The 94,512-nt window shown below is 66.4% G+C and carries 85 protein-coding genes and 1 tRNA gene; 49 read left to right on the top strand and 37 right to left on the bottom strand.

What is annotated here, in order from left to right:
• Positions 1-245: 245 nt before the first annotated feature.
• The 3 genes from H9Q09_RS19475 to dgcN all read right to left on the bottom strand — a co-directional run bounded on the left by H9Q09_RS19475 (position 246) and on the right by dgcN (position 3,962).
• On the bottom strand, positions 246-659 hold the full coding sequence (locus H9Q09_RS19475; protein WP_187392417.1) for a DUF1850 domain-containing protein: 414 nt from the start codon (positions 657-659) through the stop codon (positions 246-248).
• Positions 656-2,857, bottom strand: coding sequence for a TRAP transporter permease (locus tag H9Q09_RS19480; protein ID WP_187392418.1), 2,202 nt, complete (start codon positions 2,855-2,857; stop codon positions 656-658). The genes H9Q09_RS19475 and H9Q09_RS19480 overlap by 4 nt, the downstream gene beginning before the upstream one ends.
• Positions 2,858-2,948: 91 nt before the next feature.
• Positions 2,949-3,962: an N-acetyltransferase DgcN gene (gene dgcN, locus H9Q09_RS19485; RefSeq protein ID WP_187392419.1), complete on the bottom strand. Its 1,014-nt coding sequence runs from the start codon at positions 3,960-3,962 to the stop codon at positions 2,949-2,951.
• 333 nt (positions 3,963-4,295) lie between these two features.
• On the opposite strand from dgcN, the gene H9Q09_RS19490 reads away from it, so the two are divergent.
• Positions 4,296-4,709, top strand: coding sequence for a helix-turn-helix domain-containing protein (locus H9Q09_RS19490; RefSeq protein ID WP_187392420.1), 414 nt, complete (start codon positions 4,296-4,298; stop codon positions 4,707-4,709).
• 108 nt (positions 4,710-4,817) lie between these two features.
• A complete protein-coding gene (locus H9Q09_RS19495; protein WP_009211338.1) occupies positions 4,818-5,435 on the top strand; it encodes a ribonuclease H-like domain-containing protein in 618 nt (205 codons plus the stop codon).
• A gap of 496 nt (positions 5,436-5,931) precedes the next feature.
• On the opposite strand, the gene H9Q09_RS19500 is transcribed toward H9Q09_RS19495, so the two are convergent.
• Both H9Q09_RS19500 and H9Q09_RS19505 read right to left on the bottom strand, forming a co-directional pair.
• Positions 5,932-8,733, bottom strand: a complete 2,802-nt coding sequence (locus tag H9Q09_RS19500) for a TRAP transporter permease (RefSeq protein ID WP_187392421.1) — start codon at positions 8,731-8,733, stop codon at positions 5,932-5,934.
• 166 nt (positions 8,734-8,899) lie between these two features.
• A complete protein-coding gene (locus tag H9Q09_RS19505) occupies positions 8,900-9,862 on the bottom strand; it encodes a TAXI family TRAP transporter solute-binding subunit (RefSeq protein WP_187392422.1) in 963 nt (320 codons plus the stop codon).
• A gap of 207 nt (positions 9,863-10,069) precedes the next feature.
• Between H9Q09_RS19505 and H9Q09_RS19510 the strand changes: the two genes are divergently transcribed.
• The 7 genes from H9Q09_RS19510 (at position 10,070) to H9Q09_RS19540 (ending at position 18,513) form a co-directional block, all read left to right on the top strand.
• Positions 10,070-11,437 (top strand): hydrolase, encoded by a 1,368-nt coding sequence (locus tag H9Q09_RS19510; RefSeq protein ID WP_187392423.1) that lies wholly within the window; start codon positions 10,070-10,072, stop codon positions 11,435-11,437.
• 121 nt (positions 11,438-11,558) lie between these two features.
• Positions 11,559-13,058, top strand: a complete 1,500-nt coding sequence (locus tag H9Q09_RS19515) for an HWE histidine kinase domain-containing protein (protein WP_187392424.1) — start codon at positions 11,559-11,561, stop codon at positions 13,056-13,058.
• 19 nt (positions 13,059-13,077) lie between these two features.
• Positions 13,078-14,370, top strand: a complete 1,293-nt coding sequence (locus tag H9Q09_RS19520; protein ID WP_187392425.1) for a DUF2254 family protein — start codon at positions 13,078-13,080, stop codon at positions 14,368-14,370.
• A gap of 158 nt (positions 14,371-14,528) precedes the next feature.
• The gene (locus H9Q09_RS19525; protein WP_246716245.1) at positions 14,529-15,260 is read left to right on the top strand and encodes a pentapeptide repeat-containing protein; all 732 of its coding nucleotides are present in this window, start codon (positions 14,529-14,531) and stop codon (positions 15,258-15,260) included.
• A gap of 326 nt (positions 15,261-15,586) precedes the next feature.
• A complete protein-coding gene (locus H9Q09_RS19530; RefSeq protein ID WP_348646336.1) occupies positions 15,587-16,936 on the top strand; it encodes a tyrosine-type recombinase/integrase in 1,350 nt (449 codons plus the stop codon).
• A 310-nt stretch (positions 16,937-17,246) separates the two neighbouring features.
• On the top strand, positions 17,247-17,627 hold the full coding sequence (locus tag H9Q09_RS19535; protein WP_187392427.1) for a hypothetical protein: 381 nt from the start codon (positions 17,247-17,249) through the stop codon (positions 17,625-17,627).
• 652 nt (positions 17,628-18,279) lie between these two features.
• Positions 18,280-18,513, top strand: coding sequence for a hypothetical protein (locus tag H9Q09_RS19540; protein WP_187392428.1), 234 nt, complete (start codon positions 18,280-18,282; stop codon positions 18,511-18,513).
• Between the two features lie 75 nt (positions 18,514-18,588).
• On the opposite strand, the gene H9Q09_RS19545 is transcribed toward H9Q09_RS19540, so the two are convergent.
• Positions 18,589-19,724, bottom strand: a protein-coding gene (locus tag H9Q09_RS19545) for an IS3 family transposase (protein ID WP_187392429.1) whose coding sequence is annotated in 2 segments (ribosomal slippage) — positions 18,589-19,457 and positions 19,457-19,724 — 1,137 coding nt in all. Because the reading frame shifts where the segments join, the coding sequence is not laid out codon by codon here.
• 261 nt (positions 19,725-19,985) lie between these two features.
• Here H9Q09_RS19545 and H9Q09_RS19550 point away from each other — a divergent pair.
• Positions 19,986-20,621 (top strand): recombinase family protein, encoded by a 636-nt coding sequence (locus H9Q09_RS19550; RefSeq protein ID WP_187392430.1) that lies wholly within the window; start codon positions 19,986-19,988, stop codon positions 20,619-20,621.
• Between the two features lie 365 nt (positions 20,622-20,986).
• On the opposite strand, the gene H9Q09_RS19555 is transcribed toward H9Q09_RS19550, so the two are convergent.
• The 7 genes from H9Q09_RS19555 to H9Q09_RS19585 all read right to left on the bottom strand — a co-directional run bounded on the left by H9Q09_RS19555 (position 20,987) and on the right by H9Q09_RS19585 (position 27,253).
• Positions 20,987-21,925: a winged helix-turn-helix domain-containing protein gene (locus H9Q09_RS19555; protein ID WP_187392431.1), complete on the bottom strand. Its 939-nt coding sequence runs from the start codon at positions 21,923-21,925 to the stop codon at positions 20,987-20,989.
• A 129-nt stretch (positions 21,926-22,054) separates the two neighbouring features.
• Positions 22,055-22,699, bottom strand: coding sequence for a YqcI/YcgG family protein (locus tag H9Q09_RS19560; protein ID WP_187392432.1), 645 nt, complete (start codon positions 22,697-22,699; stop codon positions 22,055-22,057).
• Between the two features lie 9 nt (positions 22,700-22,708).
• Complete coding sequence (locus H9Q09_RS19565; RefSeq protein WP_187392433.1) at positions 22,709-23,329, bottom strand: HD domain-containing protein; 621 nt, start codon at positions 23,327-23,329, stop codon at positions 22,709-22,711.
• An 11-nt stretch (positions 23,330-23,340) separates the two neighbouring features.
• Entirely contained in the window at positions 23,341-25,239 is a 1,899-nt protein-coding gene (locus H9Q09_RS19570; RefSeq protein WP_187392434.1) for a hypothetical protein, read from the bottom strand.
• A complete protein-coding gene (locus H9Q09_RS19575; protein ID WP_187392435.1) occupies positions 25,236-26,009 on the bottom strand; it encodes a methyltransferase domain-containing protein in 774 nt (257 codons plus the stop codon). The genes H9Q09_RS19570 and H9Q09_RS19575 overlap by 4 nt, the downstream gene beginning before the upstream one ends.
• A gap of 516 nt (positions 26,010-26,525) precedes the next feature.
• Positions 26,526-26,601 (bottom strand) — tRNA-Ala (locus H9Q09_RS19580).
• 202 nt (positions 26,602-26,803) lie between these two features.
• The gene (locus H9Q09_RS19585; protein WP_024352251.1) at positions 26,804-27,253 is read right to left on the bottom strand and encodes a TIGR02300 family protein; all 450 of its coding nucleotides are present in this window, start codon (positions 27,251-27,253) and stop codon (positions 26,804-26,806) included.
• A 434-nt stretch (positions 27,254-27,687) separates the two neighbouring features.
• Between H9Q09_RS19585 and aroA the strand changes: the two genes are divergently transcribed.
• From aroA to H9Q09_RS19610, 5 genes are all read left to right on the top strand, one after another.
• On the top strand, positions 27,688-29,052 hold the full coding sequence (gene aroA / locus H9Q09_RS19590; RefSeq protein WP_187392436.1) for a 3-phosphoshikimate 1-carboxyvinyltransferase: 1,365 nt from the start codon (positions 27,688-27,690) through the stop codon (positions 29,050-29,052).
• Between the two features lies 1 nt (position 29,053).
• Entirely contained in the window at positions 29,054-29,458 is a 405-nt protein-coding gene (locus tag H9Q09_RS19595) for a hypothetical protein (protein WP_187392437.1), read from the top strand.
• A gap of 4 nt (positions 29,459-29,462) precedes the next feature.
• Positions 29,463-30,098 (top strand): (d)CMP kinase, encoded by a 636-nt coding sequence (cmk, locus tag H9Q09_RS19600; RefSeq protein ID WP_230786979.1) that lies wholly within the window; start codon positions 29,463-29,465, stop codon positions 30,096-30,098.
• A 293-nt stretch (positions 30,099-30,391) separates the two neighbouring features.
• Positions 30,392-32,092, top strand: a complete 1,701-nt coding sequence (rpsA, locus tag H9Q09_RS19605; protein WP_024352247.1) for a 30S ribosomal protein S1 — start codon at positions 30,392-30,394, stop codon at positions 32,090-32,092.
• Positions 32,093-32,229: 137 nt separating this feature from the next.
• Positions 32,230-32,844: a GNAT family N-acetyltransferase gene (locus tag H9Q09_RS19610; RefSeq protein WP_187392439.1), complete on the top strand. Its 615-nt coding sequence runs from the start codon at positions 32,230-32,232 to the stop codon at positions 32,842-32,844.
• A gap of 85 nt (positions 32,845-32,929) precedes the next feature.
• Here the strand turns inward: H9Q09_RS19610 and hslV are convergent, their stop codons facing one another.
• Positions 32,930-33,490, bottom strand: coding sequence for an ATP-dependent protease subunit HslV (gene hslV, locus H9Q09_RS19615; RefSeq protein WP_024352245.1), 561 nt, complete (start codon positions 33,488-33,490; stop codon positions 32,930-32,932).
• A gap of 181 nt (positions 33,491-33,671) precedes the next feature.
• Between hslV and hisB the strand changes: the two genes are divergently transcribed.
• The 9 genes from hisB to H9Q09_RS19660 all read left to right on the top strand — a co-directional run bounded on the left by hisB (position 33,672) and on the right by H9Q09_RS19660 (position 40,257).
• Positions 33,672-34,280, top strand: a complete 609-nt coding sequence (gene hisB, locus H9Q09_RS19620; protein WP_024352244.1) for an imidazoleglycerol-phosphate dehydratase HisB — start codon at positions 33,672-33,674, stop codon at positions 34,278-34,280.
• A gap of 22 nt (positions 34,281-34,302) precedes the next feature.
• Entirely contained in the window at positions 34,303-34,797 is a 495-nt protein-coding gene (locus H9Q09_RS19625) for a DUF2628 domain-containing protein (protein ID WP_187392440.1), read from the top strand.
• 4 nt (positions 34,798-34,801) lie between these two features.
• A complete protein-coding gene (gene hisH, locus H9Q09_RS19630) occupies positions 34,802-35,455 on the top strand; it encodes an imidazole glycerol phosphate synthase subunit HisH (protein WP_187392441.1) in 654 nt (217 codons plus the stop codon).
• 37 nt (positions 35,456-35,492) lie between these two features.
• Positions 35,493-36,233: a 1-(5-phosphoribosyl)-5-[(5-phosphoribosylamino)methylideneamino]imidazole-4-carboxamide isomerase gene (gene hisA / locus H9Q09_RS19635; protein ID WP_009211361.1), complete on the top strand. Its 741-nt coding sequence runs from the start codon at positions 35,493-35,495 to the stop codon at positions 36,231-36,233.
• A gap of 178 nt (positions 36,234-36,411) precedes the next feature.
• Entirely contained in the window at positions 36,412-37,197 is a 786-nt protein-coding gene (gene hisF, locus H9Q09_RS19640; protein WP_024352239.1) for an imidazole glycerol phosphate synthase subunit HisF, read from the top strand.
• A gap of 51 nt (positions 37,198-37,248) precedes the next feature.
• Positions 37,249-37,581: a phosphoribosyl-ATP diphosphatase gene (locus H9Q09_RS19645; protein ID WP_024352238.1), complete on the top strand. Its 333-nt coding sequence runs from the start codon at positions 37,249-37,251 to the stop codon at positions 37,579-37,581.
• Positions 37,581-38,537: a type I pantothenate kinase gene (coaA, locus tag H9Q09_RS19650; protein ID WP_040326058.1), complete on the top strand. Its 957-nt coding sequence runs from the start codon at positions 37,581-37,583 to the stop codon at positions 38,535-38,537. The genes H9Q09_RS19645 and coaA overlap by 1 nt, the downstream gene beginning before the upstream one ends.
• A 178-nt stretch (positions 38,538-38,715) precedes the next feature.
• Positions 38,716-39,237, top strand: a complete 522-nt coding sequence (locus H9Q09_RS19655; RefSeq protein WP_246716246.1) for a co-chaperone GroES — start codon at positions 38,716-38,718, stop codon at positions 39,235-39,237.
• A gap of 18 nt (positions 39,238-39,255) precedes the next feature.
• Positions 39,256-40,257 (top strand): hypothetical protein, encoded by a 1,002-nt coding sequence (locus H9Q09_RS19660; protein ID WP_187392442.1) that lies wholly within the window; start codon positions 39,256-39,258, stop codon positions 40,255-40,257.
• Here H9Q09_RS19660 and H9Q09_RS19665 read toward each other — a convergent pair whose 3' ends face one another.
• The gene (locus H9Q09_RS19665; protein ID WP_187392443.1) at positions 40,258-40,878 is read right to left on the bottom strand and encodes an alpha-ketoglutarate-dependent dioxygenase AlkB; all 621 of its coding nucleotides are present in this window, start codon (positions 40,876-40,878) and stop codon (positions 40,258-40,260) included. It lies immediately after the preceding gene.
• 89 nt (positions 40,879-40,967) lie between these two features.
• On the bottom strand, positions 40,968-41,678 hold the full coding sequence (locus H9Q09_RS19670; RefSeq protein WP_024352233.1) for a LuxR family transcriptional regulator: 711 nt from the start codon (positions 41,676-41,678) through the stop codon (positions 40,968-40,970).
• Between the two features lie 391 nt (positions 41,679-42,069).
• Here H9Q09_RS19670 and hslU point away from each other — a divergent pair, with 391 nt between their 5' ends.
• Positions 42,070-43,374 (top strand): ATP-dependent protease ATPase subunit HslU, encoded by a 1,305-nt coding sequence (gene hslU, locus H9Q09_RS19675; RefSeq protein ID WP_187392445.1) that lies wholly within the window; start codon positions 42,070-42,072, stop codon positions 43,372-43,374.
• A 10-nt stretch (positions 43,375-43,384) separates the two neighbouring features.
• Here the strand turns inward: hslU and H9Q09_RS19680 are convergent, their stop codons facing one another.
• The 5 genes from H9Q09_RS19680 to H9Q09_RS19700 all read right to left on the bottom strand — a co-directional run bounded on the left by H9Q09_RS19680 (position 43,385) and on the right by H9Q09_RS19700 (position 47,117).
• On the bottom strand, positions 43,385-44,176 hold the full coding sequence (locus H9Q09_RS19680; RefSeq protein ID WP_187392446.1) for a class II glutamine amidotransferase: 792 nt from the start codon (positions 44,174-44,176) through the stop codon (positions 43,385-43,387).
• Positions 44,177-44,320: 144 nt separating this feature from the next.
• Positions 44,321-44,719, bottom strand: coding sequence for a helix-turn-helix domain-containing protein (locus H9Q09_RS19685; RefSeq protein ID WP_024352229.1), 399 nt, complete (start codon positions 44,717-44,719; stop codon positions 44,321-44,323).
• Positions 44,716-45,279 carry a Smr/MutS family protein gene (locus H9Q09_RS19690; protein ID WP_187392447.1) on the bottom strand — a complete coding sequence of 188 codons (564 nt, stop codon included), beginning with the start codon at positions 45,277-45,279 and terminating at the stop codon, positions 44,716-44,718. Before H9Q09_RS19690 ends, H9Q09_RS19685 begins: the two co-directional genes overlap by 4 nt.
• Positions 45,276-46,385: an MltA domain-containing protein gene (locus tag H9Q09_RS19695; RefSeq protein WP_187392448.1), complete on the bottom strand. Its 1,110-nt coding sequence runs from the start codon at positions 46,383-46,385 to the stop codon at positions 45,276-45,278. Before H9Q09_RS19695 ends, H9Q09_RS19690 begins: the two co-directional genes overlap by 4 nt.
• A 15-nt stretch (positions 46,386-46,400) precedes the next feature.
• Positions 46,401-47,117 (bottom strand): Tim44/TimA family putative adaptor protein, encoded by a 717-nt coding sequence (locus H9Q09_RS19700; RefSeq protein WP_187392449.1) that lies wholly within the window; start codon positions 47,115-47,117, stop codon positions 46,401-46,403.
• Between the two features lie 186 nt (positions 47,118-47,303).
• Between H9Q09_RS19700 and H9Q09_RS19705 the strand changes: the two genes are divergently transcribed.
• On the top strand, positions 47,304-47,843 hold the full coding sequence (locus tag H9Q09_RS19705) for an FxsA family protein (RefSeq protein WP_187392450.1): 540 nt from the start codon (positions 47,304-47,306) through the stop codon (positions 47,841-47,843).
• Between the two features lie 191 nt (positions 47,844-48,034).
• Positions 48,035-48,553, top strand: a complete 519-nt coding sequence (secB, locus tag H9Q09_RS19710) for a protein-export chaperone SecB (RefSeq protein ID WP_024352224.1) — start codon at positions 48,035-48,037, stop codon at positions 48,551-48,553.
• 91 nt (positions 48,554-48,644) lie between these two features.
• Here the strand turns inward: secB and dnaQ are convergent, their stop codons facing one another.
• On the bottom strand, positions 48,645-49,364 hold the full coding sequence (gene dnaQ, locus H9Q09_RS19715; protein WP_187392451.1) for a DNA polymerase III subunit epsilon: 720 nt from the start codon (positions 49,362-49,364) through the stop codon (positions 48,645-48,647).
• Positions 49,365-49,620: 256 nt separating this feature from the next.
• Between dnaQ and H9Q09_RS22815 the strand changes: the two genes are divergently transcribed.
• Complete coding sequence (locus H9Q09_RS22815) at positions 49,621-50,769, top strand: GGDEF domain-containing protein (protein ID WP_187392452.1); 1,149 nt, start codon at positions 49,621-49,623, stop codon at positions 50,767-50,769.
• A 23-nt stretch (positions 50,770-50,792) separates the two neighbouring features.
• Here H9Q09_RS22815 and coaE read toward each other — a convergent pair whose 3' ends face one another.
• The 3 genes from coaE to H9Q09_RS19735 all read right to left on the bottom strand — a co-directional run bounded on the left by coaE (position 50,793) and on the right by H9Q09_RS19735 (position 52,996).
• A complete protein-coding gene (gene coaE, locus H9Q09_RS19725) occupies positions 50,793-51,377 on the bottom strand; it encodes a dephospho-CoA kinase (RefSeq protein ID WP_187392480.1) in 585 nt (194 codons plus the stop codon).
• 64 nt (positions 51,378-51,441) lie between these two features.
• The gene (locus H9Q09_RS19730; RefSeq protein ID WP_187392481.1) at positions 51,442-52,320 is read right to left on the bottom strand and encodes a shikimate dehydrogenase; all 879 of its coding nucleotides are present in this window, start codon (positions 52,318-52,320) and stop codon (positions 51,442-51,444) included.
• Positions 52,321-52,396: 76 nt separating this feature from the next.
• Complete coding sequence (locus H9Q09_RS19735) at positions 52,397-52,996, bottom strand: Maf-like protein (RefSeq protein WP_187392453.1); 600 nt, start codon at positions 52,994-52,996, stop codon at positions 52,397-52,399.
• A 536-nt stretch (positions 52,997-53,532) separates the two neighbouring features.
• On the opposite strand from H9Q09_RS19735, the gene hemE reads away from it, so the two are divergent.
• From hemE to H9Q09_RS19785, 10 genes are all read left to right on the top strand, one after another.
• Complete coding sequence (gene hemE, locus H9Q09_RS19740) at positions 53,533-54,552, top strand: uroporphyrinogen decarboxylase (protein ID WP_024352219.1); 1,020 nt, start codon at positions 53,533-53,535, stop codon at positions 54,550-54,552.
• 144 nt (positions 54,553-54,696) lie between these two features.
• Positions 54,697-55,200 carry a protoporphyrinogen oxidase HemJ gene (gene hemJ, locus H9Q09_RS19745; protein ID WP_187392454.1) on the top strand — a complete coding sequence of 168 codons (504 nt, stop codon included), beginning with the start codon at positions 54,697-54,699 and terminating at the stop codon, positions 55,198-55,200.
• A 108-nt stretch (positions 55,201-55,308) separates the two neighbouring features.
• Positions 55,309-55,851 (top strand): gluconokinase, encoded by a 543-nt coding sequence (locus H9Q09_RS19750; RefSeq protein WP_187392455.1) that lies wholly within the window; start codon positions 55,309-55,311, stop codon positions 55,849-55,851.
• 297 nt (positions 55,852-56,148) lie between these two features.
• Positions 56,149-57,408: a transcription termination factor Rho gene (gene rho, locus H9Q09_RS19755; RefSeq protein ID WP_024352216.1), complete on the top strand. Its 1,260-nt coding sequence runs from the start codon at positions 56,149-56,151 to the stop codon at positions 57,406-57,408.
• A gap of 153 nt (positions 57,409-57,561) precedes the next feature.
• Positions 57,562-58,038, top strand: a complete 477-nt coding sequence (locus H9Q09_RS19760) for a YbaK/EbsC family protein (protein WP_187392456.1) — start codon at positions 57,562-57,564, stop codon at positions 58,036-58,038.
• A gap of 69 nt (positions 58,039-58,107) precedes the next feature.
• Positions 58,108-59,520 (top strand): tRNA uridine-5-carboxymethylaminomethyl(34) synthesis GTPase MnmE, encoded by a 1,413-nt coding sequence (gene mnmE / locus H9Q09_RS19765; RefSeq protein ID WP_187392457.1) that lies wholly within the window; start codon positions 58,108-58,110, stop codon positions 59,518-59,520.
• Between the two features lie 109 nt (positions 59,521-59,629).
• Positions 59,630-61,498 carry a tRNA uridine-5-carboxymethylaminomethyl(34) synthesis enzyme MnmG gene (gene mnmG, locus H9Q09_RS19770; RefSeq protein ID WP_187392482.1) on the top strand — a complete coding sequence of 623 codons (1,869 nt, stop codon included), beginning with the start codon at positions 59,630-59,632 and terminating at the stop codon, positions 61,496-61,498.
• On the top strand, positions 61,488-62,210 hold the full coding sequence (gene rsmG, locus H9Q09_RS19775; protein ID WP_187392458.1) for a 16S rRNA (guanine(527)-N(7))-methyltransferase RsmG: 723 nt from the start codon (positions 61,488-61,490) through the stop codon (positions 62,208-62,210). The genes mnmG and rsmG overlap by 11 nt, the downstream gene beginning before the upstream one ends.
• Positions 62,211-62,293: 83 nt before the next feature.
• Entirely contained in the window at positions 62,294-63,103 is an 810-nt protein-coding gene (locus tag H9Q09_RS19780) for a ParA family protein (protein WP_024352211.1), read from the top strand.
• 95 nt (positions 63,104-63,198) lie between these two features.
• The gene (locus H9Q09_RS19785) at positions 63,199-64,185 is read left to right on the top strand and encodes a ParB/RepB/Spo0J family partition protein (RefSeq protein ID WP_187392459.1); all 987 of its coding nucleotides are present in this window, start codon (positions 63,199-63,201) and stop codon (positions 64,183-64,185) included.
• 105 nt (positions 64,186-64,290) lie between these two features.
• Here the strand turns inward: H9Q09_RS19785 and holA are convergent, their stop codons facing one another.
• The 3 genes from holA to leuS all read right to left on the bottom strand — a co-directional run bounded on the left by holA (position 64,291) and on the right by leuS (position 68,559).
• Positions 64,291-65,331 (bottom strand): DNA polymerase III subunit delta, encoded by a 1,041-nt coding sequence (holA, locus tag H9Q09_RS19790; protein ID WP_187392460.1) that lies wholly within the window; start codon positions 65,329-65,331, stop codon positions 64,291-64,293.
• A gap of 74 nt (positions 65,332-65,405) precedes the next feature.
• On the bottom strand, positions 65,406-65,954 hold the full coding sequence (locus tag H9Q09_RS19795) for a hypothetical protein (protein WP_187392461.1): 549 nt from the start codon (positions 65,952-65,954) through the stop codon (positions 65,406-65,408).
• Entirely contained in the window at positions 65,941-68,559 is a 2,619-nt protein-coding gene (gene leuS, locus H9Q09_RS19800) for a leucine--tRNA ligase (RefSeq protein ID WP_187392462.1), read from the bottom strand. Before leuS ends, H9Q09_RS19795 begins: the two co-directional genes overlap by 14 nt.
• 172 nt (positions 68,560-68,731) lie before the next feature.
• Here leuS and H9Q09_RS19805 point away from each other — a divergent pair, with 172 nt between their 5' ends.
• From H9Q09_RS19805 to acs, 3 genes are all read left to right on the top strand, one after another.
• Entirely contained in the window at positions 68,732-69,406 is a 675-nt protein-coding gene (locus H9Q09_RS19805; protein WP_187392463.1) for a YggS family pyridoxal phosphate-dependent enzyme, read from the top strand.
• 138 nt (positions 69,407-69,544) lie between these two features.
• On the top strand, positions 69,545-69,940 hold the full coding sequence (locus tag H9Q09_RS19815) for a DUF1761 domain-containing protein (RefSeq protein ID WP_187392464.1): 396 nt from the start codon (positions 69,545-69,547) through the stop codon (positions 69,938-69,940).
• A 127-nt stretch (positions 69,941-70,067) separates the two neighbouring features.
• Positions 70,068-72,017, top strand: coding sequence for an acetate--CoA ligase (gene acs / locus H9Q09_RS19820; protein ID WP_187392465.1), 1,950 nt, complete (start codon positions 70,068-70,070; stop codon positions 72,015-72,017).
• Positions 72,018-72,068: 51 nt separating this feature from the next.
• Here acs and H9Q09_RS19825 read toward each other — a convergent pair whose 3' ends face one another.
• Entirely contained in the window at positions 72,069-72,272 is a 204-nt protein-coding gene (locus H9Q09_RS19825) for a hypothetical protein (protein WP_187392466.1), read from the bottom strand.
• Between H9Q09_RS19825 and H9Q09_RS19830 the strand changes: the two genes are divergently transcribed.
• Positions 72,271-73,824, top strand: coding sequence for a heme peroxidase family protein (locus tag H9Q09_RS19830; RefSeq protein ID WP_187392467.1), 1,554 nt, complete (start codon positions 72,271-72,273; stop codon positions 73,822-73,824). The genes H9Q09_RS19825 and H9Q09_RS19830 overlap by 2 nt on opposite strands.
• A gap of 428 nt (positions 73,825-74,252) precedes the next feature.
• Here the strand turns inward: H9Q09_RS19830 and H9Q09_RS19835 are convergent, their stop codons facing one another.
• From H9Q09_RS19835 to H9Q09_RS19850, 4 genes are all read right to left on the bottom strand, one after another.
• Positions 74,253-75,173, bottom strand: a complete 921-nt coding sequence (locus H9Q09_RS19835) for a PRC-barrel domain-containing protein (RefSeq protein ID WP_246716248.1) — start codon at positions 75,171-75,173, stop codon at positions 74,253-74,255.
• A gap of 453 nt (positions 75,174-75,626) precedes the next feature.
• Complete coding sequence (locus H9Q09_RS19840) at positions 75,627-76,907, bottom strand: cyclopropane-fatty-acyl-phospholipid synthase family protein (protein WP_187392468.1); 1,281 nt, start codon at positions 76,905-76,907, stop codon at positions 75,627-75,629.
• 135 nt (positions 76,908-77,042) lie between these two features.
• On the bottom strand, positions 77,043-77,561 hold the full coding sequence (locus H9Q09_RS19845) for a thermonuclease family protein (RefSeq protein WP_348646337.1): 519 nt from the start codon (positions 77,559-77,561) through the stop codon (positions 77,043-77,045).
• Positions 77,562-77,785: 224 nt separating this feature from the next.
• Entirely contained in the window at positions 77,786-78,019 is a 234-nt protein-coding gene (locus tag H9Q09_RS19850; RefSeq protein WP_187392470.1) for a DUF1674 domain-containing protein, read from the bottom strand.
• Between the two features lie 222 nt (positions 78,020-78,241).
• Here H9Q09_RS19850 and htpX point away from each other — a divergent pair, with 222 nt between their 5' ends.
• The 5 genes from htpX to purH all read left to right on the top strand — a co-directional run bounded on the left by htpX (position 78,242) and on the right by purH (position 84,587).
• Complete coding sequence (gene htpX / locus H9Q09_RS19855) at positions 78,242-79,210, top strand: zinc metalloprotease HtpX (protein WP_187392471.1); 969 nt, start codon at positions 78,242-78,244, stop codon at positions 79,208-79,210.
• The gene (locus H9Q09_RS19860) at positions 79,207-80,706 is read left to right on the top strand and encodes an RsmB/NOP family class I SAM-dependent RNA methyltransferase (RefSeq protein ID WP_348646338.1); all 1,500 of its coding nucleotides are present in this window, start codon (positions 79,207-79,209) and stop codon (positions 80,704-80,706) included. The genes htpX and H9Q09_RS19860 overlap by 4 nt, the downstream gene beginning before the upstream one ends.
• 202 nt (positions 80,707-80,908) lie before the next feature.
• Complete coding sequence (locus H9Q09_RS19865) at positions 80,909-82,582, top strand: heparinase II/III family protein (RefSeq protein ID WP_187392472.1); 1,674 nt, start codon at positions 80,909-80,911, stop codon at positions 82,580-82,582.
• Between the two features lie 115 nt (positions 82,583-82,697).
• Positions 82,698-82,883, top strand: coding sequence for a hypothetical protein (locus H9Q09_RS19870; RefSeq protein WP_187392473.1), 186 nt, complete (start codon positions 82,698-82,700; stop codon positions 82,881-82,883).
• 87 nt (positions 82,884-82,970) lie between these two features.
• Entirely contained in the window at positions 82,971-84,587 is a 1,617-nt protein-coding gene (purH, locus tag H9Q09_RS19875; RefSeq protein WP_187392474.1) for a bifunctional phosphoribosylaminoimidazolecarboxamide formyltransferase/IMP cyclohydrolase, read from the top strand.
• A gap of 16 nt (positions 84,588-84,603) precedes the next feature.
• Here purH and H9Q09_RS19880 read toward each other — a convergent pair whose 3' ends face one another.
• Both H9Q09_RS19880 and H9Q09_RS19885 read right to left on the bottom strand, forming a co-directional pair.
• Entirely contained in the window at positions 84,604-86,058 is a 1,455-nt protein-coding gene (locus H9Q09_RS19880) for an MFS transporter (RefSeq protein ID WP_210315443.1), read from the bottom strand.
• A complete protein-coding gene (locus tag H9Q09_RS19885; protein ID WP_187392475.1) occupies positions 86,055-86,936 on the bottom strand; it encodes an MOSC N-terminal beta barrel domain-containing protein in 882 nt (293 codons plus the stop codon). The genes H9Q09_RS19880 and H9Q09_RS19885 overlap by 4 nt, the downstream gene beginning before the upstream one ends.
• Before the next feature lie 110 nt (positions 86,937-87,046).
• On the opposite strand from H9Q09_RS19885, the gene H9Q09_RS22710 reads away from it, so the two are divergent.
• Positions 87,047-87,175, top strand: a complete 129-nt coding sequence (locus H9Q09_RS22710) for a hypothetical protein (RefSeq protein WP_277022717.1) — start codon at positions 87,047-87,049, stop codon at positions 87,173-87,175.
• A 93-nt stretch (positions 87,176-87,268) separates the two neighbouring features.
• Here H9Q09_RS22710 and H9Q09_RS19890 read toward each other — a convergent pair whose 3' ends face one another.
• The gene (locus tag H9Q09_RS19890; RefSeq protein WP_187392476.1) at positions 87,269-92,173 is read right to left on the bottom strand and encodes an NAD-glutamate dehydrogenase; all 4,905 of its coding nucleotides are present in this window, start codon (positions 92,171-92,173) and stop codon (positions 87,269-87,271) included.
• A gap of 113 nt (positions 92,174-92,286) precedes the next feature.
• Between H9Q09_RS19890 and H9Q09_RS19895 the strand changes: the two genes are divergently transcribed.
• Positions 92,287-92,865: a peroxidase-related enzyme gene (locus H9Q09_RS19895; protein WP_187392477.1), complete on the top strand. Its 579-nt coding sequence runs from the start codon at positions 92,287-92,289 to the stop codon at positions 92,863-92,865.
• Positions 92,866-93,318: 453 nt separating this feature from the next.
• Here H9Q09_RS19895 and H9Q09_RS19900 read toward each other — a convergent pair whose 3' ends face one another.
• Positions 93,319-94,236, bottom strand: coding sequence for a DMT family transporter (locus H9Q09_RS19900; RefSeq protein ID WP_187392486.1), 918 nt, complete (start codon positions 94,234-94,236; stop codon positions 93,319-93,321).
• Positions 94,237-94,512 lie beyond the last annotated feature (276 nt).

The raw sequence follows: 94,512 nt of genomic DNA on the forward strand, positions 1-94,512 counted from the left end.
GGGCGGCGAACCTTGCTCGGGCACGGTCTCCAACGACCAAGGATGACACGGTGCGCTGCCCGCCGATCAGCCTCTCCAATTGCAAGAGGCCGTCAACAGACAAGGATGACGCGCGTCGGGGGTCGGCGCGCCTTGGGTGGGGAGTGGTTGAGGTGGCGGGAGCGACGGTTGATGGCCCGTCGGCAGCCGCTTTCGCAAACGCGGCGTTGCTGCGCCAGCTCCAAAGGCGCAACACAGCAGCTGCGTCAGCGGTGGCTGGACGCTTCATCACCAGCCGCCGGACATACCGAAATCCGCACCGGGGCGGCGGCGGTTTTGCCGAGGGTGAGGCAGCCGTCGGTGTCCGGGGTGTCCGCGACATCGCCGAGAGGGCAAAGCGTCCAGCCGGAGCCGGTGGCGCCGGAGGCGGCGAGGACGAGTTCGGGGACCGGCGCCAGATGCGGCGTGTAGACATAGGCGCCGTCGCGCAGGACGGCGTCCGGCGGCGGCTCCATGCCGGCGCCGGAGCCCTCGACGCGGCCTTCGACGACCGTCAGCCCCTGCGGCCCCGCCACCCAGCGCTCTTCCCAGCGGGTCTTCTCGACCGAATGGGTCCAGGACAGCGAGAAGGCGGTGGCGGCCAGGGTCAGCGCCTTGGCGCCGGCGGCGATGCAGATCATTCGGCCGGCGACACCGTCTCGTCGCGGGGCGCGCCACCGGCTTTGGCGGGTCCGCTGCCGCCGCCGGTGCGGTTGACCGCCTCGGGCCGGCCGTGCCGGCGGATCTGCAGCGCATGCCAGCCGAGGATCAGCGCCGCCAGGGCAAAGCCGATCTCGTCGGTGATGGGCATTGCTGCGATCAGCGTGAAGGCGGCGACGGTCGCCACCGCCCGCTCCCACCATTTCAGCGGCGCGACCAGATAGCCGATCGCCGCGGCGCCCCACAGGCCGATGGCCAGGCACGCCTTGAAGACGATGTAGGCGACGGCGGGCCAGTAGCCGATGGATTCGGCCAGCGGACCGCCATCCTGCAGCATCAAAGCAGGTGTGTAGACCGCCATGAAGGGGATGACGAAGCCGGCCAGCGCGACCTTCACCGCCTCGAAGGAGATCTTCAGTCCCGGCGCCTTGGCGATGGGCGCGGCCGCAAAGCAGGCCAGCGCCACCGGCGGCGTCAGGTCGGCGAGGATGCCGAAATAGAAGACGAACATGTGGGAGACGATCAGCGGCACGCCGAGGGCGAGCAGCGCCGGGCCGGCGATCGACGAGGTGATGATGTAGTTGGGGATGGTCGGGATGCCCATGCCCAGGATCAGGCAGGTGATCATGGTCAGCACCAGCGACAGGAACAGCGAGGTGTCGCCGACCGCCACGATGAACTGGCCGAAGGTGTTGGCGACGCCGGTCAGCGTCATCGTGCCGACGATGATGCCGACGATGGCGCAGGCGATACCCACCGGCAGAGCCGTCTTGGCGCCCTCGGCCAGCGCGTCGCGCGTCAGGAGCAGCGTCTCGCGACCGCCTCGGAACAGGGCGCAGAGAGCGATTAGCACGGCCAGCGCGATGACCACCGGCAGGATGCCGTATTCGAAGAAGGCCGCGGCGGAGACGCCGAGGCCGATCCAGAAGACGTAGCGCAGCGCCTGCACCGAGATCCGGCCGGCCAGCGGCGCACCGAGAATGAGCAGCGCCGTCAGCGCCAAGCCGATCGTGCCGGCATAGAGCGGCGTGTAGCCGGTAAACAGCAGGTAGACGAGGACGCCGAGCGGCAGGAGCAGGTACCAGCCCTTCTTCAGCGCGTTCAGCGCCGAGGGCAGCTCGCCCTTCTCCAGGCCGATCAGCCCGCGCTTGCCGGCCTCCAGATGCACCATCCAGAACACCGAGCCGAAATACAGCACCGCCGGGATGACCGCGGCCTGGACGACGGCGGCATAGGGCACGTTCAGCGTCTCGGCCATGATGAAGGCGACGGCGCCCATCACCGGCGGCATGATCTGGCCGCCCATGGAGGCGGTGGATTCGACGCCGCCGGCGAAGGCGGCGCGATAGCCGAAGCGCTTCATCAGGGGAATGGTGAACTGGCCGGTGGTCACCACATTGGCGACGCCCGAGCCGGAGATCGTGCCCATCAGGCCAGAGGAGATGACCGCGACCTTGGCGGCGCCGCCCTTGGCCCCGCCGACGAGCCCGAGCGAGATGTCGGTGAACAGCTTGATCATGCCGGCCCGCTCCAGGAACGAGCCGAACAGGATGAACAGGAAGATGTAGGAGGACGAGACGTAGGTCGGGATGCCGTAGATGCCCTCGGTGCCGAAGGCCATGTGATCGACGATCTGGCTGAACGGGTAGTAGCGGATGACGAAGGGCGACGGCAGGAAGCGGCCGAACAGGCAATAGGCGAGAAACAGGCCGGCGATGATCGGCAGGGCCGGCCCCATGATCCGCCAGGTGGCGACGAAAAGCACGGCCAGCGCGGCGACGCCGACGATCGTGTCGGCCAGCGACGGCATGCCGGCGCGGAAGATCAGCGCCTCGTATTCCCACCATTGATAGACGGCGACGCCCATGCCAGCGAGGCCGAGCAACCAGAACAGCGCCCTCAGCCCGGCATTCTCGCCCTTGATGGCGGCGACCAGCGGCAGGCCGAGCAGGCACAGGAAGCCGACATGGACGGCCCGCACGATCTGGCTCGGCAGGTCCCACAGATGCGCCGCCGTGGCGAGTTGGAAGATCGAGAAGGTGAAGGCGATCCAGAACAGGATTCGCCCTTCCGTGCCGAGCGGGAAGCCCGAGGACAAGGGATCGTGGTGGCTCACGGGCTCGCCGTCCGGCGCCAGCTCGTGATGCTTCTCCAGTTCTCCCGGCGTACCCTGACTCATCTACGGCTCCTCCCAGAGGCCTGTCACGGCCGGACCTTACATCATCGCCTCCGAAAGGCGACCGCCCTTTCCGGCACGATGGCCTCCCCCGTCAAGGCCTGCCGTAGATCCGGGCGATCTCGTCCACCACCGGCGCCGAGCCGAAGCGCACCGGATCGGTGGCCGGCAGGCCATGTTCCTCGGCCAGTTCGGCCAGCAACGCCCGCGCCGCGTCCTCATCAAGTTTGGCGGTGTTGATGCAGAGGCCGACGCAGCGAATGTCCGGATTGGTCAGCCGGCCCATGGCGATGGTCGCCTCGATGACCGCCGCGATGGTCGGCAGCGGCGTCGCCACGCCGCGCATCGTGGTGCGGGTCGGCTCGTGGCAGACGACGAAGGCATCGGGCTGCGAACCATGCAGCAGGCCGAGGGTCACGCCGGCAAAGGACGGGTGGAACAGCGAGCCCTGCCCCTCGACCACGTCCCAGTGGTCATCCGCGGCATCGGGCGTCAGCCATTCGGCCGCGCCGGCGATGAAATCGGCAACGACGGCATCGAGCGGCACGCCGCGCCCGGCGATCAGGACGCCGGTCTGGCCGGTGGCGCGGAACTCGGCGTCGAAGCCGGCCGCCTGCATGTCGCGCTCCAGGCAGAGGGCGGCGTATTTCTTGCCGACCGAACAATCGGTGCCGACGGCCAGGAGGCGCTTGCCGCTGCGCTTGTGGCCCTTGCCGGTGGCGTAGCTGCGATCGGGCTGGCGCAGATCGGTGAGCTTGCGGCCGTTCGCTTCGGCGGCCGCCGCGATGCGCGCGATCGAGCCGAGCCGCACATGCAGGCCGCTGGCAACGTCCAGACCGGCTTCGAGCGCCGCCACGATGGTGTCGATCCAGTGCTCGGGCAGAACCCCGCCGGCATTGACGACGCCGACGACCATGGTCTTCGCCCCGGCCGCGACCGCCTCCGGCACCGTCATCTCGTCGAGGCCGAGATCGGCGCCGCAGCCCGGCAGCCGCAACTGGGCCAGGCACCAGTCCCGACGCCAGTCAACGACGCCCTGTGCGGTCTTGGCGGCCAGCGCGTCCGGCACGTCGCCGAGGAACATGAGATAGGGAGGGGTGACGTTCATGGCGCGACTTTCGGGAAGGGGATCTTCTGGCCGCAGACTGACCGAGTTGGCACGGCTTGTGAAGCGGTGCGACGGCAGCGAATGCGGCAGTGCACATCTGGCTGAGGGCGGCGATCGCGAACCGGTTGTCCCGCGTCGCTCCGGCGCCCGGCGATCGTCTTGAGGACCCACGGCTGCCGACCGGGTTCGCACCTGCCAGCCGCGCCGAATACGGGCGCGGAACGAGGCTGCGCTATCACCCGATGCTCGGATGCGACAGACGAAGCGTCACTTTCGTTTTGCAAGTTGTTTTTCCGTCAAGTAACTTGCGAGGGGACGGAAGAGGAGCTGCGGATGGGGCAGGATGACCGTGACACAACGCGAGGGCATTTTCGCTCGCGCTGCTCGATCGCCCGCACGCTGGACATCTTCGGGGACAAGTGGACGCTGCTGATCGTCCGCGACCTGCTCTGGCACGGCAAGCACACCTTCGGTGCCCTGCACGAAAGCGCCGAGCGCATTCCGACCAACATCCTCAGCGACCGTCTGCGCCGGCTGGAGACCTGGGGCCTGGTCGAGCGACGCCCCTATGCGGACCGTCCGCCGCGGCACGAATATCACCTGACGGCGCGCGGCCGCTCGCTGGAGGATGCGCTTCTCGGCGTCATGGCCTGGGGGCATGGCCATCTGGACGGCGGCTTCTTCGATCCGCGCACCGGCTGGAGCACGCCGCCGCGCAGCCGGGTTTCCAACGACGGCAACGCCTGACGGCGGTACGCCGAGGACGCCGCCCCGCTCCGATCGCCGAAGACCTTTGGCCTCGCCGGCGAAATCCGGTAGAGCGAAGCAGACATTTTCCCTGAGCGAAGGCGATCCATGACCATCCGCGTCCACAAAGGCGATCTTCCCGACATCTCCCGCTACACCGGCCCGGTGGCGATCGACACCGAGACCCTCGGCCTCGACACCCGCCGCGACCGCCTCTGCGTCGTCCAGCTGTCGCCAGGCGACGGCACCGCCGACGTCGTCCAGATCGCCAAGGGCCAGAGCGAGGCGCCGAACATCACGGCGCTTCTCAAGGACCCGGCCAAGACCAAGATCTTCCACTATGCCCGCTTCGACGTGGCGGCGCTCTACCATGCCTTCGGCGTGATGACCGACGGCATCTTCTGCACCAAGATCGCCTCGCGCCTGACCCGCACCTACACCGACCGGCACGGTCTGAAGGATCTGGCCCGCGAGATGGTCGGCGTCGACATCTCCAAGCAGCAGCAATCGTCGGACTGGGCCGCCGAGACCCTGTCGCAGGCGCAGGTCGAATACGCCGCCTCCGACGTCCTCTATCTGCACGATATCATGGGCGGTCTCTACAAGCGGCTGGAGCGCGAGGACCGCATGGAGCTGGCCAAGGCCTGCTTCACCTTCCTGCCGACCCGGGCCAAGCTCGACCTCGCCGGCTGGGACGACGAGGACATCTTCTCCCACTCGGCCTGAGGGTCTCAAGTTGGTGTTGGAGGGCTGCCGCATGGGCGGCCCTCAGCCCTTGTCAGGCAGGCGATTGAGGGCGTTGCTTGCACGAAACTGAAGCCGCGTGAAAGAATGTCTCTGGCGCGGCATCGCGTGTCGCAAAACAGACTGGATCGGCCCCTTCGTCCAACGCATATGCGCGGCATCAGCAACGCGCTCGACGAAAGGCGCACACCATGACCCGCAGCCCTCTCATGCAGTCCCTCGCCGTCTCCGGCATGCTTACCGTCGCGCTGCTTGCGACTGTCGCGTTGCTGAAGCTCGTCGGCTAATTTCCGCCCCCGGCGTCGCGCTGAGAACAGCCGGCCGGATGGGCGACAGGCGACCGACATGTCAGTCGGCGCAGACATGAAAGAAGCGCGGCGAACCCGGTTCGCCGCGCTTCTTTCGTTTGAGGGGCCGGCTTCGATAGCAGCTTAGCCGAACAGGGTCGGCCGGCTTCCCGGGATGTCGCGAATGCGCCTCAGGCCGCGACGGCGGTCTGGCCCTGATGCGTCTCGTCCGCCGGACGTCGGCGGCGCTGGGCCCAGACGATCAGGCCGAGCACCGCGAGCGCGGGAATGAACATCCAGTATTTCGACGGCTGATCGGTGGGCGTGCGCACCAGGGTGATCTCCTGGTCCCAGTCGAGCCCGGCCTTCTCGGCGGCCGATCCGAAAGCAACATTGTCGATGATCGTCTTGCCGTCGCGATCGATCAGTTCCAGCCCGGCATTCTGCAGCCGTTCCTCACCGGTCGCGCCGGCCGGAAGCGGCAGTTCGACCGAACGTTGGGACGGCTCGCCGAAGGCATCGAGATAGTCGATGCGCAGGCGCAGCGGCTCGTTCTGCGGCGTCTCGGCCGCCGCCTCGACGACCTCACTGCCCGGCCGCTCGGAATAGGGCGCGACCACCATGTCCATCCAGAAGCCCGGCCGGAACAGGGTGAAGGCGATCAACAGCAGCGCGACGGATTCATAAGCGCGGTTGCGGGTCAGGAACCAGCCCTGCGTCGCCGCCGCGAACAGGAGCATGGCGATCGTCGCGACGATGGCGATGAAGATGCCGTGCGGGATGTCGACATTGATCAGCAGGAGGTCGGTGTTGAAGATGAACAGGAAGGGCAGCGCGGCGGTGCGCAGCGAGTAGAAGAAGGCGATGGCGCCGGTCTTGATCGGATCGCCGCCCGAAACGGCTGCCGCCGCGAAGGAGGCAAGGCCGACCGGCGGCGTCACGTCGGCCATGATGCCGAAATAGAAGACGAAGAGATGCACCGCGATGAGCGGCACGATCAGGCCGTTGGCCTCGCCCAGCGTGACGATGACCGGGGCGAGCAGCGCCGAGACGACGATGTAGTTGGCGGTCGTCGGCAGGCCCATGCCGAGGATCAGCGACAGGACGGCGGTCAGGAGCAGGATCGCCATCAGATTGCCGCCGGACAGGACCTCCACCACTTCCGCCAGCGCCGAGCCGACGCCGGTCTGGGACACAGCGCCGACGATGACGCCGGCCGTGGCGGTGGCGATGCCGATGCCGATCATGTTGCGGGCGCCGGTGATCAGGCCGTCAATCAGGTCGAGGAAGCCGCGGGTGGTCTGGAACCCGTAGTCGCCGGTGCCGCGGAAGAAGGCGGTGATCGGGTGCTGGGTGATCAGGATGAAGATCATGAAGGCCGCCGCCCAGAAGGCCGACAGGCCCGGCGACAGGCGATCCACCATCAGCGCCCAGACGAGGACGACGACCGGCAGGATGAAGTGCAGGCCGGATTTCACCGTCGGGCCGGGACGCGGCAGTTCGGTGATCGGCTTGTCCGGATCGTCCATCTTGGGCGCCGGATATTTCGCGCCGTACCACAAAAGGCCGACATAGACCGCGACGAGCAGGGCGAAGACCACCCAGCCGGCATTGTCGCCGAAGGCCGGGCGGATCCAGCCCATGCCGTAATAGACGCCGAAGGACAGGGCGCACAGGACGAGGATGCCGAAGACGACGCCGACGATCCATTGCAGCCAGGGCTTGGGCTCGTAGGCGCGCGGCAGGCCCTGCATGCCGGCCTTCATCGCTTCCAGATGCACGATGTAGACCAGCGCGATGTAGGAGATGACCGCCGGCAGGAACGCGTGCTTGACCACGTCGAAATACGGGATGCCGACATATTCGACCATCAGGAAGGCCGCCGCGCCCATCACCGGCGGCATGATCTGGCCGTTGACGGAGGACGCGGTCTCGACGGCGCCGGCCTTTTCGGCCGAGAAGCCGACCCGCTTCATCAGCGGAATGGTGAAGGTGCCGGTGGTCACCACATTGGCGATGGACGAGCCGGAGATCAGGCCGGTCATGGCCGAGGAGACGACGGCGGCCTTGGCCGGTCCGCCGCGCATGTGGCCCATCAGCGAGAAGGCGACGTTGATGAAGTAGCTGCCGGCCCCGGCCTTGTCGAGCAGCGAGCCGAACAGCACGAAGAGGAAGACGAAGGAGGTCGAGACGCCGAGCGCGATGCCGAAGACGCCCTCGGTGGTGATCCACTGGTGGTTGACCACCTCCGACAGCGAGTTGCCCTTGTGGGCGATGATCGACGGCATGTAGGGGCCGAGGAAGGTGTAGACGAGGAAGACGGTCGCCACGACCATCAGCGCCGGTCCAAGCGCCCGGCGCGTGCCTTCCAGCAGCACCATCAGGCCGACCGTGCCGACCATGAAGTCGGTCATGTTGGGCGCGCCGACGCGGCCCGAAATCGAGGTATAGGCGAAGAACAGATAGGAGGCGGTCGCCGCGCCGGCGATCGCCAGCACCCATTCATGGGGCAGGACGCGTCGCGACGGCGACGGCAGCAGCGCGAAGACGACCATCGTCACCGTGATGACGGGAATGTACCAGCCGGGCAGGACGCCGGTCGCGCCCTCAAGGAAGAGATAGCCGAGCAGCAGCGGCACGCCGGCGCCCAGCACGAGCTGGGGGATCGAGCGCGAGGCCGGGAAGGCGAGAAACGCCAGGAACAGCGCGAAGGCGAGATGGATCGAGCGCGTCTCGGTGTCGTTGAAGACGCCGAAGCCGACCATGAAGGGGATCGGCGAGGCGATCCAGAGCTGGAACAGCGACCAGGCCAGCGCGACGCCGGAGATCAGATAGGCGACGGGCCTGGCGGGGCTGCGTCCGCCGGTGTCGGAGGAGGCGACGAGCTCGTCGAGCTTCTCCTGCCGGGAGGTGGCGGATTCGACGTCGACGGAATCGATGGTGCGATCGCGCTCGTCGTCGAGGCTGTCGGAATGACGTGGGTCTCGGGCCATCGCAGCTGGTCACTCCGCCTGTCTGATACGCGACTACAGGAACGTTTCGGCACGCACGGCAGCGGGTCGCAAGACCGGCCTCTCGTCGTCGCCGACGCCCCGCATGGGCGGAGCGAAAGGGTGCCGGCCGGCGGACATCTGCCGCCGGCCGGCCGGATGGCGGGCCTTACAGGAGGCCGGCTTCCTTGTAGTAGCGCTCGGCGCCCGGATGCAGCGGCGCGGAATTGCCGGCCGAGATCATCTCTTCCTTGGTCAGGTTCTCGAAGGCCGGATGCAGCTTCTTGAACCGGTCGAAGTTCTCGAACACGGCCTTGACCACCTGGTAGACGGTCTCCTCGTCGACCTGGTCGGACGACACCATGGTAGCGCGCACGCCGAAGGTCTCGGTGTCCTCGGTATTGCCCTCATAGAGGCCGCCCGGGATGGTCGCCTTGGAGTAATACGGGTTCTCGTCGACCAGCTTGTCGATCTCCTCACCGGTCACTGGGACCAGCTTGGAGGCGCAGGAGGTGGTGGCCTCCTGGATCGAGCCGTTCGGATGGCCGACCGTGTAGATGATGGCGTCGACCTTGTTGTCGCACAGGGCCTGCGACTGCTCGGCGGCCTTCAGCTCGGAAGCCAGCGAGAAATCGTCCATCGACCAGCCCTTGCGGTCCATGATGATTTCCATCGTGGCGCGCGAGCCGGAGCCCGGGTTGCCGATGTTGACGCGCTTGCCCTTCAGGTCGTCGAAGCTCTCGATGCCGGAATCGGCACGGGCAACCACCGTGATCGGCTCGGGATGGATGGAGAAAACCGCACGCTCGCCGGCGAAGGGATCGTCCTTCCAGGGGTCCTGGCCCTCGAGCGCGTTGTACTGCATGTCCGACTGGGCGACGCCCATGGTCTGGTCGCCGGCCTTGATGGCGTTGATGTTGGCGACCGATGCGCCGGTCGACGGCGCCGTGCAGCGCAGACCGTTCTTCTCGCTCTCACGATTGACCAGACGGCAGATCGACTGTCCGACGACGTAGTACACGCCGGTCTGACCACCGGTGCCGATGGTGATGAATTTTTCCTGCGCGGTGGCCGCGCCGGTCGACATGGCAAGGGCTGCAAGCCCGGCTGCGACCCATCCGGTTTTCTTCATTGGGAGCTTCCTCTTTTTTGTTCCGTCAGACCCTCAATCCTAGCGGAGAGTTCGGTCGGGCCAAGTGCCGGCAGTAAGACAACTTTCCCCCTCAAGTGCAAGATGGCGGGCCGCAGCCGGCCCCGAACGCCGTCCGGGCGGTGCGGGTGGTTGCCAAGGTCCGGCGGCGCCCTTTCTTCGACCACGCAGATGGTGGAAGAGGACCCCATGACACGCTGGACACGCACAGGACGCGGCATGGGCATGGCCGCGCTGACGACGGCCCTTTGCGGGATCGTCGCCGGCGGACCGACCGTCGCCGCGGCGGCGGCTGACGAGGCCGTGCCGCCCATCGTCTTCGTGCATGGCGACAGCGATTCAGCCGCCTTCTGGATGCCGGTCCTGTGGCGCTTCCAAAGCAACGGCGTGCCGGCCGGGCGGCTGTTCGCCGTCGATATCGACCACCCGGCGGCGCGGCTCGACGACAAGGTGGCACAGGAGAACCGCTCCTCGACCGAGGACGCCGCCCGCGCCGTTGCGGCAACGGTCGACCGGGCGCTCGCCGAGACCGGCGCCGACAAGGTCGCCATCGTCGGTCACTCCCGTGGCTGCCAGAGCGCCCGCAATTACGTGAAGAATTTCGGCGGGGCGGCCAGGACGGCGACGATGGTGCTGGCCGGCTGCGTCCATCACGGCGTCTATGTGAACCCGGACGAGCGGACCGGATCGGAATATAACGGCGCCGGCGCGTTCCTGACCGCCCTCAACACGCCGCCCGCCATTCCCGACGGCATCCCGACGACGATCCTGCGGTCGGACCGCTTCGATCTCTACGCCCAGCCGAACGGCCGGTTTCTCGGCCTGCCCGAACAGGAGACCGGGATCTCCTACGACGCGCCCGAACTGGCCGGAGCGCCGACGGTGGTGCTCGACGGCGCCGACCATCGCGAGACGGCCTCCTCGCCCGAAGCCTTCATCGCCATGTACACGGCGATCACCGGCAAGCCGCCGGCCCGGCTGGAGATCACGCCGGAAGAGCGGCCTCAGATCGCCGGTGAGATCTCCGGCTTTGCCAACGGCGCCCCCACCAACCGTCCCCTTGCCGGCGCCACGCTCGACATCTTCGCGGTGGACGTCCGGACCGGCGAGCGCCTTGGCGACGCGGTGTTCAGCCAGACGGTCGGCGAGGACGGGCGCTACGGACCGTTCCGCGCCGCGCCGGACGCGGCCTACGAATTCGTGATCGCCGCAGAAAACTATCCGCTGACGCGGATCTACCGCGCGCCCTTCCCCCGCTCCACGACGCTCGCCCATCTGCGGCTGTATCCGGCGCCGGACCTGTCGGCGCCCGGCGAGATCGTTGGCATGATGCGGCCGCGCGGCTATTTCGGCATCGACGACAACGCCACGCTGGATGCCCTGCCGATCGCCGGCCGCCCGGAAAACGAGCCGGTTCCCTCGGTCTGGCGGGCCGCCGTCGCGATCCCCGGCGACACGCCGCAGACGGTGACCGGCGGTTTCGACGGCGAGGTCATCGCGGCCCGAACCTCGCCCGACGACCCCAACGATGTGGTCTGGATCGAGCTGACCAACTGACGCTGCCGGGCTTGAGCGGTTTCCGGCGGCATTTGCCGCAGCCATTGTTCGGCGGGAAAACCCCCTTACTCTTGCGATGACAGGGGGTAGACGTCTAGTTCCCTTCCATGACCTTCGAAGAATGCGCCAGCGGCCCGTATCAGCATTGACCATCCTCACCCCCACCTACACCGAAGCCGAACGGATCGAGGCCCTCAAGGCGTACGAGATCCTCGACACCCCCCGCGAGGAGGAGTTCGACGATCTCGCCCGGATCGCGTCGGAGGTCTGCGGCACGCCCATCGCGGTGGTCAATTTCGTCTCCGATACCCGCCAGTTCTTTAAGGCCGAGGTCGGGCTCGGGGTGCGCGAGACGCCAGTGGACATCTCCTTCTGCAAGCATGCGCTGCTCGCCGAAGACATGATGATCGTTCCCGACGCGACGCAGGATTCCCGCTTCGACAACAATCCGCTGGTCTATGGCGACCCGCCGCTGCGCTTTTACGCGGGCGTTCTCGTGCGCTCGGCCGAAGGCCTGCCGCTGGGCACCATGTGCGTCCTCGACCACACGCCGCGCGAGCTCGACGCCCACCAGATCCGGACGCTGCGCCTTCTCGCCCGGCAGGTCTCCGTCCAGCTCGAGCTGCATCGCTCCCTGCGGCGCACCAAGGCCGCCCTCGGCAACGTGCGCCGGCTGGAATCGCAATACCGGCAGATCGTCGACAGCGCCGTGGACTTCGCGATCATCACCACCGATCTCGACGGCAAGATCACCTCCTGGAGCCCGGGCGCCGAGCAGATCTTCGGCTGGAGCGAGACCGAGACGCTGGGCCGGCCCGCCGCGCTGGTGTTCACGGCCGTGGATCGCGAGGCCGACCTCGCCGTGCGCGAAATGGCGACCGCGCGCGAGACCGGCCGGGGCATCGGCGAAGGCTGGTACCAGCGCAAGGACGGCAGCCGGTTCTGGGCGTCGGGCGAGATCATGCCGCTGATGGGCGAGGACGAGGTCCAGATCGGCTATCTGAAGATCCTGCGCGATCGCACGGTCGAGTATCAGGCCGAGGAACAGCGCAAGGAACTGACCCACGAATTGTCGCATAGGATGAAGAACGTCCTGGCGACCGTGCAGTCGATCGTCACCCAGAGCCTGCGCACCGCCGAATCCCTCGATGCGGGGCGCGACGCGATCTCCAGCCGGGTGCAGGCGCTGGCGCGGGCGCAGGACATCCTCACCCAGACGAGCTGGTCCGGCGCCGGAATCCGGCAGGTCGTGGACGAGGCGCTGGCCGCCCATCGCGCGGGCCAAGGCCGGATCGTCATTTCGGGCCCGGACGTCGTCCTCAGCCCGCAGCAGGTGCTCGGCCTGTCGCTGGCCCTGCACGAGCTGGCGACCAACGCCGCCAAATACGGCTCGCTGTCGATGCCGTCCGGCAAGGTGGAGATCAGCTGGGACGTAGGGCCCGACAAGGATTTCCGCTTCGACTGGATCGAGCGCGATGGCCCCCATGTGAACGAGCCGAGCCGGCGGGGCTTCGGTTCTCGGCTGATCGAGCGGATCGTCGGGTCGTATTTCGACGGTGGCGGCCAGCTCGACTTTCCGCCGTCCGGCGTCGTCTTCCGGCTGACGGGATCGCTCGGTTGAGCCGGCAACCGCGCCGCTGATGGCCGGCCCGAACTCGCCCCTGCGCTGGTTCGCGAGCCTTCTGTGGCACAGTTTCTGGGGTCTGCCGGTCCTGATGATCGCAGCGGCGATCGGTATCGCCTTCACCCTTCTGCTGCTCGATGCCGGCGGCGCATCGGCCTGGATCGGCAGCTTCGGCTACCCCTTCGCGCTGTCGGGCGGCACGGCGCGCGAGCTGGCGAACACCTTCGCCGCGGTCCACGCCACCTTCGTCTCCCTGTATTTCTCCATCACGCTGCTGGTGCTGACGCTTGCCGCCGGCAATCTCGGGGTACGGCTGATCGACCGCTGGATCGGCCATGGCCGGGTCCGCTTCACCATCGGCCTCCTGCTCGGGTCCCTCGCCTGGGCGCTGATCGCCCTGGCCGCCGTCAATGCCGGCGACGGCGAGGACGGCTATGCGCGCCTGACCCTGTTCACGCTGCTCGTTGTCACGCTCTTCGTCATTTCCTGGCTGGCCTTCGCCCTGCACGATCTCGGCCGCATCATCCATGTCGACACCGACATCACGGCGCTCCGCATGGACGCGGTGGCCGACGCGACGCCGCTCCGCAGACTGGCGGCCACGGCCCCGACGATCGGCTGGACCGCCGGCCGCGGGCTCGCCGCACCCCGCGACGGCTATGTGGAGACGATCGACCGGCTGGCGCTGGCCGACCGGATGGGCGAGGCGGGCGGGCATCTGAAGCTCGTCGTGAGCGTCGGCGACTATGTCATGCGGGGCGAGCCGCTGGCCCTTCTTGCAAGCGACCCGCTGGACGACGGGCAGGCGACGGCCCTGACGCGCGCCTTCGGCATCGGCCGCTTCCGCAGCGGCGCGCAGGGTGCGCCGTTCCACGTGAATCTTCTGGTCGAGATCGCCGGCCGGGCCCTGTCGCCGGCGGTGAACGACTTCTACACGGCCTTTGCCTGTATCGACGGGCTCGGCCCGATCCTGGTCGCGCAGGGCAATCTCCCCCAGCATCCGCAATGGGTGGCTGACGCGGTCGGCAATGCCCGCGTTCTCGCGGTCGAGGATCCCTTCATCCGGCTGTTCCGCACGCCGCTGGACGCGTTGCGAAACGCGGCGGCGCCCAATCCGCAGGTGGCGATCCGGCTGATCGCCATGCTGCGCCGGGCGATCGGCATGATCGGCGATGCCGGGATCCGGCAGTTCCTCGAGGATCAGGCCCGTGTGCTTGCCGATCAGGCCAGCACAAAAGCGCAAGCCGATCGCGACCGCGCCGCCATCGCCGCGGCATGGGACGGGACGGCCGTCCCGTACGATGGGTGACGGCGCCGGGCCGCTGCAACCGGCAGTGAGGCTCGCCGTTTCATCACCATGAGGCACATAGCCCGATTGTCTCGCAACGCCGCGACGGCGATAGTCGCAAGCAAGCGCCCGGCGGCGCGGGAGGAACGCAGGTGACATCCATCAGGCGACAGCGCGCCATGAGCGACGCGGCAGCGATCGGTTCGGGCAATTCGCGGACGGTGGCCGCCACGCTGTTCGGTGGCGTCCTGGGGCTGGCCCTTGGTCTCGCCGCGCCGTCCGCGCTGGCCGCCGACTGCAAGTCATCGGCCGAGCCGGGGATCGACTGGAGCCATTGCGACCGCAGCAATCTCATGCTGTCGGGCGTCGACCTCGCAGGCGCCGACCTGACCGACACCGATTTCACTCTCACGGATCTGCGCAACGTGAATCTCGCGGAAGCCAATCTGGAGAAGGCGACGCTGGTGCGCGCATCGCTGGCCGGGGCACAGGCCGACGGGGCCAGCTTCCGCAAGGTCGAGGGCTACCGCGCCAACCTGTCCTATCTGGCGGCCAGGGACGCGGCCTTCGAGGGCGGCGAATTCCAGCGGGCGAGCTTCGATGCCGCCAAGCTGCCCGGCAGCCGCTTCGACAAGGCCGAGCTCGGCCGCGCGTCGTTTCGCGGCGCCGATCTCACCGGGGCCCGCTTCAGCTACGCCAATCTCGCCCGCGCCCAGTTCACCGGCGCGACCCTGACCGGACAGCCCGATTTCACCGGCGCCTATCTGTATCTGACACGGCTGGAGGGGCTGGATCTTGCGACGGCGACGGGCCTGGAACAGGCGCAGCTCGATCTCGCCTGCGGCGACGACGCGACGCGCCTGCCCGACGGCCTGCAGCGCCCGGCCGACTGGCCATGTCCGCTGGAGTGAGAGCTGAGAGTACGGTCGGCAGGACCCGACAAAGGGCCGCGAGACAACCGCGCGATCGGCACTCGTCGTGGCAGGAGCCAGGACAGGCCATCGGTCATCAGGGCACAGGGACGGACCGCCCGGTGGCTCGCTGTCTGTTCAGAATGGTGAGGGAAGAATTTGGTGGAGCCAAGCGGGGGCTCTGAGAGAAGTTTCTATCCCCTTGTAAACGCTGAAAGGCTAGACAAACCAAGCGTTTCAGGGTACGCGGGCGAGGTACGCAGTGGGGTACGCAGGGGGTTAGTTTGTCGAGAGCGTCTAGCGGCGATACCCGCTATCTGGAAAGGATGGGAAACGGCGGGTGGCGGGTGACCATCGCCGTCCCACGGAGCCTTCACAAGAAGTTGGGGACTCGGCTCAAGCGGTCCCTCCAGACCGATAGTCTCGCAGTCGCTAATCAGATGAAGTGGCAAGCGGTCGCTGACCTGAAGGCGATAATCGACCACGCTACAGGGGCGACAGATCACCACAAGCTGCGGCGCGAGGCGCTGGAAATGGCAGCCTATCTGCAGCGCGCGCAAACGGATGAGGAACGTGAGCGCCTCGACTTTGGCATATCCTTGCGCGCGGACGAACTCGCAGGCGATCCGGTTGCAACTGAGGTGGACCCGGAAAGCGGCGGTCCGCTGTACGAGCTTGATCCAGACCGCGCCAAGTTAGCGGGTGATTACGTTCGCATGGTGCGGGGTGAGATGACGCCGCTCGATCACTATCACTCTGCCTACCTCGCACAACTCCAAGTCAAACCTCGGACGCGCGCGGACGATGAGCGTGCGCTCGCTTACCTCGTGACGTGGTGCGAGCGCGAGCGTGTCCCGCCCGATATTCAGTCGATCAGCCGTAAGGTCGCTGTGAGGTTCATGGATGGGCTCCACACGGTCGCTGGCTCAAAGAGCCCCGTCACCCTTCAGAAGTATCTCAATCGCCTTGGATGCTATTGGAAGTGGCTGCTGCACCGGGAGCACGTCGCCTCCAACGTTTGGCAGGGGCTGAAGTACGCGAAGCCGGTCGTGGCCCATGACGAGCTTGAGCGCCCGTTCTCCAAAGACGAGATGCTGCGACTTCTGAAAGGGCCGGCACCTGAGGCAATGCATGACCTCATGAGGATTGCGGCGCTGACGGGCGCGCGCATCGACCCCATCGTCGACCTGAAGGTGAAAGACTGCCGTGACGGCGTCTTCATGTTCAAGCCCCAGAAGAAAGAGAAGTCCCCTCGCGCGGTGCCGATCCACTCGGCCCTCACGGAGATAGTCGAGCGGCGCGTGAACGGACGCGCTGACGACGATGATTTCTTCCCCGAGTGGCCATCGCCTCAGAACGGGTCGCTGCGGGAGCGGTCGTTCAAGGCATCCAATGCCTTCACCAGCTATCGTAGATTGGTCAATGTGGATGCAACCGTTCCGGGGAAGCGCCGAGCGCTGACGAATTTCCACTCGTTCCGCCGTTGGTTCATCACAGAGGCAGAGCGAGCCGATCAGCCTGAGCACATCATAGCCGCCGTTGTCGGGCACAAGAGACAGGGTATGACCCTTGGACGGTATTCGGCAGGGCCTCTCATGGAACAGGCACGTCGCTGCGTCGAGGCCGTGCGGCTACCCGAGCGAGATTCTGACCATCCGGACAGGGAGACCAGCTGATTACCCGACCCTCTAACGGTGCCGATTACCCGACCCTTACGGGGAGAGCGACCAGAGGTATTAGGGGGAGGAGAGGTTTTGATCAGGGAGTTCCTGATGAGGTCTCCCCTCTCCCTGTTTCTCTAATGGCGATGATGATGGTGGAGAGACGATCATCCCCACCTAGACCAAGAGAGAAAGGGGAACCTATAGTAGACCTATAGGTGTGCCCACTAGGACCGGTCTCGCACACGAGGAGCAAATCGGCGGCCCCTCGTCAGGCACGAATAACCAACTAAGACGGTCCCTTCGCGTCGACAGGATATCTCCGATGAAACTCCGAGCTGGTCTTCTTGCAGTCGTCGTGACAGCATCACCTGCATCGGCCATCGCAGTCGATGAAAGCGGCGCAGCACTAGTGCACATTTATGGCTCGCACACCTGCGCGCGCTATCTTCAGACCTACGGGGACGAGCAAGCCGCGCGGTCACGAGTGAATACTCCCAGAGAGGGGGTCTACTATGACATGGGCTTCGCCAACACATTCTCTTACGTCATGGGGGTCATGAACGGCATCAACATGGCGAAGGAAGGTAGGGTTGACTGGTTTCACCGGAGTACGGCCGCTACCATGTTGGTCATCAAGACACATTGCGAGGCGGAGCCGACAAGTTCCGTTCCCGACGTACTGTATAATTTGACGGTGGAGTAGCGGGGTCCAGGACACTTTTATCCGTGGCTCAGTTGGGCGTCGCCGCCCTTCAGTGCCACACAGCAGCCCGTACAAGAGTGTTTGTGTGTTCCCGTTGCCCCAATCCAACGGAGGGCCTGAACGCTCATTCTGCCCCCTCCTGAAGGCCCCCAACGCCATGAAGGTTATCCTAGCCATCAGCCTGCTCGCTAACTTCTGGTTGGCCACCACGGTGATCCGCTTGGAGAACTTCCACTACGCCGTCCAGACGGGAATGTGTGCGGAGCATTCAGGCGACCCCATCGCCCGCCAGAAGTGCCTTAACGAAACTGAGACGCGGACCCACCGGGGTTGGCATCTTGGGTACGCCTTGGGGGTGTTCTAGAGGGCCGTTTTGGGGGCCGAAAAATCTGAGTTGGCATCAATGGAACCAGCTTGTCGAAGCCCCCCCCTGCCTCCCTCCATGGTCAGTCGCTTTGCCGATGCGCAAAAGCTCCCCACGGCTCATCTGATCGTGGGTTCCGCTGCGTTCGTGAGACACGTACCTCCTCTCACTTTGCCCGCCACTCAGCGGATATTGCGCTTTCCTACGTCCTATAGCTGGCAAAAGAATCCCGAACTGGAACTCGATCTGACTTAGAGTGATCATAAGCCCACATCGAAGGGAGAAGTCATGCCAGATACGCCCACACAGCTAACCGCTGAAGAAGCTGTTCTGCTCGACCAGATTTTCCGGGATGGACCGCAGCAGGTGCAAGATCGGCCGGCTGCGTTTGGTCTGATCGATAAGGGGTTTGCTCAATGGGCCGATATGTTCGGCACGCTTGAGATAACCGAAACTGGCCGATTGTCTGCAGGTAGTTATGAGCTTACCCGGTCGGCACGAAGACCCCAGTCTCCCAATTAGACCTGCCGGCACGGAGAGGTGGCTCGGTTTGTCTGAACAGACTCATCGGCCTGGTAAGTGGATTGCCTGCCGGGTTTAGGCCGCTGCGAGAAGCGGCCGGTTGAAGTAGGCGTGGTCCGGTGTTTTCCGACCCAAGCTCGAATGCGGGCGTCGTCCGTTGTAAAATTCCAGGTATCTTCCGATCGATGCCCGGGCATGGCTGACGGTCTCATAGGCCCGGAGGTAGACCTCCTCGTATTTCACGGACTTCCAGAGCCGCTCAACGAAGACGTTGTCGCGCCAGGCGCCTCTGCCGTCCATGCTGATCTTGATGCCCTCGGCCATCAGGACCTTCGTGAAGTCGATGCTGGTGAACTGCGAACCCTGATCCGTATTGAAGATCTCGGGCTTGCCGAACCAGCCTATAGCCTCCTCTACAGCCTCGATGCAGAAGTCAGCTTGCATCGTGATGGACAGCCGCCAGCTCAGCACCCGCCGGCTGAACCAGTCGACGACGGCGGCAAGATAGACAAAGCCGCGGGCCATCGGGATGTAGGTGATGTCCATCGCCCAGACCTGATTGGGCCTCGTCACCGGCAGCTTGCGCAGGAGATAAGGATAGATCTTGTGGCCTGGCGCAGGTTTCGAGGTGTTCGGCCTGCGGTAGATCGCCTCGATCGCCAGTCGCTTCATCAGCGTCGCGACATGAAGGCGGCCGACGACGATGCCTTCCCCGGCGAGGAGGTCGCGCAGCATACGGCTCCCGGCGAAAGGATATTCCAGATGCAGCTCGTCGATCCGCCGCATCAACGCGAGGTCGGCCGGGGGAACCGGGCGCGGCAGGTAGTAGACGCTCCCTCGGCTGATCCTGAGCTCACGTGCCTGCCGGGCGATCGGCAGATCGTGCGACCGGTCGATCATCGTCTTGCGCTCGGCAACAGTCCGACCTTGTCGAGCGCGCCTTCCAAAAAATCGTTCGCCAGCGTCAGCTCCCCGATCTTGGCATGCAGCGTCTTCACGTCGACCGTCGGTGCCGCGGCAATCGCAGCCGCTTCCGGCCCAAAGACACCGGCGGCACCTTCCAGGAGCTGGGAACGCCACTGCGTAATCTGATTGGGATGCACATCAAACTGCTGTGCCAACTCGGCAAGTGTCTTCTCGCCGCGCACCGCAGCGAGCGCCACCTTCGCCTTGAAGGCCGGGTTGTGGTTCCGTCTGGGTCTCTTTGTCATCGGCTCTCCTGATCACGGCCATCCTGGCCGCCTTCAGGCAGACAATCCACTCAGCCCGCTGTGCAGATTGCCCAAGCCACCTCTCGGTCCGTTCTCCTAGTAAACGCGTGTGGCCGCGCGTCACGGCAATGCCAAGCCGTCACACGTTTTTTGGGTATGCCTCAGGCGAACCTGCCTTGCGGTGGTTCTGGAAATACCGCTTGACCACTCAAAGCGAACTGATATTTATCGGACCAGCCAAATCGAACTGTTGGTGATCCGATGCTCGTTCGCGCCTACCTCCGCGCCTCTACCCAAGACCAAGACGCCAGCCGCGCCCAAGCTGACCTCGACGCCTTCGCGACTGACCGTGGTCTCACCGTTGCGGGCTACTATCGAGAGAACGAGAGCGGCGCAAAACTCACACGACCCGAACTGTTCCGCCTGCTCGCCGACAGCCGTCCGGGGGACATCCTGCTTGTTGAGCAAGTCGACCGGCTATCTCGCTTGACCTCCGGGGACTGGCAGAAGCTGCGCGCTGAGATTGCTGCCCGTCAGGTTCGTGTGGTCGCTCTGGACCTCCCGACCTCTTGGATGCTTGCGGATGCCGATGCGGAGAGCTTCACGGCACGTATGGCGGAAGCCATCAATGGCATGCTTCTCGACATGCTCGCGGCTGTAGCTCGCAAGGACTACGATGATCGTCGCAGGCGGCAGCAGCAGGGCATTGCGAAGGCGAAGACCGAGGGGAAGTATCGGGGGAGGCCGGAAGATACCGAACGCAATGCGGCCATCGTCCGTCTGCTGGAGAGCGGGCAGTCGTGGTCAAGCATCGTCGCGGCGACAGGCTGTTCGCGGTCGACCCTTTCGAAGCTAGCGAAGCGGGTTGCTGAGAGCAATGAAATGACGGCGTCGTGAACGCGGTGGTGTAGCGTGCTCGCGGTACCTGCTTGTATTCGGGAAATGTGCGGGACGGGGCGTATCGATTTTCTACGACTACACTCGAGCGCGAGCAATTCAAAAGTCCAATATCAGTCCGTGGGATGCGCTTGGGCCGTTGCATAGTCATCGCAGCCCAGCGGCCCTGGCGTGAGAATACGGGATTGGATGCACGACGGGAGGGTTGATGCGCGGCTTGCTCACAATCCCCAATAAGCTTGCAGTTCGCAAATCCCGTTGGACAGGGCACGTTCGATCAACGGGATAGCCAGCTTCTCGATGGGCTGGCAAACGAATACGGCTCCGTCTGGTGGCTAGACGCTCTTACGAACCGCTTGTTTTGCTCACGTGTCGTGCTTGATGAGATCACGCACATGCCCCTCAGTGAGCAAGAACTGCGACGTGGTATCATAATCCTCGAGGGAATTGGGCATCGCGTTTGGGTCAATCCAACGCAAATCGTTCACTGACAAAGCTGCCTTCGTTGGTACGAACTCAGCGGGACAACGATAGCTCAACACCATGTGGAGGGTCGTAGGCGCATCCTCTGTGCGTACAGTCTTCACACCGAACCATGGCGTAACCTCCTTTCCATATCGTGCCCGCTCCGCCAGACGCCTAGGCAGACCAATCCCCGAATAGAGTTCGTCCACCGCACTCGCTACAATGCCGAACATACTCTCATAGAGCAGATCGATTTGTTTCGCCGTCACAGCACCACCGAGGCCGATCGTGCGCCTACCGTAGAGAGGATCAGTTCGAGGGAAATACCGCCCGCACCTGAACGAAAGAACACGCTTGCCATCATGGACAACCAAGAAACTATGGACCGCAGCTGTATTTTCTTTTCGGCGAATTTCATCAATTGACCGATATGAATATCGACCGGATAGGAGGAAATCCATAACTCTGGAGAAGGAGATGCTGGAGCCATCCTTGCGCGAAATCTGATCTATATCTATATCAAGCGAAAGAACGTCCGAGGCTGTTAGCTCCTTGCGGCGAGGTCGCGCATAGTACTCGCCGACCTCGGCTTCTTTTGTCCGTTGGAATATTCGTAAATAGTATCGCCCCGGTGCAGTTCGGAAGAATATACTTTCGTGGCCGAACTTGGCGATGTTCTCGCTTAGCCGTGCTTGCAGCGTGCGATCCTGTCGTGCGCCGTAAAGATGACTTGGCAGCAGCTTCCGACGCGTCGCTTCACGGATGATTTCGGCGGCCGACAGCGGCTTTCCAGATCCCAACAGCACACGCTCAGCAATGTCGAGATACGAGCCTGTCACGTCGTCCTTCTCCAGGTCGCGCCGTCATATGCCGAGCTTCAGATGACACTGATCTCGGCGGCCGAACAGACCATAACATATTTTCACGACAAACAGCCGTACCATCGACATGGGTACGACGCACGTTTCCTACGAGCAAGGGGTTGCGTGGCTCGGCGGCGCGGACCTCCACCATTCCACCGGAGGCTCGCATGGTTTGAGTGGAAAGACGAATGCCAAGGCCTTTCTGCGGCCATCGATTGTCTGGCCGTCATAAGGCATATCCGCTGCGGCGAACCGTCTTCGTATATCTTCCTTCAGAGCGACGCGTGACCGATTAATGTTACAGAAATCGAATGTGAACTCCGGTTGGAAAAAGACATACATATGATATCGATCATCGACGCGCTTCGAATGCGGCCACTGGTAGCAAGCGGCGAAGAGATTGAGGAAGATCGCCTCCTCACCGAAAGTGAAATTCCACTCCTTCGCACCGATGTCGCCATCAAGGGAATGTTGGCATGAGGAATCGTGCCTGCCGAGTTCAAAGATTAGCCGGCGAAAGCAGGATACAACCTGCTCGAAAGAGGTTGGATCGCCAACCTTGATTTGCGCCACGAAGCCCTGAAGCTGCTCGCGCCTGCACCTCGGCAGGTGATGCCGTAGCCCATCAGCAATCAATGCGACGTTCTCGTCGAAGCCGATCTCATCGGACCATTGCGGTCCATAATCGATTTTCGATGTTACCGCAAAAGGACAGAGGGTCGAAACCCTCAGCGCTTCAAAGTTGTCCATTAGCTCGCGTCATTCTTTTGACCAGTCACCGGAATTCAGGCGATTCCGCGCCTTGAGATGCCACTCATGACTGCAGCGATTGCGTAAAGCCTCGTGGATCTCTCGCGCAGTGTTCGTGTGCAAGCTAGCAGCGACCGCCCCGCGCGTGGGCTCAAGTGCCGAAGCAATTCTCGCACCCGAGTCCGCCCTTTCACGCAGTTCGAAATCGCAGTCGAGATTGTCCGCATCCTTAACAATTTTCGCTTCGAGCGTGTCCCCAATAGTCATTTCGTTGTGCAGATCGCGCAGATGCCCTGCCAGCGAAGTGTCCTCTGCCATCTCTCGGATGGCATCATTTACCTCTTCGGTACGATACATTTTCTGGACGTAGTTTGCGTCTCCAACTCGGCTCTCGTGGAGATCATGAACCAGCGCCATCTGAACAACTCTATCCACGCGAGCGCCTTCCCTCATGGCAATTAGCATAGCAATGATCGTCATTCGGAAAGAGTGTTCTGCGACGTTTGCAAATGGCAGGCCGCCGAACTGCCTCCAAGAGCGATCAACGTGCCTGAGCGTTCCGATCTCGAACAGGAAGTCGATGTCATTTAGGATGGCGTGGTTACGATCAGTGGCCGGAGCACCGCTCATAGGCGTCTTCCTCATAGTTTCGAGACTAGGCAGAGCGATACCGCGGCCGCAGCTAACGCAGCATATGCATGCCAAATATCGTTCTTTCCGAGACCGTAGTCGCAGATGCCTCTAACGACCATCGCTGACCGTCCGAAGGTCCACGCAGCCTCAAGTGCGCCGGCGCCCTCCATCTCCATTGCCCGAAGGTTGTACTTTTCCGCCATTGCGTCTCTGAACTCTGCGTCTTTCACCAGAGAATCTGACGAGCCAATCTTCCCACGGAAGAGCTTCGGTTGATTTAGTTGTCGTCCAGCATCGACTGGATGAGCGACTTGTGAGCCGTCGATATCGAGTACCACGTCAGTATCCGCATTTGGCCGAGCAAAAAGCTGATAATCCCCTTGCCTTGGTCCGTTTACAACGGCGGTTTCAATAAGCTGGAGCCACGGGGATTCACCCAAAAGACTATCTGTCTCTAATTCATTCAACGCTCGAAGCATTCCGGCGGGCGGAGGTGGAAGATTGCTACGACTTTGCTCCTCTCCATGCGGAAGCTTTGTTTTATGGTCGATGTGTATGACGCCTTCGCGGTCGCCAACTACCACGTCCCCGAGCCGAACATGCTTCCCTAGGTCCGAGGGCTTCGGTACGCCAAGCGCAATGCCGCAAAACAAGAGGTGTTCGACGGTCCCGAACGACCTCAGCAGATTCGATGCGGCGGCGGCGGCCGAAAGATTGCCCATCCTGTGCAATAAGCCTATGAGCACTTTCTTCTCGTCACCACCTGCGGCGGAGAACGTCCCAGCCCAGTACGAGCCGGGGTCCCCATCTACACGCACGGTATCACCGTTCCCTATCAAGTGGCGGAGCGCGGCAAATTCGATCGGCAGCGCTGTAAGAATTGCCGCATCGAAAGTGCGGGACTCATCATTTTTTGATCCCGAATCCAGGGTGGGGGACTCCATTACCAAATCCATCTGAGAGTTTTTCGAATCACGCGAATCGTCCATCAGTCGAGCCTGCAACAAGCTTCGCAGATGTGCCGCCAATTGCGCTGTGTCACCACCAGAGGCGGGGGCCAGAAGCTCTGCAGCAAAGCGTTCCCACTCGGCGCTACAGGCGATTTCGAACAGAACAGAGGAGGGGGCTGCCAGCAATAATTCCGCGACGCGATGAGACGCAAGACCTGCGAGAACGTCAGGGTAATTCAGTTTGCGGCAGTTCGCGAAACTTGATTCGAGTGAAGATGACGAAAGATACGGTACTTCGGTTAGTACATGCGCGCCCAACGAAACTCCATATCCGTCTATGTAAGCTCTCTCAATAGGGAGAGCGACGACGTCTTCAAGCGCCCCGATATGTCCTGCTGCCTGGAGCAGACTTGCCGCATGGGCGGGAACGAACGCTCGGCTTCCAAGATTCTGCGGAACATCTTCCCAAATTCTCTCAAAACCCGATGGAAGCGGCGTTCCTGTCTTTTTCCTCACTTGCTCGAGGAACTCGCTGTCATCGAGCATTTCGTGCCAGACACGCGTGATTTCTGACGTCGATGAACCCTTCTTTTCGACGTAGGTCGGCAGGGAGAAACGATGACGCTTTTGATAGGCTTGCATCAACTCTCTGGGCGAACCAACGCCATATGCGGCCGCCTTACGCTCAAGATGCTCGGTGACATTGGTATCACCTGCCGCCATCTTGAGAACGTTGTGTTCACGGAACTCTGGGAGTTCCTGCAAAACGCGGCGACAATCTGGGCTCTCGAAGAGGGAGGACGCTGGGAAGTAAACTTCTCGCGAAAAGAGGACGGCAATTTTCAACGCGTTGGAGAGTGACCGGGCGATATCGGCCGGCGAAGTGAAATTCAGTTTTGCACGTCGCACATGGTAGTAGTCGGCGAAATGTACGTAGAGAGACGTTACGGGTTTCATTCTTGGCGCACGAACTCCATTGCAACGATCCGTTTGTCATCGGCTCGTTCGAGGAATCGCATGTCGCTCATGACCGTGCCTGCAGCGAGCATATGTGAAATGCAGTGCTCGAGACGATGAGCTACGAATGGTTCCGGCTGGTCAGTAAACCGATCAGGCTTGAAGATCGACGTCTCGCCGCGCCTGTAAGCATGGATCGCGTCCATACTTCGTTCGCGTACGCACATTTGGACAACGTCCTCGAGAAGGTCCGGCAGGTAGATGACAAATGTGCCGCCGGTTCTTACCAGCCCTATAAGGCTCCTCGCTATGTCCGCGTTCATGCCGAAGTCGAGGCTGGCAAAGCAACTAAAAGCGAGGTCAAATTTACCGGCCCATTCCTCATTAGAACTTAGGATGTCGTATTGAACCGGCTCGATCAGATCGTCGCTTTCAGTCAGGTCAGTTGCAAGTTGAACCATCCGTGGGTCGTTCTCCAGCAAGATCCATCGTACATCTTCGCGAGAATGCTGGACTGCAGCTAAACGAGATATGTAGCCTGTGCCGCTGCCAACATCTGCGATCAGGTTCGGCTGGCTACGAGCGAGTCGATCGAGCATATCTGGAACAATTATCCGGTTTCTAACGGGATCCGATCGGCATCCCTCCTCCCAGAGTACCGGGTCGCGCCCGAACGGCACCGTCTCAATCTGATCTTCCAATGACCACCTGACCCACTCTAAAGATTTCAACAACACGATTGCGAAATACGAACGAGAATTGTTACGCATTTGGTCCCACGGCGAACCGCGACTCTATCGCATATCTAACTCAAAGTGGTTGCAAAAATAGCTGGAGTGTATCCGGTACATGAACATGCTGGGCCGCGTCGTGTCGGTGATTGCGAGGTTATCATCGACCTTACGTTCTCAAGACAGCACTCGCCGGCAAGACTGTCCGAACGGATATGGCGTTGCGACGATGATATTATAACCGCTTCAACCATAGGTCTGGCCGGCGATCTAGAACAGCATTCTCGAGGCGCTGACTACAACAGGTGCCCTGGGCCCATCGGCCTTCATCGACTCCGGTTAGAGCACATCCCCCGATCCACGATCGGATATGAAATGTCGATATGCACAGCGTCTGATTCGAGGTGCGACCCAGTGGAAGCGGGGGAGATGGCATCCGATGTGCTTACACGTGCACATGAGGTACCTTCCTCGGGTACGCAACGAGGTACGCAAAGGGACGGAGGGGTGTCTAAGACCTTGCTACGTCTGAATTTTTTTCGCTTGAACAGGAAATGGTGGAGCCAAGCGGGATCGAACCGCTGACCTCTACAATGCCATTGTAGCGCTCTCCCAGCTGAGCTATGGCCCCACGTCGCCGGTTGACCGGCGAATGTCGGAGCCCGTCTGGTGGTCGGGCTCGCGTTGTGTGGGCGGGGTTTAATCAAGCCCGCCGCGAGGGTCAAGTGGTTTTCCCTCGTCTGGATGCGATGCCGGCAAATTTTCCGGAACCGCCTGTTTTCGCACGGTCCCGCCGGCCGGTCGGCCGACGGCTATGCGCCTTGAAGACCGGATCAGTCCTCGTCGTCGTCGCGGCCGCCGCCGATGATGTCGGAGACGTCGTCGTCGTCATCCTCGTCGTCCGGCAGGTAGGCGGCGTCGTCATCGTCGTCGTCGGTGGCGTCTTCGTCGTCGGTCTCGTCGACATCCGGCTTGGCCTTGGCGGTGCCGGCGCCCTCTTCTTCCTCGACGTCGTTGAGCGACACGGTGTTGTCGGTCTGCTCGATCTCGACCGTATCGTCCTCATCCTCCTCTTCCTCGTCGGCCGCCTGCTTGGCGGCCGCCGCCTTGGCCTTCGCCTTGGCGGCGGCGGCGGAGGAGCGCGAAACCTCGACGGTCTCGAAGAAGGACAGCGGATAGGTCTTGCCGGTGAAGGGCGAGACGATCGGATCGCGGTTCAGGTCGTAGAACTTCTTCCCGGTCTCGGGATCGGTCCGCTTGGTACCAAGTTCGGGTTTCGCCATTATCGCCTCGTGATGATCGGGATGGTCGCCTGACGCGTCCAACTGGTTGATCGGGGTCCGGGTTGCATGCGGCGGTCGATGTCCGCCGATCCGCGGCCCAGGCCGGAACAGGCAGACCGGGCCGCCGAGCGCTGCGACGAAGCCGCCGGCCCCGCCGCGGCAAGCCCGTGACGCGGCCGGTATCTGGCGCTTTCGCGACGCTGTGCCGGTCCGTTGAAAATCGGTTGGTCCCATACGGCCTAGACCGGCCCTTGTCAAAGCCCGATTCGGGCGACAGAAAGGGCCGCCGTCCCGGCCGCCGATTTCCACCCCGGCAGGCGGGACGACAGGGTGGCCGCCGCGCGGCCCCGATGCCGCCGGCAGGGCCCTTCGCCCGCCGCGCCACGACGCCAGGCCACCCGTGCGGGGCCAGAGAGAACCGGGAAGAACGTCACATGCATGGAAGCGCAGCCAACCCCCGGCCGATCGCCGCTCGCCATTCGGCCGCGCTGACCGGCACGGTCACGGTTCCCGGCGACAAGTCGATCTCGCATCGCGCCTTCCTGTTCGGCGGAATCGCAGCCGGAACGACCCGCGTCACCGGGCTCCTGGAAGGCGAGGACGTGATCGCCACCGGCAATGCCATGCGCGCGATGGGCGCGCAGATCCGCAAGGAGGGCGAGACCTGGGTGGTCGAGGGCGTCGGCAATGGCTGTCTCCTGGAGCCCGAGGGCATCATCGATTTCGGCAATGCCGGCACCGGCGTGCGCCTGACCATGGGGCTGGTCGGCTCGTATGATTTCGGCGCCACCTTCGTCGGCGACGCCTCGCTCTCCAAGCGCCCGATGGGCCGGGTCCTCGACCCGCTGCGGCTGATGGGCACCCAGGTCGTGGCGCGTTCGGGCGACCGGCTGCCGCTGTCGCTGCACGGGCCGCGCGTCGCCGCGCCGATCGAATACCGGGTGCCGATGGCGTCGGCGCAGGTGAAATCTGCGGTGCTGCTCGCCGGCCTGAACGCCCCCGGCATCACCACCGTCATCGAGCCGGTGATGACCCGCGACCACACCGAGAAGATGCTGCAGGGTTTCGGCGCCGCGCTGGAAGTCGAGACCGACGCCGAGGGTGTGCGCCATATCCGGCTCGAGGGCCAGGGCGACCTCAAGGGCGTCGCCGACTTCACCGTGCCGGGCGATCCGTCCTCGGCGGGCTTCCCGGTCGTCGCCGCGCTGATCGTGCCGGGCTCCGACGTGACGGTGGAGAACGTCCTGATGAACCCGACCCGCAGCGGCCTCGTCGAGACGCTGATCGAGATGGGCGGGTCGATCGAGATCCTGAACCGGCGCGTGGCCGGCGGCGAGGATGTCGCCGATTTGCGCGTGCGCCATTCGGAACTGACGGCGGTCGAGGTGCCGGCCGAGCGCGCGCCGTCGATGATCGACGAATATCCGGTGCTGGCCATGGCCGCCGCCTTCGCCAGGGGCACCACGGTGATGCGCGGCCTCGACGAACTGCGGGTGAAGGAGAGCGACCGCCTTGCCGCCGTCGCCGCCGGGCTCGCAGCCAACGGCATCGTCCACGAGGAGGGCGCCGACTGGCTGACCGTGACCGGCAATCCGGACGGCCGCGGTCCGGACGGCGCCTATGGCGGCGGCACGGTGGCCACCCATCTCGACCACCGCATCGCCATGAGCTTCCTGGTGCTGGGCATGGCTTGCGAGCGTGCCGTCACCGTCGATGACGGCCGGATGATCGCGACCAGCTTCCCGGCGTTCCAGGCGATGATGGCCGGCCTCGGCGCCGATCTGTCCGACGGAGCATGATTTGACGGCGTTTCTGGCGCTCCTGTTCTTCTCGCCGCTGGCCTTCATCTACGGGCGTTACCGCGCCCGCCAGCTGCGGGCCGCGCCGGGAACCCTGAAGGGCCGCCTCGCTGCACTGCTTCCCATGCCGCTCTTCGTCGCCGGCTGCGTCGTCCTGGCCGTTCTCCACGCCAATGCGCCGCTCGGCACCGGCGACGCCGTGCTGGCCACCGGCAACGGCGTCATCGATTTCGTCATTGGCGCGGCCCGCAAGATCGGCGAACTGGCGCTGATCCTGTTCATGGTCGCGATCCCCTATCTCCTCGGCGCGGTGATCGCCGCCGTGCTGCTGGTTCTCGACGCCCGCGGTGTCGCCATCCTTGCCACCCCGACGCCCGAACCGGATGCGTCGGCCAATACGGATTGACCCCATGACCACCGCGCTCACCATCGCGATCGACGGGCCCGCGGCGGCCGGCAAGGGCACGCTGGCCAAGCGCGTCGCGGCGCATTACGGCCTGCCCTATCTCGACACCGGCCTGCTCTACCGGGCCGTCGGCAAGCTCGCCGACGATCGCGGCGTCGATCTCGACGATGCGGAGGCCACCGGCGCGATCGCCACCGAGCTCGACACCAGCCATCTCGACGACGGATCGCTGCGCGGCCGCGAGGCCGGCGAGCTCGCCTCGCGCGTCGCCGTGCATGGCGCGGTCCGCACGGCGCTCACCGAATTCCAGCGCAGCTTCGCCGCCCGCGCCGAGGGTGCGGTGCTGGATGGCCGCGATATCGGCACGGTGATCTGCCCGCAGGCGCGGGTGAAGATCTTCGTTACGGCTTCCGCCGAGGTGCGGGCGCGCCGGCGCACCGACGAACTCGCCGCCAAGGGCCGCGACGTCGATTACGAGCGGATTCTCGCCGAAGTGCGCGAGCGCGACGCCCGCGATGCCGGCCGTGCCATCGCGCCGCTGCGGCCGGCGCCCGATGCACACTTGCTGGACACCAGCGAATTGGGTATAGAAGCGGCGTTCCAGGCGGCCTGCGCGGTCATCGATCGCGCCCTGGCCTGACGGAACGGAGTTTGCGGGGCGGGTTCAGAACTGGACCACGTCCTTTTCTGCTATCGGCCTGCGCGTATCTGCCGGCCCTGCCCAGAGCTTCGATATCACCTGTCCGGCCGCGGTCCCGCGCGCCGCACGAATGCCGACCCGCCTAGAGGCGGTCGTCCTTCGGGCCCCTCCCCGCCGTCAACGCCGGGATGGGCCGGACCGCGATCCCGGACGTTTGCAACGTCTGACCCGGGGCCTCGCCCCACGGCGCGCTGCTCTCTCGACCAGACCGAGAGAGTCCCCAAGGAGTAGGAATGTCCAACGTATCCCCGCGCGAAGATTTCGCCTCACTGCTCGAAGCCTCGTTCCATGAGCAGGACGTCGCCGAAGGCATGGTCGTCAAGGGCACCGTCGTCGCGATCGAGAAAGACATGGCCGTCATCGACGCCGGCCTGAAGGTCGAGGGCCGCGTCGCCCTCAAGGAATTCGGCGCCAAGGGCGCAGACGGTGGTCTCCAGGTCGGCGACGTCGTCGAGATCTATGTCGAGCGCATCGAGAACGCCCTCGGCGAAGCCGTCCTGTCGCGCGACAAGGCGCGCCGCGAGGAGAGCTGGGTTCGCCTCGAGGAGAAGTTCAACAACAACGAGAAGGTCGAAGGCCAGATCTTCAACCAGGTCAAGGGCGGCTTCACGGTCGACCTCGACGGGGCCGTGGCCTTCCTGCCGCGCTCGCAGGTCGACATCCGTCCGATCCGCGACGTCGGCCCGCTGATGAACACGCCGCAGCCGTTCCAGATCCTGAAGATGGACAAGCGTCGCGGCAACATCGTCGTGTCGCGCCGGACCGTGCTCGAAGAGAGCCGTGCGGAGCAGCGTTCGGAGATCGTCCAGAACCTTGAAGAGGGTCAGGTCGTCGACGGTATCGTCAAGAACATCACCGACTACGGCGCCTTCGTCGACCTCGGTGGCATCGACGGTCTGCTGCATGTGACCGACATGGCATGGCGCCGCGTCAACCATCCGACCGAGATCCTGCAGATCGGTCAGACGGTGAAGGTCCAGATCATCCGCATCAACCAGGAGACGCATCGCATCTCGCTGGGCATGAAGCAGCTCGAGGCCGATCCCTGGGATGGCATCGGCGTCAAGTACCCGATGGGCGTCAAGGTCACCGGCCGCGTCACGAACATCACCGACTACGGTGCGTTCGTCGAGCTGGAGCCGGGCATCGAAGGCCTCATCCACGTCTCCGAGATGTCCTGGACGAAGAAGAACGTCCATCCGGGCAAGATCCTCTCCACCTCCCAGGAGGTCGAGGTCGTCGTTCTCGAGGTCGACCCGAACAAGCGCCGCATCTCGCTGGGTCTCAAGCAGACGCTCGCCAATCCGTGGGAGAGCTTCCGCGACCAGTTCCCGATCGGCACGATCGTCGAGGGCGAGGTCAAGAACAAGACCGAGTTCGGCCTGTTCATCGGTCTGGACGGCGACGTGGACGGCATGGTCCACCTGTCGGATCTCGACTGGAACCGTCCGGGCGAGCAGGTCATCGAGGAGTTCAACAAGGGCGACCTCGTCAAGGCCCAGGTGCTCGACGTCGACATCGACAAGGAGCGCATCTCGCTCGGCATGAAGCAGGTCGGCGGCGATCCGTTCGTCGAGGCGGCTGAAGCCGGTGACGTGCGCCGCGGCGCCGTGGTCACCTGCGAGGTCACGGAAGTGAAGGATGGCGGCCTGGAAGTGAAGATCGTCGATACCGATCTGACCTCCTTCATCCGTCGCTCCGACATTGCCCGCGATCGCGACGAGCAGCGCCCCGAGCGTTACTCGGTCGGCCAGAAGATCGACGCCCGCGTCACGCAGTTCGACAAGAAGGCGCGCCGCGTCGGCGTGTCGATCAAGGCACTGCAGATCGCCGAAGAGAAGGAAGCCGTCGCACAGTTCGGTTCGTCCGACTCCGGCGCATCGCTCGGCGACATCCTCGGCGCGGCCCTGAAGGGTCGTGGCGACGAAGAATAGGCCCTAGGCCCTAGGGCCTTCGCATTCCGCGCCGCCTCGGGTGGCGCGGAATGTTTCACGTGAATCATGAAGGCCCGCGGCGAAAGCTCTCCGCGGGCCTTTTCTCGTCAGCTTCTCCAGACACAGAGCGCAGCGCTATGCAGCTTCCCGACGGCTTCACCGCCATCCCACCCGGCAAGATCGCCGCTATCGCCACGGTGCTGGAGATGAGCGCGCCGCCCGCCGGGCTCGAGCCGCTGCCGGGCGAGTCGAACTGGCAGTTCCAGCGCGTCACCGAGCCCGATCCGGCCTGGTACGAGGCGCTGTATCGCCGGATCGGCGGCAATCATCTGTGGTATTCGCGGCTGGCGCTGCCCGCCGAGGAGTTGGCCGCGACGATCCGGCATCCGGATGTGGCGATCCACACGCTGGACGTGGACGGCGTGCCGCAGGGGCTGGTGGAGCTGGATTTCCGCGAGGACGGGGCCTGCGAACTGGTGTTCTTCGGCGTGACAGAGGCGCTGATCGGCACCCGCGCGGCGCGCTTCATGATGGGCCGCGCTATCGCGGCCGCCTTCGCCCGCCCGATCGGCAAGCTCTGGCTGCACACCAACACGATGGATCATCCCAAGGCGATGGCCTTCTACCGGCGCTCGGGCTTCACGCCGGTGCGCCAGATGGTGGAGGTCGCCGACGATCCGCGGCTCATCGGCCTGTTCGACCGGCAGGCCGCGCCGCATTTCCCGATGATCGGTGAGCGCGCGGCGGGCTGATCCGCGATTGCTACGCCGGCGCTGGTCGCCGGCGTGTCATGGCTGGCGGGTATGAAACAGGGGCGCCTCGCGGCGCCCCGAAATGTCACGCGGTCTCGTCGAGGCTTTCGACGACGACATTGTCGTTGGTGTAGATGCAGATCTCGCCGGCGATCTTCATGGCGCGGCGGGCGATCTCCTCGGCGTCGTAATCCGTATCCGCAAGCGCCCGTGCCGCGGCCAGGGCGTAGTTGCCGCCGGAGCCGATGGCGATGACGCCGTGTTCGGGCTCCAGCACGTCGCCATTGCCGGTGAGCGTCAGCGTCACCTGGCGGTCGGCGACGATCATCATCGCCTCCAGACGGCGCAGATAGCGGTCGGTGCGCCAGTCCTTGGCGAGCTCGACGCAGGCGCGCATGAGCTGGTCGGGATATTGCTCGAGCTTGGCCTCGAGCCGCTCCAAGAGGGTGAAGGCGTCGGCGGTCGCGCCTGCAAAGCCGGCGATGACATCGCCCTTCTTGCCGATCCGGCGCACCTTGCGGGCATTGCCCTTCATCACCGTATTGCCGAGCGACACCTGCCCGTCGCCGGCGATGACCACCTTGCCGCCCTTGCGTACGGTGACGATGGTGGTGCCGTAGATCGTGGCGGGGTCGTGGTTTTCCATGCTCATCGCACTGTCCTTTTCCATCCAGCGGGCCGCTGCGCCGTTCGAGGCCGCAGGAACCGCCGATCCGGGCCCCATGTGGGCCTTCGGGCCGGCCTTGCCAAGGAAGCGGCCTGCGAGGTGACATCTGCCATGGGGCGGTGGTAAGAGCGCCGGGACATTCCCCGCGAAGGTGACAGCGATGGGCCAGACTGCCGGGCGGCGTGATGCCGTCGTCGAGAGACAGACCAACGAGACCGCGATCCGCGTGCGCGTCGATCTCGACGGCAGCGGCCGTTCGACCATCGACACCGGCGTCGGCTTCTTCGACCACATGCTCGAACAGCTGTCGCGGCATTCGCTGATCGACATGGACATCTCGGCCAAGGGCGACCACCACATCGACGACCACCACACGGTCGAGGATACCGGCATCGCGCTTGGCCAGGCGATCCGCCAGGCCCTGGGCGAGCGCCGCGGCATCCGTCGCTACGCGTCGCTCGATCTTGCCATGGACGAGTGCCTGACCCGCGCCGCGATCGACGTGTCGGGCCGGCCGTTCCTCGTCTTCAAGGCCGAGTTCTCGCGCCACAAGATCGGCAGCTTCGACACCGAGCTGGTGCAGGAGTTCTTCCAGGCGCTGGCGCAGAATGCCGGCGTGACGCTGCATCTGACCAATCTCTACGGCAGCAATGCCCATCATGTCGCCGAGACCTGCTTCAAGGCGGTGGCACGGGTGCTGGGCGACGCCGTGGCGATCGATCCGCGCCAGGCCGACCTCGTGCCCTCCACCAAGGGCACGCTGGCGTGACCGGGCGGGCGGCGGGACGGCCATGGGCCTGAAGCGCTTCATCGCCTTCGAGCCCGGCGAGACCGCCGCCGGGGCGCGCTCCGACGGCGTGGTCTTCGTGCGCGACGGCTTCTCCTTCTGGGCGTTCCTGTTCACCGTCCTGTGGCTGTGGCGCTACCGGCTCTGGCTGGAAGGTCTCGCGACGCTGCTCGTGCTCGTCGCCATCAGCCTGTGGGGCGAGGCCAGCGGCCATTCCTTCGCGGCCTCGCTTCTCCAGCTTCTCGTCGGCCTTCTCGTCGCCCTGGAAGGCCCGAGCCTGCGGGCCTGGCGCTATCGCCGCAAGGGATGGCGCGAGAGCGCCGCCTTCCTGGCCAGCGACCGGGCCGAAGCCGAGCTGACCTATTTTTCCACGGCCGGACGGCCCGCCGATCCCGCGAGCGCCACTGCGCCGCCGTGGCCGGCGCCGGGGCCGATGGCGCGCCGACGCGGAACCTCGACCCACAGCGCCGGGTTCTTCGGTGCCATGGAGCAACGATAGACACATGCAGACCGTCGCCATCGTCGATTACGGTTCGGGCAATCTGCGCTCGGCCACCAAGGCCTTCGAGCGCGCCGCCCGCGAGAGCAATGCCAATGCCGAGATCGTCCTCACCGACGATCCGCAGGTGGTGCTGGCCGCCGACCGCATCGTCCTGCCGGGCGTCGGCGCCTATGCCGATTGCCGCGCCGGCCTCGATGCCGTCCCCGGCATGACCGAGGCGCTGCGCGAAGCCGTCGAGACCAGGGCCCGGCCCTTCCTCGGCATCTGCGTCGGCATGCAGCTGATGTCGTCCTATGGCCGCGAGAAGGCGGTCACCGAGGGCCTCGGCTGGATCCCCGGCGACGTCGTGCGGATCGAGCCGTCGGACCCGACGCTGAAGGTGCCGCAGATCGGCTGGAACACCATTCACGTGAATCACGACCACGCGCTGCTGGCCGGTATCCCCACCGAGGAAGGCGGGCTGCACGCCTATTTCGTGCATTCCTACCATCTGGTGGCGCGTAACCCGGACGACGTCGTCGCCACCGCCGATTACGGCGGGCCGGTCACGGCGATCGTCGCCAATGGCAACAAGGCCGGCACCCAGTTCCATCCGGAAAAGAGCCAGACGCTGGGGCTCGGCCTGATCGCCAACTTCCTGTCGTGGAACCCCTGATCCGGCCGCACGCGGCCGCCTGAAAGCCCTGGACGCCATGCCCATTCTCTTCCCCGCCATCGACCTCAAGGACGGCGCCTGCGTGCGCCTGAAGCTCGGCCTGATGGACCAGGCGACAGTCTACAATGCCGACCCGGCGGCCCAGGCGCGGGAGTTCCGCGACGCCGGCTTCGACCATCTGCATGTGGTGGACCTCAACGGCGCCTTTGCCGGCCGTGCGGTCAACGACGCCGCCGTCGATGCCATTCTCGCGGCGGTCGGCTCGCAGATGAAGGTGCAGCTCGGCGGTGGCATCCGCTCGATGGAGGACATCGAGCGCTGGCTGGACAAGGGTCTGGCCCGGGTCATTCTCGGCACGGTCGCCGTGCGCGATCCCGACCTCGTCCGCGCGGCAGCCCGACGGTTCCCCGGCCAGATCGCCGTCGGCATCGATGCCAAGGGCGGCAAGGTCGCCGTCGAGGGTTGGGCCGAGACCTCCGAGCTGACCGTGGTCGATCTCGCCCGCCAGTTCGAGGATGCCGGCGTGGCGGCGGTCATCTACACCGATGTCGATCGCGACGGCATCCTGACGGGCATCAACTGGGACGCCACCATCGATCTGGCCGAACAGGTCTCGATTCCCGTGATCGCGTCCGGCGGCCTCGCTTCGCTGGCCGATGTCGTGCGGCTGACCATGCCCGACGCCAAGCGCCTCGAAGGCGCGATCTCCGGCCGGGCGCTCTATGACGGCCGCATCGACCCGAAGGAAGCGCTGGACGTCCTGTCCGGCAGGGGCTGAGCCAGATGGCGAGGTGAGTTTTGTCCTTACCCTCGACGGGCTTGGAATCACGCTGGCTCTTGCCCACCTCTATCGCGGCATCGCATAAGGCGGAAAATTCGCCGTTTCCGCCCATCCGGACATTGCCCGTGCCCTCCCGCCCGATCCCCTGCCCCGCCGACGAGAAGGCCACCCGTCCATGAGCCTGAAGGCACGCATCATTCCCTGCCTCGACGTCAAGGACGGCCGGGTGGTCAAGGGCGTCAATTTCGAGGGTCTGGTCGACGCCGGCGATCCGGTGGAGGCGGCGCGGGCCTATGACAGCGCCGGGGCCGACGAGCTCTGCTTCCTCGACATCACCGCCTCGTCGGACGACCGCGACACGATCTTCGACGTCGTCGCGCGCACCGCCGAGCAGTGCTTCATGCCGGTGACCGTCGGCGGCGGCGTGCGCACGGTCGCCGACGTTCGCAAGCTGCTCCTGGCCGGTGCCGACAAGGTGTCGATCAACACCGCGGCGGTGAAGCGGCCGGAATTCGTCGCGGAAGCCGCCGACAAGTTCGGCGACCAGTGCATCGTCGTCGCCATCGACGCGCGCCGCGTGGCCGAGGAGGGCGCCGCGCCGCGCTGGGAGATCTTCACCCATGGCGGCCGCACCGCCACCGGCATCGACGCCGTCGACTTCGCCCGCCAGGTCGTGGGGCTGGGCGCAGGCGAGATCCTGCTCACCTCCATGGACAAGGACGGCACCAAGTCCGGGTTCGACATCGAGCTGACCCGGGCGGTCGCCGATGCCGTCCACGTGCCGGTGATCGCGTCGGGCGGCGTCGGCACGCTGGATCATCTCGTTGCCGGCGTGCGCGACGGCCATGCGACGGCGGTTCTGGCCGCCTCGATTTTTCACTTCGGCACTTATACGATCGCGGAAGCCAAGGCCCATATGGCCGCCGCCGGCATCCCGATGCGGCTCGACCCGCCGGACTGACCGAAGCCTCGGCGGATCCGCGCAGCGAGCGCCGGCCTACGAAAGGGCATCATGACCGATTTCACGCTTGCCGACCTGGAGACCATCGTCGCCGCCCGCGCGACCTCCGACGACGCCGGCTCCTACACCGCGTCGCTCGCGGCCAAGGGCATTGGCCATGTCGCCAAGAAGCTCGGCGAGGAAGCGACGGAGACGGTGATCGCTGCCGTCTCCCAGGATGATGCGCGGGTGACCAGCGAGGCCGCCGACCTTCTCTACCACCTGCTCGTGACGCTGCATCTGCGCCACGTGCCGGTATCGGCGGTGATGGCCGAGCTCGGCAGGCGCACGGCCCAGACCGGCCTGCAGGAAAAGGCGGGGCGGCCCGACAGTTCGGCCGGATGATGGACCAGCTCGCCCCGTCGCGTTTCTCGCCCTACCGCATCTTTCCGGCGGCCGAATGGGCGAAGTTTCGCGCCGACGCGCCGCTGACGCTGACCGCCGATGAAGTTCGCCGGCTCCGCTCGATCGGCGACCCCGTCGATCTCGACGAAGTCGCGCGGATCTACCTTGCCGTCTCGCGCCTGCTCTATGCCCATGTCGAGGCCTCGCAGCTGCTGTTCGGGCAGCGCCAGAGCTTTCTCGCCGAGGATTCGGGGCAGAAGACGCCGTTCATCATCGGCATCGCCGGCTCGGTCGCGGTCGGCAAGTCGACCACGGCGCGCGTCCTGAAGGAGCTGCTCGCCCGCTGGCCGTCCTCGCCCAAGGTGGACCTGATCACCACCGACGGGTTTCTCTACCCGAACGCGGTGCTGCAGGCCGAGGGGCTGATGCAGCGCAAGGGGTTTCCCGAGAGCTACGACATCGGCGCGATCCTGCGCTTCCTGTCGGAGATCAAGGCCGGCGTGCCGCGGGTCGAGGCGCCGGTCTATTCGCATTTCTACTACGACGTGGTGCCGGGCCAGAAGGTCACCATCGACCGGCCGGACATCCTGATCTTCGAGGGCCTGAACGTCCTGCAGGTGCGCGACATGCCGGCCGACGGCACGGCGGTGCCCTTCGTGTCGGACTTCTTCGACCATTCGATCTACATCGATGCCGACGAGGCCGACATCAAGCGCTGGTACATCGAGCGCTTCATGCGGCTGCGCGAAACGGCGTTCCGCGAGACCGGCTCGTTCTTCCACCGCTACTCGCAGATCTCGCCCGAGGAGGCGCTGACCATCGCCCAGGGCCTGTGGTCGAACATCAACGAGATCAATCTCCACGCCAATATCCTGCCGACGCGGCCGCGCGCCGACCTGATCCTGCGCAAGGGGCCGGATCACCTCATCGAGCAGGTCGCGCTGCGCAAGCTCTGAGCCGGGTGCAGGCTCGCGGCATTCGATTGGCCTGACTGCCGGCCGCGTAGCGCATCGGACGGGCGCGAAGGCCGGAACCTTGCGCATATCTTCCGTAACGTTATCCTGCATCTTTCCGCGTGCCGCCGGGCCGGCCTGTTCGCCGGTCCTCAGCAGGACGCCGATCGAGGTGGGACCGATGAAGTTCCGGCCGATAAAGTTCCGACGGCTGCAGGATCGCATCCTCGTGCGCCCCGTGGCGCCATCCGAGCAATCGTCCGGCGGCGTCCTGCCGGATAGTGCAGCGAACAAGCCGACCGAAGGCGAGATCGTCGCCGTGGGCCCCGGACGGCGGCGCAAGGGGCGGATCGCTTCGACGAACATGGCGGTGGGGGACCATGTGCTCTTCGCGCCAACGGCCGGCAGGCAGCGCAAGGTATCGGGCCAGGATCTCCTGGTCGTCCGCATGTCGGAGCTTCTCGGCGTGATGAACCGTTCCGCCCTTCCCGGCGAGCCGACCACGGGTCCGGCGCCGCCGACGCGTAAAGCCGAGCCGGATCTGGGACCGAAGGATCGCGCGCGCGGCGTTGCGGCCAAGGTGCGGCGACGGGTCCGCCCGCCCGGGCACGATCAGATGGAGCGGATGGGGCTGCCCGGTGAGCCGACGATCGGGCCGGGCCGGCCGCGGCCCGGTTCCGACGACCCCGACGATACCTTCTAATCCGCCGGGAGCCGCCGCATGGTCGCCAATCTCGCCAAGCTGGCCGATCGATCGTTCATCGTCGGCTTCCTGTTTCCGGCGCTGGTCTTCTACAGTTGCGCGCTGCTGCTGATCGTCGAACCGCTCAATCCGGCGCTCTACACGACGCTCACCGAGTCCGTGACGCTGGGCGACGTTCTCTACAATGCCCTGCTCGTCTGGACGCTGGCGATCTTCCTGATGCTCGGCAACGATCCTCTCTACAAGCTGCTCGAGGGTTATTGGCCACCGCTGTCGCGGATCGGCCCGCTGAAGGCGCGCGAACGACGAAAACTCGACGCCATCGACAGCGAGTTTGCGTCCCTGCGTGCACGGTGGATCGATGAGGGTAAGGCATCTCCCGCAAGTGATATCGCGCGCTACACCGAGCTGTTGCGGAAGCGGGTGGACCGGTACCCGGAGAAACCCGAATCCATCCTGCCGACGCGCTTCGGCAACGCCATCCGGGCCTTCGAGACCTATTCCAGCGCCGTCTACCGGGTCGATTCGATCCCGCTCTGGATTCACCTCTCGACGGTTTTCTCGGATGATTTTCGCGAGGCTGTCGAGGATGTCCGCACGGCCGTGAACTGCGCGATGAATTTTGTCTTTCTAGCGGGCCTCCTGGCCATCGGCCTGATCGTCGTCTTCGCCATGAGCTTCGACTATGCGCTGCGGATTTCGCAGGTCCGCCCGTTTCTGGGCTCCGGCGATTACGGGCTGCTTCTGGCGGCGGTCGTCAGCCTCTTCATCGCCTGGGGAAGCTATGAACTTGCCATCGATCGGGCCGTGGGATGGGGCCGCGTGGTGCGGGCCGGCTTCGACTGCTATCTGCCGGCGCTGGCAAAGCAGCTCGGATACAAGCTGCCGGACGACCCGGCGGTCCAGGGGGAGTTCTGGGAAGCCGTCAGCCGCCGGGCGATCTACAACCAGACATTTCCGCCGGAGCTGCTGGCCAAGCTGAAGCCGCCCGAAGCGGGCAAGACCGAGCCGGCGAAATGATCAGGTGCCCGCAGGGGCGGTCACGCGGCGCAGGGTCAGGTTGATCCGGCCGCCCTTCTTCAGGAGCGTCGAGGTCGCCGGGTAGATCCGGTCGACGCCGTGATAGGCCAGACGTCCCTCGCCGCCGAGCACGACCACGTCGCCCGAATGCAGCCGGATCGAGGTCGTGCGGCCGCCGCGGGTGGTCTCGCCGACACGGAACAGGCAGTCGTCGCCGAGCGAGACGGAGACGACGGGCGCCGACAGATCGGTCTCGTCCTTGTCCTGATGCAGGCCCATCTTGGCGGTGTCCTCGTAGAAATTGACGAGGCAGGCTTGCGGCGGATGATCGAAGGCGGCGAGGTCCTGCCAGATCTCCAGGAGCTTCGGGGGGATCTCCGGCCAGGGCGTGCCGGTCACCGGATGCGTGGGCTGGTAGCGATAGCCGGACCGGTCGGTCACCCAGCCCAGCTCGCCGCAATTGGTCATGCGCACCGACAGGGGCTTTCCGGTCCGCGGCATTTCCGGCCGGTACAGCGGCGCGGCGGCCACCACCTCGCGCACCGAATCGACCAGCGCGACCTGTTCGCCGCGGGAGAGATGGCCCGGAATGTGCCGGACGCCTTTGGGCAGGACGTTCATGGGCGGTCATCTAGAGCAGCGTCGAGGATTCCTAGCGCCTACGCGCGAACGGACCCTGGACGAGCGCAGCTAACGCGCTGCAGGCCGCTTCAGGACAGGTAACCGAGCTGAGCGGCGAGGGCGACAGCGTGGGTGCGGTTGGAGGCGTCGAGCTTGCGCTGGGCGGCCGTCAGATATTGCGAGATGGTGTATTCGGACAGGCTCAGGATGATGCCGATCTCGGATGACGTCTTGCCGAGCATGGCGAGCTTCAGGCAGTCGCGCTCGCGCACCGACAGGGGATTGTTGCGCCGGTTCTCCTCGAAGCGCGCCGCCGCCAGCATGCCGAACAGGGCAAAGGCGAAGAGATGCAGCTCGCGGATCGCCTCCGCCGGGAGGGCGCAGCTGCGTCCGGCGAAGGACAGGGCGCCGTTGAAGGCGGTGAGCCCGTGCACCGGGAAGAAGGCGCCGGCGAGATATTCCGCCTCCAGCAGCATGCGGGCGGCCGGCGACGGATCGGGCTCGTCGGCGCCATAGAGCGTGTCGATGTCCCAGACGAAGGGCATGGGATCGGTCTTCAGGGCGCCGACGACCAGCTTGGAGCGGTGCAGACCGAGCTGTTCATAGGCCTGGCCGAAGCTCTCCGACCAGTTGGACAGGAGGAGCCGCGTCGCCGTCCCGCCGTCGTCGGTCGAGGGGACCGACAGGACCGCGGCATGGGAGAAGCCGAAATCCGTCGCCACGTCGCCGAGAAGCTGGGTCAGCGCGATCTCGTCCCAGGGCGGGGCGAGCCGGTTGAGACGGTCGAGCGCGCCGCTCATGGGGGCGCCCGGCACGGCTGCGCCGACATCTGCCTGGCCGCTTGCGCCGGGCAGTCTGTCGCTCAGGGCCGGGGCGCCCGCGGGGGCGCTCGTCGAACCGTTCGAAGATGGCATGATGGCACAGCCTCTCGCGATCTCTGAGGTCCGCCTCGCGCGCCTCGCCGCGAATCGGACAAGGCTCATACTGGCCCCTCCGGGCCGAGGATTGAAGTCTTGACATGACGATCGGATGGTTTGCGTTTCCGGCTGCTGCGAGCGACCCGTCGCCAAGGGTGGCAGGATGGCGCCGCCACCCCCATCTAGCGGCGAGTTGCCATGGTGGCCGGCCCGGCCGACCCCCATCGATGCCAGCGTGTGTCGGCGCGGCCCGCCGGCCTGGAAAGAGATATCCATGACAGATTTTTCCCCCCGCGAGATCGTCTCCGAGCTCGACCGCCACATCATCGGCCAGAAGGACGCCAAGCGCGCCGTCGCCGTCGCGCTGCGCAATCGCTGGCGGCGCCAGCAGCTGGAGGGGAGCCTGCGCGAAGAGGTGATGCCCAAGAACATCCTGATGATCGGACCCACCGGCGTCGGCAAGACCGAGATCTCGCGCCGCCTGGCGCGGCTCGCCGGCGCGCCCTTCATCAAGGTCGAGGCCACCAAGTTCACCGAGGTCGGCTATGTCGGCCGCGACGTCGAGCAGATCATCCGCGATCTCGTCGAGATCGGCATCGGGCTGGTGCGCGAGAAGAAGCGCGAAGAGGTGAAGGCCAAGGCGCATCAGGGCGCCGAGGACCGGGTTCTCGACGCCCTGGTCGGCAAGACCGCCTCACCGGCGACGCGCGATTCCTTCCGCAAGAAGCTGCGCGCCGGCGAGCTCGACGACAAGGAGATCGACGTCGAGATCTCCGACACGTCCAACCCGATGGGCGGCATGGACATTCCCGGCATGCCGGGCGCCAATATCGGCGTCCTCAACCTGTCGGAGATGTTCGGCAAGATGGGCCAGCGCACCAAGCAGCGCCGGACGTCGGTGCGCGAGAGCTACGATCTGCTGATCGGCGAGGAATCCGACAAGCTGCTGGATCAGGAACAGCTGGTGCGCGAGGCGATCTCGTCGGTCGAGAACAACGGCATCGTCTTCCTCGACGAGATCGACAAGGTCGCCAACAAGGAAGGCCAGAGCGGCGCCGGCGTCTCGCGCGAGGGCGTGCAGCGCGACCTGCTGCCGCTGGTCGAGGGCACCACGGTGGCGACCAAGCACGGCTCGGTGAAGACCGACCACATCCTGTTCATCGCCTCGGGCGCCTTCCACGTATCGAAGCCGTCGGACCTCCTGCCGGAGCTGCAGGGCCGGCTGCCGATCCGCGTCGAGCTGCGGGCGCTGACCCGGGAGGATTTCCGCCGCATCCTGACCGAGACCGAGGCCTCGCTGATCAAGCAGTATATCGCCCTGATGAAGACCGAGAATGTCGATCTGATCATCACCGACGATGCGATCGACGCGCTGGCCGACACGGCGGTGACGCTGAACGGCTCGATCGAGAATATCGGCGCGCGGCGGCTTCAGACGGTGATGGAGCGCGTCCTCGACGACATCTCCTTCGAGGCCCCGGACAAGTCCGGCGAGAGCTACACGGTCGATGCCGCCTATGTGCACAAGGCGCTGGACGGCATTGCCGGCGACACCGACCTGTCGCGCTTCATCCTCTAAGGCGCTGCCCTCAGGCGGCGGCACGGTCCGGCAGGCGGGGACAGAACGCCTGGCTGCGCATCGTGCCGTCGCGGCGGATGGTCAGGACCGTATCTGCAGCAACCATTGTCCAACGCTCAGCCTCGTCGCAGGGCTCGGAGGCGATGACGACGCCGTCGCCTTCCGTGCGCCAGTAGAGCGAGGGCGGCGGGCCGTCGCTGGCCCACCGATACGCCCAGAGGGTTTCGCCATCGGTGTGGATTGCGGCGAAGCGGATGGGTGCCGCCTCGCCGGTGCGCGCGGCTGTCGCCTCGATCTCGACGAGCGTCGCGGCGATGGCGCCGACCGGATCGGTGGCGAGACCCCGCCCGAGGGCCGACAGAAAGATCGCCTCGGAATCGCTGGTGCCCCGCCGCCGCGGATAGAGCGCATCCGGGATCAGGGCGTCGATCTGGCGGCGCAGACGGGCATAGCCGCCCACCTGGCCATTGTGCAGGAACAGGTGCTGGCCGTCCGCGAAGGGATGGCAATTGGCCGTCGAGACCTCGCCATAGGTCGCCGAGCGCACATGGGCGACGAAGAGCGGTGCGCGGATCTGTCGGCACAGGGACACGAGATTGGCGTCCGACCAGGCTGGCAGGATGGCGCGATAGACGCCGGGCTCGGGCCGCTCGCCATACCAGCCGATGCCGCAGCCATCGCCGTTGACGACGGTCTTGGCCTCACGGGCGGCCAGCGACTGCGAGATCAGCGAGGCACGCGGCTCGATCAGCAGGCGATCGAGAAAGACCGGCGGACCGGCATAGGCGAGAAGGCGGCACATCGGACGGCGACACCACTGGACACGGGCGCCGCAGCAGCGCCCTTGCCCGCAGTCTCCGGCCGGCATGGTAAACAAAGCCTTAAATCCGAGACCCGAGCTTGAGGCCTGCCCTGTTTCACGTTAGTCTCCCGTCCGTGCCGACGCTCAGCGGCGGCGGCGACGGGCCCGCAGCGCTTCTTCGGCCCGGGTGGCGGCCTCCTCCAGCTCGGCGCGCAGGCGCTTCAGATCCGCTTCGGGCAGGATGGCGATCGTTTCGGCCAGACGGTTGGCGAGCGCCGTCGCATCGGGTCCGAGGCCGGCGGTCTCGACCGTCACCTTGGGATGCGAGAGTTCGGCGAGACGCTCCAGCTCCTCGGCGTCGTCCCAGATGACGTTGAGATAGCCGATGATCCGCTGCAGGAGATCCCAGGTCGGCCGGCCGCGACGACCATGCTCCAGCGCCGAAAGATAGGCGCTGGAAACCCCGAGCGCCGCCGCCATCTGGCTCTGGGTGACGCCGCGCTCCTTGCGGAATGCCCGGACCTTCTCGCCGAACGGGGTCATCCGAACCGCCTGACGCGCACATAGAGCGCCCCGTCGCCGCCGTGATGGCGCTCGGCGCTGTCGAAGCCGGAGACGAGCGGGCGGAACTCCGGGCTGCCGAACCACATGGGCACGACCCGGCGCAGGACGCCGCGGGAGCCGAAATGCCCGCCCGATCCGCCCCGTCCGGTGATCACCAGCACATGGCGCAGGCCCATGGCCTGGGACTGGCGCAGGAAGCCGACCAGCGCGTCATGGGCGACGCCCTGGGTCATCTCGTGCAGGTCGATCCGCGCCTCGATGGGCAGTCGCCCCTTGGAGATCTTGCGACGGGTCGGACGTTCGATCGGGTGCTGCGTCAGCCGCGGCTGCGGCGCCGGCTGCTGGATCGGCACCGGCAGGGCGGGCGCTGCCGCCTTCGACCCCTTGCGACCGACCGGTGGCGTCGCAGACGCGGGCTGTGGCGCGTCCTCGGGCGGCATCTGCGGATGAGACTTGCCCTTCAGCGGCACCGCCGAGCGGGCGACGCTCGCCCACAGGCGCGCGTCCTCGACGCTGAGCGTGCGATGACGGCGCTTCATCGGGCGAGGCGTGCCGCCAGCGCCGGCGGCACGAGAATGGTGAAGTCGGCAGCATGGCGGATTCGCCCAGCGATCCGGCCGGCCGCGTCGCCCGAGCCGACGAAGATGTCGGCGCGGGCCGGGCCAAGAATGGCCGAGCCGGTGTCCTGCGCCACCATCAGGCGGCGGAACGGTGCGCCCTCGACGACAAGATCCGGCGCCGCGATGAAATAGGGCACGCCGAAGGTCGCCAGTTCGCGGTCGACGGCGATGGAGGCCAGCGGCGTCAGCGCCACCTTGGCGGCACCGACGGGACCCAGCTCGGGGTCCTCCACCGGCGTCTCACGGAAGAAGATGAAGGAGCGGTTGCGGTCGAAGAGGCTGCGCACGCGGTCCGGATGCGCGGCCAGCCACGCCCGGATGCCGTCCATGTCGGCTTCGGCGAGGGTCAGCTCGCCCTCATCCACCAGGATGCGACCGATCGCGGTGAAGCGGTGCCCGGTCTTGGCGGCATAGCCGACTCGGACCTGCCGGCCATCCTCATAGGCGAGGCGCGCCGAGCCCTGGATGTGGATGAAGAACGCGTCGACCGGATCGGCCAGCCAGGCGATCTCAAGGCCCATGCCGTCCAGCGCGCCCGCCTCGATGGCGGCGCGGTCGGCATATTCCTCCAGAAGACCGCAGGGCTTTCGGCGGGCGAAGCGGAAATAGGGATCGAGACCGGGGGGCCGCGAGACGTCGTCGATCTTCAACAGATCCGGCGGCGGCGCATACAGGGGAAAGCGGTAGCGCTCGGTGCGCACCGGCGAGCCGGCGACGACGGGCTCGTAATAGCCGGTGACGAAGCCGGACAGCGCCGTGTCGGCGTCGTCGGGACGGATACGAAGCGGCTCGAAATGGCGTTCGAAGAAGGTGCGGGCCTCCGACTGGCCCGGCGCACCGACCGGCTTCAGCGCGGCGCGGGCGGCCTCGGCAAAGGCCTCGGCGTCGATCCCGAGCGAACCGGTGGGAAAGCTGCCCTGTTCGAGCCGGGCGGCACTGGCGCGAAAGGCCGACAGCGCTAATGCATGATCAGCGCCGTCCCAGCCTTCCAGATCGGACCATTGCCGGCGAACGAATGCCGTCATCGTCGCCGCTCCGGCTCACGCGTCTTCGGACTCTGTCCCGGCCAGCTTCCAGTTCGGATCGCGCGAGCGCGTGTCGCGGGCGAAGGTCCACACGTCCTTGACCTCGACCACCGTTTCCGGATCGCCATCGACCACGGTGTCGTCGGGCTTGACGACGGCCGAGATGATCTGCGCGACGATGCGCACGGTGACCATCGCCTCACGGTCCTTCTGCTCGGCGGAGACGATGGTGGCATCGTCGATACCGACGAAGGAGAACTGCATGCGCTCTTCGCGCTGCTCGCGCTCGCTGATCGCCTGCTCGAAGCCCTGGTAGACATCCGGCGACAGGAGGTTCTTCAGGAGCTTGCGGTCGCCATCGGCAAAGCCGGTCACGATCATTTCATAGGCGACCTTGGCGCCGTCCAGGAATTCCTTCGGGTCGAAGGAAGGATCGGCGTCGCGGATCCGGCGCAGCTCGGCATTGACCGGCGTGCCCGGCTTGGCGACCTTGTCGATCGCCTCGTAGGGCGTGGCCGCCGGGGCCGCCTCGCCTTCGATCTCGGTGCCGCCGCGGCGGTTGGGCAGCGTCACGACATTGTCGTTGCGCGCCGCGTCGTCGCGCGGTGCATCCCGGCGCGAATAGGGGTCGAAGGGCGGGCGCTCGCTGCCCGTACGCTTGCCCAGAACGCTTCGCAGCTGAAACAGGACGATCGCCGCAACAATGATAAAGAAGATCGTCCCAAAACTCATTGCGCGTCGTCACCCCTAATGGCCGGTCAAGTCATTCGCCGTCATATAGAGACGAGGGGCGGCGCATTCAAATTTGTTTCCGCAGTTCCTATGTCCCGAGGCGGCGGCCAAACCGCACATGTCCGGCTAGGGGCCCGCAAAGGCGGGTTTCGGCCATCGAACGGCCGCGCAAGGAGAAGACGGACCATGCCCTTCGCCCTGATACCCTTTCTGCTGCTCGCCATCCCGATCCTGGAGATCGCGGTGTTCATCCTGGTGGGCAACGCCATCGGCCTGTGGCCGACGCTGGGTCTCGTCATCCTGACTGCCGTGATCGGCTCGATCCTGCTGAAACAGCAGGGCATCTCGACGTTGGCCCGCATCCAGGCGGAAATCGGCGCAGGTCGGGTGCCGGGACGCGATCTCGTCAGCGGCGTGATGATCGCCATGGCCGGCGTCCTGCTGCTGACCCCGGGCCTCGTCACCGACGCGCTCGGCTTCCTCCTGTTCGTGCCGGGCGTCCGCTCGCGTATCTTCGACTTCCTGAAGTCCCGCGTCGTCGTCGTCGGCCAGAACAGCTTTCAGTCCGGCATGGGCGGGCAGCCGCGCCGCGAACCGCCTTACTCGGCGGGTCCCGACGTCGTCGATCTGTCAGGCGAGGAATTTCGCCGCGGGCCCGATCCGGCGTCGCCCTGGCACGAGCCGGAGGATGGCGACGGCGAGACCAACGGCCGCCGCCTGCATTGAGCGGGTGGCGCCGATGCCGGGCCGCTTGTGCCCGGCCGCGGATCGTCTTGTTCTGATGCCCCCCGCGTGATAGCGCTCGCCCCCGTGTTTTTCCTGCCGGACGGACCGTCGGCCCCTCCGGCTCTTCACCCGGCACGAGCGCGCGAACAGGCGCCGGCCCTGCCGGGTCATCAGCGATACGGGAGCAGACCATGTCCGAGACCAACGATCTGAATGCGACGAATGGCGGCAATGGCGCCGGCGGCGACGAGAACGCCAACCCGCCCCGCATCAACATCCTGACGCAGTATATTCGCGACCTCTCCTTCGAGAGCCCGAATGCACCGGGCGTCCTGCGCGGCCAGACCAAGGCGCCGAACATCAATATCGGCGTCAATGTCGGTGCCAACCCGATCCAGGGTTCGGACGGCGATTACGACGTGCGCCTGACGCTGAACGCCAAGGCCGGCGAAGGCGAAGAGATGATGTTCGCCGTCGAGCTGGAATATGGCGGCGTCTTCAAGCTGCAGAACTTCCCGCAGGAGCATCTCCTGCCGGTGCTGTTCATCGAGTGCCCGCGCCTGCTGTTCCCCTTCGCGCGCCAGGTGATGGCCGACATCACCCGCAATGGCGGCTTCCCGCCGCTGATGATCGACCCGATCGACTTCGCCCAGCTGTTCCAGCAGCGCATGGCCGAAGAGCGCGCCCGCCAGCAGGTTCAGCCGAGCTAAGCTGCGGTTTCAGAACGCAAGACAGCGCCGGCAGCCCATCGGGTTTGCCGGCGTTTTTCATGGCAGAGCACTCTTGGGAACGCGGCCGGGGTCAGCTCGCGGACGCCTCGGCCTCCGGCCGCTCCAGATAGTTCCACCAGATCGCCTCGTCGCCAAGGGTGGAGACGAAGGCACGGTGCCGGGCGATCTCGTCCTGCGACAGGCGCGGCGGCAACGGCACCGGCCGCGGCGCGATCCGCCAGACATTGCCGTCGGCATCCTCGTGGGCATCTTCCTCGACCGCCAGACCCAGTGCTGCCTGTCGGCCGCCGATCAGTTCGATATAGACTTCCGCCAGAAGCTCGGAATCGAGCAGGGCGCCATGCTTGTCGCGGCGCGACGTGTCGACCGAAAAGCGCGAGCAGAGCGCGTCGAGCGTTGCCGGCGCCATGGGGAACTTGCGCCGCGCCATGGGCAGGGTGTCGATCACGACGCTCGGATCGATCGGCGGCTGGTCGATGCGCTTCAGTTCGGCATTGAGGAAGCGCACGTCGAAGGCGGCGTTGTGGGCGATCAGCTTGGCGCCGGAGAAGAACTCCAGGAACTCGTCCGCGATCTCGGAGAACAGCGGCTTGTCGGCCAGGAAGTCGTCGGAAATGCCGTGCACGTCGAAGGCGGCCGGATCGACCTTGCGGCCGGCCGGACGGATGAAGGCGTGGTAGTTCTTGCCGGTCGGAATGTGGTTCCACAATTCCACCCCGCCGATCTCGATGACCCGCTCGACATCCGGATCGAGGCCGGTGGTTTCGGTATCGAAGACGATTTCGCGCATGAAGGCTCCCGCTGACCGCCCCTTTTCCGTGACCGAAAGAGCCGAGACAAGAGCTCACCGGCATCCGTTCGAAGTATCCCCGAGCTTCGCTCCATGTTCACGTTTCGTTCTTACTGCGCGAAGTCTATGCTAAACGGGCTGGGGCGATCCTCGGCACCGGCCTGCGCGCTAACCGGCCCCCCTCGCAAGACCCGCGCAAGTCGCAGCGTCTTACCGTCAGTTGCGAAATGCAATCAGGGGAGAACGGGCATTGGATGTGGCAGTCAGTCTGCATGCGGTCATTTTCGGGGTCGTCGCCTCGCTCGCGCTCCTCTGCGGTCTGATCTATCTGGGCCTGCGCGGTCAGTCGGCGCTGGTGTGGCTTGCCGCTGGCCTCGCCTGCGGTGCCGTTGAAACCGTCGTCCTGGGGATCGATGGCGGCTCGATTGCCGCCATGGCGGCGGTGACAATGCTGATCCCGGCCGCCTATTCCTGTGTTACCCAATCGGTCCGGCGGGCGCTCGGACTTCGCCTGTCGCCCCGGCTCCTGTGGATGGCGATCGCCGGCCTGACGGCGATGTCGCTGCTGCTCCTCGCCAGAAATGCCGCCCCGATCCTTCAGACCCTGCCCTTCCAGTTCGCGGCACTGCTGGCGCTGGGCGACGCGATCCTCTGCCTCTGGCGCCTCAAGGGCCGCGGCGTCGTCGAGACCGGCCTTCTGGTCGCCCTTGCGGGGATGGCTGCCCTCTTGATCGTGCGGATGCCGCTGTTCCCGCTGCTCTTCGAGGGAACGACGCCGGTCGCGAATATCGCCCAGAGCGATCTGGAGCGGGCACTGATGCTGGTCTCCGGGCTGCTGGCCCCTGCCGCGGTGCTGCTCATCACCGCCCGCATCGTCAGCAATGTGATCCGGCGCTATCGCATCCGCAGCGAGCGAGACGACCTCACCGATCTCCTGAACCGGGCCGCCTTCGAGCGCGTGGCCACCCAGGCCGCCCCTGCTGGCGCCGCGATCATCGTCTGCGACATCGATCACTTCAAGACGGTCAACGACCGCTACGGCCATCCGGTCGGCGATCGCGTCATCCAGGGATTTGCCGAGATCCTCTCGCGGACCGAGGGAACGGCCGGCCGGCTGGGCGGCGAGGAATTCGCGCTGCTGCTGCCCGGCGCGACCCTCGACGCCGCGGCTGGCAGGGCCGAGGCGATCCGGCTGGCCTTCCACGCCTGGCGGGACCCCGCCCTCGAGGCTGGGCACGCTCTCAGCGCAAGTTTCGGGGTGGCAATGCTGCAGGGCGGCGAACCGGCGCAGGATGCCATCGCGCGGGCGGATGATGCGCTCTACCGGGCCAAGCGCGAGGGGCGCAACCGTGTGGCTGTCCATGAAGCGGCCGCAAAGCCGGCCCGTCTCGTCGCGGCTGCCTGACAGAGCGGCGACCGCCAACGGCGTCAGCCGGCGGCGTGGCGCATGATGATGGCCGTCACGGCGAGGCGCGCGGCCTCCATGCCGTTGCCGGTGTCGATGACATAGTCGGCGCGTTCGCGCTTGTCGGCGTCAGGCATCTGGCGGGCCATCAGCGCCGCGAACTTCGCCTCGCTCATGTCCGGGCGGGCGAGCACGCGCTCACGCTGGATCTCCGGGCTGGCGGTCACGACCAACGTCTTGTCGCACCGCTTGTCGGCGCCGGTTTCGAACAGCAGCGGAATGTCGAGGACCGCCAGCGCCGCGCCGGACTGGCGGGCGCCGTCGAGGAAGGCACGTTCCTCTTCGCCGACCAGCGGATGGACAATCGCCTCCAGACGGCGCATCGCCTCCGGATCGTTGACGACTTTTGCCGACAGCGCCTTGCGATCGACCACCCCGTCGACGACGGTGCCGGGAAAGGCGGCCTCGATCAAAGGTGCGGCGCGTCCGGCATAGAGGCGGTGGACGGCGGCATCGGCGTCGTGAACAGGCACGCCCTGTTCCGCGAACATCGCCGCGGTCGTGGATTTGCCCATGCCGATGGAGCCGGTGAGGCCGAGCACGATCATCGGCAGCACCAGAAGTGCGCTAAACCGCATGTCGCTCGATGTGTATGAATCGCAGAATTTCTGCTCATACGCCGTTTTCGATGTCGGTGACGATCTGGGCGCGCAGGGTCTCGGAGACCTCGGGCCGCTGGCCGAACCAGCGTTCGAAACCCGGCACCGCCTGATGCAGCAGCATGCCGAGACCGTCGCAATGGCGCAACCCCCGCTCCGCCGCGGCGGCGAGAATCGGAGTCATCAGAGGCACATAGACGATATCGGTCACGAGGGCACCGTCGCGGAGCGCCGAGAGATCCGGCAGTCGCGGCTCGAACCAGTCGGGCGTCTCGTCGTCCGGATCGGCCGCCGGGATCGGCACCGTATTGACCAGAAGGTCGGCGGCGGCGAGCTGCATCGTGCGTTCGGACTCGGCATGGGCGGAGACGCGCGGGCCGAAGCGTGCGGCGAGGTCCTCGGCCCGCTCGATGGTGCGGTTGACGACCCGCACCTGTTTCACGCCGCGCTTCAGAAGCGCGAAGATCACGGCGCGGGAGGCGCCGCCCGCCCCCAGCACGGTGGCGACCTCCGCGTCGGCCCAGCCCGGGAGCCTTTCGTCGAGATTGGCCGCGAAGCCGTAAGCGTCGGTGTTGCCGCCGACCATGCGACCGGACTTTTCGAACCAGATCGTGTTGACCGCGCCGATCGCCTCGGCCGCGGCGTCGCGGCGCGACACCGCTTCCAGCGCCGCCAGCTTGTGGGGAATGGTGACGTTACCGCCGACATAGCCCTGGCGGCGCAGCGTCTTGAGGAATTCGCCGATCTCCTCGGGCGGCACCCCCACCCGCTCGTAGGAACCGGGCAAGCCGAATTCCTTCAGCCAGCTGCGATGGATGGCCGGCGAGCGGGAATGCCAGACCGGCCAGCCGGTGACGAAGGCACGCGGGCCCTCGGTCCTGGCGGGCGTCACGTTCGGATCGAAGATCGAGCCTTCGCCGCGCGGGCGCTCGGCGCCGCTGACATAGGGTTTCGGCGTCCAGTCCGCATCAGCCATCGATTTCGCCGCGCTCCCGCAATTCCTTCAACAAGGGCAACAGCGGCAAGCCGATGATGGTGAAATAGTCACCCTCGATCCGCTCCATCAGCTGGATGCCTTCCTTCTCGATCTGGTAGCCGCCGACGCTGGTGGTCGCCTTGCGGCCGGCTTGGGCGAGATAACGTCCGACGAAACCGGGATCGAGCGCGCGCAGAGTGATCGTCGCCGTGGCGACGTGCCTCCAGGTGACCTTGCCGGCCTCCACCAGCACCACGGCGCTGTTGAGCTGATGGGTACGGCCGGACAGTTTCAGAAGCGTGCGCCGCGCCTCTTCCATATTGGCCGGCTTGTGCAGCACCTCGTCGCCCAGCGACAGCGTCTGGTCCGCCCCGATGACGATCTCGTTCGGATGGCGCTCCGACACGTCCGTTGCCTTGGCCTCGGCGAGGATCGCCGCGACATCCTCCGGCCCGACACCGGATTCCAGGAGCGGCGCCTCGATGGCGCGCTCGTCGAGATCGCTGGATTCGGCGGTGAAATCGATGCCGGCGTTCTTCAGAAGCTCGCGGCGGTGGACGCTGCTCGAGGCGAGCACGATGCCCTTGGACATGTGAATCCCATTGTACCGGTTTCGTCACGTACGGCCCGACTGATAGCCGCTGACCGGCAGAATTGCCATGGAGGGCGCCGGACTCGATTCTCCCCAGCGGCACAAGGGCGAAGCCGATTCCCTCCCGGGATTCTTCGCAGCCTGTGGGTTGTGCGGGAGTAGTCGATGGGTTGGAGGCGTCGTCCGTCAGGCCGGTGGCAAACCCCCGTCTTGTCCACAATCGGCGACAGGATCCGCTTGGGCATGGCCATTGCGGAAGACTGGGGACAAAAGCGATTCGTCCCGCGTCATCCCAAACTCATCCCCAGGCGGAAGGTCCATCGCCGCGGGGCGCAAGCTGCTGATAGACCGATCGGATCCGGCGATCGTCCCCGGGATTGTCCCCTGACGACACGATGCGGCATTCCGGCCTGTGGACGATCCTGCTAAGGGCTCCATCTAGGCGGGACCCTGTGAATTCCTGCAATCCACCGAGTCATAGAATCAAAAGACTCATCTGAAAGAAATCTTTCTTTTTTAATGGGAGCCCTGACCTGATGAAGACGCGCAAGCTTGTCCGTGTCCTGGAAGGCGAACGCATCTTCCCCCCTCCGGTGTGGTTGATGCGGCAGGCCGGTCGCTATCTCCCGGAATATCGGGCCACCCGTCAGACGGCCGGGGGCTTCCTCGAGCTCTGCTACAATCCCGACTTTGCGACGGAAGTGACGCTTCAGCCGATCCGACGCTTCGGATTCGACGCGGCGATCCTGTTCTCCGACATTCTCGTCATCCCCGATGCGCTCGATCGCGGCCTGCATTTCGTGCAGGGCGAGGGACCGAAGCTGACGCCGATCCGCCCCGACGAGATCGCTCGCCTCGATCCGAGCCGCGCCGACACGCATCTGGCACCGGTGATCGCGACGGTGGCGCGGCTGCGCAAGGAACTGCCCGAAGAGACGTCGCTGATCGGCTTCTGTGGCGCGCCCTGGACGGTGGCGACCTACATGATCGCCGGCCACGGCACCCCCGACCAGGCGCCGGCACGGCTGTTCGGCTATCGCCATCCCGACGAGATGGAGCAGCTTCTGTATCTCCTCGCCGAGATGGGTGCCGACTACCTGATCCGGCAGCTCCAGGCCGGTGCCGACTGCGTCCAGATCTTCGATTCCTGGGCGGGCGTGCTGGATGAGGCCTCCTTCGAGGCCTATGCGGTCAAGCCCGTTGCGCGGATGGTCGAGAAGGTCCGCGCCGCAGTGCCGGACGCCAAGATCATCGGCTTTGCCAAGGGCGCGGGTTCGCTGCTGAACGGCTATCGCCAGAAGACCGGCGTCAATGCGGTCGGTCTCGACTGGACGGTGCCGATGGACCAGGCGCGCGCGCTGCAGACCGAAGGCGCGATCCAGGGCAATCTCGATCCGCTGCGGCTGATTGCCGGCGGCAAGGCGCTGGACGAGGGTGTCGACCGGATACTGGAAGGGCTCGGCGACGGGCCGCTGATCTTCAATCTCGGCCATGGCATCACCCCGGATGCGCCGATCGCCCATGTCGAGGCGCTGTTGAAGCGCATCCGCGGCTAGGTTCCTCGCCGGGCAGCATGCGCCACGCGCCGGACTTGGAAGCCTGCGGGCTTCGGGTTATGTCGCGGGGCGCTCTGCCGCCGGTCTCTCGTCCCGGGCGTCATTCAGTGAAGGCGCGTTGCATCAGCCTCGAAGGATCGTTGCATGAAGAAGGCCATTATCGCCCTCGCCGTCATGGCCGCCGTGATCACCGCCGTGTTCTGGCTGGTGCCGGTGGAAGCCCTGTTGTGGATGAAGACGCTGCACATCCTGGCGGTGATCGCCTGGATGGCGGGCATGCTCTATCTGCCGCGGCTGTTCGTCTATCACGCGGACGCGGCGACCGGCACGCCCCAGTCCGAGACCTTCAAGATCATGGAGCGGCGGCTGCTCAAGGCGATCATCAACCCGGCGATGATCGTCACCTGGGTCGCCGGCCTCTGGCTGGCGGTGAAGGGCGGCTGGTTTTCCGGCGGCAATGGCTGGCTGCACGCCAAGATCGCCCTGGTGGTGCTGATGTCCGGCGCTCACGGCTATTTCTCGGCTTCGGTGCGCCGCTTCGCCAATGACGCCAACACCAAGCCGTCGCGGCATTGGCGGATCATGAACGAGGTGCCGACCGTCCTGTTGATCGTGATCGTCATCCTCGTCGTGGTGAAACCGTTCTGATCCCTGTCTTATGCTGTCACGCTGGACGCATTCTTCTCAACACCCGTGCGAAACGGGTCGTCGCAATCGTATCGCGTGCCGCGACGCCGACCGTGCCCCGAGGGATCGATGACTGAAACGCAGATGGACCGGGCAACGTGCCTCGTGGTGATGGGACCCGCTGGCGTCGGCAAGACGACCACTGCGGCGGGCCTCGCCGAAATGCTGGCCTGGCCCTATGCGGAGGCGGACGAGTTTCATCCCGCCTCCAATATCGCCAAGATGGAATCCGGCACGCCGCTCGACGACGCCGACCGGGCACCCTGGCTGGCGTCCATTCGCGACTGGATCAGCGCTGAGGCCCATGCCGGGCGGTCCACCGTCGTCACCTGTTCGGCCCTGAAGCGCAGCTATCGCGATCTTCTGCGCGAAGCCGATGCGCGTGTGCGCTTCGTCTGCCTGACCGCCACCCCCGATCTGGTCGGCCGGCGCATGGCGACTCGGCAGGGGCATTTCATGCCGGTGTCCCTGTTGAAATCGCAGTTCGACACGCTCGAGCCGCTGCAGGTCGACGAGGACGGCATCGTGGTGTCCGTCGATCTGCCGGCGGACGAGGTGGTGGCAACGGCGTTGCGGGCGCTGCGGCTGAAGCCGGCTCCAGGGGCAGGCTGATCCGCCGGCGCTGCCGCTGCCGCTGATCCGTTGCTGCGTCCGACACGGACCGCCTGCGGCAGGACCCTCGCCCGAACGCCCTCGCCGCGCCCAGCCACGTCGCCGAACGCCTTGCGCTGCCGGGATTGTCGGTCTATGTGTAGCGCCTACATCCCGCCTTTGGGCGATGCGCGACGTTTCCGCCGCGTCGATCCCCCGCCGCAGACCAGTTCGCGTTTCCGGCCCAGCGTTTTCCCATCTCCGCCTTGATTGTCTGGAAGAACTTTCCGGACGAACCCCGTAAAGAGCCTTTCCCGAATGAAACTTCAGGACCTGAAGAACAAGAGCGCGCCGGAACTGATCGCGTTCGCCGAAGAGAACGACGTCGAGAACGCTTCCGTGCTGCGCAAGCAGGAATTGCTGTTTGCAATTCTCAAGCAGCTTGCGGCGCAGGAAGTCGAGATCATCGGCGAAGGCGTCGTCGAGATCCTGCAGGACGGTTTCGCGTTCCTGCGCTCGCCCGAGGCGAACTATCTTCCCGGCCCCGACGACATCTATGTCTCGCCGTCGCAAATACGCAAGTTTCAGTTGAAGACCGGCGATACTGTCGAAGGACCGATCCGTAGTCCCAAGGAAGGCGAGCGTTACTTCGCTCTTCTGAAGGTCAACACGATCAACTTCGACAATCCGGAGAAGATTCGCTACAAGAGCCACTTCGACAACCTGACGCCGCTCTATCCCGACGAGCGGTTCAAGATGGAGCTCGACGAGCCCACCGGCAAAAAGGACATGTCGGCCCGGGTGATCGATCTGGTCGCGCCGCTCGGCAAGGGCCAGCGCGGCCTGATCGTCGCGCCGCCGCGCACCGGCAAGACGGTGCTGCTCCAGAACATCGCCCATTCAATCACGGCCAACCATCCCGAGTGCTACCTCATCGTTCTCCTGATCGACGAGCGGCCCGAGGAAGTCACCGACATGCAGCGCTCGGTGCGCGGCGAGGTGGTCTCCTCGACCTTCGATGAGCCCGCGCAACGCCACGTGGCCGTCGCCGAAATGGTCATCGAGAAGGCCAAGCGCCTGGTCGAGCACGGCCGCGACGTGGTCATTCTCCTCGATTCCATCACCCGTCTCGGCCGCGCCTACAACACGGTCGTTCCGTCCTCCGGCAAGGTGCTGACCGGCGGCGTCGACGCCAACGCCCTGCAGCGGCCGAAGCGCTTCTTCGGCGCGGCGCGCAATATCGAGGAAGGCGGCTCGCTGACCATCATCGCGACGGCGCTGATCGATACCGGCAGCCGCATGGACGAGGTCATCTTCGAGGAGTTCAAGGGCACCGGCAATTCGGAAATCGTGCTCGACCGCAAGGTCGCCGACAAGCGGATCTACCCGGCCATGGACATCCTCAAGTCCGGTACCCGCAAGGAGGATCTCCTGGTCCCGAAGGCGGATCTGCAGAAGATCTTCGTGCTGCGTCGTATCCTATCGCCGATGGGCACGACCGACGCGATCGAGTTCCTCAATGACAAGCTCAAGCAGACCAAGACCAATGCCGATTTCTTCGATCAGATGAACACTTGATCGAACGCCAAGGGCATGATTCACGTGAAACGGCGACCCCCAGCGGTCGCCGTTTTCGTATGGAGCGCGCGCCGGCACAGGAGCCACGAGAAGCCACTTGATTCCGCTCCGCGCCGGCCCGAAAACGGCAGGACGCATCGGGGGAGGATGAGAATGGGCGAGAAACCGGCAGCCGTGGCACGGGTCGAGGCAGCGGCAATCGACAAGGGACTGAAGATTTCCGTGGTCGAAACGCGCAGCTCTGCGCGCTCGGCCGAGGAGGCAGCCCAGGCGGTTGGCGCCAGTGTCGGCCAAATCGTCAAGTCGCTGGTCTTCCGCGGCAAGGACACCGGCAAGGCCTATCTGCTGCTGGTATCCGGCGCCAATCGCGTCGACGAGGCGCTGGCGGTCCAGACCATCGGCGAGGCCCTCGAGCGCCCCGACGCGGATTTCGTCCGCTCCGCAACGGGCTTTGCCATTGGCGGCGTTTCGCCGCTCGGTGCTACGGCGGACCTCTCCATCTATATGGACGAGGACCTCTTTCAGCATGCCACCGTCTGGGCCGCGGCCGGTACGCCGAAGCATGTCTTCGAAGTCGTGCCGCTGCAATTGCGCAGCGCGACCGGCGCGGTGATCTGTCGGGTTGCCTGAGGCCCATACCCAGCCCCGGCGTCGTGTTGAACCCGCTGTTATCCTGAATCGAGCCCATCGAGGCCCCGCTTGACCCATAGCGACACCATCGCGGCCCTCTCCTCCGGCACACTGCCCGCAGGCGTCGCCGTCGTGCGCGTCAGCGGTCCGGCTGCACGAGAGGTCATGGAGCGCCTGGCGGGATCTGTGCCACCGGAGCGGCGCGCCAGCCTGCGCCGCTTCCGCGATGCCGCCGACCGGACGATCGACCGGGGCATCGCGCTGTTTTTTCCGGGGCCGGGAAGCGTCACTGGCGAGGATCTGGCGGAATTCCACCTCCATGGGGGCCGCGCCGTCGTGGCGGCCTTCCTGGAGGCGGCGACAAGCATTGCCGGCGTGCGCCTCGCCGTGGCAGGCGAGTTCACCCGGCGCGGCTTCGAGAACGGCCGGATCGACCTGACCGAAGCCGAAGGCCTTGCCGACCTTCTGGCGGCCAGCACCGAGGCCCAGCACCGCATGGCCGTTGCCCAGGCCGGCGGCGCCCTGCGGGCCCTCTACGAGGGCTGGATGCGCGATCTTACCAATGCCCGGGCGATGATCGAGGCGTCCTTCGACTTTGCCGACGAAGGCGATGTGGACGACGACGTCGCCAGCGGAATCGAACGCCAAGTCGCCGAGGTTGCCGACGCCATGCGGACGCATCTCGCCAAGGCCGATCGCGGCGAGATCCTGCGCGAAGGCTTCAAAGTGGCGATCGTCGGCGCGCCCAATGCCGGCAAGTCGAGCCTTCTGAATGCGCTGGCCGACCGGGAGGTCGCCATTGTCACGGAAATCCCCGGCACCACGCGGGACGTCATCGAGGCGACCCTCGACCTTGGCGGCATCCCCGTGCGCTTCTCGGACACCGCCGGCATTCGCGAGACGGCCGACAGGATCGAGGCGATGGGCATCGAGCGGGCGCGCGCGGTGATGGATGAGGCCGATCTCGTCCTGGCGCTGGTGGACCCGCATGCCGGCCCGACAACGCTGGAATGGCTGAGCGGGCTGCTGACTCACGTGAAACACCCGCTGCTGCTCGCCGGTCAGGAACCAGCACCGGAAGAGATGCCCGGAAATCAGCCCGCATCGTCCCGACCGATCCTCACCATCCGCACCAAGATCGATCAGGACGACGGCGCGCCACCGCACGACCCCGGCTGCGATCTCGCGATCTCCACTCGCACCGGTGAAGGGCTCGCTGACCTGGTCGACCGGATCGCGAATATCGCCGCGATAGCCGTGGGCGACCCCGACGATGTCGTCCCGGCCCGCACCCGTCACCGCGAACTGATCGGCGATGCGTTGCGGCTTTTGACCGAGTTCCAGGCCGCGCCCGACATGCCGGCGGAAGTCCGCGCTGAGACACTGCGCCGGACCAGCCACCGGCTTGGCGGGCTCACCGGGCAGGTCGGGGTCGAGGATCTGCTGGAGGTCATCTTTTCCGAGTTCTGCATCGGCAAGTGATTCACGTGGAACACCGGGTTAGTGTCACAAGTCGCACTGAACCCGGTTTCGTTACGTCGAAACGTCGCCCGGATTGACAGATCTGCACGACGCGGTCTTTACCATCGCCATGGAACACTCTTTCGATGTCGTCGTCATTGGCGGCGGTCATGCAGGCTGCGAAGCGGCCAGCGCGGCCGCGCGCGCCGGTGCCCCCACTGCTCTCGTCACCCACCGCTTCGACACGATCGGGGCGATGAGCTGCAATCCCGCCATTGGCGGGATCGGCAAAGGTCACCTCGTCCGCGAGATCGATGCGCTCGGCGGATTGATGGGCCAGGTCGCCGATGCTGCCGGCATCCAGTTTCGCCTGCTCAACCGCCGCAAGGGACCGGCCGTGCGCGGCCCGCGCACTCAGGCCGATCGCCGCCTCTATCGCGAGGCGATGCAGACCGCCATTCGCGCCCAGTCGGGCCTCGAGGTGATCGAGGGCGATGTCGCCGATCTGACCCTCGACGGCGCGAACCGCGTCACCGGGATCGTTCTCGGCGACGGCCGGACGATGAGCTGTCGCGCCGTGGTCCTGACGACCGGGACCTTTCTTTCCGGGCTGATCCATATCGGCGACCAGAAGATTCCCGCCGGTCGGATGGGCGAAGACCCCTCGACCGGCCTGTCGGGAACGCTTAGCCGTCTGGGCCTGACGCTCGGCCGTTTGAAGACCGGCACGCCGGCGCGGCTCGATGGCCGCACCATCGACTGGGCCGGTCTCGACCGCCAGGCGCCGGACGATGTGCCGGTGCCCTTCTCCTATCTGACGACGACTATCGCCAATCGGCAGATCGATTGCGGGATCACGCGGACGACGCCGGAAACCCACGCGATCATCCGGGACAATCTCGGGCGTTCGGCGCTGTATTCCGGGCAGATCGCCGGCAACGGTCCGCGCTACTGCCCGTCGATCGAGGACAAGATCGTCAAGTTCGGAGATCGCGACGGTCACCAGATCTTCCTGGAGCCGGAGGGTCTGGACGACGACACCATCTATCCGAATGGCCTGTCGACCTCGTTGCCGGAGGACGTGCAGACACTCTTCCTGCGGTCGATCCCAGGTCTTAAGCGGGTCGAACTGCGCAAGCCCGGCTATGCCATCGAATACGACCATGTCGATCCTCGCGAACTCGACCGCCGGCTGGCCGTGCGCCGCGCCGAAGGATTGTTCCTGGCCGGCCAGATCAATGGCACGACCGGCTATGAGGAAGCCGCCGCACAGGGCCTGATCGCCGGCCTGAATGCGGCCCTGCTGGCCGCCGGTAGCGAGGCCGTCACCATCGGCCGGGCCGATGCCTATATCGGCGTGATGATCGACGATCTCACCCGCACCGGCGTTTCGGAGCCCTATCGCATGTTCACGTCGCGGGCCGAGTTCCGGCTGTCGCTGCGTGCCGACAATGCCGACCGGCGGCTGACCCCGCTTGGGCTGTCGCTGGGCATCATCGATGCCGAACGCCGAACGGTGTTCGAGGCGAGCGAAGCCACGCTGGAAGCGGCGCGCACCCGGTTGGAAGCAGCGACCCTGACGCCGTCGGAAGCCCAGCGACATGGTCTTCCGGTCAATCTCGACGGGCGTCGCCGGTCGGCCTGGCAGCTCCTGTCCCAGACCGATGTCGATCTGGATCGGCTCGCCATGGTCTGGCCTGAGCTTACCGAATTTTCGGGTCCGATCCGGGAGCGGATCGAGATCGAGGCGGCCTACGACGTCTATCTCGACCGTCAGCGCAAGGATCAGGAGCGGCTGCGCCGGGACGAGAAGCGGGCCCTCCCCGCCGATCTGAACTATATGGCGATGGTCGGCCTTTCCAACGAACTGCGTCAGAAGCTGACGGACCGGCGCCCGGCGTCGATCGCCGAGGCCGAGGCCATCGACGGGATGACCCCCGCCGCACTGGCGATCATTCTGGTCGCGTTGCGCCGGGTGGAGATCTCCCATGCGGCGTGATCGCGATTCGGAGAAGCCGGCGAGGCCCTATGTTCGGCCAGCGAACAAGCCGAGGTCGACCCCGAAGCCGCGTCCGGCAGATGTGGCGGCGGCGCAGGAGCGCGGACGGGCGGAGTTTCTGTCCACACATAATGTTTCACGTGAAACGCTCGAGCGGCTTGACCGCTACGTTGCATTGCTGACCGAATGGCAGACCCGCATGAACCTCGTCGCGCCAGCGACGATCGGTGATGTCTGGTCCCGCCACATCGCCGATTCGCTGGCGCTCGAGCAGCTTCTGCCCGAAACGACGGTCTGCGTCGATCTGGGGTCAGGCGCGGGCCTGCCCGGACTGGTAATCGCCGCCGCGCGTCCCGGCCTCAGCGTCGATCTCGTCGAGGCCAACAGCAAGAAGATCGCATTCCTGCGGGCGGTCCAGCGCGATCTGGGGCTCGCCGGAACGGCCCATGCGGCGCGGATCGAGGATTGCGGCGCCGTGCTCGCCAAGGCAGATATCGTGACGGCCCGGGCGCTGGCGTCGCTGACGGAGCTCTTTGCCCTGGTCACGCCGCATATCCGCGCCGATACGCGCTGCTTCTTCCAGAAGGGGCGCAACCATGAACAGGAAATTAATGCGGCGACTGCCCATTGGCGATTCAGCATGATAAAGCATGAATCGAGCCTCGATGACGGATCTGTCGTCCTCGAGATCGACGAGATCGCGCCGCGCTGAGCGGCGGCAGCCCAGGCGGAGACGGGACCGGTCCTCTCCGGTCGGCAGCCGACACCGCTCGATGGCGGAGCGGGAGCGGATCGATGGATGCGATGAGCGGACAGCCGATGCGGATCATCACGATTGCAAATCAGAAGGGCGGGGTCGGCAAGACGACGACCGCCATCAACCTTGCGACGGCACTGGCCGCGATCGGCAAGCGTGCGCTGCTGATCGACCTCGATCCCCAGGGCAATGCCTCGACCGGGCTGGGCGTCGACCGCGACAATCGCGAAGTGTCGTCCTACGACGTCCTGACCGAGGCGTCGTCGATCACCGAGGCCGCCATGCCGACGGCGGTGCCCAATCTCAGCCTGATCCCGTCGACGCTGGACCTTCTCGGCCTCGAGATGGAGATCGCCGGTGCGACCGGTCGCGCCTACCGGCTGCGCGACGCGCTGCATTTTCACCAGGTCGAGACGCCGCAATTCGACTTCGTGCTGATCGACTGCCCGCCGTCGCTGAACCTCCTGACCATCAACGCCATGGCCGCGGCCGATTCCATCCTGGTGCCGCTGCAGTGCGAGTTCTTCGCCCTCGAAGGCCTCAGCCAGCTCCTGCAGACGGTCGAGCAGGTCCGGGATTCGCTGAACCCCACGCTCGACCTGCATGGCATCGTGCTGACCATGTATGACGGTCGCAACAATCTGGCCGCGCAGGTGGTGCGGGACGTGCGGTCTTATATGGGCGACCATGTCTACGAGACGATCATCCCGCGCAATGTGCGGGTTTCCGAAGCGCCGTCCTTCGGCAAGCCGGCGATCCTCTACGACATGAAATGTCCGGGCAGCCAGGCCTATATCCGGCTGGCCTCGGAGATCATCCAGCGCGAACGCGGGCTGCAGGCAGCATGAACAACTTCCGATATGGCGATCACGGAAGGACGGGCGGAGACCCCGATGCAACGGACGGGGATGGCGCGGGCGCGCCGAGGAACGGGGAGACCAAGATGAACGAAGACAAGTCGCGCCAGCGTCTCGGGCGTGGACTAGCCTCGCTGATCGGGGCCGGTGCATCGGCCCCTGCCCGTCCAGGCCAGGGCTTCGGTGCTCAGGCCGAGCAGCCGGCGCCGCCGGCCATCCCGGCCGAGCGCCATATTCCGATCGACGCGATTTCGCCGAATCCGAACAATCCGCGGCGCACCTTTCACGAGGCCGATCTCGACGATCTGACCGCGTCGGTGCGCAATCATGGCGTCGTGCAGCCGCTGCTGGTGCGGCCGCGGCCCGGCGTGCCGGACGGTTTCGAGATCGTCGCCGGCGAGCGCCGCTGGCGGGCGGCGCGTGCCGCGGGGCTCACCGAAGTTCCGGTTGTCATGCGCGAGATCGGCGACCGCCAGTCGCTGGAAATCGCCATCATCGAGAACGTCCAGCGCGCTGACCTCAACGCTGTCGAGGAAGCGCTGGGCTACGAGATGCTGATCAACGAGCATGGCTATACCCAGGCCGATCTCGCTGATGTGCTGGGCAAGAGCCGGAGCCATGTGGCGAATACGCTGCGGCTTCTGAAGCTGCCCGAGGAAGTCCGCACCATGGTGGCCAGCGGGACGCTGTCGCCCGGTGCGGCGCGTACGGTGGTCACGGCCGAGGATCCGGTGTCCGTGGCCAAGCAGATCGTCTCGCGCGGCCTCAGCGTGCGCGAGGCTGAGGAGCTGGCGCGCCAGCCCGCGGCGGGCGAGACCGCCAAACCCAAGAGGTCGTCCGGCGGCAAGAGCCAGCCGAAGGCCACACCGGCACCCGAGAAGGATTCCGACGCGCTCGCGCTGGAGCGGCTCCTGGCCGAGCTTCTGGGCATGCCGGTTGAGATCGACGTCAAGGGCGAAGGCGGGTCGATCCGGATCGAATATGCCGATCTGGAGCAGCTCGACGAGATCTGCGGCCTGCTTCAGACGCGGGTTCAGCGTGGGTCCGAGACGGCCCGTACGCGCGATTTGTAGCGAAGCCTGGACGCCACGTTTCACGTGAAACATCCCGCGGATGGCTGTTCAATACGCGGGTAAGACGCTGTCGCGGCTGGCTATTTCGCCGCGATGATCCGTGAGTCAGTGGCGCGTGCGCAGACGCGCAGCCTCGACGGCGACGTCGAGCAGGGTTTGCCGGGTGATGGTCAGGGCCAGCCCGCCTTCCTTGCGGCTGGCCAGGATATCGGCATCGATTCGCTGCAGGATCATGGTGATCGCATCGAGCGGCCAGGCCGAGAGGGCGACCTCCATGGCGTGCTTGCGCCGGAAATGTGGACGACGCCGTTCGAGCACCCGGCCGACAGGCTCGCCGCCCTTCTCGACCATCTCCCGCATGGTCTGCAATTGCTGGAAATAGCGCAAGAGCTGCTGGTGGAGCTGGAAGGTGGCGGTGCCGGCCGAGACCAGCCGGTCGATCAGATGCGGCAATCGCCGCACCTCGCCGCTGGCCGCGGCATCGATGGTCTCTTCCAGCGTATCCGCCGAGACGTCGCCGACGATGGCGCGCACGTCTTCTTCCGTTACTGACGACGTTCCCAGCGCGTAGAGGCAGAGCTTGCGGATCTCGCCGCGTGAGGCAATGCGGTTGGCGCCGAGGCGCGCACGCAATTCGTCCCGCGCCTCGCGGCCGATGGTCAGACCGCTCTCGCGCATCTCCTCGTCGATCATCTTGTCGATCGCCCGCCCCTCGTCCTGATAGCAGGGCAAGGCGATGGCGAACTTGCCGCGCTCGGCATTGGTCCGCAGGGCCGAGCTTTTCTTGAGGTCGCCGGCTTCGAGAATGACGATGGCGCCGTCGAGCTTCTTTGCGGAGAGCTCCGCCACGGCTTCGGCCAGGGACTTGCCGTTGCCCGCGCCGCGCACGCGGATGAGGCGGGTGCCGCCGAACATCGAGACGGTTTGCGCCTCGTCGTAGAGGCGGCCGATGTCCTTCTCCAGCTCGTCTGCGGCCAGCGTCACGGCGGCGAAGGGATCGCTGCGGTCCACGCCGGAGAGCTCGGCAACCTTCTCGGAACGCTCGGAGACGAGGCCGGGATCGGGGCCGTAGAGGAGGATGACCGGATAGGAGAAGTCGGGCCGCGACAGGAAGGCCTCGACCTCGCCGGGTTTCTTCTGCGCCATGGAATGGTCCCTGTTGCGCCGGCGAGGGGCCGCCTGGACCGCCTGCCCTGCCGGCGTTTCGCTTGGGGACGTGTCTACACGCCGGCCTTGGTCAGCGCACGGGCGATTTCCAGCTCGATCTGTCCGGCGACGGCCTTGCCGGCCCGGTCGCGCGCGTCGATCACTGCCCGCTGGCTCTGGTAGAGCTGGCCGGTCCGGTCGAAGGGCACCGTCTCGGTACGCTTGCCGGTGGCCAGCACGGTGCCGTCGGAGTTCCGCGTCAGGGTGTAGCTGGCGCTCATGTAGTAGAGCGACGCCGCGGCCTGCCCGCCCGGCTCGACCGCGATGCCGATCTCGCTGCCGCTGCCACTGAGGGCGACGGTATAGAGCGGCTCACTCACCCGTGTGCCCTGGTTCAGCCGGAACAACAGGGCGTTGCGGACGATCTGGATGGTGCGATTGCCGGCTTCGGAGACGGCGATCCGGCCGCGCAGGGAGACGAGCTGCCCGTCCGGCGCCATGACATCGGTGGTCAGGCCGCCGGCATAGAGCGGCCGCCCGGTGCAGCCCGACAGGGCAAGGCCGCCGGCGAGGAGACAGAGCGCCGCGAGAGCGCGAGGCCGGCCCGCATCAAAGAACGACATTGACGATTCTCCCGGGGACGACCACGACGCGCTTCGGCGAATTGCCGGCCAACGCTGCCTGCACGACGTCGAGCGCCAGCGCCGCCTGTTCGATATCAGGTTTGCCGGCCGAAGCCGGTACGGTCAAGTCGCCGCGCTTCTTGCCGTTGATCTGGACCGGCATGGTGATGCTGTCGTCCTTCAGGAGCGCCGGGTCGACGTCCGGCCAGGGGGCGGCCGCGGCGAGGCCGTCCATGCCCAGGGTCGTCCAGCATTCCTCGGCCAGATGCGGCATCATCGGCGCGATCAGGCGCACCAGAATGGTCAGCGCTTCGCGGGCCGCGGCCTTCAGCGCCGGGTCGCTGTCGGCCGAGACACCGGAGACGGAGGCCGCCAGCGTGTTGACCAGTTCGTAGATGCGGGCGACGGCCTTGTTGAAGCCGAGGCGCTCGATGTCGTCGGCGACGCCGGCCGCGGCGCGGTGGGCGGCGCGGCGGATGGTCAGCACCGCCTCGTCCTCGCTCTGCGGGCTTGCATCGGCACCGGCAATGCGTGGTGCGGTCTCGGAGACGAGGCGCCACAGGCGCTGGACGAAGCGGTGGGCGCCCTCGACGCCGGCCTCGGTCCAGATCACGTCGCGGTCCGGCGGCGAATCCGACAGCATGAACCAGCGGGCCGTGTCGGCGCCGTAGGAGGCGATGATGTCGTCCGGATCGACGACGTTCTTCTTCGACTTCGACATCTTCTCGATGCCTCCGATCTCGATCGGGCTGCCAGTCGACAGGCGCGTCGCGGTGCGGGTCCCCTCGCCTTCGGCGATCGCCACGTCCACCGGGGCGACCCATTCGCGGCCGTCGCGATAGGTCTCGTGGACCACCATGCCCTGCGTGAACAGGCCCTTGAAGGGCTCGTCGAGCGCGACATGGCCGCATTCGCGCATCGCCCGTACGAAGAAACGCGAATAGAGCAGGTGCAGGATCGCGTGCTCGATGCCGCCGATATACTGGTCGACCGGCAGCCAGGCATTGGCGGCCTGCGGATCGGTCGGCTCATGCGCCTGCGGCGCCGTGAAACGGGCGAAATACCACGAGGAGTCGACGAAGGTGTCCATCGTGTCGGTCTCGCGCTTTGCCTTGCCGCCGCATTGGGGGCAGGTGGCGTCGCGCCAGGTCGGATGGCGGTCCAGCGGATTGCCGGGCTTTTCGAAATCGATGTCGTCCGGCAGCTTCACCGGCAGGTTCTCGCGGGCTTCCGGCACGACGCCGCAGGCCTCGCAATGCAGGACCGGGATCGGGCAGCCCCAATAGCGCTGGCGCGAAATGCCCCAGTCGCGCAGGCGGAAATTGACCTGGCGCTCGGCCTGGGGCCGGCCGTTCAGCGTGGTGGCCTCCAGCCGCTCGGCGACGGCATCGAAGGCGGCATCCGGCGACAGGCCGTCGAGGAAGTCCGAGCGGCAGATCGTGCCGTCACCGACATAGGCTTCGCTGCCGACGTCGAAGGTCTCGGCATCGGCGCCCTGCGGCAAGACGACGGCGCGCACCGGCAAATCGTATTTGCGGGCGAAGTCGAGATCGCGCTGATCATGGGCCGGGCAGCCGAAGACCGCGCCGGTGCCGTAATCCATCAGCACGAAATTGGCGACATAGACCGGCAGCTTCCATTCCGGGTCGAAGGGGTGGGTGACGGAGATCCCCGTCGGCATGCCCTTCTTCTCGGCCGTCTCCAGCGCTGCGGCGGAGGTGCCCTGGCGCCGGCATTCGGCGATGAAGGCCTGCAGCTCGGGATTGGCCTCGGCGGCCCTGGCGGCCAGCGGATGGTCGGCGGCGACGGCGACGAAGGAGGCGCCGAACAGCGTGTCGGGCCGCGTCGTGAACACGGTGACGTCGTCGAAACCCTCGGGTTTCGTCGCCGTGTCCAGCGCCCAGCGCACCAAAAGGCCCTCGGACTTGCCGATCCAGTTCTTCTGCATCAGCCGGACCTTCTCCGGCCAGCCCGGCAGATGGTCGAGGGCCGACAGCAGGTCGTCGGCGAAATCGGTGATGCGGAAGAACCACTGGGTCAGTTCGCGCTGCTCGACATCGGCGCCCGAACGCCAGCCCTTGCCGTCGATCACCTGCTCGTTGGCGAGGACGGTCATGTCGACCGGATCCCAGTTGACCTTGGACTTCTTGCGATAGGCCAGGCCCTTGGCCAGGAAGTCGAGGAACAGCATCTGCTGGCGATGGTAGTATTCGACGTCGCAGGTCGCGAATTCACGCGACCAGTCCAGCGACAGGCCCATCGACTTCAACTGGCCGCGCATGGTCGCGATGTTCTGGTAGGTCCATTCGCGCGGATGCACCTTGTTCTGCATCGCGGCGTTCTCGGCCGGCATGCCGAAGGCGTCCCAGCCCATCGGATGCAGCACGTTGAACCCCTTGGCCCGGCGGTAGCGCGCGACCACGTCGCCCATGGCATAATTGCGCACATGGCCCATATGGATGCGGCCCGAGGGATAGGGAAACATCTCGAGGACGTAGTACTTTTCGCCCGGCGCGTCGGTCTGGGTCTCGAACAGCTTCGCCTCGTTCCAGGCGGTCTGCCAGCGAGGTTCGGATGCGCGGGGATTGTAGCGTTCTGTGGTCATGCGGCCGATCGGGATGCTGGTCCCGCCGGATCTCGACCGGCAGGCGAATGGGGGATGCGGCTTGACTTACTCTGTTGTCCCGCCTGCGTTCAACATGACGGGACGGAAATTCCGCCGATTGCGGCGATAGTGATGCAGGTGCGGCGCTGACGGCCCACCGGAAGGAGACGGCATGAACGAAGCGCTGCTGGAGCGGCTGGAAACGGTGCGGCAGGCGATTGCGCAGGCCTCGCGGGAGGCAGGGCGCGCAGAGGACGCGGTGGCCCTCGTGGCGGTGTCCAAGACCCATGACGCCGAGACGATCCTGCCGGTGCTGGAAGCCGGCCAGCGGATCTTCGGCGAGAACAAGGTGCAGGAGGCCAAGGCCAAATGGCCGGCGCTGCGCGAACGCTTCCCGGACATCGAATTGCGGCTGATCGGGCCGCTGCAGTCGAACAAGGCCGGCGAGGCGGTGGCGCTGTTCGACGTGATCGAGAGCGTCGACCGCGAAAAGATCGCCAGGGAACTCGCCAAGGAGATGGCCAAGCAGGGCCGCCATCCCCGCCTCTATGTGCAGGTCAACACCGGCGAGGAAGACCAGAAGGCCGGGATCGCGCCGAGGGAGGCGGTCGCCTTCGTCGAACGCTGCCGCAGCGAGCATGGCCTGACGATCGAGGGGCTGATGTGCATTCCGCCGGCCGAGGAGAAGCCGGGGCCGCATTTCGCGCTGCTGGAAAAGATCGCGGCCGAGGCCGGGGTGGAGAAGCTGTCGATGGGCATGTCGGGCGACTACGAGATCGCTATCGGCTTCGGCGCCACCTCGGTGCGCGTCGGCTCGGCGATCTTCGGCGCCCGCGACTATGGCTGAGGTTCGGGGCGCCCTGCCCTCGCCGGCTGGGGTCCGCCAGGCGAACCGGCGAGCGGCGTTGTCGTAGCAGCCGCATGAAACCGCCGGCGGCTTCGCTCGTTACGGGCAGGATTGCCAAGGCCAGCGAAGGATCACGCCATGGGATTTTCCAACTTCAGCCCGCTCGGCGTGCTGATCGCCGCCCTCCTCGCATTTGCCTTCGGTTTCGGTTGGCACCGCGCTCTCGAGAAATCCTGGATGACGGCGAGCGGCTATGAGGGCCGGCCGGCGCTGAAGCCTGACCCGCTGGCGATCGTCTTCATCGCCGAACTGGTGATGGCCGGCGTCCTGGCGGGACTTATCGGCCATATCGGTCCTGTGAACGTCGGCAATGCGCTGATCACCGGTATTCTCGCCTGGGCCGGTTTCATTCTCACCGCGATGGTCGTGGATCACTCCTACGAAGCCCGGCCGCGCCGGCTAACCTATCTGAATGCCGGGCACTGGCTCGGTGTCCTGGTCATCATGAGCGTGACCATCGGCCTGTTCGGCTAGGGCGGTGCGCCGTGTGCCCTTGCCCCGCGAAAGTATGACAGCGGCGAACTGGACCCTTCCGGCGCTTTCACCCTAGATTGCCTCCAAATGCCGGACCTGTTCCGGCGATACTGCGGGAGGCGAAAGCATGAGCACGATCCACGTCAAGGACGAGTGGAAGGCGCGGGCGAAGCTGACGGACGATCAGTACCAGGACTGGTACCGCCGCAGCGTCGAGGAGCCGGACGGCTTCTGGGGCGAGCACGGCAAGCGCCTCGACTGGATCAAGCCCTATGAGCGGGTGAAGAACACCTCCTTCGCGCCCGGCAATATCGACATCCGCTGGTTCGAGGACGGCACGCTCAACGTCGCCGCCAATTGCATCGACCGGCATCTGGAAACCCGCGGCGACCAGACGGCCATCCTCTGGGAGGGGGACGACCCGGCCGATTCCAAGGCGATCACCTACCGGCAGCTCCACGAGGAGGTGTCGCGCATGGCCAATGTCCTGAAGGATCGCGGCGTCAAGAAGGGCGACCGGGTGACCATCTACATGCCGATGGTGCCCGAGGCAGCCTATGCCATGCTGGCCTGTGCCCGGATCGGCGCGATCCATTCGGTGGTGTTCGGCGGGTTCTCGCCGGACGCGCTGGGCGGCCGGATCGAGGGCGCGCAGTCTGACGTGCTGATCACCGCCGACGAGGGTCTGCGCGGTGGCCGCAAGGTGCCGCTGAAGAAGAATGCCGACCGGGCCTGCGAGATCGCCGAAAAGGCCGGCCAAACGGTGAAGACCATGCTGGTGATCCAGCGCACCGGCGGCGAGGTGGCTTGGCAGGACGGGCGCGACGTGTGGTGGCACGAGGCGCGCGAGGCGGTCTCCGCCGATTGCCCGCCAGCCGAGATGCAGGCCGAGGACCCGCTGTTCATCCTCTACACGTCGGGCTCGACCGGCAAGCCGAAGGGCGTGCTGCACACCTCGGGCGGCTATCTCGTCTACGCCTCGATGACCCACGAATACGTCTTCGACTACCATGACGGCGACGTCTATTGGTGCACGGCGGATGTCGGCTGGGTGACCGGCCACAGCTACATCGTCTACGGGCCGCTCGCCAACGGCGCGACGACGCTGATGTTCGAGGGCGTGCCCAACTACCCGGACGCCTCGCGCTTCTGGCAGGTGATCGACAAGCACAAGGTCAACATCTTCTACACCGCGCCGACGGCGATCCGCTCGCTGATGGGGGCCGGCGACGAGATGGTCACCAAGACCTCGCGCGCCAGCCTGAAGGTGCTGGGCACGGTCGGCGAGCCGATCAACCCGGAGGTCTGGAGCTGGTATTACCGGGTCGTGGGAGACGAGCGCTCGCCGGTGGTCGATACTTGGTGGCAGACCGAGACCGGCGGCATCCTGATCACGCCGCTGCCCGGCGCCACGGACCTGAAGCCGGGCTCGGCGACGCGGCCGTTCTTCGGCGTGCAGCCTCAGCTCGTCGACAATGTCGGCACGGTGCTGGACGGCGCCAATGACGGCAATCTGTGCATCACCGATTCCTGGCCCGGCCAGATGCGCACGGTCTATGGCGACCACGAGCGCTTCGAGCAGACCTATTTCTCGACCTATCCGAACAAGTACTTCACCGGCGACGGGGCGCGGCGCGACGCCGACGGCTATTGGTGGATCACCGGCCGCGTCGACGACGTGATCAATGTCTCCGGCCACCGCATGGGTACGGCCGAGGTGGAATCGGCGCTGGTCTCCCATGCCAAGGTCTCGGAAGCGGCGGTCGTCGGCTATCCGCACGACATCAAGGGGCAGGGCATCTACTGCTATGTAACGCTGATGGAGGGCGAGGAGCCGTCCGAGGCGCTGCAGAAGGAGCTCGTCGCTCATGTGCGCAACGAGATCGGCCCGATCGCCTCGCCGGACAAGATCCAGTTCGCGCCGGGCCTGCCGAAGACCCGCTCCGGCAAGATCATGCGCCGCATCCTGCGCAAGATCGCCGAGGACGATTTCGGCGCCCTGGGCGACACCTCGACGCTGGCCGATCCGGGCGTCGTCGACGACCTCGTCGAGCACCGCCAGAACCGCAAGGGCTGACTGCCAGGCCGGCCGGCAGCGATGCCGGCCGGCGCGCTGCGCCGTTTTGACTTAGCGTAAGGTCGTGATATGTTTCGTCAGGACAGAAGAACTGACTGCATCGATCGCGTATTCAATGAATTCATTCGTCGCGGGCGAACACTTATTCAGTGATTGTTTTGTCTGGCAGCCACAGATATCGGCATCATCGGCGTTCTGCGCAATCGATCCGTTGACCTTCTGATCCGAGGCCATTTGCTCGGAGACGACGGACATGACCCATATCATCAAGATGTTGCATGGTCGCGGAACGCGCGAGATGAGCGCCCGTTCGCTCCAGGCGCTGGACGGGCATGCCGATCCCGGCAAGTTCGGCCGGATGTTTCCCAAGCTCGAGCCGCTGATCATCGACGACGATCCGCTGTTCGAGCTCGCAACGACCATGAAGGACGCCGCGCCGACCGATACGGCCGGCGACAATCCCGACATTCCCGGCGGCTTCACCTATCTCGGCCAATTCGTCGATCACGACATCACCCTCGATCTGACGCCGCTGGACCAGCAGACTGCGGATCCGCTGGCCACCCAGAATTTCCGCACGCCGGCGCTCGATCTCGATTCCCTCTATGGGCCGGGACCGGCGCTTGCGCCCTTCATGTATCAGCGCGACCTGCGCGGCCGGCAGACCCCGAAGCTGCTGATCGGCAAGGCAACCGAGTCCTTCGATCCCGATGGCGGTAACATCGGGGAGCTGCCGAACGACCTGCCTCGAAACACGGTCGGCCGGGCGCTGATCGGCGACGAACGCAACGACGAGAACCTGCTGGTCGCCCAGACCCATCTGGCTTTCCTGAAATTCCACAATGCGATCGTCGACTGGCTCGGGCAGACAAGGCCGGGTCTCGATGGCGGCGAGACCTTCGAGGAGGCGCGGCGTCTGGCGCAATGGCACTACCAGTGGATCGTTCTCTACGATCTGGTGGAGCGCCTCACCGAAAAGGGACTGATCGACAAGATCCGCGAGCGGGGGCGGCGCTTCTACCGCTTCAAGACCCGGCCCTACATCCCGGCCGAGTTCGGAGCCGCCGCCTATCGTCTCGGGCACTCGATGGTGCGCGAGACCTACGACCACAATCGCGTCTTCCGCGACGGTGGCGTGGCGCCGGGAAGCCTCGGATTGCTGTTCACCTTCACCGGCAAATCCGGCGCGATCATCGGCGATCTCGCCGCCCAGGCCGATCCGGCCGATTTCCCCAATGCGCCGGGCGGTGCACAGGCCCATCTGCCGTCCAACTGGGTCATCGACTGGCGGCGGTTCTACGACTTCGGGACGGCGCCGGAGCCGAACTTCAAGGTCAACCAGACCCGCAGGCTCGATCCGTTCATCGTTCCGGCCCTGCATTCCCTGCCCGGGGAGCAAGGCCGGCATGCGCAACTGGCGTTCCGCAATCTCAAACGCGGGGTGCAGGTGCTTCTGCCGAGTGGGCAGGACATCGCCCGCGCGATGGGGGCCGACCTGCTGTCTCCGTCCGACATCGCGAACAGCGGGGACGATGGGGCCGCCGCCGCCGCGCACGGCATGCACAAGGCATCGCCGCTCTGGTACTACATCCTGAAGGAGGCGAGCGTCATGCATGACGGGCGTCGCCTCGGCCCCGTCGGCAGCACGATCATCGCCGAGACCTTCCTCGGCCTTGTCCATGGCGACCACGAATCCTTCATGTGGTTGCGGTCGAACTGGAAGCCGGAACTGCCGTCCGCCAATCCGGGCGAGTTCACGATGGTGGATCTTCTGAACTTCGTGGGAGACGTGAACCCGGTCGGCTGACCTCAGGCTTGCGCGAACCATGCTGCGGGGAGGCGGGGGCGAAAAACCCTCTTGCGCCCAAGGCGTTGGGTTCCCATACTTCTCATGTGTTCAACGAAGTGGAAGGAGGTGATCCAATGTCGAGTGATAATCTGAAGCCGGTTGGGTCTATGATTCTCGGTGGTTCGACGGAGCAGCCTCCTCGCTTCGCCTGAGAATTGCGGATGCCGTCATGCGGTCTTCGACGACCGCCGGCTGACGTTCATCACGGGGCCGCTTCCGAAAGGGAGCGGCCTTTTGATTGTCTGATGTCCGGTTGCGGCGAGGGGCATCGCCATTCGGTTTCGAGACCCGACGTCGCAACGCAAAAGGCCCGCACCAATCGGTACGGGCCTTCTGTCTATCTGCGGCTGTGCCGGACGGCCCGGCACAGCTTTATCCCTGGCGGATTACTGGGCCGCCGGAGCGTCGCCGGCCGGCGCCATCGTGCCATCGGCAGCAGCGCCGCCATCGGCTTCCGCCATGCCGTCATCGGCCTCTTCCGGCTCGTTGTAGGCCGGAGCCTGCTCGAGCTGCTCACGCGAGACATTGAGGACGATACGGTCCGGCAGATTGTCCTCGCCGACGACCGGGGTCACCGGTTCGGCCGACGCGTCGGTGCTGGCGGTCGACATGTTGGCGTCGCCCGTGCCCATGCCCGTGCCGCCGGCAGCCGGATCGGCCGCCATGCCGGTGCCACCCGTGGCCGGCGCCGCGGCGCTCGCCTGGGCGTTGGCCTCTTCCTCGGTCGGCAGACCCTCGGTCTTGCCCGGGCCGAATTCCAGCGCGCTCATCGACACGGCGACATCCTTTTCGCCGATGCCCAGGAAGCCGCCGACGCCGACCAGAACGGCCATCACGTCGCCTTCCTCGGAGACCAGCACGTCGGTGATCGAGCCGATGCTCTCGCCGGCCGTATCATAGACGTCCTTGCCGTCGAGATCGGTCACGCGCCAGGCGCCGGACGGCGGGACGGTCACGAAGGGGCCATCGGCACCGGCGCTGGCAGCAGCCATGTCGCCGGCGTCAGCCGGCTCTTCGGCTGCCATGTCGGCAGGCTCCTCGGTCGTCCCGGCCGGGCTCTCAGCCGTGTCGGTCGGCGCGTCGGTGGCCGACGGTGCGGTGTCGGTCTGGGCCGAGGCGTCGCCGGTCGGAGCAGCCGGGTCCATCGTGCTGCTCGGTGCCGCGGCGTCGGAGCTGTCCGACGGCATGGCGCTGTCGGTGGCGGCCGGCGGGGTGTCCGTCGGAGCCGCGGGCTGGGCGTCCTGCGCGAAAGCCGCGAAGGGCATGACGGCGCCGGCGAGAAGGGCGGTATAGAAGGACTTTTTCATCGTGCTTACTCCCGATTACAGATAGCCGCACAATGACCGGCTCCGACAGCTGGTTCCGCGAAAGACGCAAATAACCGCACTTTTTAGACTTGCGGCTTTTCTGTGGCGAAAAGCTCACGGGCTGTTACAGGCGGTAACGGCAGCGAGTTTGCTGCACCGCATGCAAGTGGGCGTGAGGCGTCTGCTTGCAGCTAACCCATTGATCCCTGAACCTTACGGACCATAAGGCCGCATCGGAGAGCAGCGATGCGGGGTGACAGCGAAGGGGGGAGTGTGGCGGTGGCGAAGGGATTTCGCCGCGTATCTATTGCCCTGGTTTCAGGCCGCCCATCCAAACGGAACCCATGCGCCGTGCCGCGGCGGAGATCCGGCGGGAGCATGGAAACCCCGCAGAGGTGCGACCGCTCGGCCGGAAGGCGGAGCTTTGCGAAAGCAAGCGCTGTGGGTGCCGGCCTAGTCGTAGAGGTCGCGACGGGTGGGCGGCAGCTCGGCCGGACCCTTGGCCCGCCGGGAGGCCAGCGTCTGGTAGATCAGAAGACCGCCGCGCTGGAAGCCGAGGGATACGCCGGCGAGATACAGAAGCCACAGCCGGGCGCGGGGTTCGCCGGCGATGCGGCTGGCCTCCGGCATCGCGGCGAGCAGGCGGTCGTGCCACAGGCGGCAGGTGCGGCCATAGTGCTCGCGCCAGTTCTCCACGTCGTGGACCTCGAAGCGGTGCGCCTCCAGAAGCTGCGCCGAATGGCCGACATGGTCGAGTTCGGCGCCGGGGAAGATGTAGCGGATGATCGCCGCATATTCCCGCGTCCCCTTGCGAAACTTGGCGTCGCTGGTCTTGGCCGGCCGGGTGATCGCGTGGTGCAGATAGAGCCCGTTCGGCCGCAGCAGCTTGCGCACCGCGGTCAGGTAGGTCGCGTGATTGTCCCAGCCGACATGCTCGAACATGCCGATCGAGGCGATCTTGTCGAAGCGCCCGTCGAGCTCCTCGAAAGGCTTCAGTTCGATCGTCACGCGGTCTTCGAGCCCCTTGGCGGCGATCCGCTCGCGAGCGAGGTCGTATTGGGCCTGGCTCAGGGTCACGCCATGGCCGGTGACGCCATAATGCTCGGCGGCATGGATCAGCAAGGCGCCCCAGCCGCAGCCGATGTCGAGGAAGCGCTCGCCCTGTTTGAGGCGCAACTTGCGGCAGATCATGTCCAGCTTGTCGTGCTGCGCCTTGTCGATGTCGTCGTGCCAGCCATCGAAATAGGCGCAGGAATACAGCATCCGCTCGTCGAGGAAGAGGCGGTAGAAATCGTTGGAGATGTCGTAGTGGAACTGGATCGCGGCCTTGGACGAGCCGCTGGCGCCGGCGCCCGTGCCGCTCTGGGGCGCCGACCGCGCCGCCTTTCGGCCGCGCCGCGCCAGCGTATAGAGGGCGGGCAGGGCGGTGGCGATGGCCAGCCGGTCGATCTTCTTCATTGCGTCCCGCGTCCGGATGTCGGAGCGCGCCGTCGCCACGTCGAAGATCGTGCCGTCCTCGACATCGATCGCCTTGGACATCCACAGTTCGACTGCCGTCACGATCCGCGGGCTGAGGGCGAGGCGGGCGATCGCCGCCGGATCGTTCAGCGCCAGGACCGGGCCATCGGCCGGGCCGATGCGTTCACCCGTCCACAGCCGCACGGCAATCTTTGGCTGGAACGCGGCGATCGCCTGACGGACGATGGCCTCGAGTCGCGCTTCCCCGGCTGTCATGGAGCATCCTGTTTCACGTGAAACGGTATCGTCGGCTGTACGGCACGCTGCTGCCGGGTGTTCAGGAGTATCGGACGCCAGGTCTGCGATGGGCAAGGGGCATTGGGAGATGCCGCCGTCGGCGTCTGCGCGCGGTCAGCCCTTACGCCGGCCGCCGGCGTCCACGGCGCTCAGATCGGCGGGGAGGGTGCCGTCGCACCAGTCGCGGCGCTTGCCGCCTTCGTAGCGGACCACGAGGCCCTCGCGCAGAAGGACGCGGCCGAGATCGGGCTGGCCGGGCACCGACAGCGTCGCCAGCACGCGCCCGAAATACTTGTCGCCGGAGATGCCGGTGAGGGTGACGTTGCCCGATCCGATCAGGGCGACCAGACGGTCTCTCGCGATTTCGGCGGCGGCCTTCTCGGCCTCGCAACGTCCGCGTTTCTCCGGTGCGTCGATCCCCTTCAGTCGCACCGCGACCTGAACCGCCTGCATCGGCCAAACGAAGGCCTCGACCTCGACCGTGTCGCCGTCGCGGACCTTCAGGACGCGTGCCTCGACCGGGCCGGCGATCGCCCGCGGATAGTCGTCGTCATCCGCGAGCGCGGCGCCGGCCGGGATGGCGAGCGACAGCGCGAAGATACAACTGCAGATGGTTCGACGGGAATGCGTCACGACAACGGCCAACGAATCGGAGACGGTTCCCGGACAATATTCCTATGCGGGTGAGAGATCAAGCGGCGACCCGGGGACCCGCCATATTGCGCATTCCTGACGCAGCGGAAGATCGGCGCAAGCTCGCGGTGCGGATGGTTAGGACGATGGGCCCACAATCATCGCGGGAAGCCGTTGCGCGCCGCAGGCACGGGCAGAATGACAGGCTGCAACGGGAACCGGCTTCAGAAGTCCGAGATCAGCCCGTTCTTCTCCCAGTCGCCATAACGGATCGGTTCGGGCCCCTTGGGTCCGTTGATCTCCCTGGCCTGGGATGCCGCCGCGTCCGCATCCGCCTGACGGCGGCGTTCCTCGGCTTCGGCGAGGGCACGGCGGGCGGCGGCCGGCAGCTCGCGCTCGGCCTGCGCGCCTTCGCCGGGCGTTGCCGTTGCCGGATCCCTTGCCTCGCTGTCGCTCATCGCTCGTCTGCCCCTTGCTGTGGTCGGTGCCATGTTGCGGTTCGTCGCCTTCAGATAAGGGCAGGGACGAAGCCTTGAAACCCTTGCCGGTGTCGCAGCCTGCCCGGGCCGCTGCAGCCGCGGTGGTTTCCCCGCAATATTGAAGCGGAACCCCGCAATCCCCATTTTCCCGGGCGATTGGCGCGGGTGGACCGCGCAGACTCCTTGGTGGTGGAACCTGCGATGAACATGATCAAGACGGCGATGCTCATCGCCTTCATGACCGCCCTCTTCATGGGGCTCGGCTTCATGATCGGCGGCCGCGCCGGCATGATGATCGCCTTCGTCTTCGCGGCCGGTATGAACCTGTTTTCCTACTGGAACTCCGACAAGATGGTGCTGAAGATGCACCATGCGCAGGAGGTCGACGCGCGCAGCGCGCCGGAATACTACCGCATCGTGGAAGGTCTGGCCGGACGGGCCGGCCTGCCGATGCCGAAGGTCTATGTCATCAACAACGCCCAGCCGAACGCCTTCGCCACAGGGCGCAATCCCGAGAATGCGGCGGTGGCGGCGACGACCGGGCTGCTGGAGCGCCTGACGCCCGAAGAGGTCGCCGCCGTCATGGCGCATGAGCTCGCCCATGTGCAGAACCGCGACACGCTGATCATGACGATCACCGCGACGCTGGCCGGTGCGATCTCGATGCTGGGCAATTTCGCCTTCTTCTTCGGCGGCAACCGCGACAACAACAATCCCCTCGGCTTCATCGGCGTGATCGCGGCGATCATCGTCGCGCCGCTGGCCGCGATGATCGTCCAGATGGCGATCAGCCGGACGCGAGAATATGCCGCCGACCGGCGGGGTGCGGAAATCTGTGGTAATCCGGGCTGGCTCGCCTCGGCGCTCGGCAAGATCGCCAGCGCAGCCGGGCGTACGGTGAACCAGGACGCCGAGCGCAATCCGGCGACGGCCCACATGTTCATCATCAATCCCCTGTCAGGCCAGCGCATGGACAATCTCTTCTCCACCCATCCGGACACCGCCAACCGGATCGCGGCACTGAAACAGATGGCGCTGGAGATGGGCGGTGGCGACGGCGGCTTCGTTGCTGCCGCGCCGCAGGCCGGGATCGACCGGACCCGTTCGGGCCCGTGGGGCAGGGGCGATCGCCCCTCCGCCGGCGGCCGCAAGCGGGGACCGTGGGGTTGAGCGCTGGATCGGACGGCCGCAAGACCCGCCGCGGCGGCAATTTCGATGCCTCCCGCTCGGCGCCGCGCAAGCGGCCCTTGCCGGGCAAGGCGCCCCGGCACAATGACGGGGCGGGCAACGGCCCGCGGATTTCCGACGGTGCCGACGGCTTCGTGCCCGATGGCTACTCGGCGAACGACCGCCCCGGCCTTGGCGCCCGCCTGGTGGCAACGAAGATGCTGTCGGCGATCGTCGATGCCCGCACCTCGGCGGACGGTCTTCTCGACGCGGCCGGCGGGCATCCCGGTTTCCGCGCGCTGGAAAGTCGCGACCAGGGGCTGGTCAAGGCGATCATTCTCTCGGCACTCAGGTTCCGCGGCACCATCAGCCGTGCCCTCGACGCCTGTCTCGACCGGCCGCTGCCACCCAATGCGGCGGCGCTGAAGCACATCCTGCATGTCGGCGCGACGCAGATCCTGTTCCTCGACGTGCCGGATTCGGCCGCTGTCGACCTTGCCGTCGCGGCGGCGAATGTGGATTCCCGCAGCCGTCGCTTCGCCGGCATGATCAACGCCGTGCTGCGCCGCCTGTCGCGGGAAAAGGACACCTTGCGCGAGGTCGCCACGGCGACGGAGAACATGCCAGACTGGCTGGCCGCACGCATGGTGGCGGCCTACGGACCCGAGCGCACCGAGGCGATCGCGCGGGCGCATCTGACGCCGGCCCCGCTCGACCTCACCGTCAAGCGCGATCCTGCGGGCTGGGCCGGGAAGCTTGGCGGCGTCGCCCTGCCGAACGGCACCGTGCGGCTCGGCAGCTTCGACGGGCCGGTGACGGCGCTCGAGGGCTTTGCCGAGGGCGAATGGTGGGTGCAGGACGCCGCTGCGGCGCTGCCGACGCAATTGTTCGGCGATCTGACGGGCAAGCGGGTCGCCGATCTCTGCGCCGCGCCGGGTGGCAAGACGGCGCAGCTGATCGCCGCCGGCGGCGCCGTGACCGCCCTCGACATCAATGCCAACCGGATGAAGCGGCTGAAGGCCAATCTGGCGCGCCTGTCGCTGGAGGCCGAGGCCGTGGTGGGCGACATCGCCGCCTTCGAACCGGCCGAACCCTTCGACGCCATTCTTCTCGACGCGCCGTGCTCGTCCACCGGCACGATCCGCCGGCATCCGGACGTGCCCTACACCAAGGACGGGGAGGAAATCGCAAAGCTGGCCGGCGTGCAGGCACGCCTGCTCGGCGAGGCGGTGCGGCTTCTGGCGCCGGGCGGCCGGCTGGTCTTCTCCAATTGCTCGCTGGATCCGGCCGAGGGCGAGGCGATCGTCGCGGCTCTCCTCGCCGATCGTTCGGACATCGTCCGCGATCCCGTGCAGCCGGGTGAGCTGCCGGGCATGGAGTTCGCGCTCACCCCGGAGGGCGATCTGCGCACGACGCCGGACATGATGGGCGGTGCCGCGGATGCAGCCGCGACCGGCGGGCTCGACGGCTTCTACGCCGCGCGGCTGAAGCGGATCTGAGCGGGCCGCGCCCGGCGAAAAGGGCGCGGTCCAGCTTTCGCCGCAAGTCTTAGCGAAGTTTTTACCACATTCGGAGAAAGTGATGGCTGTTGCGCTGACCCGCTGATCCTGCCCCAATGGGGTCGGAGACGGGTTTCGCGAAGGATATCAACCAGTCGAACGGGCGCGTTGCCCGCAGTGGGGTCCGGGAGTGACGACGAGCTTGGCAGGTCAACCGCTCCTCGCTGTCCTGACGCTACGTGAAGTGTGGCGCCGGGCGCGGCGGCGGCTGCGGACCGGTCCGCTGCACCGCTGGCGTTTCGCCGGTGGCCGCGCCGGCAAGCTTCTGGTCGTGCCGCCTTCCCTGCGCCATGGCGACCCGATGATCGCCGAGGCGATCTATGCCGGCCGTTTCTTCTTCGCCGGACAATTGCTCGAACCCGGCCGCACCTCGATCTTCCAGGCGACGCTGCCGTCGGAAGCCTATGCGGCCGAACTCCACGGTTTCGACTGGCTGCGCCACCATGCCGAGGCCGGTGACGCCCTGGCCGTGCAGAACGCCCGCACCCTCGTTGACGACTGGATCCGCCAGAAGGGCGGCACGCTGGCCGATCCCGCCTTCGAGCCCGCAGTGGCCGCACGCCGGATGATCGCCTGGCTGAGCCATGCCGACATGCTGCTGGCCGACGCCGATGCCGGCTTCCACAAGCGCTTTCTGCGCAGCCTGTCGTCGCAGGCCCGCTATCTGCGCTCCGTCGCCCAGGAGGCGCCCGAGGGCACGCCGCGGCTGCAGGTGCGCACGGCGCTCGCCTTCGTCTCGCTCTGCCTGCCGGCGGCCAGCGGTCGCATCAAGATCGCGGCACGGCATCTGGCCGAGGAACTCGACCGCCAGGTGTTTCCCGATGGCGGCCACATCTCGCGCGATCCGGCCGCGCCGGTGGCGATCCTTGCCGATCTGATCCCGCTGCGGCAGACCTATCTGCGCCAGGGCCAGGCGCTGCCCCGCGGCCTGTATTCGGCGATCGACCGGATGCTGCCGGCGGTGCGCTTCTTCCGCCATTCCGACGGTTCGCTGGCGCTGTTCAACGGTTCGGGCGCCTCCGACATCCATCTGATGACGGTGCTGCTGCGCTACGACGAGACGCTGGGCGAGCCGATCACCCATGCACGGCAGTCCGGCTACCACCGGCTGGCCGCCGGCTCGAGCGTCATCGTCGCCGATACCGGCTGCCCGCCGCCGGCGCTGGTCTCGCGCAATGCCCATGCCGGCACGCTCGGCTTCGAGCTCTCCTGCGAGGCGAACCGCATCGTGGTCAATTGCGGCCGCCCGCTGACCGCCGACGCCGAATGGCGCCGCCTGTCCCGCTCGACCGCCGCCCATTCGACGGTGACGCTCGACGATCGCTCCTCGTCGCATTTCGCCCGGTCCGAAAGCCTCGACCGGTTTCTCGGCACGCCGCTGGTGCCGGGGCCGACGGAGGTACTGTCGGGCGAACTCGGCGATCCGGTGCGCGGCTTCGAAGCCAACCACAACGGCTATGAGCGCCAGTCCGGCCTGCTGCATCGCCGTCAGGTGAGCCTTGCCGAGGATGGCTGGACGGTGGAAGGCCACGACAGCTTCCAGCGCAGCGCCACGGTTCGCACCGGCAGCGACGCCGGCAAGGCGACGGCCCGCTTCCACCTGCATCCTTCGGTCAGCGTCGAGTTGATCGGCGACGGCGTCCGGCTGGCGGTGCGCGGGCAGCGCTGGCTGTTCCGGGCCGATGCCCGGGTCGAGATCGAGGATTCGATCTTCTTCGCCGATGCCGGCGGTGCGCGGCGTACGCTGCAACTGGCCGTGCCCTTCGATGCCTACGATCCGGCCGGCATCGCCTGGCGCTTCGAGCGCGAAGCCTGACGGAACGGGCGGAGCCCGTTTCCCACCAAGGATTGGATGAGGGTGAGACCGGGCAGGCCGTCACGCCGCGCATGACGGGGCTGGATTGCGCCGGTCCGCTCCCCATCTGCCAGGCATGACCCGGATCGCACTTCTCTCGCTCTGCCTTGCGCTTCTTGCCGGTTGCGGCGGCATGAACCGCGCCGTCGGCGTCCTGCCGAACACTCTGGACGATCTGGAGGCGCGCTCGGCCGCGGCGCGCGACGCCCCTGACGACATGGTCAATCCCGGCACTGCGGCATCGCCTGCGCCGCGGCGATAGCGGCCCGGACCGCCGACCACCATTGTGGGAAGCGGCGCGGCTGACTATCAGGGGCGGACTCCCATCCGTGCCACGCAGGAAAAGCCGATGTCTCTCAAAGCCAATGCCACGCAGGCCCCCGATCGCGTGCGGGTTCGCCGCGCGCTGCTGTCGGTCTTCGACAAGACCGGCCTTGTCGATTTCGCCCGTGAACTGGCGTCGCTCGACGTCGAGCTGGTCTCCACCGGCGGCACCTACCGGGCGCTGAGCGAGGCCGGCCTGGCCGTGCGCGACGTCTCCGAGCTGACCGGCTTTCCCGAGATCATGGATGGCCGGGTGAAGACCCTGCATCCGGGCGTCCATGGCGGGCTGCTGGGCATTCGCGACGATGCCGAGCATGCCAAGGCCATGGAGACCCACGGCATTGCCGGCATCGATATGCTGGTGTCCAATCTCTATCCGTTCGAGGAGACGCTGGCCGGCGGCGCCGACACCGCGACGATCGTCGAGAATATCGACATCGGCGGACCGGCGATGATCCGCGCCGGGGCCAAGAACCATGGCTATGTCACCGTGGTGGTCGATCCGGCCGAATACGACACGGTGCTTCAGGCGCTGAAGTCCGCAAATAGCGAGACCGACTTCGCCCTGCGCCAGCGTCTGGCGGCTGCCGCCTATGCCCGCACTGCGGCCTATGATGCGGCGGTGTCGACATGGTTTGCCGGCGTAGTGGGCGATGAAATGCCCCAGCGCGTCAGCGTGTCGGGCTCGCTGTCGGAAGCGCTGCGCTACGGCGAGAACCCGCATCAGAGCGCCGGCTTCTACCGGACCGGCGAGAGCCGTGCCGGCGTCGCCACGGCGCGGCAACTGCAGGGCAAGGCGCTCTCCTACAACAACATCAACGACACCGACGCGGCCTTCGAGCTCGTCGGCGAGTTCGATCCGGCCCGTACCGCCGCGGTCGCCATCATCAAGCATGCCAACCCTTGCGGCGTGGCGGAGGGCTCCGACCTTCTCGATGCCTATCGGAAGGCGCTGGCCTGCGATCCGGTCTCGGCCTTCGGCGGCATCGTCGCGCTTAACCGCAAGCTCGACCGGGCGGCGGCGGAAGCGATCGTGCAGGTCTTCACCGAAGTGATCATCGCGCCGGCGGCCGACGAGGACGCCATCGCGATCGTCGCGGGCAAGAAGAATCTGCGCCTGCTCCTGACCGGCGGCCTGCCCGATCCGCGTGCCGCCGGGCGCACCGTCAAGTCGGTCGCCGGCGGCCTGCTCGTCCAGTCGCGCGATGCAGGCGTCGTCGACGATCTCGACCTGAAGGTGGTCACCCGGCGCGCGCCGAGCGAGGCCGAGCTGGCCGACCTGAAATTCGCCTTCCGGGTCGCCAAGCACGTCAAGTCCAACGCCATCGTCTATGCCCGTGACCTCGCCACGGTCGGCGTTGGCGCCGGCCAGATGAGCCGGGTAGATTCGGCCCGCATCGCGGCGCGCAAGGCCGAGGATGCCGCGGCTGCTGCCGGCCATGGCGAGCCGCTGACGCGCGGCGCGGTGGTTGCGTCCGACGCCTTTTTCCCCTTCGCCGACGGTCTGCTGTCGGCCGTCGCGGCGGGCGCCACCGCGGTCATCCAGCCGGGCGGTTCGATGCGCGACGACGAGGTCATCAAGGCCGCCGACGACAACGACATCGCCATGGTGATGACCGGCATGCGCCACTTCCGGCACTAGGCCGGTGCCGGCCGGCCTATGCGGCCGGCTGGCGCTCCCTGTCGGGATCCTGGCCCCTGCCGACCGCGCGGGGGCCCGGCGTTCCCAGAAGGATCGCCAGCCCGACGACGAAGAACAGGATCAGCGCCGACATGCCGATGCGCGACGCGGTCGCCGGGTCGGTCAGGCCCGCGGCGACCGCGGTGAAGGCCGCGACGGCCGCCGTGCCGAGGAAGGATGTCGCCCGGCCGGTGAGGGCATAGAAGCCGAAATAGCGGCCGGCCTCGTCGGCGGTGACCGATTGCGCCAGCCATGAGCGCGACGAGGCCTGGACCGGGCCGAAGGCGAGCCCGATCAGCAGGCCGAAGACGATGTAGCTCTTCTCCGCCGGGGTGGCGAAGAGCCCTGTCGCCTCGGATGGTGCGAAGGTCAAAAGGCCGAACAGGGTGGAATCCGGCGCCGTCGAGATGATCCCGATCGTCGCCGTCATCAGGCAGAGGATCGAGGCGACGATGACCGCCTTGGAGCCCAGCCGCGCGTCGAGAACGCTGGCGCCGACGCAGCCGAGAATGGCGGTGACGTTGAGAATGACGCCGAACAGGCCGCTCTCGGTGATCGACCATCCGAACATGCCGGCGGCGAAGGCGCCGCCAAGCACCAGCAGCGCATTGACGCCGTCCTGGTAGATCATCCGCGCGATCAGAAAGCGGAACAGCGTGCCGCGCACCCGGATCTCGCGATAGGTCGCCTTCAGGTCCTTCAGCCCGTCCCGTGCGGCGACGCGGATCGGCTCGGCCTTCTTGCGGTCCGGCGTCAGCAGGAACATTGGCAGGACGAAGACGAGGTACCAGAGGGCCGAGAGCGGGCCGGTCGCCCGTGCGCCTTCGCCCTCGGCCGGGTCGAGGCCGAACCAGGGCTCGAGGCCGAGCAGGGTCAGGCCGGTCTGGGGCGATCCCGCCAGGAAGGCGAGGGTGACGAACAGGAAGACGATCCCGCCGACATAGCCGAGACCCCAGGCGAGGTTCGAGACGCGCCCGATGGAATCGCGATGGACAAGGCGGGGGATCATGGCGTCGTTGAAGACGATGGAGAATTCCGCCGCCACCATGGCGAAGACGATGAGCGCGGCAGCAAAGATCAGCGGCGTGCCGGGCACGGCGAACCACAAGAGCAGCAGCGCCGTGATCTTCACGACGGCGAAGCTGGCGATCCACGGCTTGCGGGGCCCGGCCCGGTCGGCGATCGAGCCAAGAAAGGGCGACAGGATCGCCACGCAGATGCCGACGAGGGTCACCGCGCCGCTCCACCAGGCCTGGCCGGTGGCCGGATCGGAGGCGAGCTGGGAGACGAAATAGGGCCCGAAGACGAAGGTGATGACGACGGTGAAGAAGGGTTGGGCGGCAAAGTCGAAGGTCATCCAGCCCCAGACGGCGCGCTGGCGCAGCGGGACCCGGTAGGGCAGGCCGGCGACGGTCGGTGCGAGTTCGGTCATCGGTCGGCGCCGCGGGCCGATGCGTCGCGCACGGCGGGTGCGCCGCCGCGCCGGGCGACGACCTCCACCGGATCGCCGCGGCGGATCACGGCCGGGCCGCGCGGCACCGCGTTCCAGCCGAACAACACGCCGGGCACGCGCGGCGTCGCCGAGAACCGGATACGGCGCATGGCGTCCATCGGCTGGGTGCCGGCGATCATACCGGTCGTCTGGTCCACGGTCGTGACGATGCAGCGGGCGCAGGGTTTGACCAGATCGATCACCGCCTCGCCGACGCGGATGGTGGCCCAGTCGTCCTCGGCCCAGGCCTCGGCGCCGTCGATGACGAGGTTCGGCCGGAAGCGGCTCATCGGCACGGCGTCCCCGTCCTGGCGGACGATGTCCCCATTCAGCGCGCGCAGCGAGGCCGGATTGGCGATCAGCAGCGGGAAGCCATCGGCGAAGGCGACGGGCGGAGTGCTTGCCGCGTTATCCGGCGCCCAGGCCGGGTCGATATGGCGGGCATCCGTCCGGTCGAGATGGACGAGCCGGACCGGCCGCTGCAGCCATTGCGACAGCGCCGCGTTGGTGGCGTCGTCGGCGAGGGCGGCATCGACCGCGTCGCCCCAGATGGTGACGGTCAGCCGCTCGTCGCCCTCCGGGAGAGGGACGAAGCGCTCGCCGATTTCCTCGTAGGAGAGGATCAGCCCGTCGACATCCGGCTGGGCATCGAGCAGCGCCAGGGGCGGATGCTCGCGTTGGGAGAGGAACCGGCCCGCCTGGTCGACCAGCATCCAGCGGCGGTCGCCCTCGAGGCCCCACACCTCCAGTGCATTTTCGTCGCGTTCGATCGACCGCCCGGCTTTCACCGGATGGATATGGATGGATCCGAGTTCCATCACTCCCCCTTATTCGCTGGGCGTGACATCCGAAAGATGCCATCCCCCACGACGTCCCCCACGTGCTATTCTGTCAGCGGATCAATCAGGATTCCACAAAGGATACGATCATGGCCAAGGGTCAGATGCGCGGCAACAAGGAAGTCCGAAAGCCGAAGGCGGACAAGACGAAGGCAGCGGTGCCAGTGACGGTGCCCGGCAAGTTCGCGGCGGCCCGCCCCGACGCCAAGAAGGGCTGAGGCCCGGCCTGGTCCCTCCTGCGCCGGCCAGCAATGCTGGCCGGCCACCAGCCGCCATCGCGCGGCACTTGCATTTCCCCCTCTGCCCGGCGTCTAGCCGGCCAGATCCGACAACAGGCCCGCGGCGACCGTCAGCCGGGCGACCGAGGTGCCGCCCGATCCGGCGAGGGCACCGATCTGCCCCCCGATCCGCTCCACCGCCGTCCGCCGGCTTTCCGCCCAGGCTGCGGCCGGGTCATCCTCCGTGCCGAAGTTCCGCAGGGCTGTCGCCGTCAACTTGCGCCGGGCGCCGGCGATCTGGCTACCCGCCCGCTCCAGCGCCAGCGTCTCGTAGTAATCGTCCGTCTGCAACGCGAAGAGCGCGGCTTCGAGCCGGCCGATCTCGAACTGCCGGGTGATGCCGAAATAGCAGCCGATGGTCGCTTCGAGCCCCGTCGATGTTTCACGTGAGACAGAAGCGATGTCCGGCACCAGCGACAGGAGCGGCAGCAGCGCAATCGCCTCGGCGACGTCTTGCGGCACGCCCTTCTCGACGAAAGCCTCGGCGCGCGACTGTGCCTCGGCCCGGCCGGCCTCGGTGGCGAGCTCGACGAGCTGCGGCTTGAGCTTGTCCAGCGCGTCGCGACTGGCGACGACCGCGCCGGTCAGGCCGCCCTCGAAGCTTTCGTTCTGGACATACCAGCGGGTCGTGCGGATCAGGAACCGGCCGATCTCCGCATAGAGCGCGTTCTGGGTCTCGCCATGCAGCGTGCCGTCCAGCGCATCCACCCGCTCGTAGAGCGAGCGCACATCGAGACCGTCGCGGGCCGCGATGAAGGCCTGCACGATCCCGGCCGGCGAGGCACCGGAGGATTCACGCAGCACCGTGACGAAGGTCGGGCCGGTGCGGTTGACCACCTCGTTGGCCAGCACCGTCGAGATGATCTCCCGGCCGAGGCGATGGCCCTCGATGTCCCGCGCGAAGTCCCGCTGCATCGGCACCGGGAAATAGTCGTTCAGCCGGTCTTCCAGATAGGGGTCGTCCGGCAGGTCGCTGGCGACGAGCTGGTCGAACAGGGTGATCTTGGCATAGGCGATCAGCACCGCGATCTCGGGCCGGGTCAGGCCGCAGCCGGTGGCGCGCAGATCGGCGATGGCGGCTTCCGACGGCAGCGTCTCGACCGCCCGGTCAAGTTCGCCGGCATCCTCCAGGACACTCATGAAGCGGGCCTGCAGGGCAAGGGCCGACGCTCCCGCCCGCTCCTCCAGCGACAGGGCCAGCGTTTGTTCGTAATTGTTGGCGAGGACGAGCTCGGCGACCTCGTCGGTCATGTCGGCCAAAAGCGCGTTGCGCTCCTCGCGGGTGAGGCGACCGGATTCCATCGCGCTCTTCAGGGCGATCTTGATGTTCACCTCGACGTCGGAGGTGTTCACGCCGGCCGAATTGTCGATGGCGTCGGAATTGATCCGTCCGCCGCCCGCCGCGAACTCGATGCGCCCGCGCTGGGTGACGCCGAGATTGGCGCCCTCGCCGACGACCCTGGCCCTGACTTCGGCGGCGGCAACGCGCACTGGATCGTTGGCGCGGTCACCGACATCGGCGTTGGATTCGTTGCCGGCGCGCACATAGGTGCCGATGCCGCCGAACCAGAGCAGGTCGGCCGGCGCCTTGAGGATCGCGCTGATGATCTCGGCCGGCGTGCCCGACCGCTTGTCCCAGCCGATCGCGTCTGCCGCTTCCTGCGACAGATGCACCATCTTCTCGCGCCGCGAGAACACCCCGCCGCCCTGCGAGATCGCCGCGCGGTCATAGTCCTTCCAGGACGAGCGCGGCGTCTCGAACAGCCGCTGGCGCTCGGCAAAGGACGTCGCCGGATCGGGATCTGGGTCGATGAAGATGTCGCGGTGGTCGAAGGCCGCGATCAGCCGCGTCGTCTTCGACAGGAGCATGCCGTTGCCGAAAACGTCGCCCGACATGTCGCCGCAGCCGACCACGGTGAAGGGCTCCGACTGGATGTCGCGGTCCATCTCGCGGAAGTGGCGCTTGACCGCCTCCCAGGCGCCGCGCGCGGTGATGCCCATGGCCTTGTGGTCGTAGCCGGCCGAGCCGCCGCTGGCGAAGGCGTCGTCGAGCCAGAACTCGTTCGACTGGGCGATGGCGTTGGCGGTGTCGGAGAAGGTCGCCGTGCCCTTGTCGGCGGCGACGACGAAATAGGGATCGTCGCCGTCATAGCGGGTGACGCGGGGCGGCGTGACGACATCCTCGCCGACGATGTTGTCGGTGATCGACAGGAGCGAGGCGATGAAGACGACATAGGCCGAGCGGCCGGCGGCGAACCAGGCGTCGCGGTCGGACGGGTCGGGCAGGCGCTTGGGGTAGAAGCCGCCCTTGGCGCCGACCGGCACGATCACCGCGTTCTTGACCTGCTGCGCCTTGACCAGACCCAGCACCTCGGTGCGGTAGTCCTGGGCGCGGTCCGACCAGCGCAGGCCGCCGCGGGCGACCGGGCCGAAGCGCAGATGCACGCCCTCGACGCGGGCGTCGAAGACGAAGATCTCGCGATAGGGGACCGGGGCCGGCAGGCCCTCGACAGCGGCAGATTCGAACTTGAAGGCGAGCGCCGGGGCGACCGCGCCGGGTTCGGAAACCGGCTCGGCGGAGATGCCGTCGACAGCGTAGTAATTGGTCCGCAGCGTGGCGAGGATGGCGCCCATGAAGCGCCGCACAATGCGGTCGTCATCGATGGAATCGACGTCTTCCAGCGCTTCGCAGATCGCCGCATGGATCTCGCCAGCGCCCCGTGCCTTTGCGCGGCGGGCCTGCCGCGCATCCGGCTCGCTCTCGCCGTCTTCGGATGCCGCATCGGTTTCGGCCGGGGCCGGGCGCTCGGGATCGAAGCTCGCCGCGAAGAGATCCCACAGCAGGCGGGCGATCTGTGGCTGGCGCATCAGGGCGGCGCCGAGATAATCGGGCGAATAGGCGAGGCCGGTCTGGCGCAGATAACGCGAATAGGCGCGCAGCACGTTGGCCTGGCGCAGGTCCAGCCCCGCCTCCAGCACCAGCGCGTTGAAGCCATCATTCTCGATGCGGCCGGCCCAGACATTGGCGAAGGTCGCTTCCAGCGCGGCGCCGTCGTCGCCGAGCGCGATGTCGCCGCCGCGGCTGCGCTTCAGGTCCATGTCGTGGATATGCACCGTCTCGCCGTCGGGCCGCACGATCCGGTAGGTGCGTTCTGATACGGCGGAGAAGCCCATGTTCTCGAGGATCGGCACGCGGGTCGAGAGCGCGAGGGCCGCGCCCAGATGATAGATCTTCAGCCGCAGGAGGTCGGGCGCATCGTTCTCGCGGCGATGGAAGGTGACGCGCACCTCCTCGCCTTCTGAGAGCGCCATGATGATCCCGGCGTCGTCCACCGCCTCGGTCGGGGAGACCACGTCGCGATAGCTCTCCGGCAGGCCCGGCGCGAGGCGGCCGTACTCGCCGGCATGGCCGGCGGCCGACAGGGCGGCGGTGAACTCGTCCTCCCAGTTCTTGGCCATCTCGACGACGCGCGCTTCCAGCTGCGCCGTGTCGACCTCGGGCGTGGTGCCGCCGGCGCGTCCGATGATGAAGTGGACGCGGGCGAGCGGCCCTTCGGGGAAGGCCGGGTAATAGGCCGAGACATGGCCGTCATAGGCCTCGGCGAGCATCAGGCCGATCCGTTCGCGCAGGCGGGAATCGTAGCGTTCGCGTGGCACGAAGACGAGGATCGAGACGAAGCGGTGGAAGCGGTCGACGCGCGACAGGATTTTTACCCGCGGGCGTTCGCCAAGCTCGACGATGGTCGAGGCGTAGCGCTCCAGCAGCGCCACGTCGATCTGGAAGACCTCGTCGCGGGAATAGGATTCCAGCGCGTTGAGCAGCGCCTTGGCCGAGTGCGAGCCGGGGCGCAGGCCCGAACGGCTGATCACCGTTTCGGCCTTCAGCCGCAGATAGGGAATGGTCAGGATCGAGCGCGTGTAGGCGCTGGAAGTGAACAGGCCGACGATGCGCAGCTCGCCGACGAAATTGCCGTCGGCGTCGAACTGCTTGACCCCGACATAGTCCATGTAAGCGCGGCGATGGACCAGAGAGCGGGCATTGGCCTTGGTCACGATCAGCGGGGTCGGCGCTTCCAGGAAGGCGCGGATTTCTGGCGTCGTCGTCATGCGGCGGCCGGGCCGGCCCAGAATGCGCACGTCGGGATCGGCCAGGATGCCGAGCCCGGCATCGTCGCGCCGTTCCAGCGCCTCGCCCTCGCTGCCGGGCAGATAGTCGTATTCGCGGCAGCCGAGGAAGATGAAATTGTCGTCGCGCAGCCATTCGAGCAGCCGGGCGGCTTCCTCGAAGGTGGTCTTCAGATCCGCGTCGTCGAGGCGCGAGGCCTGGCGACGCAGCGCCTCGACGGATTCGCTGGCGCGGTTGCGCATGGCATCGAAATCGGCATTGGCGTTGGCGACCTGGCCGAGGATCGCCTCGAGCCGGGATTTGAGCGCCGTGTTCGCGTCACCGTCGCCCAGGGGATCGACGGCGAACTGGATCAGGCTGGTCCGGTCGGCTTCGCCCAGCACCATGTCGCGGGGATGGGAGGCCGAGAAGCTGGTGACCTCGCCGGCCGCGCCGCGCAGCACGTCGAGGATCGGATGGGAGATGTAGCGGATGCCGACGGCGGAATCGGCGATCTCGGCGGTCACCGAGTCGAACAGGAACGGCATGTCGTCGCTGACGACGGTGATCAGTTCCAGCTTGCGCCCGTCGCGCAGGACGAAGCCGTCCGGCTGCTCGATGCGCACCAGATGCGCGCCCCGGCGGTGATCGCACAGCGCCTCGAAGCCGGCGCGGGCCGCCAGCGCCAGAGCCTCGGGCGTGAACTCGGCCAGATCCTCGGCCGGCGGGCGGGCAAAGAGCAGCGGGGCGAGGGTGGCTTCGGCGCCATCCTCCCCGATGGCCGCCTCGATCGCAGACAGGATCTCCGTCTTGGTCGTTGCGGGATGGTCCATGGGGTGCCCTCCGATGCGACTGCTTGTCGTGTCCGACACCCTATCATAGGAATCCCGCCACGACCTTCGAGGGCAAGCCGTGTCCCCGGCGTCGCTGGAGCGTGGGAGGAAGCATGACGCAGCAACAGGACAGGCCCGTGACAGCACTCGGCCTGGCGATGGCCGAGCCCCTGTCGGAGCGCACCCAGGCGTTCTTCGCCAAGTGCCAGGAAAAGCTCGGCATCGTGCCGAACGTGCTCCTCGCCTACGCCTTCGACGAGCGCAAGCTGGAGGCGTTTTCCACCTTCTACAACGATCTGATGCTGGGCGAGAGCGAGCTGTCGAAGCTCGACCGGGAGATCATCGCCGTCGTCGTCTCCTCGATCAATCACTGCCATTATTGCCTGACCGCCCATGGGGCCGCCGTGCGCCAGCTCTCCGGCGACCCCGGCTTCGGCGAGGCGATCGCCCAGAACTGGCGCGCCGCCGGGCTCGACGACCAGCGCGCCGCGATGCTGGATTTCGTCGTCCAGCTGACCGAGCGCCCGGACACCATCGTCGAGGCGGACCGGCAGGCGCTGCGCGACGCGGGCTATTCCAACCGTGGCATCTTCGACATCGCCGCGGTGGCGGCGTTTTTCGCCATGAGCAACCGCGTCGCCTCGGCCACCGACATGCGGCCCAATGACGAATACCACGCTATGGCGCGGTAGCGCGGGGGGTGCGCGAGCCGCGGGGACGTTCGTGCGTGCTGCCATGGCACCGGGTGCCGCGATGGTGCCCGCGCGGCGAGGTCCACGCAGTGGCAGCGGTCCGGGCCGCGAAAAGTGAGGCCGCGACCGTTCGTGCAGTGGCAGCGGTTTGGCATGGGTCCTCGGGTCAAGCCCGAGGATGACGCCGTTGTTGGATGGTGCGGATCACCGTCACCGTAACGCCGAGCCGAGCCGAGCCGAGTTGTGCCGGGCCGGGACAGGCCGAGCGAAGCCCCGCGCCGTCTCAGGACGGGTTCCCATCATCACCGCGCGTCATCCTCGGGCTTGACCCGAGGACCCATGCCACGACCGCGCCAGCATCCTCTCCGCTGCAGAAGGCACACGGGCCGGACCGCGCGTCGAGATGGTCCGCGCAACGGGGCGGGCCCCCACCCCCCGGCACCATCACGCCCGCTAGCCGCCGGCGTGCCCCGCGAACCGGCGCTTCAGCCTTCCGGCCAGCCGTCCGTCGATGGCCGCGAGGCCGGTGCCGATGAGGGCCATGCCGGCGAAATGCTGCAGTTCCAGCACTTCGCCGAGGACCAGCGAGCCGAGAATGATGGCGCTGACCGGGACGAGGAACGTCACGAGCAGGATGTTGGTGGCGCCGGCCGTCGCCAGGATGCGGAAATAGAGGACGTAGGCCAGCGCGGTGGAGAGGGCGGCGATGCCGAGGATGGCGCCCCATGTCGCCGGGCCCGGCATGGCGAGGGTCCAGGGGCGGTCGACCAGAAGGGCGAGGGGGACGAGCATCGCGGTCGAGGCCGTCACCTGTCCGGTCGCCGTCGCCATGGGTGCCACGCCCATGCGCCGGAAGCGGCGTCCGAAGACGCCGGCCAGGGCATAGGAGAAGGCCGCGGCGAGGCAGGCAAGCTGGGCGGCGATGTCGCTGCCGACGGTGCGGAGGGCGGCGGGGCCGAGCATCACCACGACTCCGGCAAAGCCGAGCACCACCCCGGCCAGCCGGTGGCCGGTCATCTTCTCGTCGCGCGTCAGCACATGGGCGACCACCACCCCGAAGAGCGGCGTCGTGGCATTGAGGATCGAGGCGAGGCCCGAGCCGATCTGCGTCTGGCCCCAGACGATCAGGCTGAAGGGGACGAGATTGTTGAGGAAGCCCATGCCGACGAAAGCCGCCCAGATCCGCCGGTCGCGCGGCATGGCATGGCCGAGGACGCGCATGACCGCCCACAGGATCATCGCCGCCGGCCCGACGCGCAGGACGACGATGGTGAAGGGCGGCAGCTCGCGCACCGCAACGCCGGTGAAGAAGAAGGACCCGCCCCACAGGACGGACAGTGCCAGCAGCATCGCCCATTCGGCCGATGTCATGCTGCGATGGGCGGGTGTCGGGATGGCGCGCACGGTCTGCTCCTCGGCTGGGAGGGACGTTAGCGGGGGCCGTTGGGGGCGCCCACCCGATTTCCGGGGGCGGCAACGGTTGGGTGGGGTGTCCGTCGTGGTTGGTGGAAGCGGATGCGGTTTGGCATGGGTCCTCGGGTCAAGCCCGAGCAACTGTGTGAGTATGCGTCAAGGGGTGGCTGGGCGCGGCTGATATTCTCCGGTTCGGATTGCCACGTTGAGCGTGACGAGGAGCTTGCGGGCGAT

The organism is Aurantimonas sp. DM33-3, assembly GCF_014334315.1.
Taxonomy (GTDB): Bacteria; Pseudomonadota; Alphaproteobacteria; order Rhizobiales; family Rhizobiaceae; genus Aurantimonas; species Aurantimonas coralicida.

What these genes read in the sequence shown, in the direction of transcription:
- H9Q09_RS19750 (WP_187392455.1), top strand. Translation starts at nt 55,309, where the DNA reads ATGACTGAAACGCAGATGGACCGGGCAACGTGCCTCGTGGTGATGGGA.
- H9Q09_RS19695 (WP_187392448.1), bottom strand. Translation starts at nt 46,385, where the DNA reads ATGACGGCATTCGTTCGCCGGCAATGGTCCGATCTGGAAGGCTGGGAC.
- aroA (WP_187392436.1), top strand. Translation starts at nt 27,688, where the DNA reads ATGCATGGAAGCGCAGCCAACCCCCGGCCGATCGCCGCTCGCCATTCG.
- H9Q09_RS19900 (WP_187392486.1), bottom strand. Translation starts at nt 94,236, where the DNA reads ATGACATCGGCCGAATGGGCGATGCTGCTGGCACTGTCCGTCCTGTGG.
- coaA (WP_040326058.1), top strand. Translation starts at nt 37,581, where the DNA reads ATGGACCAGCTCGCCCCGTCGCGTTTCTCGCCCTACCGCATCTTTCCG.
- secB (WP_024352224.1), top strand. Translation starts at nt 48,035, where the DNA reads ATGTCCGAGACCAACGATCTGAATGCGACGAATGGCGGCAATGGCGCC.
- H9Q09_RS19480 (WP_187392418.1), bottom strand. Translation starts at nt 2,857, where the DNA reads ATGAGTCAGGGTACGCCGGGAGAACTGGAGAAGCATCACGAGCTGGCG.
- H9Q09_RS19490 (WP_187392420.1), top strand. Translation starts at nt 4,296, where the DNA reads ATGGGGCAGGATGACCGTGACACAACGCGAGGGCATTTTCGCTCGCGC.
- hslU (WP_187392445.1), top strand. Translation starts at nt 42,070, where the DNA reads ATGACAGATTTTTCCCCCCGCGAGATCGTCTCCGAGCTCGACCGCCAC.
- H9Q09_RS19495 (WP_009211338.1), top strand. Translation starts at nt 4,818, where the DNA reads ATGACCATCCGCGTCCACAAAGGCGATCTTCCCGACATCTCCCGCTAC.
- H9Q09_RS19550 (WP_187392430.1), top strand. Translation starts at nt 19,986, where the DNA reads ATGCTCGTTCGCGCCTACCTCCGCGCCTCTACCCAAGACCAAGACGCC.
- cmk (WP_230786979.1), top strand. Translation starts at nt 29,463, where the DNA reads ATGACCACCGCGCTCACCATCGCGATCGACGGGCCCGCGGCGGCCGGC.
- hisA (WP_009211361.1), top strand. Translation starts at nt 35,493, where the DNA reads ATGCCCATTCTCTTCCCCGCCATCGACCTCAAGGACGGCGCCTGCGTG.
- H9Q09_RS19670 (WP_024352233.1), bottom strand. Translation starts at nt 41,678, where the DNA reads ATGAGCGGCGCGCTCGACCGTCTCAACCGGCTCGCCCCGCCCTGGGAC.
- H9Q09_RS19735 (WP_187392453.1), bottom strand. Translation starts at nt 52,996, where the DNA reads ATGTCCAAGGGCATCGTGCTCGCCTCGAGCAGCGTCCACCGCCGCGAG.
- H9Q09_RS19510 (WP_187392423.1), top strand. Translation starts at nt 10,070, where the DNA reads ATGACACGCTGGACACGCACAGGACGCGGCATGGGCATGGCCGCGCTG.
- hisB (WP_024352244.1), top strand. Translation starts at nt 33,672, where the DNA reads ATGGGCCAGACTGCCGGGCGGCGTGATGCCGTCGTCGAGAGACAGACC.
- H9Q09_RS19560 (WP_187392432.1), bottom strand. Translation starts at nt 22,699, where the DNA reads ATGGACAACTTTGAAGCGCTGAGGGTTTCGACCCTCTGTCCTTTTGCG.
- H9Q09_RS19760 (WP_187392456.1), top strand. Translation starts at nt 57,562, where the DNA reads ATGGGCGAGAAACCGGCAGCCGTGGCACGGGTCGAGGCAGCGGCAATC.
- H9Q09_RS19780 (WP_024352211.1), top strand. Translation starts at nt 62,294, where the DNA reads ATGGATGCGATGAGCGGACAGCCGATGCGGATCATCACGATTGCAAAT.
- H9Q09_RS19655 (WP_246716246.1), top strand. Translation starts at nt 38,716, where the DNA reads ATGAAGTTCCGGCCGATAAAGTTCCGACGGCTGCAGGATCGCATCCTC.
- H9Q09_RS19610 (WP_187392439.1), top strand. Translation starts at nt 32,230, where the DNA reads ATGCAGCTTCCCGACGGCTTCACCGCCATCCCACCCGGCAAGATCGCC.
- H9Q09_RS19540 (WP_187392428.1), top strand. Translation starts at nt 18,280, where the DNA reads ATGCCAGATACGCCCACACAGCTAACCGCTGAAGAAGCTGTTCTGCTC.
- H9Q09_RS19525 (WP_246716245.1), top strand. Translation starts at nt 14,529, where the DNA reads ATGAGCGACGCGGCAGCGATCGGTTCGGGCAATTCGCGGACGGTGGCC.
- purH (WP_187392474.1), top strand. Translation starts at nt 82,971, where the DNA reads ATGTCTCTCAAAGCCAATGCCACGCAGGCCCCCGATCGCGTGCGGGTT.
- H9Q09_RS19505 (WP_187392422.1), bottom strand. Translation starts at nt 9,862, where the DNA reads ATGAAGAAAACCGGATGGGTCGCAGCCGGGCTTGCAGCCCTTGCCATG.
- acs (WP_187392465.1), top strand. Translation starts at nt 70,068, where the DNA reads ATGAGCACGATCCACGTCAAGGACGAGTGGAAGGCGCGGGCGAAGCTG.
- H9Q09_RS19785 (WP_187392459.1), top strand. Translation starts at nt 63,199, where the DNA reads ATGAACGAAGACAAGTCGCGCCAGCGTCTCGGGCGTGGACTAGCCTCG.
- H9Q09_RS19815 (WP_187392464.1), top strand. Translation starts at nt 69,545, where the DNA reads ATGGGATTTTCCAACTTCAGCCCGCTCGGCGTGCTGATCGCCGCCCTC.
- H9Q09_RS19840 (WP_187392468.1), bottom strand. Translation starts at nt 76,907, where the DNA reads ATGACAGCCGGGGAAGCGCGACTCGAGGCCATCGTCCGTCAGGCGATC.
- H9Q09_RS19700 (WP_187392449.1), bottom strand. Translation starts at nt 47,117, where the DNA reads ATGAGTTTTGGGACGATCTTCTTTATCATTGTTGCGGCGATCGTCCTG.
- dgcN (WP_187392419.1), bottom strand. Translation starts at nt 3,962, where the DNA reads ATGAACGTCACCCCTCCCTATCTCATGTTCCTCGGCGACGTGCCGGAC.
- holA (WP_187392460.1), bottom strand. Translation starts at nt 65,331, where the DNA reads ATGGCGCAGAAGAAACCCGGCGAGGTCGAGGCCTTCCTGTCGCGGCCC.
- H9Q09_RS19475 (WP_187392417.1), bottom strand. Translation starts at nt 659, where the DNA reads ATGATCTGCATCGCCGCCGGCGCCAAGGCGCTGACCCTGGCCGCCACC.
- dnaQ (WP_187392451.1), bottom strand. Translation starts at nt 49,364, where the DNA reads ATGCGCGAAATCGTCTTCGATACCGAAACCACCGGCCTCGATCCGGAT.
- coaE (WP_187392480.1), bottom strand. Translation starts at nt 51,377, where the DNA reads ATGATCGTGCTCGGCCTCACCGGCTCCATCGGCATGGGCAAATCCACG.
- hemJ (WP_187392454.1), top strand. Translation starts at nt 54,697, where the DNA reads ATGAAGAAGGCCATTATCGCCCTCGCCGTCATGGCCGCCGTGATCACC.
- leuS (WP_187392462.1), bottom strand. Translation starts at nt 68,559, where the DNA reads ATGACCACAGAACGCTACAATCCCCGCGCATCCGAACCTCGCTGGCAG.
- H9Q09_RS19705 (WP_187392450.1), top strand. Translation starts at nt 47,304, where the DNA reads ATGCCCTTCGCCCTGATACCCTTTCTGCTGCTCGCCATCCCGATCCTG.
- H9Q09_RS19835 (WP_246716248.1), bottom strand. Translation starts at nt 75,173, where the DNA reads ATGAAAAAGTCCTTCTATACCGCCCTTCTCGCCGGCGCCGTCATGCCC.
- H9Q09_RS19645 (WP_024352238.1), top strand. Translation starts at nt 37,249, where the DNA reads ATGACCGATTTCACGCTTGCCGACCTGGAGACCATCGTCGCCGCCCGC.
- H9Q09_RS19535 (WP_187392427.1), top strand. Translation starts at nt 17,247, where the DNA reads ATGAAACTCCGAGCTGGTCTTCTTGCAGTCGTCGTGACAGCATCACCT.
- H9Q09_RS19795 (WP_187392461.1), bottom strand. Translation starts at nt 65,954, where the DNA reads ATGTCGTTCTTTGATGCGGGCCGGCCTCGCGCTCTCGCGGCGCTCTGT.
- H9Q09_RS19690 (WP_187392447.1), bottom strand. Translation starts at nt 45,279, where the DNA reads ATGAAGCGCCGTCATCGCACGCTCAGCGTCGAGGACGCGCGCCTGTGG.
- H9Q09_RS19805 (WP_187392463.1), top strand. Translation starts at nt 68,732, where the DNA reads ATGAACGAAGCGCTGCTGGAGCGGCTGGAAACGGTGCGGCAGGCGATT.
- H9Q09_RS19515 (WP_187392424.1), top strand. Translation starts at nt 11,559, where the DNA reads ATGCGCCAGCGGCCCGTATCAGCATTGACCATCCTCACCCCCACCTAC.
- H9Q09_RS22710 (WP_277022717.1), top strand. Translation starts at nt 87,047, where the DNA reads ATGGCCAAGGGTCAGATGCGCGGCAACAAGGAAGTCCGAAAGCCGAAG.
- H9Q09_RS19575 (WP_187392435.1), bottom strand. Translation starts at nt 26,009, where the DNA reads ATGCGTAACAATTCTCGTTCGTATTTCGCAATCGTGTTGTTGAAATCT.
- H9Q09_RS19890 (WP_187392476.1), bottom strand. Translation starts at nt 92,173, where the DNA reads ATGGACCATCCCGCAACGACCAAGACGGAGATCCTGTCTGCGATCGAG.
- H9Q09_RS19565 (WP_187392433.1), bottom strand. Translation starts at nt 23,329, where the DNA reads ATGAGCGGTGCTCCGGCCACTGATCGTAACCACGCCATCCTAAATGAC.
- hemE (WP_024352219.1), top strand. Translation starts at nt 53,533, where the DNA reads ATGAAGACGCGCAAGCTTGTCCGTGTCCTGGAAGGCGAACGCATCTTC.
- H9Q09_RS19850 (WP_187392470.1), bottom strand. Translation starts at nt 78,019, where the DNA reads ATGAGCGACAGCGAGGCAAGGGATCCGGCAACGGCAACGCCCGGCGAA.
- H9Q09_RS19680 (WP_187392446.1), bottom strand. Translation starts at nt 44,176, where the DNA reads ATGTGCCGCCTTCTCGCCTATGCCGGTCCGCCGGTCTTTCTCGATCGC.
- H9Q09_RS19885 (WP_187392475.1), bottom strand. Translation starts at nt 86,936, where the DNA reads ATGGAACTCGGATCCATCCATATCCATCCGGTGAAAGCCGGGCGGTCG.
- H9Q09_RS19830 (WP_187392467.1), top strand. Translation starts at nt 72,271, where the DNA reads ATGACCCATATCATCAAGATGTTGCATGGTCGCGGAACGCGCGAGATG.
- htpX (WP_187392471.1), top strand. Translation starts at nt 78,242, where the DNA reads ATGAACATGATCAAGACGGCGATGCTCATCGCCTTCATGACCGCCCTC.
- H9Q09_RS19895 (WP_187392477.1), top strand. Translation starts at nt 92,287, where the DNA reads ATGACGCAGCAACAGGACAGGCCCGTGACAGCACTCGGCCTGGCGATG.
- hisF (WP_024352239.1), top strand. Translation starts at nt 36,412, where the DNA reads ATGAGCCTGAAGGCACGCATCATTCCCTGCCTCGACGTCAAGGACGGC.
- H9Q09_RS19570 (WP_187392434.1), bottom strand. Translation starts at nt 25,239, where the DNA reads ATGAAACCCGTAACGTCTCTCTACGTACATTTCGCCGACTACTACCAT.
- rsmG (WP_187392458.1), top strand. Translation starts at nt 61,488, where the DNA reads ATGCGGCGTGATCGCGATTCGGAGAAGCCGGCGAGGCCCTATGTTCGG.
- H9Q09_RS19625 (WP_187392440.1), top strand. Translation starts at nt 34,303, where the DNA reads ATGGGCCTGAAGCGCTTCATCGCCTTCGAGCCCGGCGAGACCGCCGCC.
- mnmG (WP_187392482.1), top strand. Translation starts at nt 59,630, where the DNA reads ATGGAACACTCTTTCGATGTCGTCGTCATTGGCGGCGGTCATGCAGGC.
- rpsA (WP_024352247.1), top strand. Translation starts at nt 30,392, where the DNA reads ATGTCCAACGTATCCCCGCGCGAAGATTTCGCCTCACTGCTCGAAGCC.
- H9Q09_RS19685 (WP_024352229.1), bottom strand. Translation starts at nt 44,719, where the DNA reads ATGACCCCGTTCGGCGAGAAGGTCCGGGCATTCCGCAAGGAGCGCGGC.
- H9Q09_RS19825 (WP_187392466.1), bottom strand. Translation starts at nt 72,272, where the DNA reads ATGTCCGTCGTCTCCGAGCAAATGGCCTCGGATCAGAAGGTCAACGGA.
- H9Q09_RS19880 (WP_210315443.1), bottom strand. Translation starts at nt 86,058, where the DNA reads ATGACCGAACTCGCACCGACCGTCGCCGGCCTGCCCTACCGGGTCCCG.
- H9Q09_RS19660 (WP_187392442.1), top strand. Translation starts at nt 39,256, where the DNA reads ATGGTCGCCAATCTCGCCAAGCTGGCCGATCGATCGTTCATCGTCGGC.
- H9Q09_RS19520 (WP_187392425.1), top strand. Translation starts at nt 13,078, where the DNA reads ATGGCCGGCCCGAACTCGCCCCTGCGCTGGTTCGCGAGCCTTCTGTGG.
- H9Q09_RS19530 (WP_348646336.1), top strand. Translation starts at nt 15,587, where the DNA reads ATGGGAAACGGCGGGTGGCGGGTGACCATCGCCGTCCCACGGAGCCTT.
- hisH (WP_187392441.1), top strand. Translation starts at nt 34,802, where the DNA reads ATGCAGACCGTCGCCATCGTCGATTACGGTTCGGGCAATCTGCGCTCG.
- H9Q09_RS19500 (WP_187392421.1), bottom strand. Translation starts at nt 8,733, where the DNA reads ATGGCCCGAGACCCACGTCATTCCGACAGCCTCGACGACGAGCGCGAT.
- rho (WP_024352216.1), top strand. Translation starts at nt 56,149, where the DNA reads ATGAAACTTCAGGACCTGAAGAACAAGAGCGCGCCGGAACTGATCGCG.
- H9Q09_RS19870 (WP_187392473.1), top strand. Translation starts at nt 82,698, where the DNA reads ATGACCCGGATCGCACTTCTCTCGCTCTGCCTTGCGCTTCTTGCCGGT.
- H9Q09_RS19585 (WP_024352251.1), bottom strand. Translation starts at nt 27,253, where the DNA reads ATGGCGAAACCCGAACTTGGTACCAAGCGGACCGATCCCGAGACCGGG.
- hslV (WP_024352245.1), bottom strand. Translation starts at nt 33,490, where the DNA reads ATGGAAAACCACGACCCCGCCACGATCTACGGCACCACCATCGTCACC.
- H9Q09_RS19665 (WP_187392443.1), bottom strand. Translation starts at nt 40,878, where the DNA reads ATGAACGTCCTGCCCAAAGGCGTCCGGCACATTCCGGGCCATCTCTCC.